Source organism: Bradyrhizobium sp. SZCCHNRI3043, assembly GCF_032377735.1.
GTDB lineage: Bacteria > Pseudomonadota > Alphaproteobacteria > Rhizobiales > Xanthobacteraceae > Bradyrhizobium.
Genome location: NZ_JAUHID010000020.1, coordinates 1 through 105,483, shown reverse-complemented (window position 1 = coordinate 105,483; position 105,483 = coordinate 1). Strand labels below are relative to the sequence as shown.

Here is a 105,483-nt window from a genome sequence, read left to right as displayed (position 1 = left end):
CGTATACGTGATCCGTATGTACGGTGGTGTGGGAGGGGTGGAGTCGCGAGACTCCCCCCTATCCCGATCGGCCAGCATCCCGGCATTCCCCGCGCCCTCTGCTGTGCGGCGGGCAAGACGAATGGAATCACTCGGACGCAGGATGCGTCGCGAGATCGCGAGATCATGGGTGGATGATGGCGGATGGTGGGAGGCTCTTGTTCGCGAGGCGCCTCAACACACACGTCATCACTCCGGGGCGCAGCGCGAGTCCGGATCCATATGCCGCAGCAGAACTTATGAAACGAGATGGAGTGACCAGCATGCCTCACATGCCCGCTCTGGATTATGGATGCCGGGCTCGCGCTGCGCGCGCCCCGGCATGACGATGGAGCGAGGCCATGGCCCATCCCACCGCTGTCATGCCCCGCGCAGGCGGGCATCCAGTACGCCGCGGCTTTCGGTCGATCACTGCCGTCCCGGAATACTGGATCGCCCGGTCGAGCCGGGCGATGACGCCGAGCAGGAATTCTCAGCCAGGAAGGCCGCGCGAGGTCGTTGTCTCAAACGCGTCATCGTCTGCATCACAACAGCTTCGCGCTCACGAACAGCGTGCGCACGGCGTTGGTGGCCTGCACCGTCATGATCGCGTTGTCGGCCGCGGCCTGCAGCGCGGCCATGGCCTGGTCGTGCAGCGACTTGAACTCCATCCACTCGACGGCATTGAGGCTGGTGAGGAACTGATGGGCCTGCCCGACCGTCGAAATCACGACTGGCTTGCCGTTCACCTTGATGTTGAAGGTGGTACGCAGACGCGTTTCCGAGTTTGCGGGATCAATCATGGGGACCTTCCGGAAGATGCGACGGGCGTCACCGCCGAGGTCGCGCCGAGGCCCAGCAACAAAACGTCACTCGGTCTTTTGCGCGGTCCGCGTCGGGGTGCCAGCCTCAAGCCCGACGACGACAACGAGTCGGTTGAACTCGCCGTCATCATACGCCTTCAGGAAGCGATCGTAATTCTTGATCGAGACGCAGCCGTTCGAATCACCCTCCGGACCCAGCATATAGGGGTGGGTCAGCAATCCGCTCCGGCCCAGGGTCGATCCTTCCACCACGTTCATGCGCAGGGCGCGCACGCCGTGAAACGGTTTTTCGCGCGGCTTCAGGTCATAGGTGGCGGGCGGGGTCGCGCCAACCATGCGCTGATTGACGTGCTCGGGGTCGTCGCGCAGGCTGCCCATGCCGGAATGGGCCTCGAGCCCGATGCCGGACGGCAGATACACCATCCTGGCCTTGATGTCGTACACGGCGGTCTTGTCATAGCCGAGCGCGCCGAGATCGATCCCGGAGCGCACGATGCCGCTATCCGGACCGAGCGAGGCGAACTTGGTCGGGCTCGGCAACAGGTCAGACAGCTTCTGCAGGATGGAGCGATCGTCGACGCGTCCGACGGCTTCAGGCGCACTGGCCGAAACCAGGCTGGTCGGCAGGTTGGCGACGGACGGGCGCGGTCGCGGCAGCGGCACGCCCGGTGCAGGCATCGTGACGGTATTGCCCTCCGTCAGCATCGGCCGCCAATCGCTGTTGCTGGGGTCGCGTCCGCCCGAATCGCGCGCTTCCATGCCCTTGACCAGCGCGGCCCGGGCATCGAGCAGTTGGCGGTCGATCGCGCCGCGAAGGGCGAAACGGTCGAGCGCGCGAATCGCGTCTTTTTCCGAATAGGCCGTGGCCGAGGCAGAGGCCGGCGCGAAACGTGTCTCGAAGGTGATGGACGGCGCGCCGGCGGCCGGCAGCGCCGCGGTCGCAAGCGACGTCTCCTCGCTGTGGGCGCCGACCCATGCAGCCGCGCCCGCCGCGATCGCAAGTGCTGCAAGCACGAATGCGATCGCTTCGGAGCGCCCGAAGCGGCCTTGCGACAACAGAACGTCTACGCTTGCTTCACTGGAAGCCATCACGTCCCCGATATACCCCCTTTTTCGGACCACCCGGGAAAGGTGCCCGACCCCAAGGGGTACGATTCGACCCGTCATGACATAGGATGGCAAGAGTGCGGCATAATCTAGACAAACGCCAGCCCGGAGTGCCACGGCGCCCCAGGGGGGATCGGGCCGCCCTGGCGCCGCCATGTCTTCCCAGAACAAGAAATTACCTCGATCATTCAAATATTTGGAGCAGCCAATGAAGGCGGATTGTGATGCTCTCGGCCGATTTGTCGACGCACAGAATTCGATTTATTCGCGTGTGACCGCCGAACTTGCGGCCGGCGCCAAGCAAAGCCACTGGATGTGGTTCGTGTTTCCGCAGGTCGAAGGGCTCGGCCACTCCGCCATGGCCCAGCGCTACGCGATCCGCTCCCGTGCCGAGGCCGAGGCCTATCTGACGCATCCCCTGCTCGGCCCGCGACTGCTCGAATGCACCCGTCTGGTGCTCGCGGTGCAGGGCAAGTCGCTGCGCGACATTCTGGGTGTTCCGGACGATGCCAAATTCCGCTCCTGCATGACGCTGTTCGATTCGATCAGCCCGAACGGGATCTTCGCTCGGGCGCTCGATCGCTATTGCGACGGTGCGCGGGACCCGGCGACGCTGGCGTTTCTGCAGCACCGCACCGCATGAGCACACGGTTACCGCAGACGCCTACCTCGGCCTCATACGGCCGACACGGCAATGAACCAGCTCTGCCGTGCGGTCGGATTTCGGGTGACAAGCCCGAACAGGAAACTTGATCGCGCCAAGATTTGCGGCTCCCATCCGCCGCGTTGTTTGTCCCAAGGAGACACACTCATGAAGAAGTTTTTCCTGATTGCCGCGCTCGCGACCTTCGCCGCCGGATCTGCCTTCGCCCAAGACAGCTGCGAGACCAAGGCCGTCGGCAAGGACGGCAAGGCGCTCGCCGGCGCCGCCAAGACCTCGTTCATGAGGAAGTGCATGGCCGAGACCTGCGAGACCAAGGCGGTCGGCTCCGATGGCAAGAAGCTCGCTGGCGCGGCCAAGACCAGCTTCATGAAGAAGTGCGAGGCCGGCGGCTGACGCGCTGGCGGCTGACGACACTGGCGCCCCGCCATGATGCTTGGCGGGGCAAAGCCATGCCGGCAGCAAGCGGGCGCGCGCCGAGACCGCCCTGGCGGAGAGCGAGGAGCGTTACCGGACTCTGTTCAACTCGATCGATGAAGGCTTCTGCATCATCGAGTTCTTCGACGAGACGGTGGAGAGCTGAGGAGGACCGGCACGCTATTGAACCGAGTGGAACCCGCAGGACACCACTGCATGTCGCCCGCCCTGGCGAGCCCATGCGAGATCAACATGCTCACCGCATCCGCCCTGTTCTGGACCCGTGTCGCCGCCGGCATCTTCGGCTTTCTCGCCCTCAATTCCGGCTACGGACTCTGGCTCCAGCACAAGAAGACCCGCGGCGGGCGCAACTGGCCGGTCGTCGAGGGGGAGATCGTGGCCTCGGCGGTGTCTGTCGCGGCGACGCATCGGTCGGCAGATGACACCGATGCCAAGCCTGACATCCGCTACCGCTACGAGGTGTTGGGCAAGAGCTACGAAGGTCGCCGCATCCGTTTCGGCAGCCCGAGCCGGGTCACGCGCCTGCAAGCCAACGAGCTCGCCGGCAAATATCCGCAAGGCGCGAAGGTCCGCGTTTTTTACGATCCGAAACGCCCCTCGCAATCGGTGCTCGAGCCTACCAATGCCAGCGGCACGGTGGCGCTTGTGGTGCTGTTCGTCGTGCTGTCGGCCGTGACCGCCGTGTTGGTGGCGCATTCGCTCGCCGGCAAGGTGCTCACGACCGAGGCTGGCGTGCCGTTGTTCGCCTTCCTGATGCCGTTCGCCCTGTTCGGCTTCGGAGCCGTCGCACTCGCCTCCTACTGGAAGCTGCGGCAGGAGCGCCTGGCGAGCCGCTCCTGGCCGACTGCGCCGGGGCGCATCACGCGCTCCGGCGTGACGATGGAGATCACACGACGTGAGGACGATCGCGGACGAGAAACGGAAGAGGAGCGTTTCCGGGTCACGATCGAATACAGCTACACGGTGGATGGTCGCTCTTTCCACAGCACGCATTGGAACTGGGGCTGGACCGCGCTGCATTCCGACAGGTCGAGCGCTGAAGCCGTCGCCGCCCAATATCCGGTCAACACCGACGTCACCGTCTACTACGATCCGATACAACCCGAGACGGCCGTGCTCGATCCCACAAACAAGAGCGGCGTCGCGGCGCCGCTCTGGGTCGGCATCTTCCTGATCGCGATCGGCGCGCTGTTCCTGTTCGTCTTCACCCACGTCCAGATGAGCTAGCCGGGGATGATGCGAACAAAGCGCAAGCAGAGCACGAGCGACGAGTATGGCCGCGTCGTCAGCTGCGCAGGCCCGGCGCTTCGTGGCCGCTGCGGGCGACATACTCGGTATAGCCGCCGCCATACTGATGGAGACCGTCAGGGGTCAGCTCGAGCACGCGGTTGGAGAGCGCGGCGAGGAAATGGCGGTCGTGCGAGACGAACAGCATGGTGCCCTCGAAGCTCGACAGGGCCGCGATCAGCATCTCCTTGGTCGCCATGTCCAGATGGTTGGTCGGCTCGTCCAGCACCAGCAAGTTCGGCGGATCGTAGAGCATCTTCGCCATCACGAGCCGCGCCTTCTCGCCCCCCGACAGCACCCGACATCTCTTTTCGACATCGTCGCCGGAGAAGCCGAAGCAGCCGGCCAGCGCCCGCAGCGAGCCTTGACCAGCTTGCGGAAACGAATGCTCGAGCGACTCGAACACGGTCTCGTCGCCGTCCAGCAGGTCCATCGCATGCTGGGCGAAGTAGCCCATCTTGACGCTGCCCCCGATCGCCACCGAGCCGTCATCGGGCTCGGCGGTGCCGGCAACCAGCTTCAGCAAAGTCGACTTGCCGGCGCCGTTGACGCCCATCACGCACCAGCGCTCGCGGCGCCGGATCATGAAGTCCAGCCCGTCGTAGATGCGGCGGCTGCCATAGCTCTTGGACACGTTCTTCAGCGCCACCACATCCTCGCCCGAGCGCGGCGCGGGCAGAAAGTCGAACGCCACGGTCTGGCGCCGCTTCGGCGGCTCGACCCGCTCGATCTTGTCGAGCTTCTTGACCCTGCTCTGCACCTGCGCCGCGTGCGAGGCCCGCGCCTTGAAACGCTCGATGAACTTGATCTCCTTGGCGAGCATCGCCTGCTGGCGCTCATATTGCGCCTGCTGCTGCTTCTCGTTCAGCGCCCGCTGCTGCTCATAGAAGTCGTAGTCGCCGGAATAGGTCGTGAGCTGGCCGGCGTCGATCTCGATCACCTTGTTGATGATGCGGTTGATGAACTCGCGGTCGTGCGAGGTCATCAGCAGCGCGCCCTCGTAGCCCTTGAGGAAATGCTCCAGCCAGATCAGGCTCTCGAGATCGAGATGGTTGGACGGCTCGTCGAGCAGCATCACGTCGGGCCGCATCAGGAGAATGCGCGCCAGCGCGACGCGCATCTTCCAGCCGCCGGACAACAGGCCGACATCCTTGTCCATCATCTCCTCGGAGAAGCCGAGGCCAGCCAGCGCCTCGCGGGCGCGGCTGTCGAGCGCGTAGCCGTCGAGCTCCTCGAACCGCGCCAAGACCTCGCCATAGCGCGCGATGATCTCGTCCATCTCGCCGGCGCGGTCCGGATCGGCCATGCCGGCCTCGAGCTCCTTGAGCTCGGCCGCCACCGACGACACCGGCCCGGCGCCGTCCATGACCTCCGCCACCGCGCTGCGACCGGACATCTCGCCGACATCCTGGTTGAAATAGCCGATCGAGACGCCGCGATCGATCGAGACCTGCCCCTCGTCGGGCTGCTCGCGGCCTGAGATCATCCGGAACAGCGTCGTCTTGCCGGCCCCGTTCGGGCCGACCAGTCCGATCTTCTCCCCCTTCTGGAGGGCGGCGGAGGCTTCGATGAAGAGAATCTGGTGGCCGACTTGCTTGGAGACGTTATCGAGGCGGATCATGAGGGCTCAGGCGATGGACAGGTTGCCGCCGCTCTTAGTCGATGCGCGCCGCCGGTGGAAGGCGCAATTTTGCAGCGCAACTCACGCCTCGAGCGGAGCCGGTCAGCGGCCTTGAGGCCGAAAATCCTGGTTGCCGAACGGCTTGTCGGTCGGAATGCGGATCGCGACGTAGCCCCGATCCATCGACGCGTGGCATGCGTTGCATCCCGACGTCAATTCGGTCACGGCGGAAGCGAAGCGCTTGCCATCCTTGGTAGCGATGGCGTCCGAGATCGACTGGATCGGCTGGCCGAGCGTGGTGACGTTGTCCACCGGCAGGCCTGAATAGAAGACCGCAGCGTCAGTCAGGCTCTGCCTCAACTGGGCGAGCTCATAGGACGCGAGATCCCAATTCTTGGACTGTCCCGCGAACCAGAGCTTCGCGTGTCTGACCTGAATCAGATTCATGATGTCGCCAAGCCGCGGCAGATATTGTTCTGCATTTGACTGCGACTGCGCTGCAGCCAGGGAGATGGCCGAACAGGCGACCAGAACGCCTGAAACCCACTTGCGATAGCTCATTCCATGCCCCGCTTCCAAACAAACCGCTACGGGAAGACATACCGCTGCGATCGAAACCGGACTTGCGATTGATCAAGGCCAAGGCCGCCTCCGATCGTTCGAGCCCGCCAGACGAATGATCCGCCGAAGCGGCTGCCTCGGCGGATCATCATATCAGCCCCCGGCCCCGGGGTTTGTGTTCGGCGTCTTAGGCTGCGGCTTTCGCGCCGGTCGGAACCATCGCGATCGTCTTCAGGACCTGAGACGCGATCTGGTAGGGGTCGCCCTGGGAGTTCGGACGGCGGTCTTCCAGATAGCCCTTATAGGCGTTGTTGACGAAGGAATGCGGCACGCGAATCGAGGCGCCGCGGTCGGCCACACCCCAGCTGAAGGTGTCGATCGAGGCGGTCTCGTGCTTGCCGGTCAGGCGCATGTGGTTGTCCGGACCGTACACCGCGATGTGGTCGGCACGAGCTTCCTTGAAGGCGTCCATCAGCTTCTCGAAATACTCCTTGCCGCCGACTTCGCGCATGTACTTGGTCGAGAAGTTGCAATGCATGCCCGAACCGTTCCAGTCGGTGTCGCCGAGCGGCTTGCAGTGGAACTCGATGTCGATGCCGTACTTTTCGGTCAGGCGCAGCATCAGGTAGCGGGCCATCCACATCTGGTCGGCAGCCGTGCGCGAGCCCTTGCCAAACACCTGGAATTCCCACTGGCCCTTCGCCACCTCGGCGTTGATGCCTTCGTGGTTGATGCCGGCCGCGAGGCAGAGGTCGAGATGCTCTTCGACGATCTTGCGGGCGACGTCGCCGACGTTCTTGAAGCCAACGCCGGTGTAGTACGGGCCCTGCGGGGCCGGATAGCCGTATTCCGGGAAACCGAGCGGACGGCCGTCCTTATAGAAGAAGTACTCCTGCTCAAAGCCGAACCACGCGTCTGGATCGTCCAGGATGGTGGCGCGGGCGTTCGACGGATGCGGGGTCTTGCCGTCCGGCATCATCACTTCGCACATCACCAGCACACCGTTGGTGCGGGCGGCGTCGGGATACACGGCAACCGGCTTCAACACGCAGTCGGAGCTATGGCCTTCGGCCTGCATCGTCGACGAGCCGTCGAAGCCCCAAAGAGGCAGCTGTTCCAGGGTCGGAAAAGAGGAAAATTCCTTGATCTGTGTCTTGCCGCGCAAATTCGGCACCGGCTTGTAGCCGTCGAGCCAGATGTACTCGAGCTTGTATTTCGTCATTGAGCCTCTCTGTCTTATCGAAAGGTGGGAGCCCAGCAATCGAAGGCTCCCCGCTTACCCGGCCACGATCGGCCAGCGCACTCTTAAGCATGGAACGTGCCAAATCCCGCGACGTCCCGTCGCATGGACGGAGACCAATCGGGGCGGAGCCGGCGGCGGATTTTGCACGTCAGGGGTGCGGCAAAGCAGCGCGACCGGGATTGCACGGAGCGCATGGCGGAGAAAAGAGCCTGTCGAAAACCCGCTTGATTCCTTAGCATTTGCGGCGATGCGCAAGAGAGGCCGAACAAGCCGTCAGCACCTCCCGGACATTTTCGAAAAGACTTGAGCTCCACTTCGCAACCTTTGGTCCAGCCCAAGTGTTGCTCAGCGGCGCGTTGCTGCGGAGGGAGCACAAGAAAAAATGCCTGCAAAACGCGCAACATGTGATTTCGTTTTGATCATGTTGCATTCCCTCCGGGCAGCACTGATATCGAGACTGGTCACCACAAGAGAACGAGTCGGGCGCAACCTGATGTGTGGCCCGCTGGAAGGAGACTGAGGAATGGACACAAATGTGGACGAGGGATCCGCCAGGATCTACCAATTTCCGCGCGGAGGGCGAGCGGGTCTTGCGCCCCGCCAATCCGGATCATCGCCCGCGCCGCTGATCGCGCCGTCGATCCAGCCGACGATCTATAGCGGCAGCTGGTATCATGACGAGGCGATCCAGGAAGCCAAGCCGGCGTGGGATCGCTGATGTCAGACCGTACCGTGACGCCATCACGCCTTTGCTGAAGGGTCGGACCGACAAGGTTCCGGCCCTTTTTCTTGCGCTGCCGTCTGCATGTCTCTCGCCGCTGCTGACGGTCGCCGGCGGACTCGACCTGCCGGGTCAAACAAGCCGCCGTCGTGACCCGTTTCATGGTCTTCCCTGTCCTGTCGAAGGGCTGTGCCTGCGGCGTCGCGTCCGTCGATGAAACGGCGTTTCACATCGAAGCCCGCGTCCCCTAGAACAAGACGATGTCCGCCTATCCACTTCGCCATCTCGGCCTTCACGGCGCCAGCAACTTCAGAGATCTCGGCGGATATCCCAGCAGGGATGGCCGGCACGTGCGATGGCGGCGGCTGTTTCGGTCGAACCATCTCGGACAGCTGACCGAGCCCGACGTCGCGGTCCTGCGGGAGCTCGGCATTCGCGCAGCGTTCGATTTACGCGGTCGCAACGAGCGCGCGGCCGGCCTCTGCACGATCGCCGAGATCACCGTGCACTCCGAGCCGATCGAGCCGAGCGTCGTGCCGGCGCTGCGGGCCCTGGCGACACGAGGACAGCTCACGACCGACCATGCCTTGGAGCTGATGCGCGAGTCCTACCGCAACTACATCCGCAACTACACGCCGCGCTTCCGCGCGCTGTTCCAGCATGTTCTCAATGAGGACGTCCCGTTGGTGATCCATTGCACGGCCGGCAAGGACCGCACCGGTGTGGCCTGCGCGCTGGTCCTACACGCGCTCGACGTTGCGGATGACGTCATCCTGGAAGACTACCTGCTCACGAACCAGCTCTATCGTCGCGAGACCGCGGCTCACCCAGATCTTCCCGCTGATGTCGTCCAGACGATCGGGATGGTCCAGGCGTCGTTCCTCGCAGCTGCGTTCGACGCCATGCGTGATGATTTCGGCGACGTCGACACCTACCTGCGCGACGGTCTCGGCATCGACGACGCAGCGCGGAAGACGTTACAGGAGCGCTATCTCACGCCGTAAGTCGGTGTGGCGCGAATACGCTTGAGCCCGATCAGGCCGCTTCGATATCGGCTGTCTCGGCGGCTTCCATCGCGTCGAGATCGGCAATCACCTCCTCGAATGCGGAAATCGCCTGCTGAACCGCCGCGATCTGCATCAATTCCCAACCGGTCACCGGACCTGCCCGGTTCTGCAGGGCGACCACCAGATCCCGCCGCTGCTCCTTCAGTTGCACCAGCGGCAAACCATGGTCCGGCAGATGTCTCATCATGTCAAAGCTCCAACGCCCCTCAAGCGGCATAGCGACAGGCTAGCGGGCTGCGCTGGCAATCCACTTACGAAAGTCCGGCAAATTTTATCGATCAGGCCAGCGCAACCGGCGCCGTCAGGATGGCGCTGGCCAAAACGTCGCTGATCTTCGCGGTGGCGGCTTCGCTCACATGCAAGCGGTCACCGTGCCCGTCGTCGAGCGCCGACAACGGAATCTGGCCGGCCTCATACCAGCTCTTCATCAAATTCCAGCGCCCGAAGAGGTTGACGTTGGCCGCAGACGTGACCTTCTCGATCCGTCGCTGAATGTCCTCGGCACGCGCCAGCCTGTTCGGCACCGTCACGATCGCAGCCGTGTATTGCAGGTCGATCACGATGACGTCGATGGCCAGCGCCGCCAGCCATCGAACGCCGACGCGCAGCGCTGCCTCGACGTCATCGGGACTGTAGACCTCGGGTCTGTAGGCGGCGTTGGTGCCGACCTGCCAGATGACGAGCGAGGGCTGCTCCGCAATCACGTCGCATTCGAAGCGCGAGAGCTGGTCCGGGGATTCCTGTCCGCCCACACCCCGATTGAGGACGTCGATCATGCAGCCGAAATTGGCCTTGCGCAGCGACTGCTCGATCCGGGCCGGAAAAGCGATGATTCCGTTGGTGCCCGCGGTGGAAGATGAGCCCAGCGCCACGATCCGGGTCTTGCGCTGCGCATCCAGACTCTGTCTGAAACGTCTGATCGGACGAGGAAAACTGGTGGGGACGTCAGGAAATTCGAGAGAGCCTGTTGCGGTCATGGTCACCTCTGACGAACCACGCCTTCTGATTGCAATTCCATGCCCCGGCCGCCCGGCCATTGCAACTCATCGGCAGGATCATAGTATAGCAAGCGGCGCTGTGGGGCGCGTCAACGGAGACCAGGGACGGAATGAACGGAGCAGTGATTGTCATAACGGGTGCGCAAGGGGCGCTCGGGCGCAGCGTGGCCGATCTCGCGCTCGCACGGGGCGCACATGTGGCCGGGATCGACCATGCCCAGGCCGAAATCCCGGCGAGTGACGACCGCATCGAGCTCGGAGGCGTCGATCTCTCCGACCCCGAGCAGGCAAAGGTCGCGATCGACTCCGTCGCCGCCCACTTCGGCACTCTGGATGCGCTGATCAACATCGCCGGCGCGTTCGCGTTCGAGACGACCGCCGATGGCGACGATTCCGTCTGGGAGACGATGCATGCGCGAAACCTGATGACCGCGCTGCACGCATCGCGCGCGGCTATACCGCATCTCGTCCGCTCCAGCACGGGCCGCATCGTCAACATCGGGGCCATGGGCGCGCTCCAGGCCAGTGCCGGCATGGGCCCCTATGCGGCCTCCAAGTCGGGAGTGCATCGCCTGACGGAAGCGCTCGCGGCCGAATGGAAGGGCAAGATCACCGTCAACGCCGTCCTGCCGTCGACGATCGATACGCCGGCCAACCGCGCCAGCATGCCCAAGGCCGATTTCGACAAATGGGTGACGCCGCAGGAACTCGCAGAGGTCATTCTGTTTCTAGCCAGCGACGCCGCGAGCGGTGTGACCGGCGCACTGATACCGGTTATCGGCCGGGTGTAGCGAAGCCAGCCGGTCACCCCGACTTGGCGCTGACATCACGGGACTCGGCGGGCTAGACTCGCGCGCGCTCTGAGTCGCACACATCGGACGGCCCCTTGGAAACCGCGCTCTACCTTCCCGTCAAACGCTTCCTCGAAAACCTCGGCTTCTCGGTCAAAGGGGAAGTCGGCGGCTGTGACGTGGTGGCGCTCAAGGGCGACGACCCGCCGGTGGTGGTCGTCTGCGAGCTGAAGCAGGTCTTCAACTTGGAACTGCTGCTGCAGGCGGTCGACCGGGCCGGTGCCTGCGACGAGGTCTGGATCGCGGCGAAGCTGTCGGCACGCGGCAAGGGCCGCGAGAGCGACGCACGCTATCGCAATCTGTGCCGCCGGCTCGGCTTCGGCATGCTGACCGTGACCTCAGCCGGAGACATCGAAGTGCTGGTGCAGCCGCCCATCACCGCGCCGCGCAAGAATCCCAAGAAGCGTTCGCGTCTTGTGATCGAGCATCAGCGGCGCAAGGGCGACCCCGTCGCGGGCGGCTCGACCCGCGCACCCATCATGACGGCCTATCGGCAGCAGGCGCTGGCCTGCGCTTCGGCGCTGTCGGACGGGCCGAGACGCGTCCGCGACCTCCGCGCGGACATTCCGGATGCGCCGAAGATCTTGCAGCGTAACGTCTATGGCTGGTTCGACCGCGCCGAGCGCGGCGTCTATGTCCTCACGAAAGCCGGGCTCGCGGCCTTGCGCCGCTGGCCCCAGGATATCCACATGACGCAGGCAGCGTTGCCCGATCGCGACATGGTGAACGCATAGCTGGGCTGCCTCGCGGAATATATATTGCAATGCAACAATCCTGCTTCTAGGTATCCGGGACGATTCACGAGGCCCCCATGAGCGAAGATTGGAACACCAAGTACGGTCCGCGTCGCGTCAGGCGTGATCCCCCGACTCTGGAGGAGGCGATCTTCGCTGCGTCAGGGATCACCGACGACGTCCAGGCCCAGGCCGAGATCGCGTCGGCGCTGATGGGTCTGCCGCTCGAGCAGGTGCTCCCTGAGGTCAAGAAGGCAGTCCGCGTTGCCGCGCGCACCAACACGCGCGTCATCACGGCCGATCAGGGCACGCAGCAGCGTGCCGTCGTGGTCGAGCGCCGTACCGTGCGCCGCTTCAATTTCGACAAGCGCACCGGCACCTGAACGCCGCCCTCCGGGGCGCATCGGCCAATGCAATCAAACGAAAGGCGCGGCAGCGGTGATCGCTGTCGCGCCTTTGTCGTCGCAGCAACGGCTCGGCTCAGGCGGCGCGCTTGTCGCCGTACATCCGGGTCACGAGCTTCCAGCAGGCGCGATTGAGGGTAAAGAACGCCCGCGCTGCCGCGATGGGTGCTTCGATCACGAGCTTCGCCAGCTCATCCTGGGGCTGCTCAGTCAGATCGATCGTGCCGGTCGATTCGCCGTGACGGAACGCCAGATGCGCACCGAACTTGGCTGCCAGCGCCCGCATCGCATGGTTCTGCGATCCGGTCGTCACGCGAAGCTTGCGATAGCCCTTCCACCGCGCCTCCGAGATCACGCGCTGGAATAGCAGGCTGCCGACCCCACGGCGACGCACGCAAGCCTCCACGCTGAACGCAATCTCCGGAAGCCCGTCCTCGGACTGCTCCGGCGGATGCAACTCGGCGGCGCCGCGCACCAGGCCGTTTTCCATGTAGGCGACGACGATCGTGCCGTCGGCCGCACAGCGGGCCGCGTAGCGTTCGATGAAACTGTCATCGAGGAAGCCGTTGAATCGATCGTGCCGGCTTTCCGCATCGAGCCGCAACAGATGATCGCGCAGCAACGGCAGTTCCTCGTGCTGGCTGAGCGTCCGCGCATAGCCGAAGCCCGGCCGGGGACGAAAAGTATCTACCTGTGACACTGCCTGAGACTCCTCTCGAGAGCCCTCGCACAGACGTCTTTCCCTAGACAGGAGCTATATTGTGCATCGCAACATTCATTTCAAGCCCCATGCTCTACGGAGAGAACATGCGGCCATGCAAGGATCGCGTGAGTTAACGATTCGTTTGTGTACGAATCATCACAGCACGAGCTGAGTCTGGGTCACGATCGCGACCAGACGCCCGTCCTCGGTTTCCACCCGGGTCTGCCATACCTGGGTGCGGCGGCCGCGATGCACGGGCGTGGCGGTTGCCGTCACCACAGTCCCCTCCTTGGCGCCGCCGATGAAGTTGGTCTTGCTCTCGATCGTCGTGGTGCCCTTGGCATCCTGCGGCAGGTTGATCACGGTCGCGGCCGCGCCGACCGAATCCGCAAGCGCCATGACCGCGCCGCCATGGATGGTGTGATGCAGGGTGCAGAGATCCGGCCGCACCTGCATCTGCGCCACGACGCGATCGGCACTGGCCTCGGTGAAGGTGACACCCTTCAGGTCCGCGAACGGCATCTTCATCGCATTGATCTTGTCGAGTGGCGTCATGCCTTCCCTCCCCCGTTTGATCGGACGACCCGTCTTCGCGGGTCAGCGCCGCATCTGGATGCGCCGGGCTTCGAACCCGAAGCAATGACCTGAAAGGTCATTGCTTCAGTCCGATCGTACCGCCGCTCAGCTCAGGCCTTCTCGACCCCGCACCACTCCGCGATAAACAACGCCATGGTCTTGGTGACCTGGCGCAGCGAGTCGAGCTCGACATATTCGTTGAAGCCGTGCATCGCGGCGCCGGTCGCGCCGAAGCAGAGGCTGGGGATGTTGTAGTTGAGCCCGTAGAAGCGGGTATCCGTCAGCGCCGTGAAGACGAGATCCTGGACCTCGCCGCCGTAGACGGCGGTGAATGCCTTGCCGAACGCCGCCTCCGGCTCGGCCGAATTGGTCAACTCGTAGCCTTCGGACAGGAAGCCCGACCACTCGACGACCGGCGGATTGTTGGAGAGAAAGCGATGATCGCGCGAAGCCGCGGCGACGCAGGCGAGGATCTCGTTCTGGCAGTCCTTGACCGACCAGCCCGGCAGGATGGCGATGCGGCAATCGACGTCGCACCAGGCCGGCACGCTCGAGGCCCAGTCGCCGCCTTTGATGATGCCCGGATTGAAGTTGATCGGATGATTGAGCGTCTTGAAATGACGGTCGCTCTTGGCGCGCTTGTTCCAGTCCGCCTCGAGCTTCTCCAACGCATGGATCAGATGATAGCTCGCCTGGATCGCATTGGCGCCGACGCCGGCCTCGAACACATGCGCCGGGAAGCCGCGCACCTTCAGGCGGAACCAGATCACGCCCACCTGAGAACGCACCATCTTGCCGCTGGTCGGCTCCGGGATGAAGCAGGCATCCGCGCGGTAGCCGCGCTGCAGGGTCGACAGCGCGCCGACGCCGGTGCTCTCCTCCTCGATGACGGATTGGATGTGAATGCGCGCCGTCGGCTTGAAGCCGGCAGCCTTGATGGCATCGAGCGCATAGAGCGCGCCGATGGTGCCGGACTTCATATCGCAGGCGCCGCGGCCATACATCCGGCCGTCGCGGATCACCGGCGAGAACGGCGGCGTCTCCCACATATCGAGCGGACCGGCCGGCACCACGTCGCAATGCCCCTGCAGGATCAGCGACCGCCCGGCCGACGTCGCCGGCCGGTAGGTTCCGACCACGCTGCGTGCTCTCGAGAAATCGTGCTCGATCGGGCCGTAGCCGCGCATCTCCTTGAGATCGTCCAGATCGATGTGCCAGTCGTCGACCTCGTAGCCGCGCGAGCGCAGGAGATCGCTGAACATGTCCTGGCACGGCCCTTCGGCGCCGCGGGTCGAGGGGATGGCGACGAAGTCGCTCGTGGTCGCAAGCTGCCGGTCGAAGTCGGCATCGACGGCGTCGACGATGCGCTGCGTAATGTCCTGGGTGATCATGCCTGTCGAGGTTCCAATTACCGATGACTGCAGCAAATCACAATCTCATGCAGAGTTGCACCGGATTCGCCGCTGCTTTCAGAATCGCAAGGCCGCCCGTACATTCGCGCATACGAAAATGACCGCAACATACTTTGGAATTTGGCATGTCGGATCACCGCAATATCCTTTATTTCCTCCTCGGCATTCTCAGCGCGGCGATCATCGTGCTCGGCTACAATTTCTATCAGGCCAAGAAGCAGCCGGAGGGTGTCCAGATCAATATCGGGCCCAACGGCCTGAAGATCGAAGGAAAGTGATGCGTTCTCAAATCTCCTCGTTCGCGAATGTCGCAGCCCGCCCTCTCGGCGTCCTCGGTCTCTTGCTTTTGGTTGCCGCACCCGCGCAGGCGCAATATGTCGGGCGCGAGCAGGACGTCACCGATCTCCGGCTTGGCCAGCGCGTCCTGGTCGATGACGGCACCTGCCCCGCTGGCCAGGTGAAGGAGGTCTCCGGCTCCAAGATGGCCGAAACCGGTATTGTCCGCACCACGAAATGCGTGCCGCGCTTCGGGCCGAAGAAGAAGTAGCTGATCTCGTTTGATGCGGCTCTCGCCGCCGACCTCCGGCGCGTGACCTTCCGCACAGTCCCGTAGCCGCGCATCGATGATGCTCCTGCCCGTGGACAAGCGGGGACGCAGCATGTCGATGTCAGCGGTGCAGGATCACGGCTTCTTCGAACCGGCCGACCGGCCGCAGCCGGTCAAGGCCGATTTCAGCCGCTACGCCCTGCTCGGCTATCTCTCGGTGGCGCTGGTGTTCGGCGGCTTCGGCGTATGGGCCGCCTATGCCCCCCTCGATCGCGCGGCGATCGCACCGGGCACCGTGTCCGTCTCCGGCGATCACAAGGTGGTTCAGCACCGTGAAGGCGGAATCATCCGGGACATCCTGGCCAAGGAGACTCACGCCGTGCATCGCGGCGACCTGCTGTTCCGGCTGCAGCCGACCGAGGCCCAGGCCAACACCGACCTCCTGCGCAAGCAGATGGACGCGGCGCTGGCCGAGGAGGCGCGCCTGCTCGCCGAGCGCGGCAATGCGCGGATGATCACGTTTCCCGACGCGCTGCTCAACCGCCAGAACGTGCCGGAGGCGGCGCTTGCCATCGCCGACCAGCAGCGGCTGTTCGTCGAGCGCCGCAATGGCCTGATCAGCCAGATCAACATCCTCAACTCGCAGATCGCCCAGCAGCAGCAGGAGCTCGCCGGCCGCGACCGCCAGCGCGCCGCGCTCTCCGCGCAGCTCGCAAGCTTCGAGACGCAGATGAACAACGTGCGCCCGGCGGTCGCCGCAGGCTACTATCCGCGCAACAAGTTCCTCGAACTGGAACGCGAGCGCGCCCGCGTCGAAGGCGATCTCGGCCAGGCGCAGGCCGACGTGGCGCGGCTGACGCAGACGGCGGCGCAGACGCGCCTGCAGATCGATCAGGCGCTGCAGAAATATCTGACCGAAGTCGGCCAGCAACTCGACGGCACCCGTGCCAAGCTGTCGGACCTGCGCGAGAAGCTCGTCATCGCCGAGGACGTGCTGCGCCGGGTCGACATCCGCGCCGAGCGCGACGGCATCGTCATGAACATGAAAGTCCACACCGTGGGCGCCGTCGTGAAGCCCGGCGATACGCTCGCCGAGATCGTCCCGGTCGGCGAAGGCGTCGACGTGATGGCGCACGTCTCGCCGCGCGACATCGAGAGCGTCGCCATCGGCCAGAGGGCCGAGGTGCGCTTCTCCAATTTCTCCTCGCGCACGACGCCGACGATCTTCGGCAAGGTCTCGAGCGTCTCGGCGGATGCGATGTCGGACGAGGCGAACAAGCAGAGCTACTACTCGGCGCGGGTCGTGATCGACTATTCGACCATCCCGCCCGAGATCGCCGAGAAGATTCTGCCGGGCATGCAGGCCGACGTCATCATCTCCACGGGAGAGCGCACCGTGCTCGAATATCTGGTCGGGCCGCTGCTCAACACGCTCGCCAAGACGTTCCGTGAGAAATGAGCCGAGAGCACCTAGGCCGACGGCACCGGTGGCGCGCCCGCGACGACAGAAAGGTCGCGGGCACGCCGCACGCCGATGGCGTCCAGCTCGCTGCCCTGCTCCGGATCGGCAAGCCTCTCACGTGTCGCTCCATCCAGATCAGCAAGGCCGGCAGCTGTCGCTACGCCCCCGGACATCGCGAGCTGCCAACCTCTGGTCTCCGCCAATTCAGCCAGACGCGCCGGCCACTCCGTCCCGAGCCCGAGCACAGCCACCTGCGATGTGCGTCCAAAGGTCAGTTGCCCGACGACGATGTCGCCAAGGTGAGCACCAATCGTCAACTCGACGGGCCGACCGATCTCCGCGGCGATCTTTTCGTTGACGCGGTCCATGACCACGTCCATGGCGCCGATCGCCTGCAGCGCATCGCGGCAGCCTTGTTCTGCTCCCTGCTCCTCACCGAAGACGGCGAGGACGCCATTGCCGAGGAAGCGGTCGATGCGCCCGGAATGGGCTTCGATCGCCCTGCCAATGGCGCCGAAGATCTCGTTCATCATGAACCCGAGGTCGGAGGGCAGCCGGTCGCGCGCAATGGTGGCAACCGGACGGACGCGGACGTGGACCAGGCATACCGCACGGCGCTCGGCGGGAAGGTGGTCGACGAGGGGCGCCCTCTCCGCTTGATCGCCGCCGAGGAGACGCGTGATCGTCAGCGGCGCCGCCGGACGAATCTGGCAGGCCAGCCGCACATTCGCCGGAGCCGCCAAGTCGGCGAGCATGACGCGCTCCGCGTGGCCGGGCGGCGCCAGCGTCTCCGCACCTTCATCAACCCGGACGCTGCAAAGACCGCAGCGGGCACGGCCGCCGCAGTCGGACCGCTGCGAGAGCTCGTTGCTGCCGATGATCTCCAGCAGCGTCGGACCGACCGCGGCCCGCACCGTCGCGCCACCCGTGAAGGCAATGACGATCTTCGGCGACGCGAGCGACGCGACGTAGCGGAACACGATGATCGTCACGCCTGCAACGAGCAGCGCGACGACTGCGATCTGCGCCGAAATTTGCAGCAAGGCGATCCACCTCCCGTCGAGTTCGCTCGGCCAATGGGTGACCTGGCGCATCTGCTCGGCCATGCCGGGATTGCCGAGCAACGCGGCGACGGCGCGCCCGGACACCACGAAACCCATCAGCGCCGCCATCGGCACCGCGACGGCGAGGACAAACAGCAGCGGCTGGACGAGGCGGTACCAGCTCCGGAATTTCAGCCAGTGATGCAGGCCGACGCAGCCGTGGATCCAGACCAGCAGCAGCAGCGCGGTCTGAATCCAGGCCGCCTTGGGCCACATCAACGCCAGCGCATAGAGGTAGCCATCCTGAACGCCAAACAGCGCATGAGCGATGTGGGTCTCGATGACGTGCGGCAGCAACAATAGCGGGATCGCAAATCCCGTGGCGATCTGAACAAACTCCCACGAGGACAGCCGCCACGTGCCGCGCTGAACCGTCTTGACGAAAGCAAGCACGGCATGCGCGAGCAATGCCGCCGCCAGCACGATCATCCCCGGCCACGATCGGGTGACGACCAGCCGCCATTCCTGCACCTCGTCCATCGCCTCGAGGCTGAACAGACCCACCGCATGGTTGAGAAAATGCGTCGCGGCGAACGCAAACAGGACGAGGCCCGACACGAGCCGGATGTTCTGGGACGTTACGGCAGGCATGAGGTCACTGTGATTCAGGCAAGCTGCGAAATCTGAGCACGGCTGATCCATCCGGTAGCGGCTGCAACCGGCCAACTCAAGCGCTGGCAGATCAGCCTCAAGCTATGTGAGGTCAATCACGGTCGACGACGGGCGCCCCAGGCGAAGTTCTCCAGCACCATCGCAAGGGGATCCGACATGACGAGCACCACCCGAAGCCCGCTGGGAACCGCGCTCCGCGCCTGCTTTCCCGCGCTCACCGCGACCTTCGTGCTCAGCCTCTTCATCAATGCGAGCATGCTCGCCTCGCCCCTCTATTCCATGCAGGTCTACGACCGCGTCCTCACCAGCCGCAATCTCGGCACGCTGGTCATGCTGACGCTCATCGTCGGTGTCTTCCTGGTGCTGTATGGCGTCCTCGAATTCGCCCGTTCCGGCGTTCTGGCCCGGGCCGGCGTGCAGTTCGAAGGCACGCTGCGCCACCCGCTGTTCGAGACGATGATGAAGGCGGAGCTGTCGCCGCGGCATCGCTTCGGCCAGCAGATCATCCGTGACGCCGAGACCATCCGCGACTGCATCTCCAGCGGCACCGCCGCCATCGCCTGCGATCTGCCGTGGACCCCGGTGTTCGTCGCGCTGTGCTTTCTGCAGCACGCTTATCTCGGCATCCTCTCGCTGCTCGGCGCGATCGTGCTGTTCTCGCTGGCGCTGCTCACCGAATTCTACACGCGCGCCAGCGTCGAGCGCACCAACGCGCTGGCCAACGAGGCCTCGCGTTTCGTCGCGGCGGCGCTGCGCAACGGCGAGGTCGTGCGCGGCCTCGGCATGGGCGACATCGTCATGGACCGCTGGAGTTGCCGCCAGTCGGCGATGGTCGAAGCCCACAGCACCCTCGTCGAGCGTGGCGCGGCGATGCATTCCGTCACCAAGTTCGCGCGCATGGCGGTGCAGACCTCGCTGCTGTGCATCGGCGCCTGGCTCGCGATCGAGCAGCAGATCTCGCCCGGCGCGATGATGGCGACGTCGATCATCATGGGCCGCGCGCTTGCTCCGGTCGAGCAGGTCGTCGGCCAGTGGAAGCGCATCATCGCATTCCGCTCCGCCTATCGCAGGCTGGAGGAGCTGTTCCAGGCGCTGCCGGTCACGGCTGCACCGACGGCGCTGCCGACGCCGCGCGGCGAGATCGACGTCGAGAACGCCGTGGTGTGGCCGCCGGCGGCTGGCCGCCCCTCGGTCAAGGGCGTCAGCTTTTCGCTCAAGGCCGGCGAGAGCCTCGCGATCGTCGGCGCCTCCGCCAGCGGCAAGTCGAGCATGGCGCGCGCCATGGCCGGGGTCTGGCCGCTGCGCGAAGGCGTGATCCGTATCGACGGTGCCGCCTACAGCCAGTGGGACCCAAACCGGCTTGGCAAGCATATCGGCTACCTGCCACAGGACATCGAACTGTTCTCAGGCACCGTCGCCGACAACATCGCCCGGCTCGCGAAGGTGGATGAGGCCGCCGTCGTCGCTGCCGCCAAGGCCGCCGGCGCGCATGAGGTCATCCTGCGCCTGCCCAACGGCTACGACACGCCGATCGGTGAAGGCGGCGTGGCGTTGTCCGGCGGCATGCGGCAGCGCGTCGGCCTCGCCCGCGCGCTGTACGGCAATCCGCGGCTCCTGATCCTCGACGAGCCGAACTCGAACCTCGACGAGGACGGCGAGCGGGCGCTGGCGCAGGCCATGGCCCAGGCGAAGGCCGCCGGCCGAACCGTGATCGTCGTCACGCACCGTCCGCAGCTTCTGGCGCATGTTGACCGCATCATGGTGATGGCCTTCGGCAAGACGCTGGCATGCGGCCCGCGCGACGAGGTGATCGCCAAGATGCGCGGCCAGCGTGTCGTCGTCGCCCACGACCGGGCGACGGCCAGCGCCGCGGCCTGAACGGACCCCAATGCAGATCGCACACCGCAAGGAGCCAGCCATGATCAAGTTCACATCGCACGCACGGACACTCCAGCTGGCGCTCGCGACCGCCGTCCTGCTGCCGATGTCGGCTTCAGCGGAGACACCGATGACCGCGCGTCAGATGCTGGCCCACGCGCAAACCCAAGCCCTCAACGTCCCCGGCGACATCAAGAAGCCGGCGCCGGACAGCAGTGAAAGGATCGTCAGCGAGTCCGCCGCCTCGGGCGGTGCTTCGATCGCCGCCTCGCTTCCGGTGATCGAGCCGCCGGCGCCGATCTCGCCGCCAGCCCCGGCCCTCACCGCACTGGCTGCGCCCGTCCCGGCGCCTGAGGTAGCTTCGTCGCAGACGCGTACCAACTCGCTCACGGCCGCCGCGCCCGTTGCTGAAGCTGCCAAGACGTCGAATCCAGTGCTCGCAACTCCGCCCGTGGCGGCCACCACTGAAACACGCCCTGTGGCACCGGCCGCGACGCCGCCCGCCACGGCCGCAGCTTCACCGGCCGTCGTCCCCGCAGTCGCTCCTGCTGCCGCGCCGACCCAGCCCGGTCTGACGGCCACGGCGCCCACGCAGACGACGCGGACGAAAGCGGCGACCTTGCCATCCGCCGAAAAGACTGCACTTGCGCGGCATCAGCCGACGAGTGCCGATGCGTCAGCGGCCCGCCCTGCTCCCAAGCCGAGTGCGAGATCGTCGAGGCACCGCGACGACGACGCCATCAGCACGCGGATCTCGCGCATCATGCGCCGGCCGGAGGTGCAGTCATTGATGTCGCAGTATGGCCTGGACTGACAACCAGCACCGCCGGACGGATGGACGCCGATCGACGTCAGGTCCGGCGGCTGATCAGTTGGCCGGATCGAACATGCACTGCAGGGCAGGCTTCGCGATCTTGGTGAACGTAGGACCGATCTCGGCCTGCTTCGGCGCGGGCACCCAATCGGTCTCGATGGTCGGCACGCCGGTCTCACTGATGCCGCGCAGCAGCGCCTCTCGCAAGTCGGCATCCTCCACCATCGCGGCCGCATGATCATGCAGGCAGGAGCAGACAGCTTCAGGATGCGCCCACCGGTCGAGCATACGAGGCGCACATTGCCGTACGAACTCGCTGCGCAGCTCGGGCAATCGGGTCGTTGTCCGCGCCTCGACGGAGGACCAGAAGAGGCACGACAGCACGGCAAGCGCCGCAGCATCCAGTCGAAAACGCATGGTGGACCGCTGGTATTCGTTTTTCGTCATGTCATCCACGCGGGCCCGGACGACACGATTCGCATGTCGCTGACGCCAGCATCGGTTTCATATCCGCTTCACGTTTCAAGCGGCCTGCGGCACAGGCCCAAAATGGTTTCATGGCCCCGCCGCTTCGTTTCATCGCGACCGCCCCGATGACACAAAATACAACCAAGACGAGAGTGATCTAAAACCCCAAGCAGAGGAATGTTTCACTTGCCTTGGGCGAGCCAGCGCCCTCCGGGGCAGCCGCCATTTCTGCCGATGGCGAGCTTCTTAACGACCTTACATTAACTGTGGCCGGCAGGGAGAACCTCCCAGCTCACCACGGCAACCCAGCAGCGCGCGGCGCGTTGGGAGACGACGTTGCTCCCTCAGGGTCACCATGGACAAGCGCTCGCACACACCCAAACCGAAGGTATCACGCCGCAGCTCCCTGGCTGCACCGATGGCGCAGCAGCGAACCGAGAGCTACGCCGGCTCGACGCCACAGAGCCTGGTGCGGCTGATCGGCTGCCACGATCCTGCCAAGCACAAATTGCCCGGCAAGGCTTTCGGCAGCCGATCGTCTCTTGGCAAGTCCCTTATTGAATGAAATCACCGCACTTCTGGACCACGCCGTCGTCGGCTTTGCCCCAAGGCATGACCGGAACGGAGGAGGTCGAGTTCTTCGGCGATCCCTCGATCAGCCTGTCTGAGTAAACCATGTAGACGAGCACATTGCGCTTGGCGTCGCAGCCGCGAACGATCTGCATCTTCTTGAAGAACAGCGACCGTCGCTGCCGGAACATGTCGTCGGCCTGTTCGAGCTTGCGTTTGAACCTGATCGGGCCGATCTGCCGGCATGCGAGCGAGATGTCGGAGACCTCCTCGGCCAGGCCCAGCCAACCGGCATAGCCGCCCTTCTGCGGCACCGTGAAGTGGCAGGCGACGCCCTCTACCTCTGGATCATCAACGCCATAGGTCGCGAGCTTGTCATTCGGACTGAGCAATTTGAACACGGTCGACCGACGGAAGATCAGATCCGGCTCGTCTGCGGCGTATGCTGAGATCACAGGCGAGGACAATCCGATAAGCAGTAGGCAAACGAGGGTTTTCAGCCACAGATCAAACCGTTTGGTGGCTCTGAACGACATGTCGGTCTCCGTTATACCGCCGATACTCGGCATACCGCCCATGTAGGGACACAAATGCCTGCAAGGAAGGCGCTCCAGCCCCTGACCTTCCACTACCCGTTTAACGGGATGTGAGGCTTTTCTGCTACGATTGGAACGAAATCACGCAGGGCAGAAGCCCAAGCTGGTGAACGCAGACTCCGTCTGCGACACTAAAGACCAGATGGTTCTTGAGGATTTGCCGGAATGCTCTGCGTTCGTGCAGCCGCCAGGGGGCGGTTCTATTGTGCCGCAATCGTTTCAGTCCCGCTTGCCATAGCAGTGACCTCACAGGCTGGCGCAGCGTCTTATTACTACTGGAACGACGCGCAGCCCATCACCATTGCTCCGACCGTACGCCCGGCCGCTCCGCGCAAGCCCAAGGCGCGCCACCTTGAGATGCTGACCAAGACCGAGAAGGAGGCTGCCAAGCCGCAAGCGCCGCTCACGATCGCGGTGTCGATCAACAAGCAGCAGCTGAAGGTCTACGACGCAAACGGCCTGTTCGCGGAAGCACCCGTGTCGACCGGCATGAAGGGGCATTCCACGCCGATGGGCGTGTTCAGCGTCATTCAGAAGCAGAGATACCATCGCTCCAACATCTACAGCGGCGCCCCGATGCCGTTCATGCAGCGCATCACCTGGTCCGGCGTCGCGCTCCACGCGGGCGTGCTGCCGGGCTACCCGGCGTCGCATGGCTGCATCCGCATGCCGGCAAGCTTTGCAACCCGCATCTATGGCTGGACGCGGATGGGATCCCGGGTCCTGGTCACGCCGAGCGAGGTGGCTCCTGCGAGTTTCTCGCATCCGATGCTCGCTGCACTGAAAGCGCCGCAGCCGAGCGCATCGGAGCACCCCGATCCGACTGCGCCCGCAGCGATCAAGTCGGACAAGGGCGCAGCCGTCACCAGCGCGATCACAGTCGCGACGACGGATTTGCGCGCCACGATCGGTCATGCCGAGAGCCCCCGCTTCGAAGGATCGCCAACCGCGTCGGGCCAGGTGCGGACCGCCGATGCCAGCAACGCCAATGGGCTGCCACCGAAGATCTCGGACGCTTCGTCAAGCGCCGAACCACCGCGTTCCCCCGCGGCGGAGGTTCGGAGCGATGCTGCCGATCTGAAGTCCAGTGTCGCCGAGACCATGATTGAGCACGCGACCGCCGACGCAGAGGCCAAGCCAGGCGCCCCGGCCGGGGTCAGGATCGAGCAGCAGGACGAGGCCAAGTCTGCCCCCAGCGACGTCGCTCCGGCGGGTCAGCCCACGACTGCTGCGCAGGTGGCCGCTCCGGCCGTCGAGACGCCGGCTGAGGCCTCGGCGAATGCCGAAGCCCCCGGTTCGACCGAGCTCAAGCCTGCTAAGTCCAAGTCGGCTGGGTCCAAGCCTGCCGATGCCGCGATCACGGACCAGCCTGCGCCGCCGCCCACACCGGCGGCAGAGGCACCGGCGAAGCCAATCGACCCCAACGATCTCGCCAAGGATCAGGCGCGTGTTGCCGCACCGGACAAGCCGATTGCGCCCAAGCCCGAATTGAAGCGCAACAGCCAGATCGCGATCTTCATCAGCCGCAAGGATTCGAAGCTGTACGTGCGGCAGAACTTCGCTCCGGTGTTCAACACCCCCGTCACCATCGCACCGGGCGACAAGCCGCTCGGCACCCACGTGTTCACCGCGACGGCTGACAAGGCCGATCCGGCGACGATGCGCTGGTCGGTCGTCTCGCTGCCCTCCTCGGCGCGGAGCGCCGCGGCGACCGATGTCGCGGCCAAGGCGGCCCGGCGCGGTAAGAGGTCCGCGGGCGCCGATGCCGAGCTGAAACAGGTCGTTCCGCTGAGCAGCGCAGCCGAGGCGCTCGATCGCATCACCATTCCCGCCGACGTCATGGCGTGGCTCGGCGAAGCCCTGTCGACCGGAAGTTCGCTGATCGTCTCCGATCAAGGCATCAACCAGGGCGAAACCGGCGAGGGCACGGAGTTCATCCTTTCGCTGCGCTGACGACCGACGACGTCCCTCTTTCCGCCCCACGGCAGGGGTATCCCGTGCCGGAACGCAGTCTGATCCAGCGCCATGTCGCGGCCGTTCAAGCAGCGGCCGGTCGAGCGCGGGCACATTCATGCTGACGGGGCTGGCTCTGCTCAGGGAGATTCACAATGATCGATCGCAGGATGGTTGTTCTCGGCATCGGCGCCTCGTTGTCGGGCGCGACGCTCACGTCGCAGGCCGCTCATGCCGACAATGCGGTGAGCAAGATGACCGCCTATCGCTTCTCCTTCCCCGCGCTGGCCGGTGAGCCGATCCGGCTCGCCGATTTCGCGGGCAAGCCGGTGCTGGTGGTCAACACGGCCTCCCAGTGCGGCTATACCCCGCAATACACCGGCCTTCAGAAGCTGTGGGGCGAGTTCCATGAGCGTGGGCTGGCGATCATCGCGGTCCCCTCCAACGACTTCAACCAGGAGCCCGGGATCGCGGGCGACATCGCCGAGCTGGCCAACAAGGAGTACGGCGTCACCTTCCCGATGACCGCAAAAGCGGTGGTCACCGGTTCCAACGCCCACGCATTCTACCGCTGGGCCGCCGAGGCGCGGCCCAAGGAGACGCCGCGCTGGAACTTTCACAAATATCTGATCGGCCGTGACGGCTACATCGCCGACGTTTTCGCCTCCTCGGTCGAGCCGACGGATACGCGGGTCAAGACCGCGGTCGCCCGGCTGCTGGCGGACGGCTGAGCAACACTCGGCAGGAATGCGGCGGAAGCCGGCAACTTCCCCCGTGTTTTTGCCTCGTTTCCTTTTGGCGCCCATCCGGCAGCTGGGCTAGTATCCCCAACCGGATAACGGAGCGACTCTCGACGCTGGCGCTCCCGTTGCAACAACCCCGAGGAAACACGATGCGGATTGCAGCAGGATTGGTGTTCGCGAGTTCTTTGGCGGCTTCGCTGTTGACGTCTGGCGCGGCCTGGTCGCAGGCGCAGCGCACGGCGGCGGCGCCGACCCCGGCCGCTGCTGCTCCCGCACCGGCCCCTGTTCCCGCCGTCGCCGCCCAGACGCAGCCGCCGCGCGCGCCCTGCATGAACCCCGAGGCGCTCGGCGTCGGCCGCACCGTCGAGATCGACACGACAGGCGGTCCGGGATTCGGCTTCGAGCACTTCAAGGACCTCGACTTCCTCAAGGATCATGAGGTGGTCCTGACGTTCGACGACGGCCCATGGCCGGAGAACACGCCCAGCGTGCTCAAGGCGCTCGCCGACCAGTGCACCACCGGCATCTTCTTCATCATCGGCAAGCATGCGACCTACTATCCGGAAATCCTGAAGCAGGTTTACAATGCCGGCCACACGGTCGGCACGCACACCTGGTCGCACGCGGCGCTGACCAACAAGAAGCTGACCGAGGATCAACGCAAGGAAGAGATCGAGCTCGGCATCAGCGCCGTGAAATGGGCGCTCGGCGGCAATTCGCCGGCGCCGTTCTTCCGCTTCCCGGCATTGCAGCATCCGCCGGAGATCGTGACCTATCTCGGCACCCGCAACATCGGCATCTTCTCCTGCGATCTCGACTCGTTCGACTTCAAGGCGCGCAATGCGCAGGCGGTGATCGACGTCACCTTCAAGAAGCTCGACAAGCTCGGCAAGGGCATCATCCTGATGCACGACTTCCACAAGCACACCGCCGAGGCCCTGCCCGAGCTGCTGCGCCGCCTGAAGGCCGGCGGCTACAAGGTGGTCGCGATGCGCGCCAAGGCGCCGGTGCAGTCGCTGCCGCAGTATGACGAGCAGCTCAGCAAGGTCGCGAAGCTGCCGACGGTGAGCCAACGGCCGGTCTCGAGCGTTGTGACGACAGTGTCCGAATGAGACAGGATTCCTTTCGTCAGTGACCAAGCTTCGTCTCGAAGGTTACGTGATCGTGTCGGCCGACGGGATGTTGGCCGACGCGAGCAATGCGATGCCGCCCGCCCTGAAATTTCCCGGCGACGCCGCATTCTTTTCCCAGGCCCTCGATGGCGCCGATCTGATCGTCCACGGCCGCAACTCCTATGAGGACCAGCCGAATTCGCCGAAGCGCCGGCGCATCGTCGTGACCGGCAAGGTCGCGGGGCTGGCGCCGGATCCGGAAAAGCCGCTCTCCACCCTTTGGAATCCGGCGAGTGCCTCGTTCGAAGCCGCCTGTGAAGCCGCGGGCGTCAGCTCTGGCACGGTGGCGGTGATCGGCGGCCCCGTCGTGTTCGAGATGTTCATGGACCGCTACGAGACCTTCTTCCTGTCGCTCGCGCCCCACGTCTCCCTGCCCGGCGGCGTGCCGTGCTTTCCCGGCATCGGTCCCGACCGTTCGCCGCAGCAGGTGCTGACGGCCCACGGCTACACGCCCGCCAATCAGCTGATGCTCGATCCCGCCCACGACGTCAGCGTGACCGCCTGGAAACGCACCGCTTAGAGCTCCCTCTAGATGTCTCCATACGCGCTCTGCTCCGGCGCTTTCGGGCCCTTGCCGTAGCCGAGGATCATGAACAGCGCGCCGATGATCGACAGGTTCTTCAGCGCGTCGATCAGGGTCTTGGCGTTGTCGGGCGGGGCCTGGTTCCAGAAGTCATGGAAGTAGAAGATGGTCGCGCCGACGAACACGATCATCAGAGCCGCGAAGAAACGCCCGAGAAAGTTGAGCGCGATCATCACGCCGGCAAGCACCTCGAACGCGCCGGCCGCGATCGCCAGGATCTGCGGCATCGGCATCCTGGCAGCGGCCTCGAGCTGCGCCGCATAGGGCGCGAGCATCGTGGGAATCGTGACCTTGGCGGCGATGAGATCGGCGGTGGCGGGAATGCCGAACAGCTTGGTCGCGCCCGTGTAGATGAAGATCACGGCGAACAGAACGCGCCCGAATGTAATGAAACCCGGCATTCTCGCCCTCACGGATCAACTTCAAACGATGTGTCGTCGGCCCACCGGGCCGGATATGTGACGTCGCGAACGCTTTTCAACAATAAAGGCGGGCGGAATACGACCGAAACCGGACGAATTCCGCCACACTTCGATCACGCCAACAACGTCACGCAAACAGCGTCGGCTGCGCCCTCCCCGCCCGTTCCTGGGCTTCGACCGCGGCCACCGCCGTCATGTTGAGAATGCCGCGCGCCGTCACCGACGGCGTCAGGATGTGCGCCGGGCGCGCCGGGCCGATCAGGATCGGCCCCACCGGGACCGCATCCGCCAGCACCTTGATCATCTGATAGGCGACGTTGGCGGCGTCGAGATTCGGCATGATCAGGACATTGGCCGAGCCTTCGAGATCCGAATGCGGCAGGATCGCCTTGCGCGCGGTCGCCGACAGCGCGGTGTCGCCCTGCATCTCGCCGTCGGCCTCGAGGTCGGGACGATGCTGCTTCAGCAATGCCGTCGCCTGCCGCATCTTGCGCGAGGACTCGGTGTCGTAGCCACCGAAATCGGAATGCGAGACGAAGGCAATCTTCGGCTTGATGTTGAATCGCGTGACGTGGTTGGCCGCGAGCGACGCCATCTCGGCGAGCTCTTCGGCCGTGGGATCCGGCCGCACCTGGGTATCGCCGATGAAATAGGCGCCCTTGCTGGTGATGGTGAGCGCCAGCGCCGCGTAGTCGCTGACCCCCGGCATGAAGCCGATGATCTCACGGACGTGGCGCAGATGGCTCATGTAGCGCCCTTCGACGCCGCAGATCATCGCATCCGCCTCGCCCCTGACGACGGCGAGCGCCGCGATCACGGTGGCGTTGGTGCGCACCACCGTGCGCGCCGCATCCGGCGTCACGCCGCGCCGTCCCGCGACCTCGATGTAGCTCTGCACATAGGAGCGGTAGCGCGGATCGTCCTCGGGGTTGACGAGGTCGAAATCACGCCCGGCCTTGATCGACAGGCCGAAGCGCTTGATGCGGGCCTCGACCACGCTGGGACGACCGACCAGGATCGGCCGCGCCAGCTTCTCCTCCAGCACGACCTGGGTGGCGCGCAGCACACGCTCGTCCTCGCCCTCGGCATAGATCACGCGGACCGGCTGCGTCTTCGCCTTGGCGAACACCGGCTTCATGACCAGGCCAGAGCGGAACGCAAAACGTTCCAGCAGCGCAGTGTACTCGTCGAAATTGGTGATCGGCCGCGTCGCGACGCCGGACTCCATCGCCGCCTTCGCCACCGCCGGCGCAATGCGCAGGATCAGGCGCGGATCGAATGGCGAGGGGATCAGCGAGCCCGGACCAAAACCCTGCGTCTCGCCGGTGTCGAAGCCGCGGCTGACCGCGTCCGACGGCGGGTCCTGGGCAAGCTGCGCGATCGCGTCGACCGCCGCCTGCTTCATCGCCTCGTTGATGGCGGTGGCGCCGACGTCGAGCGCGCCGCGGAAGATGAACGGGAAGCAGAGAACGTTGTTGACTTGGTTCGGGAAGTCCGAGCGCCCGGTGCAGATCATCGCGTCCGGCCGCGCCGCGCGCGCCTCCTCCGGCATGATCTCCGGGTTGGGATTGGCCAGCGCCATGATCAGCGGTTTCTCGGCCATCTGCTTGAGCAGCTCCGGCTTCAGCACGCCGCCGGCGGACAGCCCGAGGAAGATATCCGCGCCGCCGATCACCTCGGCCAGGGTCCGCTTGTCGGTCTTCTGCGCATAGACCGCCTTCCAGGGGTCCATCAGCGTGTTGCGGCCCTCATGGACGACGCCGTCGATGTCGCAGACCCAGATGTTCTTGCGCTGCGCACCCATCGAGACCAGCAGATTGAGGCAGGCGATCGCGGCGGCGCCGGCGCCCGACGTCACGATCTTGACCTCGGAGAGCTGCTTGCCGGCCAGCGACAGCGCATTCTTGATCGCGGCGCCGACGATGATCGCGGTGCCGTGCTGGTCGTCATGGAAGACCGGGATCTTCATGCGCTCCTTGAGCCGCGCCTCGATCTCGAAGCACTCCGGTCCCTTGATGTCCTCGAGGTTGATGCCGCCGAAGGTGGGCTCCAGTGCCGCGACCGTCTCGACCACCCGATCAATCGTGTCGGCCGCGATCTCGATGTCGAACACGTCGATGCCGGCGAATTTCTTGAACAGGACCGCCTTGCCCTCCATCACCGGCTTGGACGCCAGCGGGCCAATATTGCCGAGGCCGAGCACGGCGGTACCGTTGGAGACGACGGCGACCAGGTTGGCGCGCGCAGTCAGCGTGGCGGCCTCGGCCGGGCTGTTGGCGATCTCGGTGCAGGCGGCGGCAACGCCCGGCGAATAGGCCAGCGCCAGGTCGCGCTGGTTGGCGAGCGGCTTGGTAGCCTGGATCTCCAGCTTGCCCGGCCGTGGCAGCCGGTGATAGGCCAGGGCTGCGGAACGAAGATCTTCAGAATAGGACGACGACATACGTGCTCCAGCGTTTCCGACCCGGATTTTTGGTCTCTTGAGTCTCGGTCAGACGTCGGTTTTTCCGGCCGGTGGAAGTGCATGTGATGCACGTTGGGCGGCTTTCATGCAACATCCGAAACCATGTTCGCCGGCATCCCGGGCCAGCGATTCCCCAGTTCGCAGAAGCACATCCCTACTCCATCGATTTCATTGAGACCATCATCACTTGCTGCCTAAGCCTTGGGCGGAGCACATCAAATGACCCGTATCCTGATCGGAATTCTCACGGCTGTTGCGCTGGCCGTCGCCGGCTTCGTCGGCGTGCCCTGGTACGCCCAGAGCCGCGCCGAGCGCGAGGTCGAGGCCGGCTTTGCCCAGATCCGGCAAAGCGGCGCCACGGCGACCCATGGCAAGGTCGCCTTCGACCTGTGGAGCCGCAAGTTGACCATCGCCGACGTCAAGCTCGAATCGGCCGCCCAGCCGCCGGCCAGCGTCACGCTCGGCACCATCACCGCGACCGGGCTGAGCCAGCCTGATTCCGAGCATGTCACGGCCGCCAGCATCGAGATCAGCGACATCGCCATGGCCGGCCAGATCCCCGGCCCGTCGCCGCTCCGGCTGAGCTACAAGCTGCCGCAACTGCTGGTGAAGGATTATGCCGGCCCGGCGCGGTTCGCCGCGCTCCCGGCCGGCGCCGGCATGCTCGAGACCTCCCGCGCGCTCGCCCAACAGCTCGCCACCATCAGCGCCACCTCGGCCACGGTGCCGCGGGTCACCGGCACGATGGAAGGCGGCCCCTCGGTCGGGCCGACCGAGTTCGGCTATTCCGGGCTGGTGGTGGACGACATCAAGGGCGGCCGCATCGGCAACTACAAGATCCAGGAGGTCACCTTCAGCACCGCGGCGCAACCGCCGAACGGCAAGGTCGAGACGGTGCGCGGCCGCATGCTCGACGTCGTGACCAAGGACATCGACGTCAACGCCATCGTCGCTCTGCTCGCGCCCGAGTCCGCCACCGACGATCGTGTCGTCCGCCTGAGCGGCGTCGCCGGGGCAGGCCTCTACGAGATCACGTCCGATCTCGGCATGCGCATGCACATCGACAGCCTCACGATGGACCAGTTCGGCGTGCGGCCGTCGCGCATTCAACTGCCGGCGCTGGTCGCCGCCTTGACGCCGACCTCGCCGCGAACGAGCGCCATGACGCCGGACCTCATCGACAAGGTGGCCAGCATCTATGACGGCGTCCTGTTCAAGAACGTCGAGGTCAAAGGCCTGGCGGTCGAGACGCCCGACGGCCCGGTCAAGGTCGCGCTGACGCGGTTCGACCTCGACGACGGCAAGGGCGACGTCGCGTTCGAGGGCTTCGACGGCCGGACCCCGAACGGACCGGTCAAGCTCGGCCGCTTCGCCGTGAAGCGCTTCGACATGGGCGGCCTGCTGCGCCACACCGCCAAATTCGCCGTACCGGGAGCCAAGCCAGGTCCGGCCGAAGCCCTGGCGCTGTTCAAGCTGATCGGCGGCATCGAGCTGAAGGCGCTGACGACGTCCTACAAGGCGAGCACCAAGCCGGTCCAGATCGACAATTTCAGCCTCGACTGGGGCCAGTTCGTCGGTCCCATCCCGACCCAGGCACACCTGGTCGCCAAGATGGCCGGACCGCTCGATGCGTCCAATCCGGCCTTGCTGCCGCTTCTGGTCGCCGGCATCGACACCGCCGCTTTCGACGCCGATCTCGGCCTCGGCTGGACCGAGAGCTCGGGCGCGTTCGCGCTTCAACCGTTCAAGCTCGAGGTCAGCAACCTCATCGCAGCCTCGGCCAGCATGTCGCTGTCGCAGGTGCCGCGCGACGTGTTCACGATCGATCTGCAGCAGGCGACGACGGCCGCGGCGCAGATCGAGGCCAGCGGGCTGGAATTGACCCTGCGCGATCTCGGCGCAGTCGACGTGCTCGTCGCCAATTATGCGCGCGGTCATGCGATCACGCGGGACGCCGCGCGCAAGGCGCTGGTCGACAGCATCAAGGCGATCGGCGCGCAGGTCGCGGCCGACAACGTCGATGTCGCCGGTGCCGTCGATGCCATCAGCCGCTTCGTCGAGCGGCCGCACCAGACCTTCACGCTGAAGCTCTCGCCGCGCGCCAAGGTCCCGGCCCTGCAGCTCGCCCAGCTCATCGCCATCGACCCGCCGAGCGCGCTGGCGCAGTTCAAGATCGAGGCGCAGACCGCGCCGTAACTTGAGCCGTGACGTGGAAGGAGGAGCGAGTACCCGCCTCTCTCCTCCGTCATTCCGGGGCACGCGCAGCGCGAGCTCGGAGTCCATAGTCCCGACTCTGCGCGAGGATCGAGACGCCTGAACGCACGACATTCTTCACCAACTACTGTTCGGGAGTATGGATTCCGGGCTCGCGCTGCGCGCGCCCCGGAACGACGACGGAGGGATTCCGCATGGGCTGACATCGGCGCCGACGGTGAGGACCGCGCGGGACCCATGACGTCCGCTCTCACCATGTCGTCGATTCATGCGCATGAACTCAACCCGCGCCTCCACGATCTCGCGGCTTTCTCCGCCCGAGTTCGTCCGGTCGTTCGGCCCTCTGCCATTCGAAGAGGGCGCAGGGAATGCCGGGTGCTGGCCGCAACCCATGGCCCGCCTGCGAACAAGAATGCAGGCGGCAGGTACCACAGGTCCAGCCGATCATCCGGCATTCCCTGCGCGGTGGGCTTTTCGGCTGCTTCGCGCTCTCCTCGGGGACCGGCTTGTTTGCCCCCGTCATCCGCGCGATGCCCAAAGGCATCGACGCGAACTTGACACCAGCATCGGGGTGCCAGGACCACGCGACTTGACCGCCCGCAACCCGCCGTTCGTCCGCGCGCTCACACGCGTTGCGACAGACTGCGGCCACCGCCTCCCCGCCTCACGTTTCGTGACGACCGCGAACCGTCCCTCTTCATCGAGGCGGGATGGCCGGAAATGTGAAGGCGATTTGCCCGACGGTGCAAGCGGAATGATTGCGACAAACTAACACGACGGGCAGTTTGCGCATGGCGGGGATGCGGGGATTGCCCGTCGGCCACAGAGAGACGCAGGATATGACTCAATAGTCAACGACTGACATCTAGCGAGGCGGTGCTTGGCCTTGAACCCATCTGGGCGGATTGGCGTCCGAAAACCACGTTTGGTCTAGACCGACGTGTGTCCTCCGGATCCCGAGAGTACGATACTCAACTAGTGGATGGATCGTACCTCTAAACTGACTCCCAGTAGCGTTGGTGATCGGACATCGGAAGAACCATTTCTGTCCAGGCCGCATGTCCACGGGGCGCACGGCATCGTGAAACTTGATGTCGCCATCCGTTTTGTTGTTCAGAATGATATTACCGATCTGCAGCGAGCCACCAGGGCTGGGGCTGCACGAGAGAACGACGTCGGTCATGCTGAGCAGCCAACTGGGGTTCCTGACAACATACGGAAGTGCGAACGGTAACGCGTCCGGACCTTGCAGTTCGATTTCGGGAATGGTCTGGGAGTAAATGCCAAGCACGGCCGAGACGGCGGCCACCGCCCCGGCGAGGAGCTTCCAAACCTTTTTGAGCCTCGCCCAGAGCCTTAGCCAACTACGTGATGGTTTCGGCGGCTCGCTTTTCGGGGGATCTGGCTGCTTGGGGCGCGGCTTTACTCTTGGCCCTTTGGACTTTCCCATGGCGTGCAGTTGTCTCAGCCTCTCTAATCTACCTTAGCACGCGGCTCATTTAAGGTCTGACAGTCCACCGGATGTCCACCGGAATCGCTCTTTAACTGCCTCCGACCGGAGCCTACGGACCAACCGCCAGGTAAGTCGCGGCAGCCTGAAACAACGCTGCTACGGCCGCTGCCGTTGCCGCGGCCGAACTCAGTCTGCTCTGCCGGGTGAGGGCAAGCGCGAGCTTCTGCAGGTCGTCCGTCTGTTCTGGCTCGACGTCACTATCGAGGTTAGCCGCTATGTGGCCGAAGTCGATTTGACGGACGGATTTCGGAGTGGGAATCCTTGCAGACCAAAGCCACAACGCTGCAGCTACAAGAGCAAAGGACGCTGACGTGTAGTTCAGACCGCTACTGGTTATGTTCATAAAGGTGTCCCGGCGGATGGACCTGCCCGTCGATCCGGTGGCTTCGGCGCAAGCTTATCTCGTAGCCGAGAACGCAGACAACCACCAAGCGCGCCTACAAGTTGACCTAACGTATTTTCAGGCCAAGCGTGACAGCTCCGCGATAGAAGCGCTGGCGGCGGCCAGGTCTTCGAGTGAGATATCAATAGGAGGCAGCGTGGCTCTTTTGATCCGAGGTGTTATAGAAAGAAGATGGTAGTTTGGGGCCGTCTACAGCCTCAGACCGCCTCGATAGCAGCAAACCCCGTCGGGCTACTTCGCCCGCTCGTCGAACTGGCCTAAAAGGCACGACCTTGGCGTAACACGAAATTCGCCGCATGCCCAACCTGCACACCTTCCTCTTGTTCCTCTCCGCCGCCCTCGTCGTCGCGCTGACGCCCGGCCCCGGCATCTTCTACATCGTGGCGCGCACGCTGGCCGGCGGGCGGAGCGAGGGGCTGGCGTCCAGCGTGGGGCTCGGGCTCGGTGGCCTCGTGCACGTGTTCGCCGGCGCGGTCGGGCTGTCCGCGCTGATGATGGCGAGCGCGGAAGCGTTCACCGCACTGAAGATCGCCGGTGCTTTCTATCTCATCTGGCTCGGCATCAAGACCTGGCGTGAGGCCTGGGGCGCAGAACCCACCGAAGTAACGACGACCGGCAGCCGGCGCGCGTTTCGCGAGGGCATCATCGTCGAGGCGCTCAATCCGAAGACGGCGGCGTTCTTCCTCGCCTTCGTCCCGCAATTCGTCGATCCCGCCGGCGACGTCGCCGCGCAGTTCGTCGTGCTCGGGCTGATCTCGGTGACGCTCAACACCAGCGTCGACCTGATCGTGACGTTCTGGGCCGCCAAGGCGCGGCATCGTCTCGCCCACCGGCCGAGCCTCGTGACGCGGATGCGGCAGGCGTCGGGCGCCGTCATGTGCAGCCTTGGCGGCGCGCTGTTGTTGGCGCGGCGCACAAGCTGACGCCAAGATCAGCTGGCGCGAAGTTGCGCTTCCAACACAAATTATACTTCCAAACAAACGTGCCGCAGCACGCCGGCGCTTGTGGCGCCGGCACACACAAGCCGATGCGTTGCGGCCGCCTTTGCCGGGCTAGTCGCGATAGCGGCAGAGCTCGTCGCCGTTCTCGTATTCGTAGCAGATCTTGACGCGCCGGTAGGGCCGATCCCCCTCGGAGCTACGCGCGCGACGATCCATGTCGTCATCATCGCGCTGCATTCGCGCGTTTCGGCCCGTGGTGCGATGATCCATGTCCTGATCCATCATCCGGCCCATGCGGTGCTGGCGCATCCGATCCATGTCCATGCGATCCATGCCCATGCGGTCGTCGTCGCGCTGCTGTGCCGTCCAGTCGCGGTTCACCCGCGTGTCTTCGGCACTCTGGCGCTCGCGTTCACGAGCCCGGTCTGACTGCTGGGGCGTACGTTCCGGCTGCACCGGAACGGCCTGGGTTTGGCCGGTTCCCGGCGCGCTGTCGGCCTGCTGAGCGGACGCTCCCGCGGAGAGGAGACAAGAGGATATCAATAGGACGGTCGCTGCTGTCGGAACGCGCATGGTTCATCCTCCAAGAGAAGGCTGTCTAACCGTGCGGATCAGCGTTGGTTCGAACGACACCTGCTCTTTCGATGCTGCGCCGCAAAGCAAATGACAGCCGGACGCAGAAGCGAGCTGAAGTTCTGAGCCAGGGCGGTCGCCGGTTGCTCTCTGGCGTCAGCCCGAGATCAGGTCGTGGTTGATTCCACGCCGGCGCCAATATCGCGCGCGCAGCCGCGGTGCGATCTGCCACGCGACAATGGCTGACAGCACCACGCTCAGGGCAATCATGACCGGCATTGCGAGCATCGCGTGATTGCTGAGCGGCGTGAGAAGAATCGTCAGAACTCCCGCACCGAACAGCACGGCCTGAACCATCATGAAGACCATCGCCGAAATCTGTGTTCGCATGGACATTGCGGTCGCTCACGGTTGTTGCGCCTGCAAGTCAATGAAGTATCCGTCGAACAGTTCCGGCTCACCATGGTCTCGAGGTCGGATCCGTGTCGCCCGGCCGGCCGCAAGCCGGCCGGGGGGACGTCGTTTGCACTGCGGCGCTGACGGGGGACGACAAGCTCGGCTGCGTCGTGCCGCCCCCCGCCCGTCATTCCAGCTCGATCGCCTGGTAGGTGCCGGTCTCGTCGAGCGCGGTGCCCCAGATCTTGTGCGAGGCCTGGTGCTCGGCGCGTCCGAAGGAGAGCTTGCTGCCGAGCCCGAGGTCGATGCTCTGCATCGACTCCAGCGTGTCGACCAGCCGCTCGGTCTCGAGCGGCGTTGTCTGCTTCAGCGCCTGGATCAGGATGCTCGCCGAGATGAAGCCCTCGAGCGAGGTGTAGTCCGGCGCCTCGCCGGGGAAGTACTTTTCCAGCGCGGTCTTGTAGTCGAGCACCAGGCTCGAATAGCCGGCGACCGATGGAACGCCCTGCGTGACGATGACGCCGTTGGTGTATTTCGAGCCGAGCAGCTTCAGCTCCGCGGCGAGCGACGACGATCCGACCGCCGAGATGTTGGCGTAGATCAGCCCTGGAACCGCCTCGTGGGTCTTCTCGATGAATTTCGCCGCCGCGCGGTCGGTCGCGATCATGATCACGGCCTTGATCGGTGGCTTGGTCTGCGCCTTCAGCTTGCCGACGGCCTCGTCGACGTCGAGCGAGCCGCGCGGGAAGCCGTAGCGGATGATCGGATCGGTGATGCCGAGCGCGCGGAATGCCTTGGCGACGCCGTTGGCGCCGTCGTCGCCATAGGCGTCGTTCTGCGCGAATACGGCGATCTGCTTCGCCGGGATGCGCTTGACCTTCATCAGGTAGCGCACGATCGCCGCGGTCTCTTCCGCATAGCTCGCACGATAGTTGAAGACGTAGCGGTCGGGCGGATCGCGGCGGACGACGGCGGAGCCGCTGTACGGCGCGAAGAACAGCGCGCGGCGCTCCAGCGCGTAGGGAATCGCCACCGCGTTGTTGGCGGTGCCCATGTTGCCGATATAGCCGAACACCTGGTCCTTCTCGTAGAGCTGCGTCATCGCACCCAGCGTCCGCGTCGGATCATAGCCGTCGTCGGCCGCGATCAGCCGCAGCTTGCGGCCGTTGATCCCGCCGGCGTCGTTGGCGCGATTGAAGGCGGTCTCGATGCCGAGCTTCATCTGGCGCGCGGACTCCTTGCGGACTCCGGAGAACGGGATGACGGTGCCGAACCGGATCTCGGTGTCGCTGACGCCGTGCGGAAGCGGAGGCGGCAGGTTGGCCGTGGGCTGCGTCGACGCGGCTGCGGTCGAGGGCGCCAGCGCGAAGGACAGCGACGGAGCCGCCGACTGCTGCTGGCTGAGCGACCGCTCCAGCTCCGCCAATTGGCGTTCTGCGGTCTGACAGCTCACCTGCGAGGACGCGACCCGGCCGCGGCCCTCGGCGATGTAGCTGTTGAAGGTGCGAATGAGCCCATCGCGCTCGCCGCCGTTCGAAGAGCCCTGGCGGATCACTTCGCTGAACTGATCGATGATGGTCTGGACGCGCCCCTGGGCGATCTCGCGGCACGTCGCGGCCTGGCCGACGACCGGACCGACGCGGGCGGCGAGATCACGAACGACATCGGGGGAAATGGGAGCAGCGGAGGCGGCAGGGACGAAGAAGCAGGTTCCGAGAAGGAGCGCACACCAGCGAACGGTCATTTTGAACTATCCGTCTTCTTGTGATTGGTTGGCTAAGTTCACACCATGAGTCAGACAGGCTTCCTATTAAGGACAGGTTGCATGACACCGCAATATCCATTCGGCCGATCGCGGTCGCCTGGAACTCATAGCGGGGCGCACTGCTCGATCGTGTTTCGCGCCGTGTCGCGCAACCCGCCGAACTAACAGGCGGCACGAACGATTAGTTCTCAGAATCAACAGTTTGCCGCGGGGCATGGCGACCGGCTTCACCGGCCGGTCAAAGAGCTCAGCGCGATGCGCGAGGCGTCTCCGGAGCCGCCTGGACGCCATCGGGATGCCCGGACGAAGTTGTTCGCAGTCTTAACCAGCATTAACGCGAGACCATCAAATGCCGGGCGACGCCTTCAAGGCTGGGTCATCTTGCGCCGCAGTCTCGAGTCACCGGCGACGACATGCCGCAGCTCAGCATCCGATAACGACGAGGTGAGACTGAATTGACGGGAGAAGCGTCCTGACCCGCCGGCCCATCGCTGGCTCGCTGCCGATTTTGGCGATAGCAGCAGATCGCAGCTCATAGCGGTGGGAAGAGGTTCGTGATGCCATGGAAGAATACGACGATGGAGTTCGGTGCGATCGCCAAGCTCTTCCACTGGACCGGCGCCGCGGCCTTCATCGCGGCCTATGCCGTCGTGTACTATGTCATCTGGTTCATGGATGACACTTCCCCGGACGCCTTGCCCGTGCTCAACGTCCATTGGGTGCTGGGCATGATCGTCGGCCTGTCCGTCCTGCCTCGCCTGCTGTGGCGGCTCGTCAACGTTCAGCCCGATCAGCCGCATGCATCACATGCCGAGGCGTGGCTCGCGCACGCCGCGCATTGGGGATTGTACGTGCTGCTGATCCTGATGCCGCTGACCGGCTATATCGGCACCGATGCCGCCACCGACTTCGGAGCGTTCGCGCTGCCGAACTTCCGTGAGACGGCGCTATTCGGCTGGATCGAGACGCGCTGGGGGATCACCTGGGAGGCGTTCGAGCCGCCGGTCGACGCAATCCACCATGTCGTCGGCAAATGGATCGCGTGGATCGTGGTGGCCCTGCACGTCGCGGCCGCGCTGTTTCATCACGTCGTCCGCCGCGACGGCGTCCTGACACGGATGCTGCCGGGCCGTTCGGCCGCGTGAACGATGCGCGACCCGTGACGACCGCTCTGCGATCCCCACACGATCGTCATTGCGAGGAGCCGCAGGCGACGAAGCAATCCAGAGTCCTCGTGCCACCCTCGATTGCTTCGCTGCGCTCGCAATGACGAAGATTCGAGCATCAACCTCAGTCCGCCGAACTACTTGTTCGGCAGGTTGGTCTTGATGTGCAGCTCGCGCAGCTGCTTCGTGCTGGCTTCCGACGGCGCGCCCATCAGCAGGTCCATGGCCTGCTGGTTCATCGGGAACAGCGAGATCTCGCGCAGGTTGGTGGTGCCGCAGAGCAGCATCACGATGCGGTCGACGCCGGCGGCCATGCCGCCATGCGGCGGGGCGCCATACTGGAAGGCGCGGTACATGCCGCCGAAGCGGTCGACCACCTCCTGCTCGCCGTAACCTGCGATCTCGAACGCCTTCACCATCGCCGCCGGCTTGTGGTTGCGGATGCCGCCGGAGGCGATCTCGTAGCCGTTGCAGGTGATGTCGTACTGGAACGCCTTGATGGTCAGCGGGTCCTGCGTCTGCAGCGCCTCCAGGCCGCCCTGCGGCATGGAGAACGGGTTGTGCGAGAAGTCAACCTTCTTGTCCTCCTCGTTGTACTCGTACATCGGGAAGTCGACGATCCAGGCCAGCTTGAACTGATCCTTGTCGGCGAGGTTCAGCTCGTCCGAGACCTTGTTGCGGGCGAGGCCTGCGAACTTCCAGAACTTGTCGGGATCGCCGGCGACGAAGAAGGCAGCGTCGCCCTCCTTGGTGCCGAGCTGGCTGCGGATCGCAGCCGTGCGCTCCGGACCGATGTTGTTCGCCAGGGGACCTGCGCCCTCGCCGCCCTCGCGCCACATGATGTAGCCGAGGCCGGGCTGGCCCTCGCCCTGCGCCCACGAGTTCATGCGGTCGCAGAAGGCGCGGCTGCCGCCGGATGGCGCCGGGATCGCCCAGACCTGGTTCTTGGGGTCCTCGAGCATGCGCGCGAACACCTTGAAGCCGGAGCCGCGGAAGTGCTCGGAAACGTCGGCCATCTCGATCGGGTTGCGCAGATCAGGCTTGTCGGAGCCGTATTTGCGGATCGCCTCGGCGAACGGGATGCGCGGCCAACCCTTGGTCACCGGCTTGCCCTTGGCGAAGTCCTCGAACACCCCGGTGATGACCGGCTCCATCGCCGCGAACACATCCTCCTGCTCGACGAAGCTCATCTCGACGTCGAGCTGGTAGAACTCGCCCGGCAGGCGGTCGGCGCGCGGATCCTCGTCGCGGAAGCACGGCGCGATCTGGAAGTAGCGGTCGAAGCCCGACATCATCAGCAGCTGCTTGTACTGCTGCGGCGCCTGCGGCAGCGCGTAGAACTTGCCGGGATGGATGCGCGACGGCACCAGGAAGTCGCGCGCGCCCTCCGGCGACGACGCGGTCAGGATCGGCGTCTGGAATTCGAAGAAGCCCTGCTCCTTCATGCGCCGGCGCATCGAATCGATGATCGCGCCGCGCGTCATGATGTTCTGGTGCAGCTTCTCGCGACGCAGGTCGAGGAAGCGGTATTTCAGCCGGATGTCCTCGGGGTACTCCTGCTCGCCGAACACCGGCAGCGGCAGCTCGTCCGCGGGGCCGAGCACCTCGATGTCGGAGACGTACAGCTCGATCTTGCCGGTCGGCAGATCGTCATTGTCGGTGCTCTTGTTGTCGGCGCCGGCCGGGCGGCGGCGCACCTTGCCCTCCATGCGCACGACCCATTCCGAGCGCAGCTTCTCGGCCAGGCTGAACGCCGGCGAGTCCGGATCGACCACGCATTGGGTGATGCCGTAATGGTCGCGCAGGTCGACGAACAGGACGCCGCCATGGTCGCGGATGCGATGGCACCAGCCGGACAGCCGGACCGTCTCTCCGATGTTGCTCTCGCGGAGCGCGCCGCAGGTGTGGGTCCGGTAGCGATGCATGGTCGTCCTGAATGGTCGTCGTGAGGAGAAGGAATCGGCGCAGCCCTTAAAGGCGCGCTCCGAATGCGCGCAGGGTTTAGCCGAGCCGCCCCGGCGCGGCAACCGCAGGAACGGCTCCTTTTCCGCCTCGCAGCGGGGAAAAGGCCGCCTCGCTCGAGCCACCGATGCAACCAGGCGCGCTGCCGCCGAATTGAGCTGGTGCTGAAACGCTCATCTGGCGGCCGTTTGGGCTCGAAAAGCGGCCTCCTCGCGCCTATCTTGGAAGGTATGACCGTGCATTTCCCCTTCCAGAACTCCTACGCCACGCTGCCGGACAATTTCTTTGCCCGGGTGGCGCCGACCCCCGTCGCAGCGCCTCGTCTCATCAAGCTGAACCGGCCTCTCGCCGCGGAGTTGGGGCTGAACCCGGCCGAGCTGGAGACGCCGGAGGGTGCCGAGATCCTGGCCGGCAAGACCGTGCCGGAGGGAGCCGAGCCGATCGCGATGGCCTATGCCGGCCACCAGTTCGGGCATTTCGTGCCGCAGCTCGGCGACGGCCGGGCGATCTTGCTCGGCGAGGTGGTCGACCGCAACGGCGTGCGCCGCGACATCCAGCTCAAGGGCTCCGGGCCGACCCCGTTCTCGCGCCGCGGCGACGGCCGCGCCGCGCTGGGGCCGGTGCTGCGCGAATACATCGTCAGCGAGGCGATGGCGGCGCTCGGCATCCCGACCACCCGGTCGCTGGCGGCGGTCGTCACCGGCGAGCAGGTCTATCGCGGGACCGCCCTGCCCGGCGCGGTGCTGACGCGGGTCGCGACCAGCCACATCCGGGTCGGCACGTTCCAGTATTTCGCCGCGCGCCAGGACACCGACGCCGTGCGCCGGCTCGCCGACCACGTCATCAGCCGGCATTATCCGGACCTCGCCGGAACCGAGCGGCCCTACCACGCTCTGCTCGACGCCGTGATCACGCGGCAGGCGCGGCTGATCGCGGACTGGCTGCTGGTCGGCTTCATCCATGGCGTCATGAACACCGACAACACTTCGGTGTCCGGCGAGACCATCGATTACGGCCCCTGCGCCTTCATGGACGGCTATGACCCGAAGCAGGTGTTCTCCTCGATCGACGAGTTCGGCCGCTACGCCTTCGCCAACCAGCCGCGCATCGCGATGTGGAACCTGACCCGGCTCGCCGAATGCCTGCTGCCGCTGTTCGGCGGCGACAAGGACCAGGCGATCAAGGAGGCCGAGGCCGCGCTCGACGGTTTTGCCGCCCAGTTCACCGACGCGCACCAGGCGGGGCTGCGCCGCAAGCTCGGCCTGTTCATGCAACGCGAGGGCGACCAACCGCTGGCGCAGGCATTGTTCGATGCGATGGCGGCGGCCCGAGCCGATTTCACGCTGACGTTCCGCCGTCTCAGCGACGCCGCCGGCAGCGGCGATCTCAGCGAGGTCCGCGCCCTGTTCGAGGATCCCACGGACTTCGACGAATGGGCTCAGCGCTGGCGCCGGCGCCTCGCGGAGGAACCGCAGACGGCGGCGGAGCGGGGCGAGGCCATGCGCAAGGTCAATCCGGCCTTCATCCCACGCAACCACCGCATCGAGGCGGTCATCACCGCGGCGGTCGAGAACGACGACTACGCGCCGTTCGAGGAGCTTCATGCGGTGCTGGCCCGGCCGTACGACGACCAGCCGGACCAGGCCGCCTATGCCGAGCCGCCGCAGCCCCAGGAACGCGTGCTGCAGACGTTCTGCGGCACGTAAACGGCAAGCTCCCTGCCTTAACCTCGCGTCCACCATCGCCGGCGTCACGCTCGGGTCCTTAAGAAACGATCAACGCAGCCCCGACAAGTTGAAGCAACAAGTCGGGAGGTCGCGCACGTGGACGCGCTGGTGTTCGAATTCATGGGTCTGGCGATGATCGCCTTGTGCCTGATCGTGCTCGCCGTGCCCTCGGCGCGGCGGCCGTCGGGCCGCGTCCGGCATCACTGAGGCCACCCCGGACCGCCGATCGTCAACCATAGAGCGATCAGCTGACACCGGAGCGCTTGCGTTCCGGGCGGATTGGGCCGACAAGCGAGGACGAATTTCGTTCCTTCCCCTTTGCCGACACCCTTGACTTGTCAGCGTTTTCGGACGACGGCGTAGGTGCCTCGTCATGGATCGTTCATGGACTTGATCACCACCACCGCGGACCTCGCGGCCGCCTGCGCCCGCCTCGCCCAGCACCCGGTCGTCACCGTCGATACCGAGTTCCTGCGGGAGACCACCTACTACCCCCTGCTCTGCGTCGTGCAGATGGCGAGCCCGGACGAGGCCGTGGTGATCGACGCCCTTGCCGAGGGCATCGATCTCAAAGCCTTCTTCGAGCTGATGGCGAACGAGAAGGTCTTGAAGGTCTTCCATGCCGCCCGCCAGGACATCGAGATCATCTGGCACCGCGCCGGCATCGTGCCGCACCCGATCTTCGACACCCAGGTCGCCGCGATGGTGCTGGGATACGGTGACAGCATCGCCTACGACCAGCTGGTCGAGCGCATCACCGGCCACCGCCCCGACAAGACCCACCGCTTCACCGACTGGTCGCGGCGGCCGCTGACCAAGGAGCAGGCGCATTACGCCGAGGCCGATGTCACCCATCTGCGCGACGTGTTTGCCGCGCTCGATGCCGACCTGAAGAAGCGCGGGCGGAGCGACTGGGTCAGCGAGGAGATGGAGATCCTGACCTCGCCGAAGACTTACGACTTCCATCCCGAGCGCGCCTGGGAGCGGCTGAAGACGCGGGTCCGCAAGCCGAAGGAGCTCGCGGTGCTGATCGAGGTCGCGGCCTGGCGCGAGCAGGAGGCGCAGAGCCGCGACGTGCCGCGCAGCCGCGTGATGAAGGACGACGCGGTCGGCGACATCGCCACCCATGCCCCGACAACGATCGAGAAGCTCGGCAATCTGCGCTCGCTGCCCAAGGGCTTCGAGCGCTCAAGATGGGGCTCCGACATCGTCGCCGCCGTGCAGCGCGGGCTGGCGCGCGATCTCGCCGCCCTGCCCAAGCTGGAAAAGCCGCGCAACAACTCCAATGGCGCTGCGATCGTCGAGTTGCTCAAGGTCCTCCTGCGCATGACCTCGGAGCGCCATGCCGTGGCGAGTAAGGTCATCGCCACCGTCGACGATCTCGAGCAGATCGCCGCCGACGACAATGCCGACGTTGCTGCGCTGCAGGGCTGGCGCCGCGAGCTGTTCGGCGAGGCCGCGCTGGCGCTGAAGCACGGCAAGCTCGCGCTCGCCATCGAGAAGGGCCGCGTCGTCCGGGTCGACCGGGCCTGACGGGCATCGCAGCGGCTAAGGCCGGCTACGTCTTCCGGAGTTTGCCCAGTTGATTGCAGCAGGCGGCACGGCCGCCCATAATGCTGCCCATCATTCGGCGCTGGTCTGCCCCCTCAACTCCGCCTCGATTGTCTGAGACACCTCAACCAGAGCCATCGAAAGAATGTAGGCGCTGGTCGGCAGATTGAGCTGGCGCGCTTTCGCGATGGCCGCCTGGAGGCTGCTCGCCAGCTCTTTGAGCTCTTCCTCTCGGGTCATGTCGTGGTCTCGGTCCTGGAGCTGCCGCGTGAGCAAAGACGATTGCGAACCGCCGGAACAGAAGCTGCTGCGGCTGCTCAGCGAGAATCCGGTCGACCTGCACGTCGTCGAGGCCCTTCGCCTCGTCGTCGCGTTCAACAAGATCAGCGATCCGGCCGATCGCCGTATGATTATCGATCTGGCCGAACGACTCGCCTCAGGATGATACCGCCAATATCCGCCGCGGTCACACCGCGAGCCGGCCGCCGGCGCCGATAAGCTCGGCACTGTCGAGGACGCCGGCAAAATTGCCAATCACCTTGGTTACAACCAGCTTGTACAACGCAGCGTCGCCGGCGCAAGCCTGCCGGCATGCGACGGCGTCTCCGATCACCTGATAGCGGTGGCTGCGGTGAAAGCCGTCCACCACCGTCGAGAGGATCGTCTCGTCCAGCGAGAAGCCGAGCAGCACGCAGCGCATGCTGCGCATGTTCGCCATGTACTCGGCGAACCGAGCCGAGCTATAGGCCGACGGCAGTGGATGCTCGAACGCGAGCTCCCCTGGGGTCGGCTTGAAGTCCGGAAGCCAGTTCGTCAGGTTGGAGGCCGGGTTGAACCAGGCCGCCTGTGCGATCCGCTTGAGATGGACGACCGGCCACAGGTTGTCGCGCCAGAGCGCGATCAACTGCCGGCACCGCGCCGTGACGACGTCGCCATCGGCGATCAGATGCCTGCGTCCCTCGGCGAGATATTCGCATTGCAGATCGGCGCAGACGAGAACCGGCGGATCCACCTCGGTGGCACCGAACAGATCTCGGCTCGACATCACTGTCTCGCTGCGGCGAAGTCGCGCAAGGGCGAGGACGCCGGCCGGCCGGCCGAGAGATCGAGCACGCCCGGCCGGTCCCAGTCCCCTTCCGGACGAATGATCATGTAGGGATCGCTGTCGAGCGTGATCGCGTCGTCGCACGGCTCAAGGTCCAGCACCATCTCAGTGTATGAGAAATCCGAGAAGGTGAGCTTGCGATTATGGCCGAGCGGCTTGGCGCCGAAATGCGCCCAGAAATCGACGAGACGATCCTGCGCGTGGCCATAGGCCTTCTTGAAGCCCTTGCGCCTGCAATAGTCGAGCGCCTCGCGAACCAGCTTGAACGACAGTCGCGAGCGCCTGTACTGATGGCGCACCGCGAGCCGCTCGACCTTGGCGAAGTCGCCGAAGAAGCGCACGCGCACGCATCCAGCCGGCTCGTTGCCGACGAAACCGAGGAAGTGGGCTGCAACCAGATCGTTGCCGTCGAACTCCTCTTCCATCGGACAATCCTGCTCGGTCAGGTAGACCGCCGAGCGGATCGCCGTGACGAGCATGAGGTCATTCGGATCACGCGCGATGCGCACCGTGATCGCGCGCGGATTTGTCTTTGCCGCCCTGGCCGAACTAATGCTTTGCATCCGCAATGCTCCCTTGTCCGAAACTCGTGATCGACTGGATCGAAGGCGCGATCATCTCGGGCAGCCGGTTCCACGGCCGCTGATACCACCAGAGATCGGGCTGAAAGCTTGGAACCGGCGTGAAGCCGAGTGCGCCGAGAAACCCGCGCCCTTCCGGACTCGACGGTTGTGCGTAGTAATCGGCGGCGCGAAATCTCGCGCCTTGCAGCGCCTGCGCGACGTTGCCGAGGCCGATTGCTCCTCGCCCTTGCGCCACGAGCGCCCAGACATAGATGGCAGCTACGTCTTCGTCCGGCCGCGCCAGAAATCTGCGCGGCGGATCATTCAAATTGAACTCATCCAGGAGCAACGCATCGAGGCCTGAGCAGTTGAGATAGAGGAAGGCGATGCCGCCGAGTAAGTTCCTGCCGCGGTAGAGCGCGAAGATCGAGTCCGGATCGTGCCGCAAGAACTCCGCAAGTTCGTGTTCCGAGGCACGAACGCCCGGTATTTCCCGGCGTGCGAGCGCCGCGAGCTCGCCGAGCCGATCGAGCGTGACCGCCTGAGCCGTGACCCGATCCGTCCGCGGCAGCGCGTCGAGCTGATGTCGCAGCGTGAATTCTGTGCTTCCGCGGTGCAGGTTCTGCATCTATGTTTCCAGCTTGGCTTTGATAACGTCATCATACTTGTCGGGGCTGGAGTGTATGCGGCAACATTTGCATCGGGGTGCTGCATCCACGCAGCACAGGAAGTCTGACGAAACGCTTAACCCTTCATGGGAGGATTTGAGAGCATTTCTGCTTTGTACGCGTCACCGCAGCTTCCGAAACGCGGCGGATGTTCTCGGACTGACCGGCACAACCCTGATGCGCAAGATCGACCGGCTCGAGGACGAGCTCGGATTCAAGCTCTTCATCCGTGATCAATCCGGCCTGTCGCTCAGCGACGAGGGACGATCGTTGCTGTTCGACGTCGAGCAGATGGAGCGGCTGAGCTTCAACATCTTCCGGCGCGCCTCGCTGTCGACCGACACTCAGGGATCGGTGCGCGTCGCCGTGACCGAAGGCCCCGGCAATTTCTGGATCCTGCCGCGACTGATCGATTTCCAGAAGACCTATCGCAGGATCACGGTCGATCTGAGCTGCGCGATGCAGCAGGCCGACGTGTCGCGGCTGGAGGCTGACATCTCGATTCAGTTCGAACGGCCGACCAACCCCGACGTGATCGTTGTGAAGCTCGGCCGTCTGCACATCTACGGCTTCGTGTCGGAAGCCTATCGCGACGCACATGGATTGCCGACATCGCTGGCGGATCTCAAGAACCACCGCATCATCAAGCAGCACGGCGTGCAGCTCGACGAGACGGGCTATGCGCGCATCCTCGGCTTGGAGTCGCTCGAGGGCATCGTCGGCATCTCCACCAATTCCAGCGTTGCCGTGCTCTACGCGGTCGAGCGCGGCGCCGGCATCGGCTTCCTGCCGACATCGGCGGTCGCGCTCGGGGCCCCGCTCGTTCCGGTCGATCTCGGCATCAACTACCACATGGATCTGTGGCTGACCTATCACAAGGAGTTTCGCAACTCCGACCGGCACAAGGTCGTCATCGACTGGCTGAAGCGCATCTTCGATCCGAAGGTCCATGCCTGCTTCCGGGACGAGTTCATCCATCCGCTGGAGCTCGTGCCTCTGATGGCGTCCGCGCGGGATGTCGTCGGCTTCGGCGGCTACGTCGCGCCGAAACCGGTCTGACGACTTACCACTTCAACTCGACGCCGAGCGTCCCCTGATGCGACTGCAGCGCCGAACGCAGCTTCGCATCGTAGTTCAGATAGAGGCGTGACGTTCGGTTCAAGGATAGCGACAGTGCCGCGCCGGCGTCGGCGCCGTAACGGCCCTCGCCAAGGCCCTGCAGCGTGATGCTCTGCGGACCGAGGCTCACGGTCACCGCGCCGAGATTCTGGCTGAAATTGTCGACGAGCTTGCCATAGGCCGAGACGTCGAGGACCCTGCCGTCGACGATGAAGTAGCGGCCGAATTCGGCGCCGACGAGAACGCGGGCGCGCTCCAGCGAGGTGCCGCTGACCGACAGCGGATCGAGCCCGCCCGATTCCTGGAATGCCGCGGTCGTGGCGCGGGTGTATTCGAAGGCGAGCTTCGGAACGATCCGGCTCTCACCGATGCTCCAGTAGTAGTCGAGCTCGCTCAGCACGCCCGTGATGTGGGCGCCGTAGACCGACGTCGCCGCACCGAGGCTGGTGTCGCGCCGCGCATTGATCCCGCCGAAGCCATGGACGATCGCGATCGCCCAGGTCCAGGGTCCCCGGTCGACCGAGGCGTTGAACCCGAACTGTGTGAGATCGAGCGTCGCCGATTGCAGCGCCAGCGGCACATCGACCCTGGTCCGGCTCTGGTCAACGGATAGTCCGACGTTCACGCCCGGCACGAGGCGCATGCCGATACCGGCGACACCGCCCCAAGTCGTCCTCTTGTCGCCAACGAAGTCGCCTTGCGCATTGCTGCGGACCGTCACGCCATACGTCTCGCCCCAAGTCCGGAACCGAGGCTGTTCCGAAGCCTCCGGCGCACCACCGCCCCCCGGATTGCTCCGCTGCAGCCGGGTGACGCCCTGCGTGGCCTGGGTGCCGAGCCGTTCGAGGAAGCTCGAGCCGAGATCGAGCACGGTTTGGCCGGACGAGCGTTCGGAACTGATCGCGCCGGGTGCAGGACTGGGCAATGGGCTCGGCGTTGGTGTCGGGCTAGCGGCTATGCTCGGCAGGCCGGCCTGCGCGGCGCACGGCGAAGACGCGACGGCCATACCGAAGGCGACGATGGCCAGCAGCGCCGCCCCGGGTACACGGGTGCACCGTCGCCTGCCCCGCTCGGCCTGAGATGCCCCGCGCATCGATGCCCCGTTCGCCGCCCGCTCGAATTCGCTTCAATATTGCCGCGTCGATTTGTCCGCAGTTCCCGATTGCGGTCAATCAGATTGACCATGCCGCGGCTGCACCGCAAAGATTTGTGGTTCCAGCGCCACAAGCCACGCAGTGCAGCAGAAGCCGGTGACGTGACGTCGCGACGCGTTCTCATCGGTCCGCCAAACTTGATATCGGCGGAAAATCGTGTTGCAATCTCCAGTACAATCGGATTGGCCGTTCGACTGTGCGTTTCGCGACTTCGGAAATTGAGCAGATCCCCGGAAGCCCGTTTGTGGCGTGGCACGCGTGAGCGTGGCCGCGTCTTTTTTTCGTCTAGACGAGGAGACAGCGATGCCGACCTACAAGGGCAGCGTGAAGTGGTTCAACCCGACCAAGGGATATGGCTTCATCAAACCGGCTGGCGGAGACAAGGACGTGTTCGTCCACATCTCGGCCGTGGAGCGTGCTGGACTGACCACGCTCAACGAGAACCAGACGATCGAATATGATCTGGTGGAGAGCCGCGGCAAGACGTCGGCAGAGAACCTGAAGCTCTCGTGAGTATCGTCCCGGCGGAGGACGCCACAGCGCGCGCTCGCAAGCCAACTCACGAGTTCCGCGTCACGTTCACTTGCCGCGGATGACTAGACTTCGTCAGCCTTGATGTGCCCCGGCCCCGCCGGGGATTTTTTTCGTCCGGCGACAGCTAACGGACGACGGGCCAGATCAGCGCGTGATCGGCCTGCACCACGGACGACGTCCGGCAGAGATCGCCTTCGAGCCGCACCAGGCCCTTGGCCAGCAGCTTCAGCGCCTCGGGATAGATGCGATGCTCGACGCCAAGAATGCGCGTCGACAGCGTGTCCGGCGTATCGTCGTCCCTGACCACGACCGCGCCCTGCATCACGATCGGACCTGCATCCGTCTCCGGAATGACGAAATGCACGGTGGCGCCTGACAGCTTGACGCCGGCACGCAGCGCCTGGCCGTGCGGATCGAGGCCGGGGAATGATGGCAGCAGCGACGGATGAATGTTGAGCATCCTTCCGTACCAGCGCTGCACGAACTCCGCCGTGAACAGGCGCATAAAACCGGCCAGGCAGATGATCTCGATGCCGCGTGCATCGAGCGCCTGCTGCAGTCTGGCTTCGAACCCTGCGCGGTCCTTGCCGAACGGCTTGCTCTCGATGATTTCGATCGCGACGCCGCTCTCCTGCGCTTTCTGCAGTCCGGCCGCATCGGCTCGGTTGGAGATCACGATGGCGACCTCGGCCGGAAAATCCGGCTGCGCCGCCGCGTGGATCAGCGCGGCCATGTTCGACCCACGGCCCGAGATCAGGATGGCGACGCGGCGCTTCATCGGCTCACTCGTCTCACAGGGCCAGATCGAGGGCGCCGGTGTAAATCACGCGCTCATCGCCCGCGGCGGCAACGACCTCGCCGAGCCGGGCGACATGCTCACCATTGGCGGTGAATACCTCGATCACCGCATCGACGGCCTCGGCCTTGACGATCGCGATCATGCCGATCCCGCAATTGAAGGTGCGCAAGAGCTCGCGCTCGGCAATGCCGCCCTGCTCCGCCAGCCATTTGAAAACCGGCAGCACCGGCAGGCCCGTCAGATCAATCGAGACGCCGAGATGCTTCGGCAGCACGCGCGGAATGTTGTCGGTGAAGCCGCCGCCCGTGATGTGCGCGAGCCCCTTGACCGCACCGGTCTCGCGGATGGCGCGAAGGCACGACTTCACATAGAGCCGGGTCGGCGTCAGCAGCGCCGCGCCGAGAGTCAGGACCGGCGCGAACGGTGCCGGCGCATCGAAGCCGAGGCCGGACTGGGCGACGATCTTGCGCACCAGGGAGTAGCCGTTGGAATGCACGCCGGATGAAGCGAGGCCGAGGACCACGTCGCCGGCCGCGATGTCCGGCGACGGCAGCAGCGTGCCGCGCTCGGCGGCGCCGACCGCGAAACCGGCAAGATCGTAGTCGCCGTCCTTGTAGAGGCCCGGCATTTCCGCGGTCTCACCGCCGATCAGCGCGCAGCCGGATTCCCGGCAGCCTTCGGCGACGCCGGCGACGATCGAGGCCGTCGCCTCCGGGTCGAGCTTGCCGCAGGCAAAGTAGTCGAGGAAGAACAGCGGCTCGGCGCCCTGCACGACGAGATCGTTGACCGACATGGCGACCAGGTCGATGCCGATGCCGCCATGCAGCCCGGTCTCGATCGCGATCTTCACCTTGGTGCCGACGCCGTCGGTCGCGGCGACCAGCACCGGATCCTTGAATCCGGCGGCCTTGAGGTCGAACAGGCCGCCAAAGCCACCGATCTCGGCATCCGCGCCGGCGCGGGCGGTTGCGCGCACCATGGGCTTGATCAGATCGACCAGACGGTTTCCGGCATCGATATCGACGCCCGAATCTGCATAAGTGAGCCCGTTCTTGCGCTCGGTCATGGTAAAAACCCCTAATCTGGCCGCTGGTTACGTCGGAATCCGGCCGCGCGCAATGGCTCGCAAGGGGCTCGTCCCCATACTATCTAGGAACCGTACCGGTTCGCCCTGTTTCGGAATCGGGTTGTCTTTTGATCGTTGTCGTCGGGACCCGCTGCGTGACCATTCCCCACAGTATCCCCAATCTGATCACGCTCGGTCGAATCCTGCTGGTTCCGATCGTCGTCTGGGCCATTGCGGCCGGCGAGATGGAGATCGCGTTTCTGGTCTTCGTGGTCGCGGGGGTGAGCGACGCCGTGGACGGCTTCCTGGCAAAGCGCTTCAACCTGCGGTCCGAACTGGGAGCCCTGCTCGATCCCCTCGCCGACAAGGCGCTGCTGGTCTCGATCTTCGTCACGCTTGGCATCTGGGGCGCGATCCCGCGCTGGATCGTCATCCTGGTGGTCTCGCGCGACATCATGATCGTCTCGGCGGTGATCGTGTCCTGGCTGTTCGACCGGCCGGTCGCGATGAAGCCATTGATGGTGTCCAAGCTGAACACGGTCGCCCAGGTCGGATTCGCAGCGCTCGTGCTGGCCTCGCTCAGCTTCGGCTTCGAGCCCAAGCCCTACGATGTGGTGCTGATGGCGCTGGTCACGGTCTTTACCCTCGTGTCGGTCGGGCTGTATCTCGTCGACTGGGTGCGCCACATGAGCACCATCGAGGTCCGGTGATCCTCCGCTGAGGGCCCGTCCTGACCTCACGCACCCCACGATACGGAGCAATTCGACCTTGGCCGGCCATATCCCCCCTCGTCAGCTGGCCTTCGCACTGCCGCATGCGGAGAGCCTGACGCGGGACAATTTCTTCGAAGGTCCAGGCAACGCGGCCGGGCTCGCTCTGGTCGACGCCTGGCCGGAATGGCCGGCGCGGACCATGTTCCTGGTCGGCCCCGACGGCTCCGGCAAGAGCCACCTCGCCGCGATCTGGGCCGAGCAAGCTGGAGCCCGATCCCTGTCCGCGCATGCCCTCGAGGCGAGCGCGGTCCCTGGGGCGCTCGCCACCGGCGCGCTGGTGCTGGAGGACCTGACGGCAACCGATCTCGACGAGCGGGCGCTGTTCCACCTGCTGAACCTGGCCCGCCAGGACGAGGCTTTCGTGCTGATCACGGCGCGCGAGGCCCCAGCGGCCCTGCCCATCGCCCTGGCCGATCTGAGGTCGCGGCTGCGCGCCGTCCCGGTCGTCACGCTGCTGCCGCCCGACGACCAGCTGTTCCGTGCCTTGATCGTCAAGCTGGCCGCCGACCGGCAACTGGCGATCGACGAGACCGTGGTCAGCTATCTCGCAAGCCACATCGAGCGCTCCTATGCGGCGGCACGCCAGACCATCGCGCTGCTGGACAACGAGTCCCTGCGGCTCGGACGGCCGGTCACCCGGGCGCTGGCGGCGGAGCTGCTCCGCCCGCTGTGACCGGCGGCCATCTTGACGGCGGTTGGCGACGGAACCTCAATGGTGCCGGCAACGTCATCCCCTGGTTACCCAGATTGGGCTACGGTCGACCATTCGCGACTGGATGGATATGGATCGAATTCCGATGGATACCGAGCAAGTTACTGAACTTTCAGAGAAAGAACCGGTCGCGGCGCCGTCCTTCGAGATTGCCTCGAGCCCCGAGCGATTCATCAACCGGGAACTGTCCTGGCTTCACTTCAACCGCCGCGTTCTGGAGGAATCGGTCAATCCGCGCCATCCCGCCCTGGAGCGGGTGCGCTTCCTGTCGATTTCCGCCAACAACCTTGATGAATTCTTCATGGTCCGCGTCGCCGGCATCCGCGCCCAGGTCCGCGAGGGCATCGCCGAGCGCAGCCCGGATGGGCTGACACCCACCGAGCAGTTGAAGCTGATCAACGAGACCGTCTCACAGCTCGCGATCGACCAGCAGGCGATCTGGCGCGACCTGCGCAAGTTTCTCGGCGAGCTCGGCATCGTGCTGGTCGACGGCCAGGACGTCACCAAGAGCGAGCGCGCCTGGATCGAGGACCACTTCCTCGCCAACATCTTCCCGCTGCTGACGCCACTGGCGATCGATCCGGCGCATCCGTTCCCGTTCATCCCGAGCCTCGGCTTCACAGTGGCGCTGCAGCTGATCCGCTCCGCCGACGGGCGTCCGATGAACGCCCTCATCCGAATGCCCGGCAAGATCGACCGCTTCATCCGCTTCCCCGGCTCCAAGGATGGCGTGATCCGCCTGATCACCCTCGAGCAGGCGACCGGCCTGTTCATCGGCCGGCTGTTTCCGGGCTACACCGTGAAGGGCCAGGGCGCCTTCCGGATCATCCGCGACAGCGAGATCGAGATCGAGGAAGAGGCCGAAGACCTGGTGCGGCTGTTCGAAACCGCGCTGAAGCGGCGCCGTCGCGGCTCGGTGATCCGGCTCGAGATCGAGGCCAACATGCCGGAGGAGCTACGCCGCTTCGTGCAGAATGCGCTCTCGACCACCGATGACGAGGTGTTCCTGGTCGACGGCGTGCTGGCGATGAACGAGCTGTCGCAACTGACGCGGGTCGACCGGCCCGACCTCGAATTCGTGCCCTATGTGCCGCGCCATCCTGAGCGTGTCCGCGACCATGGCGGCGACATCTTCGCCGCCATCCGGCAGAAGGACCTGATCGTCCATCACCCTTACGAGTCGTTCGACGTCGTCGTGCAGTTCCTGCAGCAGGCGGCGCGCGACCCGGACGTCGTCGCAATCAAGCAGACGCTGTACCGCACCTCCAACAACTCGCCGATCGTGCGCACGCTGGTGGAAGCTGCCGAAGCCGGCAAGTCGGTGACGGCGCTGGTCGAGCTCAAGGCGCGTTTCGACGAGGAGGCCAACATCCGCTGGGCCCGCGATCTGGAGCGCGCCGGCGTGCAGGTGGTCTACGGCTTCCTGGAGCTGAAGACGCATGCCAAGCTGTCGATGGTCGTACGCCGCGAGGGCGGCAGCCTCACGACCTATGTCCACACCGGCACCGGCAACTATCACCCGGTGACGGCGCGCATCTACACCGACCTGTCCTACTTCACCTCCGACCCGGTGATCGGCCGCGACGTGACGCGGGTGTTCAACTACATCACCGGCTATGCCGAGCCGATCGACATCGAGAAGATGGCGGTGTCGCCGCTCACGCTTCGCAAGCGCATGATCGAGCACATCCACGGCGAGACCAGCTTCGCCCGCCAGGGCAAGCCCGCCGTGATCTGGATGAAGATGAACTCGCTGGTCGATCCAGACATCATCGACGCGCTGTATGAGGCCTCGCAGGCCGGCGTGTCGATCGAGCTGATCGTGCGCGGCATCTGCTGCCTGCGTCCCGGCCTCCCCGGACTGTCGGAGAACATTCGCGTCAAATCGGTGATCGGCCGCTTCCTCGAGCATGGCCGCATCTACTGCTTTGGTATGGGTCAGGGCCTGCCGAGCGCCAAGGCCGCCGTCTACATCTCCTCGGCCGACATGATGCCGCGCAATCTCGACCGCCGCGTCGAGGTGCTGTGCCCGCTTCAGAACCCTACCGTGCATCAGCAGGTTCTGGAACAGATCATGGTCGCGAACCTCAAGGACACCGAGCAGAGCTGGCAATTGTTGCCGGATGGGTCGTCAACGCGTATGAAGGCCGCGAAGGGCGAGGAGCCGTTCAACCTGCACAATTACTTCATGACGAATCCGAGTCTGTCCGGCCGTGGAAAGTCGCTCAAGGAATCATCGCCGCGCCGGCTCACGCGCCGGAATGAACGCTCTCCTTCATAGGGGCTGTCTGCACCGGGGCCTTCTGCACCGGGGCCTTCTGCGCCGGGACATGCCGTGGTGAAGCGGCCCGGCACGAGGGCCGCGAGCGTCGGTGTCATCGACATCGGCTCGAACTCGGTCCGTCTCGTCGTCTACCAGGCGATGGAACGCAGTCTCGTCACCGTGTTCAACGAGAAGGCGCTGTGCGGGCTCGGTCGCGAGGTCCAGACCACCGGCCTGCTCGCGGCCGATGCCGTCGACAAGGCGCTGACCGCGCTGAAGCGCTTCCGCGCGTTGTGCAAGGTGCAGCGGGTGGGGCAAGTTCATGCCATCGCGACCGCCGCCTGCCGCGATGCTTCGAACGGCGCTGATTTCATTGCCAAGGCCGAGAAGATCTGCGGCGCCCCGATCCAGATCCTCACCGGCCCCGAAGAGGCGCGCTATTCGGCGCTCGGTGTCATCTCCGGCATCCACAAGCCCGACGGCATCGTCGGCGATCTCGGCGGCGGCTCACTTGAGCTGATCGACGTGCGCGGGCACCAGGTCCGCAGCGGCGTCACCCTGCCGCTCGGCAGCCTGGCGCTGCAGGATCTCGCCGAGAAATCGCTGAAGAAGGCGGAGCGGATCGCGCGCGAGGCGCTGACCGACCTGCCGCAACTGCTGGCCGGCCAGAACCGCACCTTCTATGCGGTCGGCGGCACCTGGCGCGCGCTGGCGCGCATCCACATCATCCAGAGCGGCTATCCGCTCGGGGTGATGCACGGCTATGCGATTCCGGCGGCCGATGCGCTGGCCTTCGTGCGCCGGCTGCGCCGTCTCGTCGCCGCCGACATGCTGGCCGACATCGAAGCGATCGCCGAGGCGCGGCGCCCGCTGCTTGCCTATGCCGCGCTGGTGCTCGAGCACATCATCCGCGTCGCCAGGCCGACGACCGTCGTGTTCTCGACCTTCGGCGTGCGCGAGGGCTTGCTCTACTCCAAGCTTCCCGACGCCGAGCGCGCCAAGGACGGGCTGCTCTGCGCGGCGCAGGGCCTCAACGAGCTGTTGTCGCGCTCGGCCCAGCATGCCCGCGAGCTGATCGACTGGACCGACCGCCTGTTCCGCGTGATGCACATGCGCGAGACCGAGGACGAGCGCCGGCTGCGGCACGCCGCCTGCCTGCTGTCCGACATCGGCTGGCGCATGCATCCGGACCATCGCGGCGAGCAGACCTACGGCATCGTTCTGAACGGCAATTTCGGCTCGATCAACCACGAGGGCCGCATCTTCGTCGCGCTGTCGGTGTTCTTCCGCTACGAGGGCCTGCGCGACGAGGCGGCGGCGCCTGCCCTCACCGAGCAGCTGAGCCCGGCCCAGATCGATCGTGCGCGCCTGCTCGGCACCGCGTTTCGGGTCGCGCATCTGATCTCCGCGGCGCGACCCGGCGTGCTCCCCGCAACGCACTTCCGCACCCAGGATCGCAAGCTGATGCTGGTGTTCGAGCACCAGATGGTCGACCTCGTCGCCGACCGTGTCGGCGGACGCTTCAAGCAGCTCGCGCGTCTCGTCGGCCGCTCGGGCTCGATCGTGCGCAGCTAGATCCGGATCAGGGCCGCCGAGCGCCGACCGAAATTGCGATCATCCGCTGGGCGATGATGCCGTAGACCTTGCGCCAGGCCTGCTCCACCTCATCATTCCAATGCGGACCAAGCCCCTTGGCGAGGCTCCACAGCAGCGCCTCCCCGACCACCGGATAGTACTCCGGCTTGACGCCGTAGCGCGCATGGTTGCGGCCGAGGATGTCGGTGCTCGACAGAAGTCCGGTCATCTGATCGAGGCTGCCGACGAGCACCGCGAGCGTCGCGATGAAATCGCGCTTCAACACGTCCATGTCGGCTGGAAACATCGCGCGGCATTCCGGCAAGAGCTCGAACCCCAGCGAGATCGTCTCGCCGTCGTCTACCGATTGAACAGCCGGAGCATGCGGGCGGCCGCTGATGCGGCCGTCCGCGTGAGCTGCCCGTGTTGGATCAGACCGCGAGGTTCATCCAGACGGACTTCGGCTCCGTGAAGTTGTCCAGCGCGGCCGTGCCGTGCTCGCGGCCCAGTCCGGAGTCACGATCGCCACCCCAAGGCAGCCGCACATCGGTGTAGCCATAGGTGTTGATCCACACAGTGCCGGCGCGCAGGCGCTTAGCGAAGCGATGGACGCGCCCCATGTCGCGGCTCCAGACGCCCGCGGCCAGGCTGTAAGCCGTGCCGTTCGCCATCCGCAGCGCCTCGGCCTCGTCCCTGAACTTGATCACGCTGACCACGGGTCCGAAGATCTCCTCCTGCGAGATCCGCATGTCGTGCGTGACGCCAGCGAAGACGGCGGGGCTGACGAAATAGCCGCGGGCGGCCGCGCGCTGGCCGCCGGTGACGAGCGTGGCGCCTTCGTTGCGTCCGATGTCGACATAGTCGAGGATCGTCTTCATCTGCCGTCCGGAGATGACCGGTCCGAGCGAGGTGGCGCGATCGAGCGGATCGCCGATCCGCAGCGCCCGTGCGCGCTCGGTCAGGCGCTCGACCACCTCGTCATACACGCGCTCGTGCACGAGCACCCGCGATCCGGCCGAGCACACCTGCCCGGTGTTGAAGAAGATGCCGCTGGCCGCAGCCTTCGCGGCGGCCTCGATGTTCGCATCGTCGAAGATGATGTTGGCCGACTTGCCGCCGAGCTCGAGCGAGACGCGTTTGAAGTTGCCGGCCGCCGCCTTCATGATGCCGCGGCCGACGCCGGGCGAGCCGGTGAACGTGACCTTGTCGACATCGGGGTGGTTGACCAGCGCCTCGCCGACGGTGCGCCCGGGGCCGGTCACGATGTTGAGAACACCGGGCGGCAGTCCGGCTTCGAGCGCGAGCTCCCCGATCCGCAGCGCCGACAGCGACGTCAGCTCGGCGGGCTTCATCACGACGGTGCAGCCGCAGGCCAGCGCCGGCGCGAGCTTCCACATCCCGATCATCAGCGGGAAATTCCACGGCACGATCGCCGCGACCACGCCGACCGGCTCGCGCACCGTATAGGTCAGCGCATCATCGCGCGTGGAGACGACTTCACCGCTGATCTTGTCGGCCCATCCGGCGTAGTAAGTGAGCGTATCGATGGCGGCGGGAAGATCCTGGCGCAGGATCGCCGACACCGGCTTGCCGGCATCGAGGCTTTCGAGCTCGATGATCTCGTCGGCATGGTCGCGCAACAGCTGCGCCCATTTCAGAAGGATCGCGCCGCGCTCGGCTGCACGCATCGTCCGCCACGGCCCTTCGAAGGCCTTGCGGGCCGCGGCGACTGCGAGATCGACATCCTCGGCATTGCCCTCGGCGACCGTCGCAATCGCCTGCTCGGTTGCAGGATTGAGCGAAGTGAAGGTGCGTCCCGAAACCGAGGGAACATGCCGGCCGCCGATCAAGAGCTGGAACGGCTTCGTCAGATAAGACGTCGTCCTCGAGCCGCGCTCGTAATCATATGCAATCGACATCATATTTCTTCCGTTTGTTGTATACCAATGAAGGTAAGAACAAATATCTGTTCGTAAATATGATATCTGTTGCCTATGGCCGGCGGTCATATGAAGCCGACTTCACAAGCGGGCCCTGATGTTGCGGATCGCGATCGAACCTGTCTGGCGTTTCTACAAGGACGACGGCCCGCAGAGCATCGTCGTGATGCTCCGCGTGCTCAGTGAAATCAGGAGGACGGGTAAGATCACCAGCGCGGCCAGCGACGCGCATCTGTCCTATCGTCACGTCTGGAATCTGATCGAGCAGTGGTCTGAATTCTTCGGCGTGCCGCTGGTCGAGACCCAGCGCGGCAAGGGATCGAAGCTCACTACGTTCGGAAGATAAGCTGGTGTGGGCCGGCGAGCGCATGCACGCCCGCCTCGGCCCGCAGCTCGACAATCTGGCGCAGGAGCTGGTGACCGAGATCAAGCCGTTCCTGCAGCCGCATCCCGGCGTGATCCGCGTTCACGCCAGCCACGGCTTTGCCGTCGCCAAGCTGCGCGAGCTGTTGGATCGCGAGCCAGGCGTCGGGGTCGATGTCCGCTATGTCAGCAGCCAGCATTCGCTGGCGTCGCTGGCGCAAGGCGAATGCGACCTGTCGGGACTGCATCTGCCGCGCGGCGAGCTGCGTGCCCAGAACATCCGGGCCTGCAGGGATTGGCTTGATCCCAAGCAGGACTGCGTCATCAGCTTCGTGACCCGTGAAATGGGGCTGATGGTCAAGCGCGGCAATCCGCTGTCCATCCGTTCATTGGCCGATCTTGCCGACGGCAGGGCGCGCTTCGTCAATCGCGATCATGATTCCGGCACCCGCCTGTTGTTCGATCAGTTGCTCGCGTCACAAGGCATCGACGAAGCGCGCATTAATGGCGCGCAGCAGATCGAGTTCACCCATGCAGCCGTCGCCGCCTATGTCGCGAGCGGCATGGCCGACGTCTGCTTCGGCGTCGAGGCCGCCGCGCGGCAGTTCGGACTCGACTTCATCCGTATCCTCACCGAGGACTATTTCTTCGCCTGCCATAAATCGTTTCTGGAGACCGACCCGATGCGGCGGGTGCTCGAGGTGATGAAGGGCGACGAATTCCATCGCGCCGTCGCCGCCCTGCCCGGCTACCAGCCAGCCGCCACGGGATCGGTCCACACCGTTCGCGAATTCCTCGATCGGCTGGATGCGGCGTCCTGACGCCGCCCGGTCGGATGCGACGCGTCCTGACGATCAGCTACGGCAGATCGACGCCGCGCGCCGGCACCAGCTCGCTCTCGGCCTGACGCTGCAGCGCGCGGCCGCGCCAGATCGAGCCGGCGATCAGCACCACACCGGCGCCGATCAGCGACATCAGCGTCTCCATGACATCGACGTGGCTCGCGAGATTGGTCTTGCCGGCGAACAGCGCCGAGGTCGCCTCGATGTTGATGACCACGGTGCCGTCGAGGAGATGGTGCAGCATCGGCTCGATCGCGGGATCGGTCGCGATCACCTCGCCGGCCACCCAGCCGAGCAACATCGCGCCGAGCCAGACCAGCAGCGGGACCCGATCGAGCACAAGCATGATCAGCGCGGCGCCCGCGATGATCAGCGGGATGCTCATGGCGAGGCCGATGATCAGCAGGGACGCCTGGCCGTTCGCGGCCGCAGCCACCGCGATCACGTTGTCGAGGCTCATCACGAGGTCGGCAAGCGCGACGATGCGGACCGCATGCCACAGCGTCGTGCCGGCTGCGATCTCGTCGTTCTCGTCCTCGGGCACCAGCAGCTTGGCGGCGATCACGATCAGCGCCAGCCCGCCGATCAGCTTCAGATAGGGCAGCGCCATCAGGGTGGCGACGATGCCGGTAAAGGCGATGCGCAGTGCGACGGCAATGCCGGAGCCGGCCACCATGCCCCAGACGCGATGCTTGCCGTGCAGGCCGCGGCAGGCGAGCGCGATGACCAGCGCATTGTCGCCCGACAACAGCACGTTGATCCAGACGATCTTGCCGAGCGCGAGCCAGAAGCCCGGGCTCTGCAGGTCGGCCTCGAATTGAGCGAGCAAATGGCCGAAAGTGGCGGGATCAGCGAGTTGCGACAGCCAGTTCACGGCCAAGCCTTTCAGATCGGTTCAACGAAGATTGAGCACGTCGGCATGCGGCGGAGCGAGGCTCCGCCGCAGCGATCATGGCTCAGCCGACGATCTCGTTGCCGGCGAAGAACTGCGCGATCTCGACCGCAGCCGTCTCGGCGGCATCCGAGCCATGCACCGAGTTCTCGCCGATCGACTTCGCATGCGATTTGCGGATGGTGCCGTCGGCGGCCTTCGACGGATCGGTCGCGCCCATCACGTCGCGGTACTTCAGGATGGCTCCTTCGCCTTCGAGGACCTGGACGACGACCGGGCCGGAGATCATGAAATCGACCAGCTCGCCGAAGAACGGCCGCGCCTTGTGCACGGCATAGAATGTCTCGGCCTGGTCGCGGGTCATGCGGATCCGCTTCTGAGCCACGATGCGCAGGCCGGCCTTCTCGATCAGCGCATTGATCGCGCCGGTGAGGTTACGCTCGGTCGCGTCGGGCTTGATAATCGAAAAGGTGCGCTCAATCGCCATGATGTCGTCCTTGGAGGTGCGGGATTTGGGTGGGTTGCGGGCTTATATCGACGCGATTGGTCGACGGCAAGCGACCGGGACCCAGCCCGGAGGCGCAACGCCTTACGACAATTTCACGTTTCTGAACATAGCCTGAAGGGTTCGTGCGACCATCATTCAGCTGTCATGTCTTAACGTGTTCGGTATCGGGCGAGGACGAGCCAGCAGCGTTCCGGTGGCCGCCCTCTCCCAGCCTCATCCGTCGGACAATTTCGGCGCCTCCAACGCTGTCATCCAGGAGACGATCATGTTGCGCAAACTCTCCCTCATCGCGGCGGCCGCCGTTGCCCTCGGCGCAGCCGCCCTCGCCCCGACCGCCGCCTCGGCTCACTGGCACGGTGGCTGGCATGGCGGTGGTTGGCACGGAGGCGGCTGGCATGGCGGTTGGCACCGTCCGTTCTACGGTCCCCGCTTCTTCGTCGGCGGCCCGGCCTACAGCTACGGCTATGGAGGCTGCTATGTGCGCCGCGTGGTTCCGACCCCGTGGGGACCGCGCTGGCGCCTGATCAACCGCTGCTATTGATACGAGCCTCGGCGCGGCACCCGCCCCCCGCCGCACCGAACTCGCATCGCCCCGGCGTCTCCCCCACGCCGGGGCTTTTTTTGTGCAGTTTCAACCTGATTTCGGGGTATTCCGGTCAGGAGCCGGAAACAAATCGAGCGGCCACGACTTGTTACGCATCGTCCTGCAACTGCTCGTGGAATTCCGTCATGTCTGGCCGCACCGCCAATTTCAGCGAGGCTCTCGATCGCAAGACCAGCCGATCGATCTGCGAGGCCGTCGGCGAGCGCCTGCAACGCAGCCTGCCGCCGGACGGCTCTCACCTGCCAGCTTCCCTTGCCGACCTGATGAACGAGTTACGCAAGCGCGACGAGGCCGGGACGAGCCTATCCGGCCGCTGAGACCGCGACAAAGCGGTTGCCTTTGGCCGCGCGCGCGGTGACAAGGCGCGCATGCTTTCCATCACCGACATTTCCATCCGCCTCGCCGGACGGCTTCTCATCGACCAGAGCTCGGTGCAGATTCCGCCGGGCGCGCGCGTCGGGCTGGTCGGCCGCAACGGCACCGGCAAGTCCACCCTGTTCAAAGCGATCCGCGGCGAACTGTCGCTGGAGACCGGCAGCATCAGCGTGCCGCCGCGGTGGCGCATCGGCAGCCTGGCCCAGGAAGCCCCGAGCGGGCCCGAAAGCCTGATCGAGGTGGTTCTCCGGGCCGACCTCGAGCGGCACGCGCTGCTGCACGAGGCCGAGACCGCCCATGACGCAGACCGTATCGCCGAGATCCAGACCCGCCTCGTCGACATCGACGCGCATTCCGCCCCGGCGCGCGCGGCCGCGATTCTCAGCGGCCTCGGATTTTCCGCCGCGGATCAGGCGCGAGCCTGCGCCGAATTCTCCGGCGGCTGGCGCATGCGGGTCGCCCTCGCGGCCACGCTGTTCGCCGCACCCGACCTGCTCCTGCTGGACGAGCCGACCAACTATCTCGACCTCGAGGGCACGCTGTGGCTCGAGGATCATCTGGCGCACTATCCGCGCACGGTGATCGTGATCAGCCATGACCGCGATCTGCTGGAAACCTCCGTCGACCAGATCCTGCATCTCGACCGTTGCAAGCTCACGCTGTACCGTGGCAGCTACTCCTCCTACGAGGAGCAGCGCGCCACCCGCGAGATGCTCGATGCCAAGGCGGTCAAGCGCCAGGAAGCGGAGCGCGCGCGGCTGCAGGCCTTCGTCGAGCGCTTCAAGGCCAAGGCCTCGAAGGCGCGCCAGGCGCAGTCCCGCGTCAAGATGCTGGAGCGGATGAAGCCGATCACCGCGCTCGTCACCCAGGACGTGCACGAGATCACGTTCCCCGCACCGGAGCGACTGTTGTCGCCGCCGATCATCGCGGTCGACAACGCCTCGGTCGGCTACGACCCCGCGCAACCGGTGCTCAACCGCGTCACCTTACGCATCGACAATGACGACCGCGTCGCATTGCTCGGCGCCAACGGCAATGGCAAGTCCACGCTGGTGAAGCTGCTGGCCGGCCGGCTCGCGCCGTTCTCCGGCAAGGTCACGCGCGCCGACAAGCTGTCGATCGCCTATTTCGCCCAGCACCAGCTCGATGAGCTGGACGAGACCGGATCGCCGTATAGTCACGTGCGCAAGCTGATGGGTGACGCGCCGGAGTCGAAAGTACGCGCGCGCGCCGGCGCGATCGGGTTTTCCGGCAAGGCCGCCGACACGCTGGTGAAGAGCCTGTCGGGCGGCGAGAAGGCGCGGCTGCTGCTCGGGCTCGCGACCTTCTTCGGCCCCAACATGATCATCCTGGACGAGCCGACCAACCATCTCGACATCGACAGCCGCGCCGCGCTCGCCGAAGCGATCAACGAATTTCCCGGCGCCGTGATCATGGTCTCGCACGACCGCTATCTGATCGAGGCCTGCGCCGACCGCCTCTGGGTCGTCGCCGACCGCACGGTGAAGACCTATGATGGCGATCTCGATGACTACCGGCGCATGGTCCTGTCGTCACGCAGCGGCGCCGGCACCCGAGAGACCGAACGTCCGCAGGTGACCGAGAAAGCAGAGCGGCCGCGCGGCGACAACAGGCGGAGCGGGCTGAAGCAGAAGATCACGGCGGTCGAAGCCGAGATCGCCCGCATCACCGAGATCATCGCCAAGATCGACGGCGCGCTGTCGCTGCCCGACATCTTCACACGCGACCCGAAACAGGCGGCGCAATTGTCGAAGGCACGGGCCAATGCCGCCGACGCGCTGGCGCGCGCCGAGGAGCAATGGCTGGAAGCGAGCACGTTGTATGACGAGGCAACCGGCTGATCGAGCAATCCGCGACGAACCAATGTTCGTCCGACGAACTACTCTCTCGGCAACTTCAGCGCACACTCAGGTCGCGCGCTTCTTCGCCTTCGGCTTGGCCGTCTTCGGCGCGGGTCCCGGATCGGGCGCTCGCTCGACCGAGGTCAGGCGGCCAGAGCTGAACGTGTAGACGCCGGCGCGCGCGCCGCGCAGCCAGGTCACCGTGGCCACGCGCTCACCGCCATTGCTCGAGACGTTGACGTTGTCGGGTGCACCGATGCCGCGCACCACGTCGCATTCGGTATGGCCGAGTGCGACGGTGCCGCCGACGGCCGGCGTTGCGGCGGCGGGATCATTCGCCAGCGCGTTCGCGCCCGCAGCACCGGCCGCAGGCGCCATGCCCGGGCATGCGCCTTCGGCGCTCACAAGGTCCTCAGCCGTGACCGGCTTATCCGGCGTCAGCGGCGGCGCGTCGATCGAGATGTTCCTGATGAACAGGCGCTGCGGCCGGTTGAACCACTCGGCGTCCTTGGACAGGAAATCGGGCGTGCTCGAGCATCCGGCGACGACCGGGGCAAGCACAAGGAACGCCAGAGCGCGCGTCAGCTGTTTGTTGTGGTCTCGCACGATGAACCTTGCTGAATTGCAACCTGTGGACACTCTAACGTGTTGTCCCAACATCACTTTGCGGCACGTTCGTGACTTTGCCAACGCTCTGCCGGTAAATCAGCAGTTTATCATGAATCGCGCCGCGCTGCCATCATTGGCGCTTCACGGACTTCCGCATCATTGCCGGCGCTGCCAACGCCCCCGCTCATCCGCCTGCCAGTAGGTGACCTCGAATCCTCGCGATTTGCAATCGGTCCACGCCGATCTCGCAGCCGCGAGCGCGTCCGCATCATCGCCGTTGAATACGAGCACCATGCGCTCGTAGCTGTGCGAGTCCGATGGCAGCGGCGCGTTGTCCACCAGGAAACGGACGTTTGCGCCGTTGGGATTGCTCTCTTCCACCGCGAGCACGATCGGCTGATCGGCCACATCGGCCACCCGCCAGGTGGCATGCGGCAGAAACGAATCGTCGCGATAGGTCCACAGATGCGCATCGAGCGCATCCGCGCGCTCCTCCGACGTCGACTGCACCACGACGCGCCAACCGCGCTCGAGCGACTTCTCGAGCAGCGGCGGCAGCACGCCTTCAATGGTCATGTTCTGCAGATGGTAGAACAGGACTTCTGTCATCGTCCCGCGTCACGCCTTCGCGCCGGACTTGGCTTCAGCTTTGGCGTCGGATTTGGACTCGTACGAATCCCACACCAGCCGGTCGAGCAGCCGGACGCCATAGCCCGATCCCCAGCTCTGGTTGATCTCCGATTTCGGCGCGCCCATCGCGGTGCCGGCGATGTCGAGATGCGCCCACGGCGTATCGTTGACGAAGCGCTGCAGGAATTGCGCAGCAGTGATCGAGCCGCCATGGCGTCCGCCGGTATTCTTCATGTCCGCGAACTGCGAATCGATCAGCTTGTCGTATTCGTGGCCGAGCGGCATGCGCCAGACCTTCTCACCCGTCTCCTGCCCCGCCTTGAACAGCTTGTCGGCGAGATCATCATTGTTGGTGAAGAGGCCGGCATGATCGGTGCCGAGCGCGACCATGATCGCGCCGGTCAAGGTTGCCAGGTCGATCATGAACTTCGGCTTGAACTTGGTCGCGACGTACCAGAGCACGTCGGCGAGCACGAGCCGGCCCTCGGCATCGGTATTGATGATCTCGATGGTCTGGCCGGACATCGAGGTAACGATGTCGCCCGGACGCTGGGCGTTGCCGTCCGGCATGTTCTCGACCAGGCCGATGGCACCGATCACGTTGGCCTTGGCCTTGCGCGCGGCGAGCGCATGCATCAGGCCGACCACGCAGGCCGCGCCGCCCATGTCGCCCTTCATGTCCTCCATCGAGCCGGCCGGCTTGATCGAGATGCCGCCGGTGTCGAAGCACACGCCCTTGCCGATGAAGGCGACCGGCTGCTCGCCGCGCTTGCCGCCATTATAGTGCATCACGACGGTGCGGCTCGGCCGTGCCGAGCCCTGGCCGACGCCGAGCAGCGCGCCCATGCCGAGCTTCTTCATCGCAGGCACGTCGAGGATCTCGACGGTGACGCCGAGCTTGCGCAAGGCGGCGGCGCGCTTGGCGAACTCCTCCGGGTAGAGCACGTTCGGCGGCTCGTTGACGAGATCGCGCGCCAGTATCACCCCGTCAGTGACGTGGGACCGCGGCGCGAACGCCTTCTTGGCCGCCGCGGCATCCGCCACGGCGATCGAGACATTGGCGCTGACGGCGCCCTCTTCGTCCTTCTTCTTGGTCTTGTAGCGATCGAACCGATAGGCCCGCAGCCGGATCCCGGTGGCCAGCGAGCTGACCTGATCCGGCAACAGCGGGCCCGAAGGCAACTCGGCCAGCACCGCGACCGCTTCAGTTCCGGAGTTCAACTTTCCGGCTAAAGTACCGCCGTATTTAAGAAAATCCTTGTCCTTGAGATCCGAGCCCTTGCCGGTGCCAATGACGATCAAGCGCTGAATCTTGATTCCCTCAGGAGCCAGCAGGTCCAGCACCGCGCCGTCCTTGCCCTTGAACCGGGCTGCGGCGGCCGCGCGCTTGATCAGGTCCGAGGCTCCCCCAAGGGCCTTCTCGGTCGCGACTCCGAGTCGCAGGGTGTCATCGCAGAACGCCACCACGATGCCGCGCGGGGCGGTCGACAGCGGGACGAAGCCGACCTTGACGGCGTCGGACATCAAGCAATCCTCCAAATTTCGACGTGATGAGCCGCCACGCCCGGCCGAAAACCTCAAGGACCAGACGCGGATGGCGGCAGTTCGGAACCCAACTTGGCAGCAGTATGACCTGCCCGGGCCGCGGCTGCCAAGCGCCGCGTGGCGGGCCAGTCACAATCATGAAATTTTGACCGTATTTTCGGGGCGCCATGCCACAGCCATTTTGTCGACGGATCAACGAGATGGTAATGATATTCACTGCTCTTGGAACGTCACGGCGACAGCGGCCTTGGGGGACCCGTTTCAAGGGGGGCTGCAGCGCTCGTTCCGGGACTGCTGATTGGGGATCGAGCGCAGACGATGGGGTCCATCGACAGGTACATCTTTCGCACGACGCTGGCGTCGTTCGCGTTGGTCCTGGTCAGCCTCACCGGCGTGATCTGGATTACGCAGGCGCTGCGCGGCATCGACCTGATGACCAGCCAGGGCCAGACGATCCTGACCTTCCTCGGCATCACCGGTCTCGTGATTCCCTCCCTGCTCGGCGTCATCGCGCCAATTGCGCTGATGATCGCGGTCTCGCACACGCTGAACAAACTCGCGACCGATTCGGAGATCATCGTCATGAACGCGGCCGGCATGTCGCCGATCCGGCTGTTCGTGCCGTTCGCCTATGCCACCTGCGCGGTGGCCGTGCTGGTGACAGTGATCGCCGCCTTCTTCGCCCCCGACGGCCTGCGTCGGATCAAGCAGTGGGATGCCGAGATCACCGCCGACGTGCTCGCCAACATCCTGCAGCCCGGGCGGTTCGCGCAGCTCGACCAGAACCTGACCATCCGGATCCGCGAGCGCCAACCCGGCGGCGAGCTGTCCGGCATCCTGATCGACGACCGCCGCGACCCCAAGGAGCGAATCACGATCATCGCCGAGAAGGGCACCGTCGTGAAGAATGCCGACGGCTCGTTCCTGGTGCTCGAGGACGGCAATCTGGAACGCTTCGAGCTCGGCAAGCGCGAGCCGGCGATGGTCGCGTTCGCTCGCTACGCCTTCGACATGTCGAAGTTTTCGAATCAGGGCCGCGACGTCACGCTCGGCATCCGCGAGCGCTATCTCTGGGAGCTGATGGCCCCCGCCGAGAACGATCCGATCTACAAGCAGATCCCGGGACAATTCCGCCAGGAATTGCACGACCGCTTCCTGGCGCCGATCTATCCGTTCGCCTTCGCGGCCCTCACCTTCGCATTCCTGGGCGCGCCGCGGACGACACGCCAGAGCCGCAACTTCTCGTTCGGCAGCGCGATCCTCGCCGTCTTCGGCGTCCGCATGGCGGGCTTCGCCTGCTCGGTCATGACGGTGAAGACGCCGATGGCGGCGCTGGTGCAGTACCTCATGCTGTTCGGCGTGCTCGGCCTCAGCATCTGGATCATCATCGGCGGCGTGGTGGTCGAGCCGCCGGCGCGGCTGATGGAAGCCATCAACCGCTCGAACGCGCGGATCGCGCGGCTGTTCGGAAGGCCGGCCACCGCATGAGCATGGTCACCAACACGCTCGGGCGCTATTTCGCCGGCCGCTTCCTGGTCTCGGCGGTCGGCGTGTTCGCGAGCATCTTCATCCTGCTCGTGCTCGTCGACTACATCGAGATGGTGCGCAAGACCTCCGGGCTCGCCTCCGCTTCGGCGCTGATGGTGGCGGAAACGTCGCTGTTCCGGGTGCCGCAATTGCTCGAGAAGATGATGCCGTTCTGCGTCCTGATCGGCGCCATGACCTGCTATCTCGCGCTGTCGCGCCGGCTCGAACTCGTGGTGGCGCGCGCAGCCGGGGTCTCCGCCTGGCAGTTCATCGCGCCGGCGCTGGCAAGCGCCATCGTGCTCGGGCTGATGGCCACGACCCTCTACAACCCGATGTCGGCCAATCTGCGCGAGCTCTCCAAGCGCATGGAGGCCGAGCTGTTCGGCGCGGCCCCCGGCGGCGGCGTGCAGGATGCGGCCGGCTTCTGGCTCAACCAGATCAACCCGGACGGCTCCGTGATCATCAATGCCGCCCGCAGCGAGCAGCAGGGCGTCCGCCTGACCGGACTGACCCTGTTCCGTTTTGATACGGACAAGCACTTCAAGGAGCGAATCGAAGCCCGCGAGGCGATCCTCGAAGAAGGCCGGTGGGTCTTCCGCTCGGTGCGCCGATTCTCCCTCGATGCGCCCCCTGTCGACGAACCGACGTTCATTCTTCCGACCAGCCTGACGCCGGCGCAGGTCCGAAACAGCTTCTCCACCCCCGAAACTGTGTCGTTTTGGCAACTGCCGACATACATCCGTTCGTCGGAGAGCTCAGGCTTCGCGACCGCGGGGTACCGACTGCAGTATCATAAGCTGATCGCGCAGCCGTTTTTGCTGGCTGCGATGGTCATGCTGGCTGCGTCCGTGTCGCTCAGGTTCTTCCGAATGGGTGGCGTACAGAAAATGGTTTTGAGTGGCGTGGGCGCCGGGTTTCTGCTCTACGTTCTGTCGAAAGTAACTGAAGATTTGAGCAAGGCTGAGTTGATGAATCCGATCGCTGCGGCGTGGTTGCCGGTGTTCGTCGGCGGCCTCACCGGTTTCATGGCTTTGCTCTACCAGGAGGACGGCTAGTGTCGTTCGTTGCCGTCCGTCAGACAGCGCTCGCCGCGCTTCGGCAGCATGCCGTTGCGCGCCGCGGTTGCGTGCGCGTGCGTCGCGCCGGGTCTGGCGTGCTTGGATTCGTTTTGGCCTGCGGGCTCGGCCTGATGGTTGCGGCTGCGACCGGGGTCGTGGCGCCGAGTTCTGCCGCCGCGCAGGGCTTCACCTACAATCCGCGCCCGCCCAAGGCGCCGCCGCCGCGCGTCGCCAACGACAACCAGATGCTGGTGCAGGCGACCGAGGTCGATTACGACTACAACAACTCGCGCGTGTCGGCGGTCGGCAACGTGCAGCTGTTCTACAATGGCACCTCGGTCGAGGCCGACCGGGTGATCTACGACCAGAAGACCAAGCGTCTGCATGCGGAAGGCAACATCCGCATGACCGACGCCGACGGCAAGATCACCTACGCCAACAGCCTCGACCTGTCCGACGATTATCGTGACGGCTTCGTCGATTCGCTGCGCGTCGAGACCGAGGATCAGACGCGGATGGCGGCGACCCGCGCCGACCGCTCCAAGGGGAATTACACCGTCTTCGAGAACGGCGTGTACACCGCCTGCGCGCCTTGCAAGGACGACCCGAAGAAGCCGCCGCTGTGGCAGGTCAAGGGTGCGCGCATCATCCACGACCAGACCGAGAAGATGCTGTATTTCGAGAACGCCCAGCTCGAGTTCTTCGGCGTTCCCCTGGCCTACATCCCCTACTTCTCGACGCCCGATCCGACCGTGAAGCGCAAGAGCGGCTTCCTGATGCCCGGCATCACCCAGACCGGCGGCTACGGCTTCGGCGTCGACATCCCCTATTACTGGGCGATCGCGCCGGATTACGACGCGACCTTCACGCCGCGCATCACCTCCAAGCAGGGCGTGCTGCTGCAGACCGAGTTCCGCCAGCGCCTCAGCAATGGCGGCTATCAGGTGCGCCTGTACGGCATCGATCAGCTCGACCGCAACGCCTTCGCCGGCCAGCCGGGCGATCGCCAGTTCCGCGGCGGCGTCGACACCAAGGGCCAGTTCGCGCTCAACGACAAGTGGGTCTGGGGCTGGGACGGCATCCTGCTGTCCGACTACATGTTCCTGTCGGATTACCGGCTGGCGCAGTACCGCGACCCGTTCAACTCGTTCATGAGCCTGCCGACCGAGGCGATCTCGCAGCTGTATTTGACCGGCGTTGGCAGTCGCAGCTTCTTTGACGTCAGGGCGATCCACTATCTAAGCTTCTCGGGCAACCAGCAGACCGTGCCGGTGGTCTATCCGGTGCTGGATTACTCGAACGTGCTGAACTACCCCGTGTTCGGCGGCGAGTTCAGCTACAAGACCAACTTCGTCAATCTGAGCCGCCAGACGGCGGTGTTCGATCCGATCACGACCACCGCCAACACCGCCGGGCTGTGTACGACGGTGTCTGCCGATCCGCGGGCGCGTCTGCCCAACCAGTGCCTGCTGCGCGCCACGCCCGGCACCTACACCCGCCTGACTGCGCAGGCGGAGTGGCGGCGGTCGTTCACGGATCCCTACGGCCAGATCTGGACGCCGTTCGCGATCCTGCGCGCGGATGCGATCAACGCCAACGTCTCGAACCAGCCGGGCGTGGGCAACTTCCTGCAGACCGGCGACACCCAGGCGCTGCGGCTGATGCCGACGGTCGGCCTCGAATATCGCTACCCGTTCATCAACGTTCAGCCGTGGGGCACGACGACGATCGAGCCGATCGCGCAAGTGATCATCCGGCCGAACGAGACCTACGCCGGCCGGCTGCCGAACGAGGACGCCCAGAGCATGGTGTTCGACGCCAGCAACCTGTTCAGCGTCGACAAGTTCTCCGGCTACGACCGCGTCGAAGGCGGCGGCCGCGCCAATGTCGGCGTCCAGGCGACGACGCAGTTCGACCGCGGCGGCACCATCAACGTGCTGTTCGGCCAGTCCTACCATTTGTTCGGGATGAACTCGTTCGCGGTGCAGGATGCCAACAACACCGCCATCGGCTCCGGCCTGGACAAGAACGTCTCGGACTACGTGGCGCGTGTCGATTACTCGCCGAACCGCACCTACACGTTCAGCATGCGCAGCCGGTTCGACCAGCAGACCCTGAACATCCAGCGCTTCGAGGCGGAAGCCAAGGCGAACTTCGACCGCTGGTCGGTGGCCCTGACCTACGGCAACTATGCCGCCGATCCGGCGCTCGGCTATCTCGACCGGCGTGAGGGCATCCTCGGCAGCGGCTCGGTCAAGGTGGCGCCGAACTGGGTCGTCACGGGTGCAGCGCGCTGGGATCTGGCAGCCAACAAGATCAACCAGTATGTGATCGGCGCCGGCTATGTGGATGATTGTTTCGTGCTGGCCGCCAACTATGTAACGTCGTATAACTATACGGCAGGCACCACTCCCCCCGTTCTGAGCCATGCCTATATGCTCCAGATCGGACTCCGGACGCTGGCCAATTCCTCGTCCACGGGAACCGGGGCTGGGGGCCTTCAGTAGCGCGCGCCAGTCTCCGACGGGCCGCTCCGTGGGGTTCGAAAGTCCCTCGTCGGGAGCCGTGGCGCGGTTTCCAGTTGGATCAATAGCGACAGCGAAGCTTGGTCATGACGATCGCGTTCTCTCCTCGCCTTCGGGCCCTGGCCATCTGCACTCTTGCCGCACTCGTCTGCGGCATCGGAACGATGTCAGCTTGCGCCCAGAGCATCGTCGTCATGGTCAATGGCGATCCCATCACCGACTATGACATCGAGCAGCGCACCAAGCTGAACTTCCTGAGCACTCGCAAGCATCAGTCCCGCCAGGAGATCATCGACGAGCTGATCGACGACAAGGTGAAGATCAAGGAGGGCAAGAAGTACGGCGTCGAGCCGACTGCCTCCGACGTCGACCAGTCGTTTGCCGGCATGGGCTCTCGCATGCGGCTCAACCCGGAACAGTTGACCAAATCGCTGGAGAGCCAGGGCGTGCGGCCGGAGACGCTGAAGGCCCGCATCAAGGCCGAGATCGTCTGGAGCAGCCTGGTGCGCGGCCGCTACAAGGAGCGGCTGCTCGTCTCCGACAAGGACGTCGCCGCGGCTGTCGCCGCCGCCGGCGGCGACGGCGATCAGCAGGGCCAAGCGTTCGAGTACAAGATGCAGCCGATCGTGTTGATCGTGTCGAACTCCTCGAACCAGGGCTTGATGGAAGCACGTCACAAGGAGGCGGAGGCGCTGCGCTCACGGGTGCAGACCTGCGCCGAAGCCAACAACATCTTCAAGACGACGGCGAACGCGGTCATCAAGGAGATCGTCGTCAAGACGTCCGCCGACATTCCGCCGAATCTGCGCAAGCTGCTCGACGACACGCCGATCGGCCACCTGACTCCGCCGGAAGCGACACGGCAGGGCATTCAGATGGTGGCGCTCTGCTCGCGGACTCCGACCACGATCGACACGCCGAAGAAGCGCGAGATCAAGGAGCAGATGTACACCAAGAAATACGAGGCCACCTCCAAGGCCTATCTGCAGGAAGTCCGCAAGGCGGCGATGATCGAATATCGCTGATGACGAAGCCGCTCGCGCTGACCCTGGGGGAACCGGCAGGCATCGGCCCCGACATCACCCTGCAGGCGTGGCTGCGCCGCACCGAGCTCGGACTCCCCGCCTTCTACGTGCGCGGCGATCCGGCCTTCCTGGCTCAGCGCGCCAAGCTGCTCGACCTCCCCGTCACTGTGGACGAGGTTCGTCCCGAACATGCGGCGCAGGCGTTTGCGACCGCGCTGCCCGTGGTCTCCACCGGGCACGCCGTGACGGCCCTGCCGGGCCGCCCGGACATGACGAGTGCCGAGGCGGCCATCGGCTCGATCCGGGAGGCCGTGGCCGACGTGAGGGCCGGACGCGCCAGCGCCGTCGTGACCAACCCGATCGCCAAGGCCGTCCTCTACCGCGCCGGCTTCTCGCATCCCGGCCATACCGAATTTCTCGCCGAGCTCGCCGCCGATGGTGGAGCCACGCCACAGCCGGTCATGATGCTGTGGTCGCCTGTTCTCGCCGTGGTGCCGGTGACGATCCACGTCGCGTTGCGCGATGCGATCGAACAGCTGACGAGCCCGCTGATCACGTCGACGACGCGAATCGTCGCGGCGAGCCTGCGTCGCTATTTCGGCGTGGCGCGGCCCCGCATCGCCATGTCGGGACTCAATCCGCATGCGGGCGAGGACGGCACGCTCGGCGGCGAGGAGGACACGATCATCGCGCCGGCGATCGCGACGTTGCGCAACGCCGGGCTCGACGTGAAGGGACCGCTGCCGGCAGACACGATGTTTCATGAAGCTGCGCGCAAGACCTATGACTGCGCCATCTGCATGTACCACGATCAGGCACTGATCCCGATCAAGACTCTGGCGTTCGACGAGGGCGTCAACGTGACGCTCGGCCTGCCCTTCATCCGCACCTCGCCCGACCACGGCACGGCCTTCGACATTGCCGGCAAGGGCACCGCCAATCCGGCGAGCCTGATCGCGGCGCTCGAGCTCGCGGCGCGCATGGCCAGCCAGTCGTCATGAGCGCGATCGACGACCTCCCGCCGCTGCGCGAGGTCATTCGCGAACATCAGCTGTCGGCGCGCAAGGCGCTCGGTCAGAACTTCCTGCTAGATCTCAATCTCACGGCCCGCATCGCGCGGGCCGCAGGTCCCCTGGAGGACGCCACCGTGGTGGAGATCGGCCCGGGACCGGGAGGCCTGACGCGGGCCCTGCTCGCGCTCGGCGCCCGCCACGTGATCGCGGTCGAGCACGACGAGCGCGCGATCCCGGCGCTGCAGGCGATCGCCGACCGTTACCCCGGCCGGCTCGAAATCGTCTGCACCGACGCCCGCACCTTCGACGTCCGGCCCTACCTCGGCAGCACCAAGGCGAAGATCGTTGCCAACCTGCCCTACAACATCGCCACGCATCTCTTGATCGGCTGGCTTTCCGTAGAGCCGTGGCCGCCCTGGTACGACATGATGGTGCTGATGTTTCAGCGCGAGGTCGCCGAGCGGATCGTCGCGCGCGAGAACGAGGACGCCTATGGCCGGCTCGGCGTGCTCGCCAACTGGCGCTGCGAGACCAAGATCCTGTTCGACATCTCGCCGTCGGCCTTCGTGCCGCCGCCGAAGGTCACCTCGTCGGTGGTGCGGCTGGTGCCGCGCCCTTCGCCCGAACCATGCGACCGCCGCGCGCTCGAGCAGGTCGCGGCCGCCGCCTTCGGCCAGCGCCGCAAGATGCTGCGGCAGAGCCTGAAGTCGCTGCCGGCGGATCCCGCGCGGCTCGCGGCCGCCGCAGGCGTCGATCCCACCCGCCGCGCCGAGACCATCCCGGTGTCCGGCTTTGTTGCCATGGCCCGCGAATTGACCAATAGTCGCAACGAGAACAAGTCCTAATCAACAAGCATTTCAGGGAGTTTCATCATGGCGTTGATGCGCCGTCAGTCGCTCGTCAAGTTCGACGCACCGCTGTGCGAGACGATCGTCGAGACGCCGAAGCCGCAAGGCCGGGAAGTTCTGGTTCGCATCGAGCGCTGCGGCCTGTGCCACTCCGACCTGCATATCCAGGACGGCTATGCCGATCTCGGCAATGGCAAGCGCCTCGACACCACGCGCGGCATGACCCTGCCCTTCACGCTCGGACACGAGATTGCCGGAGTCGTCGACGAGGTCGGACCCGACGTGCCGAAGGAGCTGATCGGCGCGCGCCGCGCAGTGTTTCCGTGGATCGGCTGCGGCCAATGCCGCGACTGCGTCAATGGCGACGAGAATTTGTGCGCCAAGCAGCGCTTCCTCGGCGTCTCGATCGACGGCGGCTTCGCCACGCACGTGCTGGTGCCCGACGCGAAATATCTGCTGGAGTATGATCCGCTTCCGGTCAATCAGGCCGCGACGCTGATGTGCTCCGGCGTGACTGCCTATGGCGCGCTAAAGCGCCTCGTCGACCGCCCGCGCCAGCGCAATCTGCTGCTGATCGGGCTCGGCGGCGTCGGCATGATGGGCCTGTCGTTCGCGCAGGCGATGTTCAAGCAACCGATCTCGGTGGCCGACCTCTCGGCGGCCGCGCGCGAGACCGCGCTGAAGAATGGCGCCGCGACGGCCTACGATCCGGCCGAGCCGGATGTGATCAAGCGCATCCTCAAGGAGACCGAGGGCGGCTTCGACGAGGTCGTCGATTTCGCCGGCAACGAGAAGTCGATGGCCTTTGCGGTGTCCGTCGTCGCACGCGGCGGCAAGATCGTCGTCTCCGGACTGATGGGCGGCCAGTTCACCCTGCCGATGGTTCAATGGGTGTACAAGCGCATGACCATCGAGGGCTTCATGGTCGGCACGCTGACTGAGGCGCACGAGTTGATGGCGCTCGCGCGCGCCGGCAAGATCAAGCCGCCGCCGATGCGCGAGGAGCCGATGGCTGACGTACAGAAGTGGATCGATGCGCTGCGCTCCGGCCATGTGGTCGGACGTGTGGTGCTGACGAACTGATCCGTCGCCTGTTGCGACATCGGACGCGGCGGCGGTGCTGCACCGCTGCCGCTGCTGCCAATCATTTGTCCACAAACGCAGAGGTTGTCGGTGTGACGCCCTTGACCCCTGAGGGTGAAAAACTAGGTCCATCTTCACCGATGTGACCGATTTGGCGCGATAGCGCGGCCAAAATCGCGGCGCGATGCAAACCCTCTTGTGGGAAAAAAGCCGCACTCGGACACGAAAGGATCGAGACAGAATTAATCCGGAATTGCGGCTCATTGCCACCCAACTTGTCTCCGAGAACGCGCCGTTGCGTAAGCGTATCCGGAGTCTTCAATGGCAAGCCGAACGGCAGGAGTTGCATTTGCCATTGCTGCCGGAATCGCTGGCACCGTCGTGCTCGTGCTGCCGCGCGTCGTCTTGGCGGCGGAGGAATGTCTGACCGAGCCGACGGGAGAGAAGTCCGACGCGCAACGCTGGTACTATCGTTTCGATCGTGGCACCAATCGGCGTTGCTGGTATCTGAAAGACGCCAACGGCAACCCCCGTGACGCCGCGGCACCGATACGGGCGACGCAGCAGCCGGCTCCCTGGGACTTCGCCCAGCCCGCTCCACCCAAACTGACGCCAAGACGCACCGATGGCCCGGTCGTTCGCACCAGCGACGCCCTCGCAGAAGCGCCGCAGCCGCGGCTGCGTACCGATCTCGCCGTGCGAGGCACGCCGAAGCCGCAGACCCTCGCCACACGGACGACGCTGACGGCGTCGGACGCCAGCCTGCCGCGCAGCCTCGATAGCTCGCCCTGGCCCTCTGCCCCGCCGCAACAGGCTGACCCGATTGCGGCCGATGCGCCGCCGCCGGCAATGGCCGACGACGGCAATGTGGAGCCGGACGCGAATGCGGCGCCGGCTGCCGACGGGCCGATCATCGCACCCAAGCCGAGCAAGCCCGAAGCGCCCATCCACGTGCTCATGCTCGTGGTGATCGGCGCACTCGCGATTTCAGGACTGCTGGCGAGCGCGCTCTATCGGCTCAGCCGGATGGGACGGCGACAACGTCGCAACGGCAGCTGGCACGCGGACACAGTACGGATGCGCCGTGGTCGCATCAAACCACGGTCCAAGGCGCCGCAGGGCGGGATGCGTGCGAACCGCGGCAGCATGCCGGCGGCACCATCCCATCCAGGCGGCAGCCGCGGCTCTCAGCCGGCTTCGGCGCTCGACCTCGCCAGCGCGCGGCTGTCCGCTTCAACGGACCAGATCGACCCCCGTGCACAGCGACCGGCGCCGTCTCCCCAGCATCAGGATCACCCGGCCGTGGCCGCTCGCCGACGCGACCGGGACGCGGCTGCGGAGATGCAACGGTCGCAGTCCACCGACGCAGTGTGGCAGGCGGTCGATGAGCTGGTGGATCGCGCAGCGGTGCGCCGGGCTGAGCCTTCCGGGGCACAGGCGGCTGCGGCCAACGTGCAGCCATCGCCGGCTGCCGCAATTGCTCCATCGCCTGCTGCTCCGGCGCAAGCACAACTGACGGCTGCCCAGATGGCCGCGGCGCAGGCCGCTGCCACCAAGATTGCAGCAGCCCAGGCGAGCGCCGCTGCCGCAGCCGCCTCGCAACGCTCGCCGACCTATGCGGCGCCGACCGCACCCGCCGAGCCCTGGCCGGCTGCGCAGCGAGTTGAACCTGCGAATCCCATCCGCGTCCAGGCGGCCGCACCGATGCCGCCACCCGCACCGCCACCGACGCAGGCTGGCACGAGCGCCGCCCCACCCGCCCCTGTCGACGTCAGCGAAATCGTGTCGGCGCTGCGCAAGGCCCGCAGCAGCGAAGCCGCGTCCCCCTCTGCCGGCGCCCCGATCGACGCCGCCAAGGTGATTGCCGCGTTGCTGGTATCGCGCGCGGCCAAGCGGCGTACCACGCAACCCGGCGAGGCTGGCGATGCTCCGGCTGCAGCGGTCCTCGCTGAGACGGCTCCGCCAGCGCGTGAGGACGCGGCCCCCCAGACCACGCCGGCGTCGCAACATCTGACGGATCGTCTGCGTGGCGGCCAGCCGGCCGCTCAGCCCGTTCCCGCGATGCCCGATCAACCCACGCGCGCGCCGTCGACAGCACCAGCCGATCCAGCGGCCGCACTGATCGAGACGCTTCGCGCGCATGCGGCACGACAACCGGCCGCTCAGCCTGACGATGACATCGCCGTGGCCGGACCCGCGATGATGTCGGAGGCCCCTGCCGCCGAAGACGATGAGTTCGACGATCCCGCGGCGGCGCTGATCAACCTTCTGCAGTCGCGCTTTTCATTGCCCGAAGACGAGCTGGAGGCACAGCCGCAGCAGGAGGAGCACGAGGAGTTCTCCGTCGAGGCTCAGCAGAACGTCGCGCACATGCATGATGATCCCGCGGCCCGACTGATGAGTCTCCTGGAATCGCGGTCGTCGATCCCCGCCGCGCTCCCCATCGACAGACCGCAGGCGCAGCGGCCGCAGCAGCAGCGCCCCCTGTTCGTGCCGACGCCGTTCGAGGACCCGGCGACCCCGCCGCTCGACTTCATTCCGCGGCCGCCGGCGCTGCGGCCGCGGCCGCGCAACATTCAGCAGGATGAGTCGCTCGACGGCATCCAGGACATCCTGGCGCGCCTCGGCCGACGGGCGTGACAGGCGCCTCAGCTTTCGAGCTGGCGCTGCAACTCGCGGACGAAGGTCGTCAATCCGGTCCGGCGCTCGCGCTTCAGGCGCTCTGCCTTGAGGATCGACTGCACCTCGGCAAACGCATCGTCGACGTTGCGGTTGATGACGATGTAGTCGTACTCCGCCCAGTGGCTCATCTCGTGACTGGCGCGGCTCATGCGCCCGCGTATGACCTCATCGGAGTCCTGCGCACGCGTATGCAGCCGCTTCTCGAGATCGGCGGCGGACGGCGGCAGGATGAACACGCTGACGACGTCCTGCCGCGCCTTCTCGCGCAGTTGCTGCGTGCCCTGCCAGTCGATGTCGAACAGCACATCCTGGCCGCCGGAGAGCGCCGCTTCGACCGGCGCGCGTGGCGTGCCATAGCGGTTGTCGAACACGGTGGCCCATTCGAGCAGCTCGTTGCGCTTGGCCATGTCCTCGAAGCGCGCCCGGTCGACGAAGTGATAGTCGCGGCCGTCAATCTCACCGGGGCGCATCGGACGCGTCGTCGCCGATACCGACATCCGCAGGCCCGGCATGCGCTCGATCAGCAGGCGCGACAGCGTCGTCTTGCCCGCCCCCGAAGGCGATGACAGCACGAACATCAGGCCGCGCCGCTCGACCCCATCGAAGCTTCCGTCGTGAGCCACCATGGATCACTCCAGATTCTGAACCTGTTCGCGGAACTGCTCGACCACGGTCTTCATCTCGAGGCCGATGTTCGTCAGCTCGATGTCGTTCGACTTCGAGCAGGTGGTGTTGACCTCGCGATGGAATTCCTGGGCGAGGAAGTCGAGCCGGCGGCCGACAGGCCCGCCCTTGCCGAGCATCTCGCGCGCCTGCGCGATGTGCGAGGCAATGCGATCGAGCTCCTCGCGCACGTCGGCCTTGGCCGCGATCAGCAGCGCCTCCTGCGCCAGGCGATCGGGATCGAAACGATCGGAGGTCTCGAGCAGGGCTGCCACCTGCTCGGCCAGCCGCGCCTTGATCGCCTCGGGCTTGCGGCCCGGCGATGCCTCCGCCTTTTTCGCCAGCGCCTCGATCTCGTCGACGCGCTGATTGAGGATTTGTCCGAGTGTGTCGCCCTCGCGCCGGCGCATCTCGACGAGATGCTTCAGCGCGGTCTCGAACGCCGCGATCGCCGCCTCCTTGGCGGCCTTGTCCTCGGCCTCGTCACTCTCCGGCTCCGCCACCTCGATCACGCCCTTGATCGACAACAACCCATCGATGCTCGGTGCGACCGCGTCGATCCGGCCCGCAAGCGAGCTCGCCATCTTCACCACCGCAGCCAACACGTCCTCGTTGATTCGCACCGTCGACCCGGTCTCGGTGCGCTTGACCGTGAGATTCGCATAGACGGTGCCGCGCGACAGGACTTCCGTTGCGCGCTTCTTGGCGAAGGCCTCGACCTCGTCCCAGCCCTGCGGCAACCGCACCCGGATGTCCAATCCCTTGGCGTTGACCGACTTCAACTCCCACTCGAACGAGTAGGGACCGCTTGCTCCGTGGCTACGGGCAAAGCCGGTCATGCTCGACAGCGCCATTTCGTCCATGTCTCCGGCACATTGGGAACGAGGACAGACTCAGCCCCCGCCAAAAGTGCGCGAACCTTACGGCCTTTTGGGCAAATGTTAAGCCCGGTTCTGCGCGGCCGACATGCGTGGGAAATTATTGCTGAACGACCGGCGGGCTCGGCTGCGCCGCCCCCTGACGGGCGCCATTGCCAGGTGCGGCCCCCGGTGCAACTCCGCCGGTGGCGCGGTTGGCCGGCGGCTTCTTTGCCGCTGCGGGAGTCCGTGGGGCCGCCGCTCCGGCCGCCGGATCGGCCGCGCCGCCCACGACGGCAGGCGGCGCCTCGTCGGGCTCGACGGTGTCGTTCTGGGTCTGCCGCTCCATCGCCCTGAGCTTGGCGACGTTCTTCTGGTGCAGGTCGTAGGTTTCAGTGAACGCATGGCCGCCGGTGCCGTCGGCGACGAAATAGAGATCGCGCGTGCGCGCCGGATTGGCCGTCGCCTCCAGCGAGGCGCGGCCGGGGTTGGAGATCGGTCCCGGCGGCAGGCCCTCGATCACGTAGGTGTTGTAGGGCGACGGTTGGGTGATCTCGCTGCGCTTGATCGGACGGCCCAGCGTGCCCTTGCCGCCAACCAGACCATAGATGATGGTCGGATCGGACTGCAGCTTGATCCTCTGCTTCAGCCGGTTGACGAATACGGCGGCCACCCGGCTGCGCTCGTCGGGCTTGCCGGTCTCCTTTTCGACGATCGAAGCCAGCGTCACCAGCTGCTCCGGCGTCCTGACCGGCAGATCCGGACTACGCCGTTCCCAGATCTCGGCCAACACCCGCTTCTGCGCCTGCTGCATGCGTTGCACGACCTGATCGCGGCTGGTGCCGCGCGGGAACTTGTAGGTCTCCGGCAACAACGTGCCTTCGCGCGGAATCTCGCGGACGCTGCCGGTGAAGATCTCGTTTTCGGACAGGCGGGCCACGATCTGCTCTGACGTCAGGCCCTCGGGCACGGTCACCGAATGCTGCACGACCTTGCCTTCGACGATGACGCCGATCACGTCGCGCAACGATGCATTCTTCTGGAACGCATACTCGCCCGGCTTGAGGTCGGAACTGGCCTTCAGGGCATAGACCCCACCAATGAAGATCCACGGATTGACGTCGATCACGCCTTCACGCGCGAGCACGTCGGCAATATCGCGTTTGCCCGCGCGCTGCGGGATATTGACGATCTTGTCCTCCTGCAGCGGTCCTGCCGCTTCGAGGATCTGCCGTCCATAATAGTAGGCCGCGCCCACGCCGAGCATGGCCAGGATGAGCAAGGTGATGATCGCATTGCCGACCACCACGAACGGATTGCGGGCGCGGTCGGAGCGGCGCGGCGGCGGCGGCACGCGTTCCGGCTCCAGCGCTGCGCGCGGGCTGCGGGGTGAGATGGGCGGCCGTTCACTCATCGATGCAACCTTCAGTCCTGTCGCTCTCGTCGTGGCCGTGCGCTCCCCAACGCAAGCGACCTGAAGTCCACGCCCAATTTAACGATTCGTCATGTCGTCATCGAATACGGCGAAAAGGTGTTTTCGCCGGGCCTCACCGCCATGCGCATCCACTTACCGCATCGGCGCCGAAGGCCGACCTGCGAAGGACACGCGAAGTCTTGGGTTCTAGTGTGGCTGCAGTCGGATATCCACGTGACCAAGCGACAATCGGCCCGAGCGGCATCCGTCCTTCCGCACTAGTTCGCCACGCGCCGCAAAACCACCGACGCGTTGGTGCCGCCGAAACCAAACGAGTTCGACAGCGCCACGTTGATCTCGCGTTTGCGAGGCGCATGCGGCACGAGGTCGATCGCGGTCTCCACCGACGGGTTCTCCAGGTTGATCGTCGGCGGAGCGATGTTATCCCGAATCGCGAGAATGCTGAAGATCGCTTCGACGGCGCCCGCAGCTCCCAGGAGATGACCGATCGACGATTTGGTCGAGGACATCGAGATCTTCGACGCGGAATTGCCGAGCAGACGCTCGACGGCGCCGAGCTCGATCTCGTCGCCGACCTGCGTCGAGGTGCCGTGGGCGTTGATGTAGTCGAGATCGGCTGCCGTGATGCCGGCACGCTTCAAGGCGGCACTCATGCTGCGAAAGCCGCCGTCGCCGTCCGGAGATGGCGAGGTGATGTGATAGGCATCTCCGGACAGTCCGTAGCCGGAGACTTCGGCGTAGATCCGCGCGCCGCGTGCCTTGGCGTGCTCATACTCCTCGAGCACGACCACACCGGCGCCCTCGCCCATCACGAAGCCGTCGCGGTCCTTGTCGTAAGGGCGCGATGCCCGCTCGGGCGTCTCGTTGAATCCGGTCGACAGCGTGCGCGCCGCGCAGAACCCGGCCATGCCGATTCGGCAAATCGGCGATTCGGTGCCGCCGGCGACCATGACATCGGCATCGCCGAGCGCGATCAGGCGGCTGGCGTCGCCGATCGCATGCGCGCCGGTCGAGCAGGCGGTGACTACCGAATGATTGGGGCCCTTGAGCCCGTGCTCGATCGAGACATAGCCCGAGGCGAGGTTGATCAGACGTCCGGGAATGAAGAAGGGCGACACTTTGCGCGGACCACGCTCCTTCAGGAGGATCGCAGTGTCGGCAATGCCCGAGAGGCCACCGATGCCGGACCCGATCAACGTGCCGGTGGCGCAGCGGTCCTCTTCCGTTGCCGGATGCCAGTTGGCGTCATCGAGCGCCTGACGCGCCGCAGCCATCGCGAAAATGATGAAATCGTCGACCTTGCGCTGGTCCTTCGGCTCCATCCACTGGTCGGCATTGAAGGTGCCGTCGGAGCCATCGCCGCGCGGCACCTGACAGGCCACCTTGGCGGGAAGATCGGAGACATCGAACGACTCGATCAAGCGCGCACCGCTCTTGCCCTGAAGGATGCGCTGCCAGGTCGTTTCCACACCACAGCCAAGCGGCGAAACCATGCCAAGGCCAGTGACGACAACCCGCCTCATGTTCGTTTCTCCAGACCCGACCTTGAGCGCTTGTGGATCGGCTGACTGCCGTCGCCGCACCTCGGGTCAATTGTTCGAGTAACACGTTCTGGCCAGGCAGCGCGTCCGAATCGTCCGTCGCCGGCCGCCAGATGACGGCTCATCGCGACGCCGCCAACAGCAAGAAACCGGTCGACCGCACAAGACGGATCGGCCGGTTTCGCGCAACTTCGCTAGAGCGTCAGCTCTTGGCGTTCTTCTCGAGGAACTTGGTGGCGTCGCCGACAGTCAGGATCGTCTCCGCGGCGTCGTCCGGAATCTCGCAACCGAACTCTTCCTCGAAGGCCATGACGAGCTCGACCGTGTCGAGGCTGTCAGCACCGAGGTCGTCAATGAAGCTCGCGTTGTCGACCACTTTCTCGGGCTCGACACCAAGGTGTTCGACCACGATCTTCTTAACCCGCTCGCCAATCTCACTCATCGTTCAACCTCGTGCTTGTTCCTTTAAGACCCGACCCCCGGATGATCCGCATCACCCCGGCCGCTAAACTTCCTTCGCGATCGCGCAAAACCAGATTTGCCCCGCAGCGCCCCTTTACCGAAATTTGGCGGACGACTTGCGGTCCGAAAACTTCGGAAACGGGGCCACTCACAAACTCCAATCCACACTCTCCATGAGGCCGGTACGCCTCCGATCCAGAGCGCTCAAACAGAAACCCGGATCAGCAGCACCAGTCGACGGAGGCCCGGCGAACGATGGTAGCTCGCCCCGCCAATATACAGGGTTTGGAAATCCTGCAATGGCGTTCTTCGTGCCCCCATCAGCCGCCCGGTTACCATACACGCGAATCATTGACCACACGGCCCGGTATGGTGGTCGCGACGTCTTTTCGCCGCATTCCGAGCCGCGGCAGAGCCTAGATCATGGCCATGCCGCCATTGACGTGGATGGTCTGGCCCGTGACATAGGCCGCCTCGTTTGAGGCGAGGTACACCGCAGCTGCAGCAATGTCCTCGGGCGTGCCCAACCGCGCCGCCGGCACCTTGGCGAGGATCGACTCGCGCTGCTTCTCGTTCAACGCGTCGGTCATCGGTGTCTTGATGAAGCCCGGGGCGATGCAGTTGGCGGTCACGCCGCGCTTGGCATATTCGGCACCGAGCGTCTTGATCATGCCGATGATGCCGGCCTTGGACGCCGTGTAATTGCCCTGCCCCGGATTGCCGGTGACGCCGACGATCGAGGTGATCGCGATGATGCGGCCGAAGCGCTTGCGCATCATCAGCTTGGTGGCGGCACGCGAGAGGCGGAATGTCGCGGTCAGGTTGACCTTGATCACTTCGTCCCAATCCTCGTCGCGCAGCTGCACGAACAGGTTGTCGCGGGTGATGCCGGCGTTGGCGACGAGAATGTCGACCTGCCCCATGGCCTGTTCGGCGGCCGGCACCAGCGCCTCGACCTCGGCCGTATCCGACAGATTGCAAGGCAGCACGTGCACGCGGCTGCCCAGCTCGCCCGCGAGGGTCTCGAGCACCTCGCGCCGGGTGCCGGAAACGGCCACGGTCGCTCCCTGGGCATGCAATGCCTTGGCGATCGCATTGCCGATGCCGCCGGTCGCGCCGGTGACCAGCGCGGTCCTGCCACTCAGATCGAACATCAAACTCTCCTCAATGCCGCTGCACGCGGCCCTTTACGACGTTTTGGCCGCGGCCAAGGCATCCTTGGCGGCCGCGATGTCCGCCGGCCCGCCGACGGCGACACCGACCGCACCGTCCGCGATCCGCTTGACCAGGCCGCTCAGCACCTTGCCGGCGCCGATTTCGAAAAACCGCGTCACGCCCTGGCTCGCCATGTAGGCGATCGATTCGCGCCAGCGCACCGTACCCGTGACCTGCTCGACCAGGCGACGGCGAATCTCGTCGGGATCACTGATCGGCGCCGCGAGCACGTTCGAGACCAGCGGCGCGGCCGGCGCCTTGATGGTGACCCTGGACAGCGCCTCCGCCATGACGTCCGCCGCCGGCTGCATGAGCTTGCAATGGAACGGCGCGGAGACCGGCAGCAGCATGGCGCGCTTGGCGCCCTTGCCGCGCGCGATCTCGACCGCGCGGTCGACGGCGGCCTTGTTGCCGGACACCACCACCTGCCCTCCGCCATTGTCGTTGGCAGCCTGGCAGACCTCGCCCTGGGCCGCCTCTTCGGCGACCGCCACGGCGGCCTCGTAATCCATCCCGAGCAGCGCGGCCATGGCGCCGACGCCCACCGGAACGGCCTTCTGCATGGCGAGACCGCGCGTCCGCAGCAGGCGGGCGGTGTCGGCGATGGTCAGGCTGCCGGCAGCCGCGAGTGCCGAATATTCGCCGAGGGAGTGGCCGGCGACGAAGGCCGCATCACGCCCGACCGAGAACCCCGCCTCGGCCTCCAGCACCCGCAAGGTTGCCATCGAAACCGCCATCAGGGCGGGCTGGGCGTTCTCGGTCAATTGCAGGGTTTCGGCCGGGCCTTCCCAGATGAGGGCGGTCAGATTCTCGCCGAGGGCGGCGTCGACCTCCTCGAACACGGAGCGGGCGACCGGGAAGGCGTCCGCGAGCGCCTTGCCCATGCCGACGGCCTGCGACCCCTGCCCCGGAAAAGTGAATGCTGCCGTCATGGCCGCCCCCTGAACGTTCCAAAATCCCTGGAATTGAGTAGCTTTGGCCGGAAAGACACTGGCAAAGGCCGGGATGTCAAGCGCGTGACGGGCGCAATTCGACCACTTTCCCTTGCCTTGGCGCCGAAAATCGGTATAAGGCCCGCCATCCGTGGATCCCGAGCCGGGAGCTGAACGGACGGTCCCAGCAAATTAACCTTGCTCGATCCTGGGGATGTATCTCCTCCAGGATGTCCAGGCGACTTTGATGGGGCAGGGCCAGTCGGCCCGTCGTCCCGTGTTCCCGCCTTCTGAGCTGACGTCTGCGAGTCCTTTCCACAAGGGCTCGAAGGGCTTGACGCCGGGATCTGCGCCAACATGGAAAGGACAGCCATGCCTCTTTATGAGCATGTTTTTCTCGCGCGTCAGGACGCGAGCACCCAGCAGGTGGAAGAACTGACGGCCCAGATGACCGGCATCGTCGAAGGTCTCGGCGGCAAGATCACCAAGACCGAGAATTGGGGCGTTCGCTCCCTCACCTACCGCATGAACAAGAACCGCAAGGCGCACTTCGTGCTGCTCAACATCGACGCGCCTTCGGCGGCGATCGCCGAGATCGAGCGTCAGGAGCGGATCAGCGAGGACGTGATCCGTTACCTGAGCGTCCGCGTCGACGAGCTCGAGGAAGGTCCGTCGGCGATGATGCGCAAGGCCGATCGCGACCGTGAGCGCGACGACCGTGGCGGCGGCTTCCGCGGTGAGCGCGATGGCGGCGGTTTCCGCGGTGATCGTGGCGACCGTGGTGATCGCGGTCCCCCGCGCCGTCCCCGTGACGAAGAAACTGCGGACGAGGAGTAAGATCAATGGCTGAAGCCCCCGCACGTCGCCCGTTCTTCCGCCGCCGCAAGACCTGCCCGTTCTCCGGGCCGAACGCGCCGAAGATCGACTACAAGGACTCCAAGCTGCTGATGCGCTACGTGTCCGAGCGCGGCAAGATCGTGCCGAGCCGCATTACGGCCGTCTCGGCAAAGAAGCAGCGCGAGCTCGCGCGCGCCATCAAGCGCGCCCGCTTCCTCGGCCTGCTGCCCTACGTCATCCGCTGATTGCGGACCTCGGACCGGCGGCCCCGCGCCGCCGGCTCCTCTCGTTGAATTCTCATAAGGCTTCCGGGTCGTCCGGTCGCCGATGGTTGGGGCCACCACGCCTCTAACCGCTCGAAGGGAGCGGGACAGCTGATGATCGGAACGCTTCTCATCGCGCTCGCGGCAGGTGCTGCCTCCGCGGTCATGTTCGCCTCGACCGGGTCGGGCGTGATGACGGCGCTCGTGCTTGCGCTGCTCGCGCCCGTGCCGCTGCTGGTCGCCGCAATCGCCTGGGGCCGGCTTTGCGCTGTCATCGGCGGTCTCGTGGCAACCGCTTGCGTGCTGGCCATCTTCGGCTTCGATCGCGCTCTCGCCTTTGCCGTCTCCGTGACGCTGCCGGCCTGGTGGCTCGGCCACCTCGTCCTGCTCGGCCGTCCGACGACCAGCCCGTCCGGCCAGGATGGCATCGAATGGTATCCGCCCGGCCATATCCTGCTGTGGATCGCGGTGATCGCGGCGCTGATCGCCGCGTTCTCCTTCGGCACCGACATGACGGCCACCAATCAGGGTCTCAGGCGGCTGCTGTCGCGCGTGCTCGGCAATACCGTCACGTCGACCGACGCGGTCGACATTCCCCGGCTGATCGAGCTCTTGGTCTTCATGGCGCCGCCCATGGCCGCGGTGATCATGACCACGATCCTGTCGCTCAACGTTCTGGCAGCCGCAAAGATCACGGCGATCTCCGGCCGGCTGATGCGCCCATGGCCTCGCCTGCGTGACACCAAGCTGCCGCTGATGACGCTTCCGGCGCTGTTTGCGATCATCGCCTTCTGCTTCCCAGGCGGACTGATCGGCATGTTGGCGCGGATCGCCGCCGCAGCGCTGCTGACCGCCTATGCGCTGACCGGCTTCGCGGTCCTGCATACGCTGACCTTGCCACTGCGCACCCGGCCGCTCTGGCTCGGCCTCGCCTACGCGCTGATGCTGACCTTCATCTGGCCGATCCCCATGCTGGCGATGATCGTCCTCGGCCTCGCCGACGCCGCCTTCGACCTCCGCCACCGTTTCGGCCCGCGGCAGCCGCCGCCTTTGCCGGTGCCGTAAAGGTTCAACTTCACACCAACCGCTTCCGAACATTACAAGGAGAACATCGATGGAAGTCATTCTGCTGGAACGTGTCGCCAAGCTCGGCCAGATGGGCGAGATCGTGAAGGTCAAGGACGGGTTCGCCCGCAACTTCCTGCTGAAGCGCAAGAAGGCGCTGCGGGCGACGGCCGAGAACAAGGCCAAGTACGAGGGCATGAAGGCCGATCTCGAGGCCAACAACATCAAGGCCAAGGGCGAGGCGGCCAAGGTCGCCGAGAAGATCGACGGCCGCGACATCGTCATCATCCGCCAGGCCTCCGAATCCGGCCAGCTGTTCGGCTCGGTCTCGGTGCGTGACATCGTCGCCGCGCTGGCCGCCGACGGCATCACCGTCAGCCGGCCGCAGGTCTGGCTCGACGCCCCGATCAAGACGATCGGCAAGCAGACGATCACCATCGCGATCCACCCGGAGGTCGAGACCTCGGTGACCGTGACGGTCGCCCGCAGCGCCGACGAGGCCGAGCGCATCAAGCGCGGCGAGGACATCTCGACCCGCCAGGAGGACCGCGACGCCGCCGCCGAAGCGATTGCCGCCGCCGGCGAGTTCTTCGATCCGGAGGCCCAGGACGAGGGCGCTGCCGGCGAGCCCGCGCAGCAGTAAGCGCGCTCAGCCCATTTGCGGAAAAGCCCGGCTCAACGAGCCGGGCTTTTTCATTGTCGTCTCACCGCGAGGGCGAGGACGGAACCGAGGGATCCGACGGCACCGACTGGGTCGTGGCCGGCGCCGGCGTCACCGGTGGGACCGGATCGGCCCGCAGCGCCGGGGCGGCGTCGCTCGATCTCGCCGGCTCGACCCGCGGCGGCTCGGAGCCGGCGGCGCTGTCCTCTCGCGACGGCGACGGACGGGTCGCACCGGTCGGCTCGCCGCGCGTCTCCTCCGCAGCCGAGCCCTCCTGGGCCGGCTTCTTGCGCTTGCCGAGCCTGCCCTTCTTCGCGGGCGCGCTGCCCTCGCCGTCGGCCGGCGCAGCGGTTGGATCCGCTGCCGCGTCGGGCTTCGCCTCGGCCGGCGCGGAGCGCTTGGAGTGATGACCCGAACGGCGGCGCGGCTCGCCTGGGCTGGCAGCAGCATCCGCGGCGGCAGGCTTCGCCTCGGACGGCTCGGTGGCGGCCGACCGGGCGCGGCGCTCGGACCGCGTCTCCTTGCCGTCCTTGGCCGAATGGCCCGTGTAGCGCGCATCCGCAGCGCCGTTCGCAATCAGGTAGTTGGCGAGCACGCCGGCCATCTCGGGGCTCGTCGTATAATGCTGGCGCAGAAACCCGGGCAGCGAGCCGGCCGAGGTGTTCTTGACCAGGCCGCGCGGCGACTTGTGGCAGACCACGCAGGTCCCGTTGTAGATCTGCGCAGGACTCTTGCCCGCATCGAGATTTTCCTGCGCAACGGCGGCCCCCGCAAAGCCCATGCAGAACACCGCCACCACCGTCGCCAAATTGAGCGCTCGGCCCACCATTCTCATTCTCCAGCTATGGTTTCGCCCACACGGCGCCGCCCCCGCGCGACATCCGCTGCCGTGTTTCCTCTCGCGATCAGCCGAACGTGACAGCGGACGTTGCGGTCGCTCCACGCCCTCGATGGCGATTCCTTCAGACCTCGTCCGGCGGTCAGTTGCCGGACACCGGCCAAAAGGCCGGCGGCCGCGGCCTTTTTAACGGATTGCGGAGCGAATGAAAGCGCACAGATGTTCCTGCGCTGAGATGTCCATCGATCAATGACATGACGGAATATCGGCTTTGTGTTCATGGCAGTGGCGTCGGCTTGTGCCCGCTGGGTAACATAACAAGGTGATGATAGGGAACCAATCGGTTCTCAACGCGTCGAGTGCGACGGCCGGGAAAGTCAACAACTCACGGGATGGCTCGTTGGGTGGTGTGGATGGACCGTTTGCTGCGAAGTCTGTTGAGTAGCTTCATTTGCCGTGGGTCGATCAGCTTTACGACCGCCAGCGGCACGACGTTCAGCTGCGGGGATGGAACCGGTGTTCCCGTGGCAGCACGATTCCTGACCCATGAAGCCGAGCGCCGGCTTCTGGCCAATCCCGAGCTCGCGCTCGGCGAGATCTATATGGACGGCTCGTTCGTGGTCGAACGGGGATCGATCGCGGATCTGCTGTCGATCGTGATGAGCCAGCCGGCCGTGGTGCCCGACTGGGCAAAACCGCAATGGTGGCTGCGCTACCTGGCCCGCCATCTGCGCCAGCTCAACGTCAGGGGACGCGCGCGCCGCAACGTCGCCCATCATTACGATCTCGACGGCCGGCTGTATTCGCTGTTCCTCGATGCCGACCGGCAATATTCCTGCGCCTATTTCGAGACGCCGGACGCGACGCTGGACGACGCCCAGCTCGCCAAGAAACGTCATCTGGCGGCCAAGCTGCTGATCGGCCGCCGCCATCGCATCCTCGACATCGGCTGCGGCTGGGGCGGGCTTGGACTTTACCTGGCTGAGATGTGTGATGCCGACGTGACCGGCGTGACGTTGTCGGCCGAGCAGTTGCAGGTCGCCGAAGCCCGCGCGGCCGAACGTAGCCTCTCCGCCTCCGCCCGCTTCCTGCTGCAGGATTATCGCGACGTGCCCGGCACCTTCGACCGCATCGTCTCGGTCGGCATGTTCGAGCATGTCGGGGTCGCCTTCTACGACACCTTCTTTCGCCGCTGCGCCGAGCTGCTCGCGGACGACGGCGTCATGCTGCTGCATTCGATCGGACGCTCCGGGGGGCCGGATGCGACCAATCCATGGATCGCCAAATACATCTTCCCCGGCGGTTACATCCCAGCCCTCTCGGAGGTGCTGCCGGCGATCGAGCGCGCCGGGCTGCTCGTCTGCGACATCGAGATCCTGCGGCTGCACTACGCGGAGACCCTGAAGGCGTGGCGCGAACGCTTCATGGCCCGGCGCGACGAGGCCGTGCAGCTCTATGACGAGCGCTTCGCGCGGATGTGGGAGTTCTACCTGGCGATATCGGAGATGGCGTTCCGCAAGCAGAACCTGATGAATGTCCAGATCCAGCTGACGAAGCGCCAGGGCATCGTGCCGATGACGCGCGACTACATTCCCCGTGAGGAGACGCGGCTGCGGGCGCGCGAGCGCGGCAGCCGTCCGGCGCTGCGGATGGCAGGGGAGTAGCGCGCGCGGCCCGGGACGACAGCGGAGGGCGGCGTCAGTGCGATGGTCTTGCAGAGACGGATGCCCGCATTCGCTCGGCAGCGCCCCGCCGGGCTCGGGTTCAATTTTGAGACGCGCGGTGGACAGGTTGCGTCTCGCGCGCGAGATCATGCCCATCCGACTCAAATTTTCAAACAAATCGTGCGGTCTGTGAACTGGCTCACAGACCCCGGGAAAGCCTGGCCGTAGTGTCCCCGCATGTCCCAGAGCCCCACCAGAGCCATGTTGGAACCGCAGACCGACTTCAGCACCGACTACGCGCTGATTGCCGCCGGCGTGGGTGCCTCCCTCCTCGCCCTCCTCTATCTGCTGCTGGTCTGACGTCCCGCGCGGATCCGCTGGCGGCCGTGGCGCGCCTGGGCGTGCCGGCTCCCGTTCCCATATCGCAGAACTGTCGAACGATCGCGTTCCCTGATTGCAGCGGCGCGTCGCTCCCGCCTGCGCGGCGTTGAGTCCCGCCGGTTCCGTCAAGCGCGACATCTGGCGAGTCCGGATTCATCCACCAGATTTACCGGACGGTGAATAGCGCTCAGCTTTCGCTTCCGCTTCGCGCGCGACTGGCGCTTTATCCCCTCCTCTTCAAAGCTGCTAAACACGCGGTCATGGCACTCACCGATTCGAACGTTCACAAGCTGGCGCCGACTGACGCAGCAACGCCGGCCTATCGCAGCGCTCCTCACAACATCGAGGCGGAACAGGGTCTGCTCGGCGCGATCCTGGTCAACAACGACGCGTTCTATCGCGTGTCGGACTTCCTCGAGCCGAAGCATTTCTTCGAGCCGCTGCACCAGACCGTGTTCGAGACCGCGTCCAGCCTGATCCGGATGGGCAAGGTCGCGACGCCGGTGACCTTGAAGACGTTCCTGCCCGCCGACGTCGACATCGGCGGCATGACCGTCGGGCAGTATCTGGCGCGGCTCGCGGCCGAAGCGACCACGATCATCAACGCCCAGGACTATGGCCGCACCATCTACGACCTGTCGTTGCGCCGCGATCTGATCGGCATCGGCGAGGACATGGTCAACGTCGCCTACGACGCGCCGGTCGACTTCGCGCCGCGCAACCAGATCGAGGACGCCGAGCGCCGGCTGTACGAGCTCGCCGAGTCCGGCCGCTACGACGGCGGGTTCCAGAAATTCTCCCAGGCGCTGACGACCGCGCTCGACATGGCCGCCAAGGCCTTCCAGCGCGACGGCAAGCTGTCCGGCATATCCACCGGCCTGCGCGATCTGGACGCCAAGATGGGCGGCCTGCAGCATTCGGACTTGATCATCCTCGCCGGCCGTCCCGGCATGGGCAAGACCTCGCTCGCCACCAACATCGCCTACAACGTCGCCCAGGCCTATGTTCCCGAATTGCAGCCCGACGGCACCTACCGGGCCGCCCAGGGCGGCGTGGTCGGGTTCTTCTCCTGCGAAATGAGCGGCGAGCAGCTCGCCACCCGTATCATCGCCGAGCGCAGCGGCATTCCGTCGAGCCACATCCGCCGCGGCGGCATCACCGAGGCCGATTTCGAGAAGCTGCGCGAATGCTCGATCGAGCTGCAGTCGCTGCCGTTCTATGTCGACGAAACCGGCGGCATCTCGATCGCCCAGGTGATGGCGCGCGCCCGCCGTCTGAAGCGCCAGAAGGGCCTCGACCTCCTGGTGATCGACTACATCCAGCTGCTGTCGGGCTCGGGCAAACGCGGCAACGACAACCGCGTGCAGGAAATCACCGAGATCACCACCAGCCTGAAGGCGCTGGCCAAGGAGCTCAGCGTTCCCATCATCGCGCTGTCGCAGCTGTCGCGTCAGGTCGAGAATCGCGAGGACAAGCGGCCGCAGCTGTCGGACCTGCGTGAATCCGGCTCGATCGAGCAGGACGCCGACGTGGTGCTGTTCGTGTATCGCGGCGAGTACTACCTCGCCGCCAAGGAGCCACGCCCCGGCACCGAGGAGCACCAGAAGTGGCAGATGGAAATGGATCTGGCGCTCGGCAAGGCCGAGGTGATCATCGGCAAGCAGCGCCACGGTCCGACCGGCACGGTTGAATTGCACTTCGACGCCTCGGTCACGCGCTTCGGCGACCTCGCCCATGACGGCCTGCCGCCGCAGCATCACGACTATTGACCGTGTGCTGTTGAACCGGGACGCTGCACCGCGTAAAAGCGCGACATGAGCGTTCCCGATCTGAAACCCGCCGCTGATCAGCCCGCCCCCGGTCCTGAGGAGGTCCAGGTGCCGGCCAGCGCCACCGGCGTGCTGACGATCGATCTCGACGCGCTCGCCGCCAATTGGCGCAAGCTGGAAAAGACCGCGGTGCCGGCCGAATGCGCCGGCGTGATCAAGGCCGACGCCTATGGCTGCGGCATCCCGCAGGTGGCGCGCACGCTCGCGGCCGCCGGCTGCAAGACCTTCTTCGTCGCGACGCTCGCCGAGGCCAAGGTCGCCCGCGCGGCCCTGCCCGACACGGCCGCGCTCTACGTGCTCGACGGCTTCTTCCAGAACACCGGCGACGACTACGCCGCGATCAACTGCCGCCCGGTCATTGGCGAGCTCAACGAGTTCGCCGAATGGGACATCTTCTGCCGCCGCACCGGCTGGAAGGGCGGCGCCGCCGTTCATGTCGACACCGGCATGAACCGGCTCGGCCTCACCCCGATCGATGCGCAGGGCATGATCCCGCGCATCCAGAGCGGCGACCACGGCATCACGCTGGTGATGAGCCATCTGGCCTCGGCCGAGCAGATCAACAGCCCCTCGAACGCGCGCCAGCTCGCGACATTCCGCGAGGTCGCCAGCGTCTTCACCGGCGTGCCCGCCGCGCTTGCCGCCTCCTCCGGCATCTTCCTCGGCGCCGCCTTCCAGTTCGACATGGTGCGGCCCGGTGCAGCGCTCTACGGCGTCAACCCGACGCCGGAGGCCGACAATCCGATGCAGCCGGTCGCCGAGATAAGAGCGCGCATCGTGCAGTTGCGCGACCTCGCGCGCGGCGACACGGTCGGCTATGGCGGCACCTGGACGGCGCGCCGCCCGACGAAGATCGCGATCCTCTCCGCCGGCTATGCCGACGGCTATTTCCGCGCGGCGAGCTCCAACGACGGCACCCGCGGCGCCGACGTCATCATCGCCGGCCAACGCTGCCCGATCGCCGGACGCATCTCGATGGACCTGATCGCGGTGGATGTCACCGACTTGCCGCCGAAGGCCGCCCGCCGCGGCCACTTCGCCACGCTGCTCGGCGAGGGCATCACCGTCGACGAGCTCGCGCATCATTTCGGCACCATCGGCTACGAAGTCCTGACCAATCTCGGCCGGCGCTATTGTCGCATCTACAAGGGCGGCGCGGCGACAGCGGAAAGCTGATCGCGCGCAGCAACGCTCTCTGTCTGACGTGCACACAGCTGCTGCCACATCGTCATTGCGAGCGCAGCGAAGCAATCCAGAATCCCGCACACCACCCTGGATTGCTTCGCTGCGCTCGCAATGACGGCGAACTGACATGAGCCATCGTTCTCGCGGCATGTAACGCCCGAGGCTTGCATCTCATTTCACCCTCTCGATAGACGAGGGCGCAGGGAATGCCGGGTGCTGGCCGCAACCCATGGCCCGCCTGCAGAAAAAAAGCAGGCGGCAGTCACCACAGGTCCAGCCGGTCAACCGGCATTCCCTGCGCGATGGCTTTAGGTCTTATGCGTACTCTCCCCGGGGACCGGGCTGTCTTGCCCCCGTGACCGGCGGATCATCATCACCACCGGCGTAGCATCAGCGTCGGGATGCCAGGACCATACGTTTTCAACGTGCGCCTAAAGCCGTTCGTCCGCACAGCATCAGCCATGCTGCGACCCAAAGCGCCCACCGCATCCCACCCCGCGTGCCGTGACGATCGCGATACGCCCCTCGTGCCGAGGCGGGACGGAGGGAGTGAACCATAATTTTCTGATAAACGGAAGTCGGATATTTTTCGTGCGCGGACTGGACAGGGTGAGTCGCATTGAGATTGCTGGCGAAATTCCTTTATCGGCGCATGCTCCAGAGCAGATCGGCTGATCGATCCCGCGATCTGTGATAGCTACTTCTTGTGATAGAAGAGCCGCGGACTTGCCACCTCCACAAAACGAGCGCCTCGCCATGAAACGCATAATGGTTCTTGTCGCGACCGTCATGCTCGCCACCACAGCAGCTCTCTCGCATCAAGACGTCATCCTTTCGCTCGGCACCGATGGCACGATCCCGGGGCTGCCGCCTGACTATCAGACGACGCGTCTGCACCTTGTCTTCTCGAATGGCAACGCGGGAGCCTTGCAGGGATTGAGCTTCCTTTCGTCCGGGCGAGAAACCCGCATCCAACCCTGTCTGCTGCAGCTGGTCGCCAAGGGCTCTCGTCGCCAAATGTTTCTGACAGGCTCCTGGTATCATGACGAAACAATCGTGCCCCACTATGTTCAGGTCGAATTCCGCGATCCGCCATCGCCGCAACAGGCACCTGGTCAGACCGGCGTCAGCTTCCTGTTCAACCTGCGGGACTCGACGCTTCTCGGAGTGACGCGGCAGTTTCAACCGATAAAACTACGCGACGGCTGTCCAGACCTACCCTGATATTGCAACAAGCTTTGCCCGGATGAGCGCAGCGACAATCGGCACTGCGGCCGTGGCAAACAATGCTCTTCGTGAGCCTGACCCAGCGACGAGCCTTGTAGAACAAGTTCCATGCACCGTAGTCCAAGGCGACTTCGCCTCGATTCAGGAGACATGTTGGGTTATCTGATGTGGAAGCTTTTCTGATATGGAAGCGCCACTACGCGGCTTAGGAGGTGGTAGACAGTGTGGCGTCCTTCATTGGCAGAAGTAGAGGCAGCGGCCCGGATTCTCCGCAAGGCAGGGCTTCACCACCATTGGTGGGAGCCGTATCGAAAATCGCACGACGACATGCTGCAAGAGATCCTATTGCTAAGGAAGAATTCGATGCGATCGTCGAGCAGATGCTGATGGCTGCACGCGACGCAGCATCACCGGACTAGACCCTGCTCCATCGCCCTTCAATTGCGACGTCCCCATCGGATCAGAGCGAAGCCAGCCTGCGACTGGAAAGCCAGGTGCCCCGGCACAGGTCGTCTCAAGCCACTCAACATCCCTTCGGGAGAGGTGGCGTTGCGACGTAGGCGGCGGGACGTCCAATACCCGCTCCGAGCACAAATTGACGCATTGATCCGCCAATTCTACGCTATGCTGGACGCTCACGAGGGAATTGGGCGTGTTCTAGAAACTCAAAGACATCGCCTCGGGTGCAGTGAAAAGCGTCGGCGGACAGTTCGCGAGCGCCTCCAGGGCGATTGCCGATCTCGCCGCCAGTCTTGCGACCCGCGCCGCAGCGGCGGCGGATCTCGGTCGCATCCTCGATATCATTGAAAAGGTTCCGGGCGTCAGTTTCGACAGACCCGAGGTCGATGCCGACTATCTCAACACGTTGCTGGCTGCGGTGCAGATGGGCGAGCTCACGCTGGCTGTCCACTACCGCAAGGAAACCGAGGCGAGTTTGGTGCGCCTGCATCCGGTCGCAGCGGCGGCCGCCAATGAGCTGACCGGCTCGGACGGCAAATTCTTTTCCAAGATCCTGTTCAACGATGAGAGCGACAAGCCTGCCATCCAGATGCTGATGAACTCCGAGCATCTGGCGGACAACTACCGGCACGTCACCGCCGACACGCTGGTCAACGCACTGGCCTTTCCGATTGAAAACGTCAAAGGCGGCTTCATCATTGCCAGATCGTTCCGTGCGATCGCGCGCCCCATCGCAGGCTGGCTGCTCAACATCATCTTCGACCAGGGCGAAAAACTGCACCGGCGTATTCGCGGCCATCGCGACGAGGATCCATCCCCACCACCCTCCCCGTCTGCGGATGAGGAGGAGGTTGACATGTCGCATGTCTCAACAGCATCGGAAGACGGCGACGTCCCAAGCTCGGAGCTTCAATCGAGCCATCGGCCGCCATCCGCGGAATGATGCGGCGCGTTGATTGAGCACAGCGAAGCTTCACCGGCGGGCCCCCCCTCATCCCCACCCGCGCGGATCGGTCTTCAGCAACGCATACAGCATGTCATCGCGCCATTCGCCGCCGACGCGCAGGTGGTCGCGCAGCCGGCCCTCGCAGCGGAAGCCGAGCTTCTCGGCCAGTTTGCGCGACGCGGCGTTGTCGGGATGGATCAGCGCCTGCGCGCGGTGCAGGCCGAGCTCGCCGAAGCAGAAATCGAGCATCGCACCGACCGCCTCGGTGGCGATGCCATCGCGCTGCCGGGCAGGATCGACGATGTAGCCGATCGTGACGCGCTTCGCACGCATGTGACCGTCGTGATAGTTCACCATGCCGATGCAGCGGTCGGTCTCGGCTTCTGCCACCGCCCAGAACCGGTAGTAGGACGGCGTACAATCGATGAACCGGCGGACGGCACGTTCGCTCTCGATCCGTTTGGTGTGAACCGGATGATTCCAGAAGCGCATCGCATCCGGATCGCTGAAGCACCGGTGCATTGCTTCGGTGTCATCGGGATCGAACTGTCGCAGTCGCAGGCGGGCGGTCGAGAGGATCGGGTGCGGGATGGGCTGTTTTGCCATGGCGGGCTCATGCAGGGATGAACCAGACTAGCAGCGATGACGGCAGGAGCGCTACGTTCAGTCGCCTCGCGCCCGAAGGCCCCAATCTCCGCGTCGCCGTCATTGCGGGGCGCGCGGACGACACAGTGCCGGCGTCGTGCCGATCGCATGAGGCCGGTGGCAGTGCACAAGACTCGCGCGACCCTGCGCTTCGCTCGTGCACTTCCCACGTTCGCGGCCGCCGCTCACGCCTTGAAGTAACCCGGCTGGCCGATGTCGGCGATCAGGCCGATCCCGTCCGGTCTCCAGCCCAGGCGCTGCTGTGTCAGGGCGCTGGAGGCCGGCATGTGCAGGCCCGCGAACATCGCCAGTGGTCCATAGTAGTCGCCCGCCTCCTCCTTACCTATCGAAACGACCGGCACGTTCAGCGCGCGACCGATCACCTCGATGACCTCACGCATCGCGACGCCTTCCTCGCCGACGGCGTGGTAGATCGCGTCTGCCACGCCCTTCTCCAGGGCGAGCCGGTAGATGCGGGCGACATCCGATCGGTGCGCCGCGGCCCAGCGCTCGGTGCCTTCGCCGACATAGGCGGCGCGGCCCTTCTGACGTGCGAGCTCGACGAGATAAGAGATCAGCCCGGCCTTTCCGGGGGCGCCGTGCACCTGCGGCAGGCGGATCGCCATCGCGCGCACGCCACGCGATGCATAGGCCAGGCCGGCCTGCTCGGACACGCGCGGGACATGCGCTGACGACTCGCGCCGCATGTCTTCGGTGACCACCACGTTGGCCGCAACGAGCCCCGTTCCGGAGGTGACGATGAACGGCTTGTTGGTACCGGCCAGCACGTCGCCCATGGCTTCGATCGCCGCCTTGTCGATGGCGCCGTTCTCCGCGAATTTCGCGAAGTCGTGGATGAAGGCGAGATGGATCACGCCGTCGGCATCCCTCGCGCCGCGCTTCAGGCTGTCGAGGTCCTGCAGCGAGCCGCGATGAACCTGCGCGCCCAGTTGCTCGAGCGTGCGGACGTTCTCGGCGGAGCGCGCGAGGCCGATGACCTGATGCCCGGCGGCGATCAGCTCCCTGGTGGTTTCGGAGCCGATGAATCCGGCGGCGCCGGTGACGAATACGCGCATGAGACACACTCCCTGTTCAGACCGCCGGGATATTGCTAGGCTGCTCATGCGGGTAAAGTCGTGACTTTATACGGGTATAATCGCTAACAGGATGACGGACGCTAACCCTCTCGGGACCTATCTCAGGGACCGCCGCGCCAGGCTCGATCCGACCGCCTTCGGCCTGCCGCTGCAGCGGCGGCGAACGCCGGGGCTTCGGCGCGAAGAGGTGGCGCAGCGCGCCAATGTGAGCGCCACCTGGTACACCTGGCTCGAGCAAGGGCGCGGCGGCGCCCCATCCGCCGACGTGCTTGACCGCATCGCTCGCGCCATGATGCTGACCGACGCCGAGCGCGAGCATCTGTTCCTGCTCGGTCTCGGCCGGCCACCCGAAGCCCGCTATCACGCGATCGACGGCATCTCACCCCGTCTCCAACGCGTGCTCGACACGCTGGAATACAGTCCCGCCTTCGTTCGCACGGCGACATGGGACATCCTCGCCTGGAACAGGGCGGCTGCGGCTGTCCTCACCGACTACAGCACCCTGCCGGAGGACCAGCGCAATGTTCTGCGCATGATGTTCCACGACAGCCGTGTCCGCGCAGCACAGCCCAACTGGCAGGCCGTGGCGCGCTATGTGGTCGCGTCCTTCCGCGCCGACGTGGCGCGCGCCGGTGCGGCCCGCAATGTCCAGTCGCTGGTCGATGAGCTCTGCGCGACGAGCCCGGAATTTGCGGCGATGTGGCGCGACAACGACGTGCAGGGACGGCATGGCGATGGCGTGAAGGTCCTGCAGCATCCCATCGCCGGATCGCTCTCGCTGGAATTTTCGGGCTTCGCCGTCGATGGCCGGCCCGACCTCACCATGGTGATCTACAATCCCGCGACGCCGGCGGATGCGGACAAGATCCGCGCGCTCGTGACGTCACGACCGAAATAGCCACACAACCGCACTCGGCTCGCGCGCCTCGCTCGCCAGCGTCGACCGGGGGATGCGCGGAAGCGCGACGTCCCCGCGGCTAGTCCTTCTTCGCGGCGTCGAGCACCTTCTTGCAGGCGTCGGCGAGCTGGGCATAGTTGCGCGTCAGGCAGGCGATGATGCGGCCGCCGCCGGGGAGCACATCGCTGCAGAACCTCGCGTAGTCGACCTGACACGCGGCGCGCTGCTCGTCGGTCGGCAGCAGCTGCGCGCGGGCCGCATCCGCAAGGCCCAGCAACAGCGTGAACAAAATGGCGATTGCGAGCTTGGACATCAGGCCTTCCCCTCAATGCAACGGGCATCATGAAGATCGCGACCTTCAACATCAACAATGTCCGGCGGCGTCTCCCCAACCTGCTGCGCTGGCTGGGCGCGGCCAGGCCCGACGTCGTCTGCCTGCAGGAGCTGAAATGCACCCAGGCCGATTTCCCCGTCGATGAGATCGCCAAGGCCGGCTACAGCGCGGTGTGGCAGGGGCAGAAGACCTGGAATGGGGTCGCGATCCTCGCCCGCAAGGCCGAGCCGGTGCTGACGCGCACTGCCCTGCCCGGCGATATCAGGGATCGCGAGGCGCGCTACATCGAGGCCGCCGTGCGCGGCATCGTCGTCGGCTGCATCTACTTGCCGAACGGCAATCCGCAGCCGGGACCGAAATTCGACCACAAGCTCGCCTGGTTCAAGCGGCTGCACAAGCACGCGGCTGATTTCATCAAGGACGACCTTCCGGTCGTGCTCGCCGGCGACTACAATGTCGCGCCTGATACGCTCGACATCTACCCGACGAAGTCATGGGACAAGGATGCGCTGGTTCAGCCGAAGAGCCGCGCCGCCTACAAGACGCTGGTCGATCAAGGCTGGTGCGACGCGATCCGCACCCTGCATCCGGAGGCGCCGATGTTCACCTTCTGGGACTACAAGCGCAACCGCTGGCCGCGCGACGCCGGCCTGCGGCTCGATCACCTGCTGCTGAGCCCGAAACTCGCGCCGCGCCTTAGCAAGGCCGGCGTCGACCGCTTCATCCGCGGCGAGGACGGCGCCAGCGATCACGCGCCGGCCTGGATCGTGCTGAAATAGTCCGAAGGTCGAGAAGGGTACCCCGCCGAGCTGCGTTCATCGGAGATCACTCTGGCCGATCGCGCCCCGGTGAATGTGACGTCGACTGGGAGCGTTACGCCGCGCGCCGTCAGGCCCGTCCCGCATCCATGATCGCGTGCGCGAGCCGCGCCGGATCGGAGAAGCACAGCTCATGGGCTTCGGCATCCGCCCGCGCGACTGGCGGGCGGAGACCGCGCGTCACTCCGGCTGTCGACCGCCTGCGGTCAGCGCGGACTCCGTTCGCGAGCCGCGCCCCACAACCAGATTGCCGCCAGCAGGACAAGCGAGCCGACGAACGCCGCGACGACGTCGCGCAGCGAAATGACGATGCTGCCCATGCCTGGAAACAGCCCAAACAGGTTGAACAGGACACCACCAATGAGGGCGCCGACGCATCCCAATCCGATGTTGGTCAGAAGCCCGAAACCTGCTCGGCGGCGCTTCACCAGGATTCCGGCAAGGCCGCCGCCAATCAAGCCGACGACGAGCCAAGTCCCTGCATGTGCCAGTGTGAACATTCTTCACTCCGTCGGTCTGCCGTTACCCCTCGGTTGGAGCATTACGGCCAGAATCGTGCACTTGCAGGTTACATCGATTTCGTTGCCATCAACTGAACTCTGCAGCTCGGATGAGTTCGTAACCCAATCGCAAGCTGGTCGATGCGCAGGCCGGCGTCCACCGAAATGATAGTCATTCGAATCTAATCGTCTCGAACACGCGCAGCTCATGCGAACGCTTCGCACGCAAAGGGCTACGTAGTTCCCCCGAGTTCATACAATCCTCGGAATCGGGAAGAATGCGGTTCCCGCAGAGCGTGCAAGGGTGAATGTATGTGCATCGCATGCAACTGGGCAAGATTTCGTGGTTTGCTCAAGCCTGATTTTGACTCCGTCAACGAGGCCGAGCCGTCACGACGCCAGCTCCTGCAGACAGGCGCGGCGTTCGCTGCGGCCGGCGTTGCCTCGGTGTCCGCTCCGACAAACGCCGAGGCGCGAACCGGCGGCGGCAAGGCCGACATCGTGTTTCGCAACGGCCCGGTCTACACCGTGAACGGCGGCCGGGAATGGGCCCGCACGGTCGCCGTCATGCAAAAACACATCGTCTATGTCGGCGATGACGCGGGCGTCCGGTCCTTCATCGGCCCCAAGACCCGCGTCGTCGATCTCGCCGGCAGGATGCTGCTGCCCGGTTTCGTGGAAGGACACATCCATCCGATAGCGGGCGCTGTCGTGACTCGGGGTGTCGATCTTCAATACGACACAAGGGAGGAGATGCTCGACGCCCTGAAGGCCTATCGCGCCAAGCTGGGCCAGGCCGGCATCGTCCGCGGCTTCGGCTGGCGCTATAACGCCTTTCCGCCGACCGGCCCGCGCAAGGAGGATCTCGATCAGATCTGGCCGGACACGCCCGTCTTTCTCGTCGGGATCGATGGCCATTCAGCCTGGGTCAATTCCAAGACGCTGGCGATTGCCAAGGTGACCAAGGCGACCAAGGATCCGTTGCCCGGCTACAGCTACTTCGAGCGGGACCCGGCCTCGGGAGAGCCGACCGGCTATCTGGTCGAGCCACCGGCGATGTTTCCGGTCCTCAACGCGGTCTCGCCGTTCACGACCGGCTATATTGCGGACTCGCTCGCACAGTGGCTGCCGAAGGCGTCGGCGGCCGGCATCACCAGCGTGTTCGATGCCGGACTGCTCGTTCTGCCCGAGGAGACAGGCTACGAACTCTATCAGGATCTGGAGCGCAAAGGAAAACTGCCGTTCCGTGTGGTCGGATCGACCTACCACAACAATCCGGCGATCGACCCCGTGCCGATCGCGAAGGCCCTGCGTCGACGCTTCAATTCCGAACTGGTGCAGGCGCCCGTTCTCAAGCTCAACATCGACGGCGGCGAAGCCCAACGGACCGCCGCATTGCTGGCCCCCTATAGCGACGATCCGAGCACGAGCGGCGAGACGCTGGTCCCGCCGGATCAGTTCAAGGACATCATCCGCCGCGCCGACAGGGCGGGCCTCAATATTCACATCCATTCCTACGGTGATCGCGCCAACCGCCTGTCGCTGGACGCGTTCGAAGCCGCGATCAAAGTCAATCCGCCGCGCGATCGCCGGCACACGCTGGCGCATCTCATATTTGTTTCGCCTGACGATCTGCCGCGCTTCGCCAAGCTCGGCGTCACCGCGCAGTTCTCCGCCCAATGGTCGGTGGCGGATGCCTATTGGCAGGGCGTGATGCGGCCGCGCGTCGGCGCGCGCGCCGAGCAGGCGTTTCGCACCGGCTCGATCCTGCGTCATGGCGCCAACATCTCGCTCGGCACCGATTGGCCGGCCGCCGGCTATTACAGCACCTACAAGCCGCTGGATGCGATCGAGATCGCGACCACGCGGCGGGAGTTGAACAAGCCGGATCAGCCGGCCTTGGTGCCGCTCGACGAGCGGATCAGCCTCGAAGAGGCGATCCGCGCCGCCACCATGGGCCCGGCCTATCAGCTCGGGCTCGACCAGAAGGTCGGTTCGATCGAGGTCGGCAAGCTCGCCGATCTGATCGTGCTTGAAAGAAACCTGTTCGAAGTCGCCCCGCACGACATCCACAACACAAAGGTGCTGATGACCGTCATGAACGGTCAGGTCAGGCATGAACAGCGAAGCTGAATCCAGCGACGTCTCGGACCGTCACCTTCAGGGCCACATCGACAAACTCAGACCGATTCCCGGAAATACGGAGGCGTATATGATTGACAGAAGAACGCTCATCAAAGGCGCGGGAGCGGCGTTGGTCGCGTCCGGACTCGATTTGCCGGCCGCGCGCGCCGAGTCCGCCGATCCGCTCTGCTATGCGTCGGTCGCCGATCTCATCGCCATGTTCCGGGCCCGCAAGGCGTCGCCGGTCGATCTCTTGAAGGCGCAGATCAAGCGGATCGAAGCCTACAACCCGAAGGTCAATTGTATCACCTACGCGCACTTCGACCAGGCGATGAAGGAGGCCAAGCAGTCCGAAGACCGGTATCGGCGCGGCAATCCGCGGCCGCTCGAAGGGATCACGGTGGCCATCAAGGACGAATTCTCCAGGACCGGCTGGCGGACGACACAGGGATCGCTCATCTACAAGGATTCGCCGCCGGCAACGGAAAACTCGGCCATCACCGACTTGCTCGAGGCCGCCGGCGCAGTCATGCCGTTCCAGACGACCGTGCCGGAATTCTACCTCTTCCTCGGCGCGTCCACCCGCGCCTGGGGCACGACACGCAATCCGTGGAATCTCGAATACTCTCCGGGCGGGTCGTCGGCGGGATCGGGCGCGGCGCTGGCCGCAGGCTTCACGACGCTCGCCATGGGCTCGGACATGGGCGGCTCGATCCGAATTCCCGCCTCACAATGTGGTCTCTATGGCTTCAGGCCGCCGTTCGGACGCGTGGCTGGTGGGGAAATCCCGTTCTCGACCTCGGGCCCGATGGCGCGGCGCTTCGACGACCTCGTCCGCCTCCAGAACGCGATCGTCGGTCCGTCCGAGCGGGTGATGGCCGCGATGCGCCCTCGCCTCGACTACCCCACCCGTTATCCGCGCCTTTCCGGGTGGCGCATCGCCGTGGATTGGGGCGCCGGCATTGCGGACGTCATACCGTCCGTGAAGGCTGCGATGCTGAGAGGAATCGAGGCGCTGCGCGCCGCGGGGTGCACTGTGGACGAGGTCGACTGCGGCTTCACGAAGGCCCACAAGATGGTCTTCATCCGTGGGCTGATGTCGACGTCCATCGGCACTGCGATCGAGATCTCGAATGCGCATCGCGATCAGCTGTCGCCCTACATGACCGAAATGCTCGACCAGGTCGGCGCGGTCGGACCGCGCCAGGCCGAAGAAGCCGAAGAGCTGCTGCAGCGGCTGCACCGCCAGGTGCAGCAGCGCGTGTTCGGCAAAGGCTACCGCATCCTGCTCATGCCGACCATGGCAACGCCTCTGGTCAGGGCCGACATGTTCAAGAGCAAGGAAAACAAGGTCGACCCGTGGGTGGGCACCGGTCTGGGCTTGGCGCTGACGTGGCACTGGAATCTGCTCAACCGCTATCCGGTCGTCGATGTCCCGCTCGGCGTGGTCGAGGACCGCATGCCCTCGGGCATGCAGGTGATCGGCCAGACCTACACCGATCTCGACACGTTCCAGTTCGCGTC

General features: G+C 65.3%; 100 protein-coding genes and 1 pseudogene. 56 read left to right on the top strand and 45 right to left on the bottom strand.

Annotated elements, in window-relative coordinates; all coding sequences use genetic code 11:
• Nucleotides 1–563: 563 nt before the first annotated feature.
• Together QX124_RS27745 and QX124_RS27740 are read right to left on the bottom strand one after the other, a co-directional pair.
• Nucleotides 564–821, bottom strand: a complete 258-nt coding sequence (locus QX124_RS27745; RefSeq protein ID WP_315712312.1) for a hypothetical protein — start codon at nt 819–821, stop codon at nt 564–566.
• A gap of 66 nt (nt 822–887) precedes the next feature.
• A complete protein-coding gene (locus QX124_RS27740; protein WP_315798838.1) occupies nt 888–1,931 on the bottom strand; it encodes a DUF2778 domain-containing protein in 1,044 nt (347 codons plus the stop codon).
• 226 nt (nt 1,932–2,157) lie between these two features.
• Between QX124_RS27740 and QX124_RS27735 the strand changes: the two genes are divergently transcribed.
• The 4 genes from QX124_RS27735 (at nt 2,158) to QX124_RS27720 (ending at nt 4,275) form a co-directional block, all read left to right on the top strand.
• Complete coding sequence (locus tag QX124_RS27735) at nt 2,158–2,592, top strand: DUF1810 domain-containing protein (RefSeq protein WP_315741132.1); 435 nt, start codon at nt 2,158–2,160, stop codon at nt 2,590–2,592.
• A gap of 168 nt (nt 2,593–2,760) precedes the next feature.
• Entirely contained in the window at nt 2,761–3,006 is a 246-nt protein-coding gene (locus QX124_RS27730) for a hypothetical protein (RefSeq protein ID WP_315798835.1), read from the top strand.
• Nucleotides 3,007–3,046: 40 nt separating this feature from the next.
• On the top strand, nt 3,047–3,193 hold the full coding sequence (locus tag QX124_RS27725) for a hypothetical protein (protein WP_315798834.1): 147 nt from the start codon (nt 3,047–3,049) through the stop codon (nt 3,191–3,193).
• Nucleotides 3,194–3,279: 86 nt separating this feature from the next.
• Nucleotides 3,280–4,275, top strand: coding sequence for a DUF3592 domain-containing protein (locus tag QX124_RS27720; protein ID WP_315798833.1), 996 nt, complete (start codon nt 3,280–3,282; stop codon nt 4,273–4,275).
• Nucleotides 4,276–4,333: 58 nt separating this feature from the next.
• Here the strand turns inward: QX124_RS27720 and QX124_RS27715 are convergent, their stop codons facing one another.
• The 3 genes from QX124_RS27715 to QX124_RS27705 form a co-directional block, all read right to left on the bottom strand.
• Nucleotides 4,334–5,956, bottom strand: a complete 1,623-nt coding sequence (locus QX124_RS27715; protein ID WP_315798832.1) for an ABC-F family ATP-binding cassette domain-containing protein — start codon at nt 5,954–5,956, stop codon at nt 4,334–4,336.
• A gap of 102 nt (nt 5,957–6,058) precedes the next feature.
• Entirely contained in the window at nt 6,059–6,517 is a 459-nt protein-coding gene (locus QX124_RS27710; RefSeq protein WP_315780638.1) for a hypothetical protein, read from the bottom strand.
• Between the two features lie 187 nt (nt 6,518–6,704).
• Complete coding sequence (locus QX124_RS27705) at nt 6,705–7,739, bottom strand: glutamine synthetase beta-grasp domain-containing protein (protein ID WP_315712320.1); 1,035 nt, start codon at nt 7,737–7,739, stop codon at nt 6,705–6,707.
• A gap of 544 nt (nt 7,740–8,283) precedes the next feature.
• Here QX124_RS27705 and QX124_RS27700 point away from each other — a divergent pair.
• Nucleotides 8,284–8,478, top strand: a complete 195-nt coding sequence (locus QX124_RS27700; RefSeq protein WP_315741128.1) for a DUF2735 domain-containing protein — start codon at nt 8,284–8,286, stop codon at nt 8,476–8,478.
• 263 nt (nt 8,479–8,741) lie between these two features.
• Nucleotides 8,742–9,485 (top strand): tyrosine-protein phosphatase, encoded by a 744-nt coding sequence (locus QX124_RS27695; protein ID WP_315798831.1) that lies wholly within the window; start codon nt 8,742–8,744, stop codon nt 9,483–9,485.
• 31 nt (nt 9,486–9,516) lie between these two features.
• Here the strand turns inward: QX124_RS27695 and QX124_RS27690 are convergent, their stop codons facing one another.
• Entirely contained in the window at nt 9,517–9,735 is a 219-nt protein-coding gene (locus QX124_RS27690; protein WP_012044361.1) for a hypothetical protein, read from the bottom strand.
• 91 nt (nt 9,736–9,826) lie between these two features.
• Nucleotides 9,827–10,585: an SGNH/GDSL hydrolase family protein gene (locus QX124_RS27685; protein WP_315774581.1), complete on the bottom strand. Its 759-nt coding sequence runs from the start codon at nt 10,583–10,585 to the stop codon at nt 9,827–9,829.
• A gap of 71 nt (nt 10,586–10,656) precedes the next feature.
• Here QX124_RS27685 and QX124_RS27680 point away from each other — a divergent pair, with 71 nt between their 5' ends.
• The 3 genes from QX124_RS27680 (at nt 10,657) to QX124_RS27670 (ending at nt 12,514) form a co-directional block, all read left to right on the top strand.
• Entirely contained in the window at nt 10,657–11,337 is a 681-nt protein-coding gene (locus tag QX124_RS27680) for an SDR family oxidoreductase (RefSeq protein WP_315755694.1), read from the top strand.
• Nucleotides 11,338–11,432: 95 nt separating this feature from the next.
• On the top strand, nt 11,433–12,131 hold the full coding sequence (locus tag QX124_RS27675) for a DUF2161 domain-containing phosphodiesterase (protein WP_315798830.1): 699 nt from the start codon (nt 11,433–11,435) through the stop codon (nt 12,129–12,131).
• 77 nt (nt 12,132–12,208) lie between these two features.
• Nucleotides 12,209–12,514, top strand: a complete 306-nt coding sequence (locus QX124_RS27670; protein WP_172109527.1) for a hypothetical protein — start codon at nt 12,209–12,211, stop codon at nt 12,512–12,514.
• 97 nt (nt 12,515–12,611) lie between these two features.
• Here QX124_RS27670 and QX124_RS27665 read toward each other — a convergent pair whose 3' ends face one another.
• The 3 genes from QX124_RS27665 to QX124_RS27655 all read right to left on the bottom strand — a co-directional run bounded on the left by QX124_RS27665 (nt 12,612) and on the right by QX124_RS27655 (nt 15,205).
• The gene (locus QX124_RS27665) at nt 12,612–13,268 is read right to left on the bottom strand and encodes an N-acetyltransferase family protein (RefSeq protein WP_409997760.1); all 657 of its coding nucleotides are present in this window, start codon (nt 13,266–13,268) and stop codon (nt 12,612–12,614) included.
• Between the two features lie 126 nt (nt 13,269–13,394).
• A complete protein-coding gene (locus QX124_RS27660) occupies nt 13,395–13,793 on the bottom strand; it encodes a PaaI family thioesterase (protein ID WP_315741123.1) in 399 nt (132 codons plus the stop codon).
• 131 nt (nt 13,794–13,924) lie between these two features.
• On the bottom strand, nt 13,925–15,205 hold the full coding sequence (locus QX124_RS27655) for an ArgE/DapE family deacylase (protein ID WP_315798828.1): 1,281 nt from the start codon (nt 15,203–15,205) through the stop codon (nt 13,925–13,927).
• Between the two features lie 146 nt (nt 15,206–15,351).
• Between QX124_RS27655 and QX124_RS27650 the strand changes: the two genes are divergently transcribed.
• The 3 genes from QX124_RS27650 to QX124_RS27640 all read left to right on the top strand — a co-directional run bounded on the left by QX124_RS27650 (nt 15,352) and on the right by QX124_RS27640 (nt 17,232).
• The gene (locus QX124_RS27650) at nt 15,352–15,504 is read left to right on the top strand and encodes a hypothetical protein (RefSeq protein ID WP_315712328.1); all 153 of its coding nucleotides are present in this window, start codon (nt 15,352–15,354) and stop codon (nt 15,502–15,504) included.
• Nucleotides 15,504–15,773, top strand: a complete 270-nt coding sequence (locus tag QX124_RS27645; RefSeq protein WP_315772245.1) for a DUF6719 family protein — start codon at nt 15,504–15,506, stop codon at nt 15,771–15,773. The genes QX124_RS27650 and QX124_RS27645 overlap by 1 nt, the downstream gene beginning before the upstream one ends.
• Before the next feature lie 112 nt (nt 15,774–15,885).
• Entirely contained in the window at nt 15,886–17,232 is a 1,347-nt protein-coding gene (locus tag QX124_RS27640) for an HlyD family type I secretion periplasmic adaptor subunit (protein ID WP_315798827.1), read from the top strand.
• Between the two features lie 11 nt (nt 17,233–17,243).
• Here QX124_RS27640 and QX124_RS27635 read toward each other — a convergent pair whose 3' ends face one another.
• A complete protein-coding gene (locus tag QX124_RS27635; protein WP_315798826.1) occupies nt 17,244–18,929 on the bottom strand; it encodes an adenylate/guanylate cyclase domain-containing protein in 1,686 nt (561 codons plus the stop codon).
• A 177-nt stretch (nt 18,930–19,106) separates the two neighbouring features.
• On the opposite strand from QX124_RS27635, the gene QX124_RS27630 reads away from it, so the two are divergent.
• Entirely contained in the window at nt 19,107–20,828 is a 1,722-nt protein-coding gene (locus QX124_RS27630) for a type I secretion system permease/ATPase (RefSeq protein ID WP_315798825.1), read from the top strand.
• Between the two features lie 40 nt (nt 20,829–20,868).
• Nucleotides 20,869–21,642: a hypothetical protein gene (locus QX124_RS27625; protein ID WP_315798824.1), complete on the top strand. Its 774-nt coding sequence runs from the start codon at nt 20,869–20,871 to the stop codon at nt 21,640–21,642.
• A gap of 54 nt (nt 21,643–21,696) precedes the next feature.
• On the opposite strand, the gene QX124_RS27620 is transcribed toward QX124_RS27625, so the two are convergent.
• Complete coding sequence (locus tag QX124_RS27620; protein WP_409997759.1) at nt 21,697–22,059, bottom strand: hypothetical protein; 363 nt, start codon at nt 22,057–22,059, stop codon at nt 21,697–21,699.
• Nucleotides 22,060–22,465: 406 nt separating this feature from the next.
• Here QX124_RS27620 and QX124_RS27615 point away from each other — a divergent pair, with 406 nt between their 5' ends.
• A complete protein-coding gene (locus QX124_RS27615; RefSeq protein ID WP_315772251.1) occupies nt 22,466–22,675 on the top strand; it encodes a hypothetical protein in 210 nt (69 codons plus the stop codon).
• On the opposite strand, the gene QX124_RS27610 is transcribed toward QX124_RS27615, so the two are convergent.
• Complete coding sequence (locus QX124_RS27610) at nt 22,665–23,216, bottom strand: CreA family protein (RefSeq protein ID WP_315741115.1); 552 nt, start codon at nt 23,214–23,216, stop codon at nt 22,665–22,667. The two genes, QX124_RS27615 and QX124_RS27610, sit on opposite strands and share 11 nt — an antisense overlap.
• A gap of 225 nt (nt 23,217–23,441) precedes the next feature.
• Between QX124_RS27610 and QX124_RS27605 the strand changes: the two genes are divergently transcribed.
• The 4 genes from QX124_RS27605 to QX124_RS27590 all read left to right on the top strand — a co-directional run bounded on the left by QX124_RS27605 (nt 23,442) and on the right by QX124_RS27590 (nt 27,664).
• On the top strand, nt 23,442–25,229 hold the full coding sequence (locus QX124_RS27605; protein ID WP_315798823.1) for a L,D-transpeptidase: 1,788 nt from the start codon (nt 23,442–23,444) through the stop codon (nt 25,227–25,229).
• 155 nt (nt 25,230–25,384) lie between these two features.
• Nucleotides 25,385–25,960 (top strand): glutathione peroxidase, encoded by a 576-nt coding sequence (locus tag QX124_RS27600; protein ID WP_315774573.1) that lies wholly within the window; start codon nt 25,385–25,387, stop codon nt 25,958–25,960.
• 161 nt (nt 25,961–26,121) lie between these two features.
• Nucleotides 26,122–27,084, top strand: coding sequence for a polysaccharide deacetylase family protein (locus QX124_RS27595; RefSeq protein ID WP_315798822.1), 963 nt, complete (start codon nt 26,122–26,124; stop codon nt 27,082–27,084).
• A 19-nt stretch (nt 27,085–27,103) separates the two neighbouring features.
• Entirely contained in the window at nt 27,104–27,664 is a 561-nt protein-coding gene (locus QX124_RS27590) for a dihydrofolate reductase (RefSeq protein WP_315798821.1), read from the top strand.
• An 8-nt stretch (nt 27,665–27,672) separates the two neighbouring features.
• On the opposite strand, the gene QX124_RS27585 is transcribed toward QX124_RS27590, so the two are convergent.
• Entirely contained in the window at nt 27,673–28,128 is a 456-nt protein-coding gene (locus QX124_RS27585; RefSeq protein ID WP_315798820.1) for a DoxX family protein, read from the bottom strand.
• 148 nt (nt 28,129–28,276) lie between these two features.
• Nucleotides 28,277–30,589: an NADP-dependent malic enzyme gene (locus tag QX124_RS27580; RefSeq protein ID WP_315741109.1), complete on the bottom strand. Its 2,313-nt coding sequence runs from the start codon at nt 30,587–30,589 to the stop codon at nt 28,277–28,279.
• 240 nt (nt 30,590–30,829) lie between these two features.
• On the opposite strand from QX124_RS27580, the gene QX124_RS27575 reads away from it, so the two are divergent.
• Nucleotides 30,830–32,806: a hypothetical protein gene (locus tag QX124_RS27575; protein ID WP_315798819.1), complete on the top strand. Its 1,977-nt coding sequence runs from the start codon at nt 30,830–30,832 to the stop codon at nt 32,804–32,806.
• Nucleotides 32,807–35,036: 2,230 nt separating this feature from the next.
• Nucleotides 35,037–35,663 carry a LysE family translocator gene (locus tag QX124_RS27570; RefSeq protein WP_315798818.1) on the top strand — a complete coding sequence of 209 codons (627 nt, stop codon included), beginning with the start codon at nt 35,037–35,039 and terminating at the stop codon, nt 35,661–35,663.
• Nucleotides 35,664–35,792: 129 nt separating this feature from the next.
• Here QX124_RS27570 and QX124_RS27565 read toward each other — a convergent pair whose 3' ends face one another.
• The 3 genes from QX124_RS27565 to QX124_RS27555 form a co-directional block, all read right to left on the bottom strand.
• Nucleotides 35,793–36,254: a hypothetical protein gene (locus tag QX124_RS27565; protein WP_315798817.1), complete on the bottom strand. Its 462-nt coding sequence runs from the start codon at nt 36,252–36,254 to the stop codon at nt 35,793–35,795.
• A gap of 156 nt (nt 36,255–36,410) precedes the next feature.
• Nucleotides 36,411–36,611 carry a hypothetical protein gene (locus QX124_RS27560; protein ID WP_315798816.1) on the bottom strand — a complete coding sequence of 67 codons (201 nt, stop codon included), beginning with the start codon at nt 36,609–36,611 and terminating at the stop codon, nt 36,411–36,413.
• A 226-nt stretch (nt 36,612–36,837) separates the two neighbouring features.
• Entirely contained in the window at nt 36,838–38,394 is a 1,557-nt protein-coding gene (locus tag QX124_RS27555; RefSeq protein WP_315739440.1) for an ABC transporter substrate-binding protein, read from the bottom strand.
• A 578-nt stretch (nt 38,395–38,972) separates the two neighbouring features.
• Between QX124_RS27555 and QX124_RS27550 the strand changes: the two genes are divergently transcribed.
• Entirely contained in the window at nt 38,973–39,560 is a 588-nt protein-coding gene (locus tag QX124_RS27550) for a cytochrome b (protein ID WP_315798815.1), read from the top strand.
• A gap of 158 nt (nt 39,561–39,718) precedes the next feature.
• On the opposite strand, the gene aspS is transcribed toward QX124_RS27550, so the two are convergent.
• Nucleotides 39,719–41,506, bottom strand: coding sequence for an aspartate--tRNA ligase (gene aspS, locus QX124_RS27545; RefSeq protein ID WP_315798814.1), 1,788 nt, complete (start codon nt 41,504–41,506; stop codon nt 39,719–39,721).
• Nucleotides 41,507–41,773: 267 nt separating this feature from the next.
• Here aspS and QX124_RS27540 point away from each other — a divergent pair, with 267 nt between their 5' ends.
• Both QX124_RS27540 and rnd read left to right on the top strand, forming a co-directional pair.
• Entirely contained in the window at nt 41,774–43,249 is a 1,476-nt protein-coding gene (locus QX124_RS27540; RefSeq protein ID WP_315798813.1) for a protein adenylyltransferase SelO, read from the top strand.
• A 405-nt stretch (nt 43,250–43,654) separates the two neighbouring features.
• Nucleotides 43,655–44,803: a ribonuclease D gene (gene rnd / locus QX124_RS27535; RefSeq protein ID WP_315739434.1), complete on the top strand. Its 1,149-nt coding sequence runs from the start codon at nt 43,655–43,657 to the stop codon at nt 44,801–44,803.
• 90 nt (nt 44,804–44,893) lie between these two features.
• Here the strand turns inward: rnd and QX124_RS27530 are convergent, their stop codons facing one another.
• On the bottom strand, nt 44,894–45,061 hold the full coding sequence (locus QX124_RS27530; RefSeq protein ID WP_315739433.1) for a hypothetical protein: 168 nt from the start codon (nt 45,059–45,061) through the stop codon (nt 44,894–44,896).
• Nucleotides 45,062–45,089: 28 nt separating this feature from the next.
• Between QX124_RS27530 and QX124_RS27525 the strand changes: the two genes are divergently transcribed.
• Complete coding sequence (locus QX124_RS27525; RefSeq protein ID WP_315739432.1) at nt 45,090–45,266, top strand: hypothetical protein; 177 nt, start codon at nt 45,090–45,092, stop codon at nt 45,264–45,266.
• Nucleotides 45,267–45,287: 21 nt separating this feature from the next.
• Here the strand turns inward: QX124_RS27525 and QX124_RS27520 are convergent, their stop codons facing one another.
• From QX124_RS27520 to QX124_RS27510, 3 genes are read right to left on the bottom strand one after another with little or no spacing between them, the layout of a single operon-like run.
• Complete coding sequence (locus QX124_RS27520) at nt 45,288–45,866, bottom strand: isochorismatase family protein (protein WP_315739431.1); 579 nt, start codon at nt 45,864–45,866, stop codon at nt 45,288–45,290.
• Nucleotides 45,866–46,489 (bottom strand): GNAT family N-acetyltransferase, encoded by a 624-nt coding sequence (locus QX124_RS27515; RefSeq protein WP_315739430.1) that lies wholly within the window; start codon nt 46,487–46,489, stop codon nt 45,866–45,868. The genes QX124_RS27520 and QX124_RS27515 overlap by 1 nt, the downstream gene beginning before the upstream one ends.
• Nucleotides 46,476–47,117 carry a hypothetical protein gene (locus QX124_RS27510; RefSeq protein WP_315777500.1) on the bottom strand — a complete coding sequence of 214 codons (642 nt, stop codon included), beginning with the start codon at nt 47,115–47,117 and terminating at the stop codon, nt 46,476–46,478. The genes QX124_RS27515 and QX124_RS27510 overlap by 14 nt, the downstream gene beginning before the upstream one ends.
• Nucleotides 47,118–47,172: 55 nt before the next feature.
• Between QX124_RS27510 and QX124_RS27505 the strand changes: the two genes are divergently transcribed.
• Complete coding sequence (locus tag QX124_RS27505) at nt 47,173–48,216, top strand: LysR family transcriptional regulator (RefSeq protein WP_315739428.1); 1,044 nt, start codon at nt 47,173–47,175, stop codon at nt 48,214–48,216.
• A gap of 4 nt (nt 48,217–48,220) precedes the next feature.
• Here the strand turns inward: QX124_RS27505 and QX124_RS27500 are convergent, their stop codons facing one another.
• Nucleotides 48,221–49,369: an autotransporter outer membrane beta-barrel domain-containing protein gene (locus QX124_RS27500; protein WP_315798812.1), complete on the bottom strand. Its 1,149-nt coding sequence runs from the start codon at nt 49,367–49,369 to the stop codon at nt 48,221–48,223.
• A gap of 364 nt (nt 49,370–49,733) precedes the next feature.
• Between QX124_RS27500 and QX124_RS27495 the strand changes: the two genes are divergently transcribed.
• Nucleotides 49,734–49,943, top strand: coding sequence for a cold-shock protein (locus tag QX124_RS27495; RefSeq protein ID WP_315712366.1), 210 nt, complete (start codon nt 49,734–49,736; stop codon nt 49,941–49,943).
• A 145-nt stretch (nt 49,944–50,088) separates the two neighbouring features.
• On the opposite strand, the gene purN is transcribed toward QX124_RS27495, so the two are convergent.
• Nucleotides 50,089–50,742, bottom strand: a complete 654-nt coding sequence (gene purN / locus QX124_RS27490) for a phosphoribosylglycinamide formyltransferase (RefSeq protein ID WP_315798811.1) — start codon at nt 50,740–50,742, stop codon at nt 50,089–50,091.
• Nucleotides 50,743–50,755: 13 nt separating this feature from the next.
• Nucleotides 50,756–51,829, bottom strand: coding sequence for a phosphoribosylformylglycinamidine cyclo-ligase (gene purM / locus QX124_RS27485; RefSeq protein WP_315755726.1), 1,074 nt, complete (start codon nt 51,827–51,829; stop codon nt 50,756–50,758).
• A 155-nt stretch (nt 51,830–51,984) separates the two neighbouring features.
• On the opposite strand from purM, the gene QX124_RS27480 reads away from it, so the two are divergent.
• From QX124_RS27480 to ppx, 4 genes are all read left to right on the top strand, one after another.
• Nucleotides 51,985–52,539, top strand: coding sequence for a CDP-alcohol phosphatidyltransferase family protein (locus QX124_RS27480; protein WP_315739423.1), 555 nt, complete (start codon nt 51,985–51,987; stop codon nt 52,537–52,539).
• 58 nt (nt 52,540–52,597) lie between these two features.
• Nucleotides 52,598–53,275, top strand: a complete 678-nt coding sequence (locus QX124_RS27475) for a DnaA ATPase domain-containing protein (protein ID WP_315739421.1) — start codon at nt 52,598–52,600, stop codon at nt 53,273–53,275.
• A gap of 124 nt (nt 53,276–53,399) precedes the next feature.
• On the top strand, nt 53,400–55,595 hold the full coding sequence (locus QX124_RS27470) for an RNA degradosome polyphosphate kinase (RefSeq protein ID WP_315798810.1): 2,196 nt from the start codon (nt 53,400–53,402) through the stop codon (nt 55,593–55,595).
• Nucleotides 55,596–55,652: 57 nt separating this feature from the next.
• Nucleotides 55,653–57,152, top strand: a complete 1,500-nt coding sequence (ppx, locus tag QX124_RS27465; RefSeq protein WP_315739460.1) for an exopolyphosphatase — start codon at nt 55,653–55,655, stop codon at nt 57,150–57,152.
• A 7-nt stretch (nt 57,153–57,159) separates the two neighbouring features.
• Here the strand turns inward: ppx and QX124_RS27460 are convergent, their stop codons facing one another.
• Nucleotides 57,160–57,459, bottom strand: coding sequence for a globin domain-containing protein (locus QX124_RS27460; RefSeq protein WP_315798809.1), 300 nt, complete (start codon nt 57,457–57,459; stop codon nt 57,160–57,162).
• Nucleotides 57,460–57,583: 124 nt separating this feature from the next.
• Nucleotides 57,584–59,071: an aldehyde dehydrogenase family protein gene (locus QX124_RS27455; protein ID WP_315798808.1), complete on the bottom strand. Its 1,488-nt coding sequence runs from the start codon at nt 59,069–59,071 to the stop codon at nt 57,584–57,586.
• Nucleotides 59,072–59,189: 118 nt separating this feature from the next.
• Here QX124_RS27455 and QX124_RS27450 point away from each other — a divergent pair.
• Nucleotides 59,190–60,276: pseudogene (locus QX124_RS27450) on the top strand (substrate-binding domain-containing protein).
• A gap of 37 nt (nt 60,277–60,313) precedes the next feature.
• On the opposite strand, the gene QX124_RS27445 reads toward QX124_RS27450, so the two are convergent.
• Both QX124_RS27445 and ndk read right to left on the bottom strand, forming a co-directional pair.
• Nucleotides 60,314–61,171, bottom strand: coding sequence for a TerC family protein (locus QX124_RS27445; protein ID WP_315780470.1), 858 nt, complete (start codon nt 61,169–61,171; stop codon nt 60,314–60,316).
• Between the two features lie 82 nt (nt 61,172–61,253).
• Nucleotides 61,254–61,676, bottom strand: a complete 423-nt coding sequence (gene ndk, locus QX124_RS27440; protein ID WP_315739416.1) for a nucleoside-diphosphate kinase — start codon at nt 61,674–61,676, stop codon at nt 61,254–61,256.
• A 286-nt stretch (nt 61,677–61,962) separates the two neighbouring features.
• Here ndk and QX124_RS27435 point away from each other — a divergent pair, with 286 nt between their 5' ends.
• From QX124_RS27435 to QX124_RS27425, 3 genes are all read left to right on the top strand, one after another.
• Nucleotides 61,963–62,238 carry a sulfur globule protein precursor gene (locus QX124_RS27435; RefSeq protein ID WP_315739457.1) on the top strand — a complete coding sequence of 92 codons (276 nt, stop codon included), beginning with the start codon at nt 61,963–61,965 and terminating at the stop codon, nt 62,236–62,238.
• 188 nt (nt 62,239–62,426) lie between these two features.
• Nucleotides 62,427–62,618, top strand: coding sequence for a hypothetical protein (locus QX124_RS27430; protein ID WP_315739415.1), 192 nt, complete (start codon nt 62,427–62,429; stop codon nt 62,616–62,618).
• Nucleotides 62,619–62,669: 51 nt separating this feature from the next.
• Nucleotides 62,670–64,538 (top strand): ABC-F family ATP-binding cassette domain-containing protein, encoded by a 1,869-nt coding sequence (locus QX124_RS27425; protein WP_315739414.1) that lies wholly within the window; start codon nt 62,670–62,672, stop codon nt 64,536–64,538.
• A 66-nt stretch (nt 64,539–64,604) separates the two neighbouring features.
• Here QX124_RS27425 and QX124_RS27420 read toward each other — a convergent pair whose 3' ends face one another.
• From QX124_RS27420 to QX124_RS27410, 3 genes are all read right to left on the bottom strand, one after another.
• Nucleotides 64,605–65,099, bottom strand: a complete 495-nt coding sequence (locus QX124_RS27420) for a hypothetical protein (protein ID WP_315798836.1) — start codon at nt 65,097–65,099, stop codon at nt 64,605–64,607.
• A gap of 204 nt (nt 65,100–65,303) precedes the next feature.
• Nucleotides 65,304–65,756, bottom strand: a complete 453-nt coding sequence (locus QX124_RS27415; protein WP_315739413.1) for a DNA polymerase III subunit chi — start codon at nt 65,754–65,756, stop codon at nt 65,304–65,306.
• Nucleotides 65,757–65,765: 9 nt separating this feature from the next.
• Complete coding sequence (locus tag QX124_RS27410; RefSeq protein ID WP_315798807.1) at nt 65,766–67,301, bottom strand: leucyl aminopeptidase; 1,536 nt, start codon at nt 67,299–67,301, stop codon at nt 65,766–65,768.
• A gap of 339 nt (nt 67,302–67,640) precedes the next feature.
• On the opposite strand from QX124_RS27410, the gene lptF reads away from it, so the two are divergent.
• The 8 genes from lptF (at nt 67,641) to QX124_RS27370 (ending at nt 79,041) form a co-directional block, all read left to right on the top strand.
• Nucleotides 67,641–68,810, top strand: a complete 1,170-nt coding sequence (lptF, locus tag QX124_RS27405; RefSeq protein WP_315749956.1) for an LPS export ABC transporter permease LptF — start codon at nt 67,641–67,643, stop codon at nt 68,808–68,810.
• Complete coding sequence (lptG, locus tag QX124_RS27400) at nt 68,807–69,904, top strand: LPS export ABC transporter permease LptG (RefSeq protein WP_315798806.1); 1,098 nt, start codon at nt 68,807–68,809, stop codon at nt 69,902–69,904. The genes lptF and lptG overlap by 4 nt, the downstream gene beginning before the upstream one ends.
• Complete coding sequence (locus QX124_RS27395) at nt 69,904–72,414, top strand: LPS-assembly protein LptD (protein WP_315798805.1); 2,511 nt, start codon at nt 69,904–69,906, stop codon at nt 72,412–72,414. Before lptG ends, QX124_RS27395 begins: the two co-directional genes overlap by 1 nt.
• A 104-nt stretch (nt 72,415–72,518) precedes the next feature.
• Nucleotides 72,519–73,457 carry a SurA N-terminal domain-containing protein gene (locus QX124_RS27390; protein ID WP_315798804.1) on the top strand — a complete coding sequence of 313 codons (939 nt, stop codon included), beginning with the start codon at nt 72,519–72,521 and terminating at the stop codon, nt 73,455–73,457.
• Nucleotides 73,457–74,458, top strand: a complete 1,002-nt coding sequence (pdxA, locus tag QX124_RS27385) for a 4-hydroxythreonine-4-phosphate dehydrogenase PdxA (RefSeq protein ID WP_315798803.1) — start codon at nt 73,457–73,459, stop codon at nt 74,456–74,458. The genes QX124_RS27390 and pdxA overlap by 1 nt, the downstream gene beginning before the upstream one ends.
• Nucleotides 74,455–75,315: a 16S rRNA (adenine(1518)-N(6)/adenine(1519)-N(6))-dimethyltransferase RsmA gene (rsmA, locus tag QX124_RS27380; RefSeq protein ID WP_315798802.1), complete on the top strand. Its 861-nt coding sequence runs from the start codon at nt 74,455–74,457 to the stop codon at nt 75,313–75,315. Before pdxA ends, rsmA begins: the two co-directional genes overlap by 4 nt.
• 27 nt (nt 75,316–75,342) lie before the next feature.
• On the top strand, nt 75,343–76,401 hold the full coding sequence (locus tag QX124_RS27375) for an alcohol dehydrogenase (protein WP_315798801.1): 1,059 nt from the start codon (nt 75,343–75,345) through the stop codon (nt 76,399–76,401).
• A 381-nt stretch (nt 76,402–76,782) separates the two neighbouring features.
• Nucleotides 76,783–79,041: a hypothetical protein gene (locus tag QX124_RS27370; RefSeq protein ID WP_315798800.1), complete on the top strand. Its 2,259-nt coding sequence runs from the start codon at nt 76,783–76,785 to the stop codon at nt 79,039–79,041.
• 8 nt (nt 79,042–79,049) lie between these two features.
• On the opposite strand, the gene gmk is transcribed toward QX124_RS27370, so the two are convergent.
• The 7 genes from gmk to fabD form a co-directional block, all read right to left on the bottom strand.
• Nucleotides 79,050–79,709, bottom strand: coding sequence for a guanylate kinase (gene gmk, locus QX124_RS27365; protein ID WP_315755742.1), 660 nt, complete (start codon nt 79,707–79,709; stop codon nt 79,050–79,052).
• A gap of 3 nt (nt 79,710–79,712) precedes the next feature.
• Complete coding sequence (locus QX124_RS27360) at nt 79,713–80,600, bottom strand: YicC/YloC family endoribonuclease (protein ID WP_315755823.1); 888 nt, start codon at nt 80,598–80,600, stop codon at nt 79,713–79,715.
• Nucleotides 80,601–80,724: 124 nt separating this feature from the next.
• The gene (gene mltG, locus QX124_RS27355; protein ID WP_315739401.1) at nt 80,725–82,017 is read right to left on the bottom strand and encodes an endolytic transglycosylase MltG; all 1,293 of its coding nucleotides are present in this window, start codon (nt 82,015–82,017) and stop codon (nt 80,725–80,727) included.
• A 278-nt stretch (nt 82,018–82,295) separates the two neighbouring features.
• Entirely contained in the window at nt 82,296–83,561 is a 1,266-nt protein-coding gene (gene fabF / locus QX124_RS27350) for a beta-ketoacyl-ACP synthase II (RefSeq protein WP_315739400.1), read from the bottom strand.
• Between the two features lie 220 nt (nt 83,562–83,781).
• Nucleotides 83,782–84,021 carry an acyl carrier protein gene (locus tag QX124_RS27345; RefSeq protein ID WP_006610957.1) on the bottom strand — a complete coding sequence of 80 codons (240 nt, stop codon included), beginning with the start codon at nt 84,019–84,021 and terminating at the stop codon, nt 83,782–83,784.
• A 436-nt stretch (nt 84,022–84,457) separates the two neighbouring features.
• A complete protein-coding gene (fabG, locus tag QX124_RS27340) occupies nt 84,458–85,195 on the bottom strand; it encodes a 3-oxoacyl-[acyl-carrier-protein] reductase (protein ID WP_315739398.1) in 738 nt (245 codons plus the stop codon).
• A gap of 33 nt (nt 85,196–85,228) precedes the next feature.
• Complete coding sequence (fabD, locus tag QX124_RS27335; protein ID WP_315798799.1) at nt 85,229–86,188, bottom strand: ACP S-malonyltransferase; 960 nt, start codon at nt 86,186–86,188, stop codon at nt 85,229–85,231.
• A gap of 372 nt (nt 86,189–86,560) precedes the next feature.
• On the opposite strand from fabD, the gene rpsF reads away from it, so the two are divergent.
• The 4 genes from rpsF to rplI all read left to right on the top strand — a co-directional run bounded on the left by rpsF (nt 86,561) and on the right by rplI (nt 88,996).
• Nucleotides 86,561–87,025, top strand: coding sequence for a 30S ribosomal protein S6 (gene rpsF, locus QX124_RS27330; protein ID WP_315739396.1), 465 nt, complete (start codon nt 86,561–86,563; stop codon nt 87,023–87,025).
• 5 nt (nt 87,026–87,030) lie between these two features.
• Nucleotides 87,031–87,270 (top strand): 30S ribosomal protein S18, encoded by a 240-nt coding sequence (rpsR, locus tag QX124_RS27325; protein ID WP_008963441.1) that lies wholly within the window; start codon nt 87,031–87,033, stop codon nt 87,268–87,270.
• Between the two features lie 132 nt (nt 87,271–87,402).
• Nucleotides 87,403–88,353 (top strand): hypothetical protein, encoded by a 951-nt coding sequence (locus tag QX124_RS27320; RefSeq protein ID WP_315798798.1) that lies wholly within the window; start codon nt 87,403–87,405, stop codon nt 88,351–88,353.
• Between the two features lie 49 nt (nt 88,354–88,402).
• Nucleotides 88,403–88,996, top strand: a complete 594-nt coding sequence (rplI, locus tag QX124_RS27315; protein WP_315739393.1) for a 50S ribosomal protein L9 — start codon at nt 88,403–88,405, stop codon at nt 88,994–88,996.
• 61 nt (nt 88,997–89,057) lie between these two features.
• Here rplI and QX124_RS27310 read toward each other — a convergent pair whose 3' ends face one another.
• On the bottom strand, nt 89,058–89,843 hold the full coding sequence (locus QX124_RS27310) for a hypothetical protein (protein ID WP_315739392.1): 786 nt from the start codon (nt 89,841–89,843) through the stop codon (nt 89,058–89,060).
• Nucleotides 89,844–90,265: 422 nt separating this feature from the next.
• Here QX124_RS27310 and QX124_RS27305 point away from each other — a divergent pair, with 422 nt between their 5' ends.
• The 5 genes from QX124_RS27305 to QX124_RS27285 all read left to right on the top strand — a co-directional run bounded on the left by QX124_RS27305 (nt 90,266) and on the right by QX124_RS27285 (nt 97,540).
• Entirely contained in the window at nt 90,266–91,516 is a 1,251-nt protein-coding gene (locus tag QX124_RS27305) for a cyclopropane-fatty-acyl-phospholipid synthase family protein (RefSeq protein ID WP_315739391.1), read from the top strand.
• Nucleotides 91,517–92,157: 641 nt separating this feature from the next.
• Complete coding sequence (locus QX124_RS27300) at nt 92,158–93,666, top strand: replicative DNA helicase (protein WP_315739390.1); 1,509 nt, start codon at nt 92,158–92,160, stop codon at nt 93,664–93,666.
• Nucleotides 93,667–93,711: 45 nt separating this feature from the next.
• Nucleotides 93,712–94,902 (top strand): alanine racemase, encoded by a 1,191-nt coding sequence (gene alr, locus QX124_RS27295; RefSeq protein ID WP_315798797.1) that lies wholly within the window; start codon nt 93,712–93,714, stop codon nt 94,900–94,902.
• 765 nt (nt 94,903–95,667) lie between these two features.
• Nucleotides 95,668–96,135 (top strand): hypothetical protein, encoded by a 468-nt coding sequence (locus QX124_RS27290; protein ID WP_315798796.1) that lies wholly within the window; start codon nt 95,668–95,670, stop codon nt 96,133–96,135.
• Between the two features lie 691 nt (nt 96,136–96,826).
• Nucleotides 96,827–97,540, top strand: coding sequence for a hypothetical protein (locus QX124_RS27285; RefSeq protein WP_315798795.1), 714 nt, complete (start codon nt 96,827–96,829; stop codon nt 97,538–97,540).
• 48 nt (nt 97,541–97,588) lie between these two features.
• On the opposite strand, the gene QX124_RS27280 is transcribed toward QX124_RS27285, so the two are convergent.
• On the bottom strand, nt 97,589–98,149 hold the full coding sequence (locus QX124_RS27280; RefSeq protein ID WP_315798794.1) for a GNAT family protein: 561 nt from the start codon (nt 98,147–98,149) through the stop codon (nt 97,589–97,591).
• Nucleotides 98,150–98,373: 224 nt separating this feature from the next.
• Nucleotides 98,374–99,264: an SDR family oxidoreductase gene (locus tag QX124_RS27275; protein WP_315798793.1), complete on the bottom strand. Its 891-nt coding sequence runs from the start codon at nt 99,262–99,264 to the stop codon at nt 98,374–98,376.
• Nucleotides 99,265–99,355: 91 nt separating this feature from the next.
• Between QX124_RS27275 and QX124_RS27270 the strand changes: the two genes are divergently transcribed.
• Nucleotides 99,356–100,183 carry a helix-turn-helix transcriptional regulator gene (locus tag QX124_RS27270; RefSeq protein WP_315798792.1) on the top strand — a complete coding sequence of 276 codons (828 nt, stop codon included), beginning with the start codon at nt 99,356–99,358 and terminating at the stop codon, nt 100,181–100,183.
• A 79-nt stretch (nt 100,184–100,262) separates the two neighbouring features.
• Here the strand turns inward: QX124_RS27270 and QX124_RS27265 are convergent, their stop codons facing one another.
• Nucleotides 100,263–100,496: a cysteine rich repeat-containing protein gene (locus tag QX124_RS27265; RefSeq protein WP_315798791.1), complete on the bottom strand. Its 234-nt coding sequence runs from the start codon at nt 100,494–100,496 to the stop codon at nt 100,263–100,265.
• 29 nt (nt 100,497–100,525) lie between these two features.
• Here QX124_RS27265 and xth point away from each other — a divergent pair, with 29 nt between their 5' ends.
• Nucleotides 100,526–101,296: an exodeoxyribonuclease III gene (gene xth / locus QX124_RS27260; RefSeq protein WP_315798790.1), complete on the top strand. Its 771-nt coding sequence runs from the start codon at nt 100,526–100,528 to the stop codon at nt 101,294–101,296.
• A gap of 245 nt (nt 101,297–101,541) precedes the next feature.
• Here xth and QX124_RS27255 read toward each other — a convergent pair whose 3' ends face one another.
• On the bottom strand, nt 101,542–101,835 hold the full coding sequence (locus QX124_RS27255; protein WP_315712445.1) for a GlsB/YeaQ/YmgE family stress response membrane protein: 294 nt from the start codon (nt 101,833–101,835) through the stop codon (nt 101,542–101,544).
• A gap of 447 nt (nt 101,836–102,282) precedes the next feature.
• On the opposite strand from QX124_RS27255, the gene QX124_RS27250 reads away from it, so the two are divergent.
• Nucleotides 102,283–103,968: an amidohydrolase gene (locus tag QX124_RS27250; RefSeq protein ID WP_315798789.1), complete on the top strand. Its 1,686-nt coding sequence runs from the start codon at nt 102,283–102,285 to the stop codon at nt 103,966–103,968.
• Between the two features lie 79 nt (nt 103,969–104,047).
• Nucleotides 104,048–105,483, top strand: a 1,436-nt coding sequence (locus tag QX124_RS27245) for an amidase (protein ID WP_315798788.1), incomplete at its 3' end; no start/stop codon positions are given.

What these genes read in the sequence shown, in the direction of transcription:
- QX124_RS27570 (WP_315798818.1), top strand. Translation starts at nt 35,037, where the DNA reads ATGCCCAACCTGCACACCTTCCTCTTGTTCCTCTCCGCCGCCCTCGTC.
- rsmA (WP_315798802.1), top strand. Translation starts at nt 74,455, where the DNA reads ATGAGCGCGATCGACGACCTCCCGCCGCTGCGCGAGGTCATTCGCGAA.
- QX124_RS27605 (WP_315798823.1), top strand. Translation starts at nt 23,442, where the DNA reads ATGCTCTGCGTTCGTGCAGCCGCCAGGGGGCGGTTCTATTGTGCCGCA.
- QX124_RS27690 (WP_012044361.1), bottom strand. Translation starts at nt 9,735, where the DNA reads ATGATGAGACATCTGCCGGACCATGGTTTGCCGCTGGTGCAACTGAAG.
- QX124_RS27610 (WP_315741115.1), bottom strand. Translation starts at nt 23,216, where the DNA reads ATGTCGTTCAGAGCCACCAAACGGTTTGATCTGTGGCTGAAAACCCTC.
- QX124_RS27700 (WP_315741128.1), top strand. Translation starts at nt 8,284, where the DNA reads ATGGACACAAATGTGGACGAGGGATCCGCCAGGATCTACCAATTTCCG.
- rpsR (WP_008963441.1), top strand. Translation starts at nt 87,031, where the DNA reads ATGGCTGAAGCCCCCGCACGTCGCCCGTTCTTCCGCCGCCGCAAGACC.
- QX124_RS27425 (WP_315739414.1), top strand. Translation starts at nt 62,670, where the DNA reads ATGCTTTCCATCACCGACATTTCCATCCGCCTCGCCGGACGGCTTCTC.
- rpsF (WP_315739396.1), top strand. Translation starts at nt 86,561, where the DNA reads ATGCCTCTTTATGAGCATGTTTTTCTCGCGCGTCAGGACGCGAGCACC.
- QX124_RS27495 (WP_315712366.1), top strand. Translation starts at nt 49,734, where the DNA reads ATGCCGACCTACAAGGGCAGCGTGAAGTGGTTCAACCCGACCAAGGGA.
- QX124_RS27635 (WP_315798826.1), bottom strand. Translation starts at nt 18,929, where the DNA reads ATGCCTGCCGTAACGTCCCAGAACATCCGGCTCGTGTCGGGCCTCGTC.
- QX124_RS27680 (WP_315755694.1), top strand. Translation starts at nt 10,657, where the DNA reads ATGAACGGAGCAGTGATTGTCATAACGGGTGCGCAAGGGGCGCTCGGG.
- QX124_RS27650 (WP_315712328.1), top strand. Translation starts at nt 15,352, where the DNA reads ATGTCGGATCACCGCAATATCCTTTATTTCCTCCTCGGCATTCTCAGC.
- QX124_RS27645 (WP_315772245.1), top strand. Translation starts at nt 15,504, where the DNA reads ATGCGTTCTCAAATCTCCTCGTTCGCGAATGTCGCAGCCCGCCCTCTC.
- purM (WP_315755726.1), bottom strand. Translation starts at nt 51,829, where the DNA reads ATGACCGAGCGCAAGAACGGGCTCACTTATGCAGATTCGGGCGTCGAT.
- QX124_RS27460 (WP_315798809.1), bottom strand. Translation starts at nt 57,459, where the DNA reads ATGTTTCCAGCCGACATGGACGTGTTGAAGCGCGATTTCATCGCGACG.
- QX124_RS27710 (WP_315780638.1), bottom strand. Translation starts at nt 6,517, where the DNA reads ATGAGCTATCGCAAGTGGGTTTCAGGCGTTCTGGTCGCCTGTTCGGCC.
- QX124_RS27540 (WP_315798813.1), top strand. Translation starts at nt 41,774, where the DNA reads ATGACCGTGCATTTCCCCTTCCAGAACTCCTACGCCACGCTGCCGGAC.
- purN (WP_315798811.1), bottom strand. Translation starts at nt 50,742, where the DNA reads ATGAAGCGCCGCGTCGCCATCCTGATCTCGGGCCGTGGGTCGAACATG.
- QX124_RS27580 (WP_315741109.1), bottom strand. Translation starts at nt 30,589, where the DNA reads ATGTCGTCGTCCTATTCTGAAGATCTTCGTTCCGCAGCCCTGGCCTAT.
- QX124_RS27600 (WP_315774573.1), top strand. Translation starts at nt 25,385, where the DNA reads ATGATCGATCGCAGGATGGTTGTTCTCGGCATCGGCGCCTCGTTGTCG.
- QX124_RS27565 (WP_315798817.1), bottom strand. Translation starts at nt 36,254, where the DNA reads ATGCGCGTTCCGACAGCAGCGACCGTCCTATTGATATCCTCTTGTCTC.
- pdxA (WP_315798803.1), top strand. Translation starts at nt 73,457, where the DNA reads ATGACGAAGCCGCTCGCGCTGACCCTGGGGGAACCGGCAGGCATCGGC.
- QX124_RS27275 (WP_315798793.1), bottom strand. Translation starts at nt 99,264, where the DNA reads ATGCGCGTATTCGTCACCGGCGCCGCCGGATTCATCGGCTCCGAAACC.
- QX124_RS27510 (WP_315777500.1), bottom strand. Translation starts at nt 47,117, where the DNA reads ATGCAGAACCTGCACCGCGGAAGCACAGAATTCACGCTGCGACATCAG.
- fabD (WP_315798799.1), bottom strand. Translation starts at nt 86,188, where the DNA reads ATGACGGCAGCATTCACTTTTCCGGGGCAGGGGTCGCAGGCCGTCGGC.
- QX124_RS27375 (WP_315798801.1), top strand. Translation starts at nt 75,343, where the DNA reads ATGGCGTTGATGCGCCGTCAGTCGCTCGTCAAGTTCGACGCACCGCTG.
- QX124_RS27515 (WP_315739430.1), bottom strand. Translation starts at nt 46,489, where the DNA reads ATGCAAAGCATTAGTTCGGCCAGGGCGGCAAAGACAAATCCGCGCGCG.
- lptG (WP_315798806.1), top strand. Translation starts at nt 68,807, where the DNA reads ATGAGCATGGTCACCAACACGCTCGGGCGCTATTTCGCCGGCCGCTTC.
- QX124_RS27735 (WP_315741132.1), top strand. Translation starts at nt 2,158, where the DNA reads ATGAAGGCGGATTGTGATGCTCTCGGCCGATTTGTCGACGCACAGAAT.
- gmk (WP_315755742.1), bottom strand. Translation starts at nt 79,709, where the DNA reads ATGGTGGCTCACGACGGAAGCTTCGATGGGGTCGAGCGGCGCGGCCTG.
- QX124_RS27615 (WP_315772251.1), top strand. Translation starts at nt 22,466, where the DNA reads ATGGACAAGCGCTCGCACACACCCAAACCGAAGGTATCACGCCGCAGC.
- QX124_RS27345 (WP_006610957.1), bottom strand. Translation starts at nt 84,021, where the DNA reads ATGAGTGAGATTGGCGAGCGGGTTAAGAAGATCGTGGTCGAACACCTT.
- QX124_RS27255 (WP_315712445.1), bottom strand. Translation starts at nt 101,835, where the DNA reads ATGTTCACACTGGCACATGCAGGGACTTGGCTCGTCGTCGGCTTGATT.
- QX124_RS27685 (WP_315774581.1), bottom strand. Translation starts at nt 10,585, where the DNA reads ATGGCCGGGCGGCCGGGGCATGGAATTGCAATCAGAAGGCGTGGTTCG.
- QX124_RS27585 (WP_315798820.1), bottom strand. Translation starts at nt 28,128, where the DNA reads ATGCCGGGTTTCATTACATTCGGGCGCGTTCTGTTCGCCGTGATCTTC.
- QX124_RS27625 (WP_315798824.1), top strand. Translation starts at nt 20,869, where the DNA reads ATGATCAAGTTCACATCGCACGCACGGACACTCCAGCTGGCGCTCGCG.
- QX124_RS27620 (WP_409997759.1), bottom strand. Translation starts at nt 22,059, where the DNA reads ATGCGTTTTCGACTGGATGCTGCGGCGCTTGCCGTGCTGTCGTGCCTC.
- QX124_RS27720 (WP_315798833.1), top strand. Translation starts at nt 3,280, where the DNA reads ATGCTCACCGCATCCGCCCTGTTCTGGACCCGTGTCGCCGCCGGCATC.
- QX124_RS27300 (WP_315739390.1), top strand. Translation starts at nt 92,158, where the DNA reads ATGGCACTCACCGATTCGAACGTTCACAAGCTGGCGCCGACTGACGCA.
- QX124_RS27630 (WP_315798825.1), top strand. Translation starts at nt 19,107, where the DNA reads ATGACGAGCACCACCCGAAGCCCGCTGGGAACCGCGCTCCGCGCCTGC.
- QX124_RS27305 (WP_315739391.1), top strand. Translation starts at nt 90,266, where the DNA reads ATGGACCGTTTGCTGCGAAGTCTGTTGAGTAGCTTCATTTGCCGTGGG.
- QX124_RS27560 (WP_315798816.1), bottom strand. Translation starts at nt 36,611, where the DNA reads ATGGTTCAGGCCGTGCTGTTCGGTGCGGGAGTTCTGACGATTCTTCTC.
- lptF (WP_315749956.1), top strand. Translation starts at nt 67,641, where the DNA reads ATGGGGTCCATCGACAGGTACATCTTTCGCACGACGCTGGCGTCGTTC.
- QX124_RS27595 (WP_315798822.1), top strand. Translation starts at nt 26,122, where the DNA reads ATGCGGATTGCAGCAGGATTGGTGTTCGCGAGTTCTTTGGCGGCTTCG.
- QX124_RS27265 (WP_315798791.1), bottom strand. Translation starts at nt 100,496, where the DNA reads ATGTCCAAGCTCGCAATCGCCATTTTGTTCACGCTGTTGCTGGGCCTT.
- alr (WP_315798797.1), top strand. Translation starts at nt 93,712, where the DNA reads ATGAGCGTTCCCGATCTGAAACCCGCCGCTGATCAGCCCGCCCCCGGT.
- QX124_RS27360 (WP_315755823.1), bottom strand. Translation starts at nt 80,600, where the DNA reads ATGGCGCTGTCGAGCATGACCGGCTTTGCCCGTAGCCACGGAGCAAGC.
- QX124_RS27430 (WP_315739415.1), top strand. Translation starts at nt 62,427, where the DNA reads ATGTCTGGCCGCACCGCCAATTTCAGCGAGGCTCTCGATCGCAAGACC.
- xth (WP_315798790.1), top strand. Translation starts at nt 100,526, where the DNA reads ATGAAGATCGCGACCTTCAACATCAACAATGTCCGGCGGCGTCTCCCC.
- QX124_RS27280 (WP_315798794.1), bottom strand. Translation starts at nt 98,149, where the DNA reads ATGGCAAAACAGCCCATCCCGCACCCGATCCTCTCGACCGCCCGCCTG.
- QX124_RS27290 (WP_315798796.1), top strand. Translation starts at nt 95,668, where the DNA reads ATGAAACGCATAATGGTTCTTGTCGCGACCGTCATGCTCGCCACCACA.
- rplI (WP_315739393.1), top strand. Translation starts at nt 88,403, where the DNA reads ATGGAAGTCATTCTGCTGGAACGTGTCGCCAAGCTCGGCCAGATGGGC.
- QX124_RS27505 (WP_315739428.1), top strand. Translation starts at nt 47,173, where the DNA reads ATGCGGCAACATTTGCATCGGGGTGCTGCATCCACGCAGCACAGGAAG.
- QX124_RS27715 (WP_315798832.1), bottom strand. Translation starts at nt 5,956, where the DNA reads ATGATCCGCCTCGATAACGTCTCCAAGCAAGTCGGCCACCAGATTCTC.
- QX124_RS27390 (WP_315798804.1), top strand. Translation starts at nt 72,519, where the DNA reads ATGACGATCGCGTTCTCTCCTCGCCTTCGGGCCCTGGCCATCTGCACT.
- QX124_RS27435 (WP_315739457.1), top strand. Translation starts at nt 61,963, where the DNA reads ATGTTGCGCAAACTCTCCCTCATCGCGGCGGCCGCCGTTGCCCTCGGC.
- QX124_RS27730 (WP_315798835.1), top strand. Translation starts at nt 2,761, where the DNA reads ATGAAGAAGTTTTTCCTGATTGCCGCGCTCGCGACCTTCGCCGCCGGA.
- QX124_RS27555 (WP_315739440.1), bottom strand. Translation starts at nt 38,394, where the DNA reads ATGACCGTTCGCTGGTGTGCGCTCCTTCTCGGAACCTGCTTCTTCGTC.
- QX124_RS27415 (WP_315739413.1), bottom strand. Translation starts at nt 65,756, where the DNA reads ATGACAGAAGTCCTGTTCTACCATCTGCAGAACATGACCATTGAAGGC.
- QX124_RS27660 (WP_315741123.1), bottom strand. Translation starts at nt 13,793, where the DNA reads ATGACGCCACTCGACAAGATCAATGCGATGAAGATGCCGTTCGCGGAC.
- QX124_RS27500 (WP_315798812.1), bottom strand. Translation starts at nt 49,369, where the DNA reads ATGCGCGGGGCATCTCAGGCCGAGCGGGGCAGGCGACGGTGCACCCGT.
- QX124_RS27270 (WP_315798792.1), top strand. Translation starts at nt 99,356, where the DNA reads ATGACGGACGCTAACCCTCTCGGGACCTATCTCAGGGACCGCCGCGCC.
- QX124_RS27655 (WP_315798828.1), bottom strand. Translation starts at nt 15,205, where the DNA reads ATGATCACCCAGGACATTACGCAGCGCATCGTCGACGCCGTCGATGCC.
- fabF (WP_315739400.1), bottom strand. Translation starts at nt 83,561, where the DNA reads ATGAGGCGGGTTGTCGTCACTGGCCTTGGCATGGTTTCGCCGCTTGGC.
- ndk (WP_315739416.1), bottom strand. Translation starts at nt 61,676, where the DNA reads ATGGCGATTGAGCGCACCTTTTCGATTATCAAGCCCGACGCGACCGAG.
- mltG (WP_315739401.1), bottom strand. Translation starts at nt 82,017, where the DNA reads ATGAGTGAACGGCCGCCCATCTCACCCCGCAGCCCGCGCGCAGCGCTG.
- QX124_RS27695 (WP_315798831.1), top strand. Translation starts at nt 8,742, where the DNA reads ATGTCCGCCTATCCACTTCGCCATCTCGGCCTTCACGGCGCCAGCAAC.
- QX124_RS27520 (WP_315739431.1), bottom strand. Translation starts at nt 45,866, where the DNA reads ATGTCGAGCCGAGATCTGTTCGGTGCCACCGAGGTGGATCCGCCGGTT.
- fabG (WP_315739398.1), bottom strand. Translation starts at nt 85,195, where the DNA reads ATGTTCGATCTGAGTGGCAGGACCGCGCTGGTCACCGGCGCGACCGGC.
- QX124_RS27455 (WP_315798808.1), bottom strand. Translation starts at nt 59,071, where the DNA reads ATGTCGATTGCATATGATTACGAGCGCGGCTCGAGGACGACGTCTTAT.
- QX124_RS27470 (WP_315798810.1), top strand. Translation starts at nt 53,400, where the DNA reads ATGGATACCGAGCAAGTTACTGAACTTTCAGAGAAAGAACCGGTCGCG.
- QX124_RS27410 (WP_315798807.1), bottom strand. Translation starts at nt 67,301, where the DNA reads ATGTCCGACGCCGTCAAGGTCGGCTTCGTCCCGCTGTCGACCGCCCCG.
- QX124_RS27550 (WP_315798815.1), top strand. Translation starts at nt 38,973, where the DNA reads ATGCCATGGAAGAATACGACGATGGAGTTCGGTGCGATCGCCAAGCTC.
- QX124_RS27640 (WP_315798827.1), top strand. Translation starts at nt 15,886, where the DNA reads ATGTCGATGTCAGCGGTGCAGGATCACGGCTTCTTCGAACCGGCCGAC.
- QX124_RS27575 (WP_315798819.1), top strand. Translation starts at nt 30,830, where the DNA reads ATGACCCGTATCCTGATCGGAATTCTCACGGCTGTTGCGCTGGCCGTC.
- QX124_RS27705 (WP_315712320.1), bottom strand. Translation starts at nt 7,739, where the DNA reads ATGACGAAATACAAGCTCGAGTACATCTGGCTCGACGGCTACAAGCCG.
- QX124_RS27745 (WP_315712312.1), bottom strand. Translation starts at nt 821, where the DNA reads ATGATTGATCCCGCAAACTCGGAAACGCGTCTGCGTACCACCTTCAAC.
- QX124_RS27670 (WP_172109527.1), top strand. Translation starts at nt 12,209, where the DNA reads ATGAGCGAAGATTGGAACACCAAGTACGGTCCGCGTCGCGTCAGGCGT.
- rnd (WP_315739434.1), top strand. Translation starts at nt 43,655, where the DNA reads ATGGACTTGATCACCACCACCGCGGACCTCGCGGCCGCCTGCGCCCGC.
- QX124_RS27530 (WP_315739433.1), bottom strand. Translation starts at nt 45,061, where the DNA reads ATGACCCGAGAGGAAGAGCTCAAAGAGCTGGCGAGCAGCCTCCAGGCG.
- QX124_RS27740 (WP_315798838.1), bottom strand. Translation starts at nt 1,931, where the DNA reads ATGGCTTCCAGTGAAGCAAGCGTAGACGTTCTGTTGTCGCAAGGCCGC.
- aspS (WP_315798814.1), bottom strand. Translation starts at nt 41,506, where the DNA reads ATGCATCGCTACCGGACCCACACCTGCGGCGCGCTCCGCGAGAGCAAC.
- QX124_RS27320 (WP_315798798.1), top strand. Translation starts at nt 87,403, where the DNA reads ATGATCGGAACGCTTCTCATCGCGCTCGCGGCAGGTGCTGCCTCCGCG.
- QX124_RS27310 (WP_315739392.1), bottom strand. Translation starts at nt 89,843, where the DNA reads ATGGTGGGCCGAGCGCTCAATTTGGCGACGGTGGTGGCGGTGTTCTGC.